106 protein-coding genes and 1 pseudogene (1 of these 107 only partly in view) are annotated in these 113,035 nt (G+C 65.2%); 71 read left to right on the forward strand and 36 right to left on the reverse strand.

What is annotated here, in order from left to right; all coding sequences use genetic code 11:
- Positions 1 to 136: 136 nt before the first annotated feature.
- Positions 137 to 2,890 (reverse strand): DNA polymerase I, encoded by a 2,754-nt coding sequence (gene polA, locus IB255_RS13010; RefSeq protein WP_192210456.1) that lies wholly within the window; start codon positions 2,888 to 2,890, stop codon positions 137 to 139.
- 74 nt (positions 2,891 to 2,964) lie between these two features.
- Between polA and IB255_RS13015 the strand changes: the two genes are divergently transcribed.
- Both IB255_RS13015 and IB255_RS13020 read left to right on the forward strand, forming a co-directional pair.
- Complete coding sequence (locus IB255_RS13015; protein WP_045213413.1) at positions 2,965 to 3,252, forward strand: DUF2782 domain-containing protein; 288 nt, start codon at positions 2,965 to 2,967, stop codon at positions 3,250 to 3,252.
- A gap of 34 nt (positions 3,253 to 3,286) precedes the next feature.
- Positions 3,287 to 4,237, forward strand: coding sequence for a homoserine kinase (locus IB255_RS13020; protein ID WP_192210457.1), 951 nt, complete (start codon positions 3,287 to 3,289; stop codon positions 4,235 to 4,237).
- Between the two features lie 35 nt (positions 4,238 to 4,272).
- On the opposite strand, the gene IB255_RS13025 is transcribed toward IB255_RS13020, so the two are convergent.
- The 5 genes from IB255_RS13025 to znuA form a co-directional block, all read right to left on the reverse strand.
- On the reverse strand, positions 4,273 to 4,617 hold the full coding sequence (locus tag IB255_RS13025; RefSeq protein WP_225594823.1) for a helix-turn-helix transcriptional regulator: 345 nt from the start codon (positions 4,615 to 4,617) through the stop codon (positions 4,273 to 4,275).
- Entirely contained in the window at positions 4,614 to 5,936 is a 1,323-nt protein-coding gene (locus IB255_RS13030; protein ID WP_192210458.1) for a HipA domain-containing protein, read from the reverse strand. The genes IB255_RS13025 and IB255_RS13030 overlap by 4 nt, the downstream gene beginning before the upstream one ends.
- A gap of 328 nt (positions 5,937 to 6,264) precedes the next feature.
- On the reverse strand, positions 6,265 to 6,951 hold the full coding sequence (locus tag IB255_RS13035; RefSeq protein WP_017521239.1) for an NrdJb: 687 nt from the start codon (positions 6,949 to 6,951) through the stop codon (positions 6,265 to 6,267).
- 17 nt (positions 6,952 to 6,968) lie between these two features.
- Positions 6,969 to 9,116: an adenosylcobalamin-dependent ribonucleoside-diphosphate reductase gene (locus IB255_RS13040; RefSeq protein ID WP_192210459.1), complete on the reverse strand. Its 2,148-nt coding sequence runs from the start codon at positions 9,114 to 9,116 to the stop codon at positions 6,969 to 6,971.
- A 467-nt stretch (positions 9,117 to 9,583) separates the two neighbouring features.
- Positions 9,584 to 10,522, reverse strand: coding sequence for a zinc ABC transporter substrate-binding protein ZnuA (gene znuA / locus IB255_RS13045; protein ID WP_192210460.1), 939 nt, complete (start codon positions 10,520 to 10,522; stop codon positions 9,584 to 9,586).
- A gap of 70 nt (positions 10,523 to 10,592) precedes the next feature.
- Here znuA and zur point away from each other — a divergent pair, with 70 nt between their 5' ends.
- The 14 genes from zur (at position 10,593) to cls (ending at position 22,801) form a co-directional block, all read left to right on the forward strand.
- Positions 10,593 to 11,099, forward strand: a complete 507-nt coding sequence (zur, locus tag IB255_RS13050) for a zinc uptake transcriptional repressor Zur (protein ID WP_015474971.1) — start codon at positions 10,593 to 10,595, stop codon at positions 11,097 to 11,099.
- Positions 11,099 to 11,899, forward strand: coding sequence for a zinc ABC transporter ATP-binding protein ZnuC (gene znuC / locus IB255_RS13055; RefSeq protein WP_081518832.1), 801 nt, complete (start codon positions 11,099 to 11,101; stop codon positions 11,897 to 11,899). Before zur ends, znuC begins: the two co-directional genes overlap by 1 nt.
- Positions 11,892 to 12,680: a zinc ABC transporter permease subunit ZnuB gene (gene znuB / locus IB255_RS13060; RefSeq protein WP_017521234.1), complete on the forward strand. Its 789-nt coding sequence runs from the start codon at positions 11,892 to 11,894 to the stop codon at positions 12,678 to 12,680. The genes znuC and znuB overlap by 8 nt, the downstream gene beginning before the upstream one ends.
- Positions 12,681 to 12,717: 37 nt before the next feature.
- The gene (locus IB255_RS13065; RefSeq protein WP_081518833.1) at positions 12,718 to 13,104 is read left to right on the forward strand and encodes a hypothetical protein; all 387 of its coding nucleotides are present in this window, start codon (positions 12,718 to 12,720) and stop codon (positions 13,102 to 13,104) included.
- Between the two features lie 194 nt (positions 13,105 to 13,298).
- A complete protein-coding gene (locus IB255_RS13070) occupies positions 13,299 to 14,309 on the forward strand; it encodes a methionine ABC transporter ATP-binding protein (RefSeq protein ID WP_081518834.1) in 1,011 nt (336 codons plus the stop codon).
- Entirely contained in the window at positions 14,306 to 14,971 is a 666-nt protein-coding gene (locus IB255_RS13075) for a methionine ABC transporter permease (RefSeq protein WP_024766991.1), read from the forward strand. Before IB255_RS13070 ends, IB255_RS13075 begins: the two co-directional genes overlap by 4 nt.
- A 41-nt stretch (positions 14,972 to 15,012) precedes the next feature.
- On the forward strand, positions 15,013 to 15,795 hold the full coding sequence (locus IB255_RS13080; RefSeq protein WP_024766992.1) for a MetQ/NlpA family ABC transporter substrate-binding protein: 783 nt from the start codon (positions 15,013 to 15,015) through the stop codon (positions 15,793 to 15,795).
- Between the two features lie 328 nt (positions 15,796 to 16,123).
- Positions 16,124 to 16,939 (forward strand): energy transducer TonB, encoded by an 816-nt coding sequence (locus tag IB255_RS13085; protein ID WP_192210461.1) that lies wholly within the window; start codon positions 16,124 to 16,126, stop codon positions 16,937 to 16,939.
- A gap of 49 nt (positions 16,940 to 16,988) precedes the next feature.
- Positions 16,989 to 17,705: a MotA/TolQ/ExbB proton channel family protein gene (locus tag IB255_RS13090; RefSeq protein WP_081518836.1), complete on the forward strand. Its 717-nt coding sequence runs from the start codon at positions 16,989 to 16,991 to the stop codon at positions 17,703 to 17,705.
- 1 nt (position 17,706) lies between these two features.
- Positions 17,707 to 18,108 carry an ExbD/TolR family protein gene (locus IB255_RS13095; protein ID WP_081518837.1) on the forward strand — a complete coding sequence of 134 codons (402 nt, stop codon included), beginning with the start codon at positions 17,707 to 17,709 and terminating at the stop codon, positions 18,106 to 18,108.
- A gap of 369 nt (positions 18,109 to 18,477) precedes the next feature.
- Positions 18,478 to 19,131 carry a gamma-glutamylcyclotransferase gene (locus IB255_RS13100; RefSeq protein WP_081518838.1) on the forward strand — a complete coding sequence of 218 codons (654 nt, stop codon included), beginning with the start codon at positions 18,478 to 18,480 and terminating at the stop codon, positions 19,129 to 19,131.
- 118 nt (positions 19,132 to 19,249) lie between these two features.
- The gene (locus IB255_RS13105; RefSeq protein WP_081518839.1) at positions 19,250 to 19,831 is read left to right on the forward strand and encodes an alpha/beta hydrolase; all 582 of its coding nucleotides are present in this window, start codon (positions 19,250 to 19,252) and stop codon (positions 19,829 to 19,831) included.
- Positions 19,832 to 19,927: 96 nt separating this feature from the next.
- Positions 19,928 to 21,325 carry an amidase gene (locus IB255_RS13110; RefSeq protein WP_081518840.1) on the forward strand — a complete coding sequence of 466 codons (1,398 nt, stop codon included), beginning with the start codon at positions 19,928 to 19,930 and terminating at the stop codon, positions 21,323 to 21,325.
- 42 nt (positions 21,326 to 21,367) lie between these two features.
- Entirely contained in the window at positions 21,368 to 22,801 is a 1,434-nt protein-coding gene (gene cls, locus IB255_RS13115; RefSeq protein ID WP_081518841.1) for a cardiolipin synthase, read from the forward strand.
- A gap of 260 nt (positions 22,802 to 23,061) precedes the next feature.
- Here the strand turns inward: cls and ahpF are convergent, their stop codons facing one another.
- Together ahpF and ahpC are read right to left on the reverse strand one after the other, a co-directional pair.
- Positions 23,062 to 24,627 carry an alkyl hydroperoxide reductase subunit F gene (gene ahpF / locus IB255_RS13120; protein ID WP_081518842.1) on the reverse strand — a complete coding sequence of 522 codons (1,566 nt, stop codon included), beginning with the start codon at positions 24,625 to 24,627 and terminating at the stop codon, positions 23,062 to 23,064.
- Between the two features lie 197 nt (positions 24,628 to 24,824).
- Positions 24,825 to 25,388 carry an alkyl hydroperoxide reductase subunit C gene (ahpC, locus tag IB255_RS13125; protein WP_081518843.1) on the reverse strand — a complete coding sequence of 188 codons (564 nt, stop codon included), beginning with the start codon at positions 25,386 to 25,388 and terminating at the stop codon, positions 24,825 to 24,827.
- A 466-nt stretch (positions 25,389 to 25,854) separates the two neighbouring features.
- Here ahpC and xdhA point away from each other — a divergent pair, with 466 nt between their 5' ends.
- The 5 genes and pseudogenes from xdhA (at position 25,855) to IB255_RS31280 (ending at position 32,504) form a co-directional block, all read left to right on the forward strand.
- Positions 25,855 to 27,279: a xanthine dehydrogenase small subunit gene (gene xdhA / locus IB255_RS13130; RefSeq protein ID WP_081518844.1), complete on the forward strand. Its 1,425-nt coding sequence runs from the start codon at positions 25,855 to 25,857 to the stop codon at positions 27,277 to 27,279.
- On the forward strand, positions 27,272 to 29,611 hold the full coding sequence (xdhB, locus tag IB255_RS13135) for a xanthine dehydrogenase molybdopterin binding subunit (protein WP_081518845.1): 2,340 nt from the start codon (positions 27,272 to 27,274) through the stop codon (positions 29,609 to 29,611). The genes xdhA and xdhB overlap by 8 nt, the downstream gene beginning before the upstream one ends.
- On the forward strand, positions 29,608 to 30,468 hold the full coding sequence (gene xdhC, locus IB255_RS13140) for a xanthine dehydrogenase accessory protein XdhC (RefSeq protein WP_081518846.1): 861 nt from the start codon (positions 29,608 to 29,610) through the stop codon (positions 30,466 to 30,468). Before xdhB ends, xdhC begins: the two co-directional genes overlap by 4 nt.
- 146 nt (positions 30,469 to 30,614) lie before the next feature.
- Positions 30,615 to 31,637, forward strand: a pseudogene (locus IB255_RS31275) (cache domain-containing protein); the annotation flags it as partial.
- A gap of 138 nt (positions 31,638 to 31,775) precedes the next feature.
- Positions 31,776 to 32,504: a methyl-accepting chemotaxis protein gene (locus tag IB255_RS31280; protein ID WP_405307600.1), complete on the forward strand. Its 729-nt coding sequence runs from the start codon at positions 31,776 to 31,778 to the stop codon at positions 32,502 to 32,504.
- A gap of 472 nt (positions 32,505 to 32,976) precedes the next feature.
- Here IB255_RS31280 and IB255_RS13150 read toward each other — a convergent pair whose 3' ends face one another.
- The 4 genes from IB255_RS13150 to IB255_RS13165 form a co-directional block, all read right to left on the reverse strand.
- On the reverse strand, positions 32,977 to 33,567 hold the full coding sequence (locus IB255_RS13150) for an IMPACT family protein (RefSeq protein ID WP_081519179.1): 591 nt from the start codon (positions 33,565 to 33,567) through the stop codon (positions 32,977 to 32,979).
- Positions 33,564 to 34,232, reverse strand: a complete 669-nt coding sequence (locus IB255_RS13155; RefSeq protein ID WP_151188937.1) for a TetR/AcrR family transcriptional regulator — start codon at positions 34,230 to 34,232, stop codon at positions 33,564 to 33,566. Before IB255_RS13155 ends, IB255_RS13150 begins: the two co-directional genes overlap by 4 nt.
- A gap of 161 nt (positions 34,233 to 34,393) precedes the next feature.
- Complete coding sequence (locus IB255_RS13160) at positions 34,394 to 34,882, reverse strand: hypothetical protein (RefSeq protein ID WP_192210463.1); 489 nt, start codon at positions 34,880 to 34,882, stop codon at positions 34,394 to 34,396.
- 192 nt (positions 34,883 to 35,074) lie between these two features.
- The gene (locus IB255_RS13165) at positions 35,075 to 35,911 is read right to left on the reverse strand and encodes an outer membrane protein OmpK (protein WP_151188935.1); all 837 of its coding nucleotides are present in this window, start codon (positions 35,909 to 35,911) and stop codon (positions 35,075 to 35,077) included.
- 571 nt (positions 35,912 to 36,482) lie between these two features.
- Here IB255_RS13165 and IB255_RS13170 point away from each other — a divergent pair.
- The 16 genes from IB255_RS13170 (at position 36,483) to siaD (ending at position 54,596) form a co-directional block, all read left to right on the forward strand.
- On the forward strand, positions 36,483 to 37,280 hold the full coding sequence (locus IB255_RS13170; RefSeq protein ID WP_151188934.1) for an AraC family transcriptional regulator: 798 nt from the start codon (positions 36,483 to 36,485) through the stop codon (positions 37,278 to 37,280).
- Between the two features lie 290 nt (positions 37,281 to 37,570).
- Positions 37,571 to 38,878 (forward strand): MFS transporter, encoded by a 1,308-nt coding sequence (locus IB255_RS13175; RefSeq protein ID WP_081518851.1) that lies wholly within the window; start codon positions 37,571 to 37,573, stop codon positions 38,876 to 38,878.
- Between the two features lie 245 nt (positions 38,879 to 39,123).
- Positions 39,124 to 39,807: an SDR family oxidoreductase gene (locus IB255_RS13180; RefSeq protein ID WP_192210464.1), complete on the forward strand. Its 684-nt coding sequence runs from the start codon at positions 39,124 to 39,126 to the stop codon at positions 39,805 to 39,807.
- Positions 39,808 to 39,959: 152 nt separating this feature from the next.
- Positions 39,960 to 41,318, forward strand: a complete 1,359-nt coding sequence (locus IB255_RS13185) for an 8-oxoguanine deaminase (RefSeq protein WP_081518853.1) — start codon at positions 39,960 to 39,962, stop codon at positions 41,316 to 41,318.
- Between the two features lie 534 nt (positions 41,319 to 41,852).
- Positions 41,853 to 42,908 (forward strand): methyl-accepting chemotaxis protein, encoded by a 1,056-nt coding sequence (locus IB255_RS13190; RefSeq protein ID WP_225594857.1) that lies wholly within the window; start codon positions 41,853 to 41,855, stop codon positions 42,906 to 42,908.
- A 170-nt stretch (positions 42,909 to 43,078) separates the two neighbouring features.
- On the forward strand, positions 43,079 to 43,444 hold the full coding sequence (locus IB255_RS13195; protein WP_081518855.1) for a response regulator: 366 nt from the start codon (positions 43,079 to 43,081) through the stop codon (positions 43,442 to 43,444).
- Between the two features lie 11 nt (positions 43,445 to 43,455).
- On the forward strand, positions 43,456 to 45,357 hold the full coding sequence (locus IB255_RS13200) for a chemotaxis protein CheA (protein WP_192210465.1): 1,902 nt from the start codon (positions 43,456 to 43,458) through the stop codon (positions 45,355 to 45,357).
- A complete protein-coding gene (locus tag IB255_RS13205; RefSeq protein ID WP_138213334.1) occupies positions 45,344 to 45,829 on the forward strand; it encodes a chemotaxis protein CheW in 486 nt (161 codons plus the stop codon). The genes IB255_RS13200 and IB255_RS13205 overlap by 14 nt, the downstream gene beginning before the upstream one ends.
- Positions 45,830 to 45,850: 21 nt before the next feature.
- Entirely contained in the window at positions 45,851 to 47,875 is a 2,025-nt protein-coding gene (locus IB255_RS13210) for a methyl-accepting chemotaxis protein (protein WP_081518858.1), read from the forward strand.
- A gap of 282 nt (positions 47,876 to 48,157) precedes the next feature.
- On the forward strand, positions 48,158 to 49,000 hold the full coding sequence (locus tag IB255_RS13215; protein WP_192210466.1) for a CheR family methyltransferase: 843 nt from the start codon (positions 48,158 to 48,160) through the stop codon (positions 48,998 to 49,000).
- Entirely contained in the window at positions 49,000 to 49,593 is a 594-nt protein-coding gene (gene cheD, locus IB255_RS13220; protein WP_081518860.1) for a chemoreceptor glutamine deamidase CheD, read from the forward strand. Before IB255_RS13215 ends, cheD begins: the two co-directional genes overlap by 1 nt.
- Before the next feature lie 15 nt (positions 49,594 to 49,608).
- The gene (locus IB255_RS13225) at positions 49,609 to 50,664 is read left to right on the forward strand and encodes a protein-glutamate methylesterase/protein-glutamine glutaminase (RefSeq protein ID WP_192210467.1); all 1,056 of its coding nucleotides are present in this window, start codon (positions 49,609 to 49,611) and stop codon (positions 50,662 to 50,664) included.
- Positions 50,665 to 50,854: 190 nt separating this feature from the next.
- Entirely contained in the window at positions 50,855 to 52,843 is a 1,989-nt protein-coding gene (gene siaA / locus IB255_RS13230) for a biofilm regulation protein phosphatase SiaA (protein WP_151188928.1), read from the forward strand.
- A 10-nt stretch (positions 52,844 to 52,853) separates the two neighbouring features.
- Entirely contained in the window at positions 52,854 to 53,396 is a 543-nt protein-coding gene (gene siaB, locus IB255_RS13235) for a biofilm regulation protein kinase SiaB (protein WP_081518863.1), read from the forward strand.
- A 25-nt stretch (positions 53,397 to 53,421) separates the two neighbouring features.
- Positions 53,422 to 53,802, forward strand: a complete 381-nt coding sequence (gene siaC / locus IB255_RS13240; protein ID WP_081518864.1) for a biofilm regulation phosphoprotein SiaC — start codon at positions 53,422 to 53,424, stop codon at positions 53,800 to 53,802.
- Between the two features lie 5 nt (positions 53,803 to 53,807).
- Positions 53,808 to 54,596 (forward strand): biofilm regulation diguanylate cyclase SiaD, encoded by a 789-nt coding sequence (siaD, locus tag IB255_RS13245; protein WP_045213489.1) that lies wholly within the window; start codon positions 53,808 to 53,810, stop codon positions 54,594 to 54,596.
- A gap of 55 nt (positions 54,597 to 54,651) precedes the next feature.
- Here the strand turns inward: siaD and IB255_RS13250 are convergent, their stop codons facing one another.
- Positions 54,652 to 55,209, reverse strand: coding sequence for a hypothetical protein (locus IB255_RS13250; protein WP_151188927.1), 558 nt, complete (start codon positions 55,207 to 55,209; stop codon positions 54,652 to 54,654).
- A gap of 189 nt (positions 55,210 to 55,398) precedes the next feature.
- Here IB255_RS13250 and IB255_RS13255 point away from each other — a divergent pair, with 189 nt between their 5' ends.
- The 5 genes from IB255_RS13255 (at position 55,399) to IB255_RS13275 (ending at position 59,246) form a co-directional block, all read left to right on the forward strand.
- Positions 55,399 to 56,205, forward strand: a complete 807-nt coding sequence (locus IB255_RS13255) for an NYN domain-containing protein (RefSeq protein WP_192210468.1) — start codon at positions 55,399 to 55,401, stop codon at positions 56,203 to 56,205.
- A gap of 72 nt (positions 56,206 to 56,277) precedes the next feature.
- On the forward strand, positions 56,278 to 56,592 hold the full coding sequence (locus IB255_RS13260; RefSeq protein WP_151188925.1) for a DUF2845 domain-containing protein: 315 nt from the start codon (positions 56,278 to 56,280) through the stop codon (positions 56,590 to 56,592).
- Positions 56,593 to 56,697: 105 nt separating this feature from the next.
- A complete protein-coding gene (locus IB255_RS13265; protein WP_151188924.1) occupies positions 56,698 to 57,123 on the forward strand; it encodes a GNAT family N-acetyltransferase in 426 nt (141 codons plus the stop codon).
- Between the two features lie 928 nt (positions 57,124 to 58,051).
- Positions 58,052 to 58,504: a BRO family protein gene (locus IB255_RS13270; RefSeq protein ID WP_192210469.1), complete on the forward strand. Its 453-nt coding sequence runs from the start codon at positions 58,052 to 58,054 to the stop codon at positions 58,502 to 58,504.
- A 214-nt stretch (positions 58,505 to 58,718) separates the two neighbouring features.
- Entirely contained in the window at positions 58,719 to 59,246 is a 528-nt protein-coding gene (locus IB255_RS13275) for an REP-associated tyrosine transposase (RefSeq protein ID WP_192210470.1), read from the forward strand.
- A gap of 125 nt (positions 59,247 to 59,371) precedes the next feature.
- Here the strand turns inward: IB255_RS13275 and IB255_RS13280 are convergent, their stop codons facing one another.
- From IB255_RS13280 to IB255_RS13290, 3 genes are all read right to left on the reverse strand, one after another.
- Positions 59,372 to 60,868 carry a CoA-acylating methylmalonate-semialdehyde dehydrogenase gene (locus IB255_RS13280; protein ID WP_081518870.1) on the reverse strand — a complete coding sequence of 499 codons (1,497 nt, stop codon included), beginning with the start codon at positions 60,866 to 60,868 and terminating at the stop codon, positions 59,372 to 59,374.
- A 176-nt stretch (positions 60,869 to 61,044) separates the two neighbouring features.
- Complete coding sequence (locus IB255_RS13285; protein WP_054910633.1) at positions 61,045 to 61,356, reverse strand: cupin domain-containing protein; 312 nt, start codon at positions 61,354 to 61,356, stop codon at positions 61,045 to 61,047.
- Positions 61,357 to 62,703, reverse strand: a complete 1,347-nt coding sequence (locus IB255_RS13290; protein WP_192210471.1) for an aspartate aminotransferase family protein — start codon at positions 62,701 to 62,703, stop codon at positions 61,357 to 61,359.
- Between the two features lie 137 nt (positions 62,704 to 62,840).
- Between IB255_RS13290 and IB255_RS13295 the strand changes: the two genes are divergently transcribed.
- The 5 genes from IB255_RS13295 (at position 62,841) to argE (ending at position 67,869) form a co-directional block, all read left to right on the forward strand.
- Positions 62,841 to 63,761 (forward strand): LysR family transcriptional regulator, encoded by a 921-nt coding sequence (locus tag IB255_RS13295; RefSeq protein WP_081518872.1) that lies wholly within the window; start codon positions 62,841 to 62,843, stop codon positions 63,759 to 63,761.
- A 377-nt stretch (positions 63,762 to 64,138) separates the two neighbouring features.
- Positions 64,139 to 65,467 carry a flavin-containing monooxygenase gene (locus IB255_RS13300; protein ID WP_192210472.1) on the forward strand — a complete coding sequence of 443 codons (1,329 nt, stop codon included), beginning with the start codon at positions 64,139 to 64,141 and terminating at the stop codon, positions 65,465 to 65,467.
- A gap of 3 nt (positions 65,468 to 65,470) precedes the next feature.
- The gene (locus tag IB255_RS13305) at positions 65,471 to 65,881 is read left to right on the forward strand and encodes a RidA family protein (RefSeq protein WP_015474916.1); all 411 of its coding nucleotides are present in this window, start codon (positions 65,471 to 65,473) and stop codon (positions 65,879 to 65,881) included.
- A gap of 99 nt (positions 65,882 to 65,980) precedes the next feature.
- Positions 65,981 to 66,655 (forward strand): DUF1028 domain-containing protein, encoded by a 675-nt coding sequence (locus IB255_RS13310; protein WP_138213349.1) that lies wholly within the window; start codon positions 65,981 to 65,983, stop codon positions 66,653 to 66,655.
- A 62-nt stretch (positions 66,656 to 66,717) separates the two neighbouring features.
- On the forward strand, positions 66,718 to 67,869 hold the full coding sequence (gene argE / locus IB255_RS13315) for an acetylornithine deacetylase (protein WP_192210473.1): 1,152 nt from the start codon (positions 66,718 to 66,720) through the stop codon (positions 67,867 to 67,869).
- Positions 67,870 to 68,102: 233 nt separating this feature from the next.
- On the opposite strand, the gene IB255_RS13320 is transcribed toward argE, so the two are convergent.
- The 4 genes from IB255_RS13320 to IB255_RS13335 form a co-directional block, all read right to left on the reverse strand.
- Positions 68,103 to 68,747, reverse strand: coding sequence for an HAD family hydrolase (locus IB255_RS13320; RefSeq protein WP_081518876.1), 645 nt, complete (start codon positions 68,745 to 68,747; stop codon positions 68,103 to 68,105).
- Positions 68,748 to 68,803: 56 nt separating this feature from the next.
- A complete protein-coding gene (locus IB255_RS13325) occupies positions 68,804 to 69,277 on the reverse strand; it encodes a hypothetical protein (protein WP_192210474.1) in 474 nt (157 codons plus the stop codon).
- Between the two features lie 70 nt (positions 69,278 to 69,347).
- A complete protein-coding gene (locus IB255_RS13330) occupies positions 69,348 to 70,508 on the reverse strand; it encodes a hypothetical protein (protein ID WP_192210475.1) in 1,161 nt (386 codons plus the stop codon).
- A gap of 233 nt (positions 70,509 to 70,741) precedes the next feature.
- On the reverse strand, positions 70,742 to 71,284 hold the full coding sequence (locus tag IB255_RS13335) for a gamma carbonic anhydrase family protein (RefSeq protein WP_192210476.1): 543 nt from the start codon (positions 71,282 to 71,284) through the stop codon (positions 70,742 to 70,744).
- 76 nt (positions 71,285 to 71,360) lie between these two features.
- On the opposite strand from IB255_RS13335, the gene prlC reads away from it, so the two are divergent.
- The 6 genes from prlC (at position 71,361) to IB255_RS13365 (ending at position 77,400) form a co-directional block, all read left to right on the forward strand.
- A complete protein-coding gene (gene prlC, locus IB255_RS13340) occupies positions 71,361 to 73,406 on the forward strand; it encodes an oligopeptidase A (RefSeq protein ID WP_192210477.1) in 2,046 nt (681 codons plus the stop codon).
- A complete protein-coding gene (locus IB255_RS13345) occupies positions 73,406 to 73,675 on the forward strand; it encodes a YheV family putative zinc ribbon protein (RefSeq protein ID WP_024763727.1) in 270 nt (89 codons plus the stop codon). Before prlC ends, IB255_RS13345 begins: the two co-directional genes overlap by 1 nt.
- 118 nt (positions 73,676 to 73,793) lie before the next feature.
- The gene (locus tag IB255_RS13350; RefSeq protein WP_081518881.1) at positions 73,794 to 74,039 is read left to right on the forward strand and encodes a type II toxin-antitoxin system Phd/YefM family antitoxin; all 246 of its coding nucleotides are present in this window, start codon (positions 73,794 to 73,796) and stop codon (positions 74,037 to 74,039) included.
- The gene (locus tag IB255_RS13355; protein ID WP_081518882.1) at positions 74,029 to 74,313 is read left to right on the forward strand and encodes a type II toxin-antitoxin system RelE family toxin; all 285 of its coding nucleotides are present in this window, start codon (positions 74,029 to 74,031) and stop codon (positions 74,311 to 74,313) included. The genes IB255_RS13350 and IB255_RS13355 overlap by 11 nt, the downstream gene beginning before the upstream one ends.
- A 210-nt stretch (positions 74,314 to 74,523) precedes the next feature.
- Positions 74,524 to 76,128 carry an inorganic phosphate transporter gene (locus tag IB255_RS13360; protein ID WP_081518883.1) on the forward strand — a complete coding sequence of 535 codons (1,605 nt, stop codon included), beginning with the start codon at positions 74,524 to 74,526 and terminating at the stop codon, positions 76,126 to 76,128.
- Positions 76,129 to 76,341: 213 nt separating this feature from the next.
- Positions 76,342 to 77,400 (forward strand): PA0069 family radical SAM protein, encoded by a 1,059-nt coding sequence (locus tag IB255_RS13365; RefSeq protein WP_081518884.1) that lies wholly within the window; start codon positions 76,342 to 76,344, stop codon positions 77,398 to 77,400.
- A 1-nt stretch (position 77,401) separates the two neighbouring features.
- Here IB255_RS13365 and IB255_RS13370 read toward each other — a convergent pair whose 3' ends face one another.
- Positions 77,402 to 78,412 carry a hypothetical protein gene (locus IB255_RS13370; protein WP_081518885.1) on the reverse strand — a complete coding sequence of 337 codons (1,011 nt, stop codon included), beginning with the start codon at positions 78,410 to 78,412 and terminating at the stop codon, positions 77,402 to 77,404.
- Between the two features lie 402 nt (positions 78,413 to 78,814).
- Between IB255_RS13370 and IB255_RS13375 the strand changes: the two genes are divergently transcribed.
- Together IB255_RS13375 and IB255_RS13380 are read left to right on the forward strand one after the other, a co-directional pair.
- Complete coding sequence (locus tag IB255_RS13375) at positions 78,815 to 79,531, forward strand: carbonic anhydrase (RefSeq protein ID WP_081518886.1); 717 nt, start codon at positions 78,815 to 78,817, stop codon at positions 79,529 to 79,531.
- A 198-nt stretch (positions 79,532 to 79,729) separates the two neighbouring features.
- Positions 79,730 to 81,265: a SulP family inorganic anion transporter gene (locus tag IB255_RS13380; RefSeq protein ID WP_081518887.1), complete on the forward strand. Its 1,536-nt coding sequence runs from the start codon at positions 79,730 to 79,732 to the stop codon at positions 81,263 to 81,265.
- Between the two features lie 3 nt (positions 81,266 to 81,268).
- On the opposite strand, the gene IB255_RS13385 is transcribed toward IB255_RS13380, so the two are convergent.
- Positions 81,269 to 81,913 (reverse strand): hypothetical protein, encoded by a 645-nt coding sequence (locus IB255_RS13385; RefSeq protein WP_081518888.1) that lies wholly within the window; start codon positions 81,911 to 81,913, stop codon positions 81,269 to 81,271.
- A 417-nt stretch (positions 81,914 to 82,330) separates the two neighbouring features.
- Between IB255_RS13385 and coxB the strand changes: the two genes are divergently transcribed.
- Genes coxB through IB255_RS13405 form a run of 4 tightly spaced genes read left to right on the forward strand, consistent with a single transcriptional unit; the run spans position 82,331 to position 86,581 of the window.
- Entirely contained in the window at positions 82,331 to 83,455 is a 1,125-nt protein-coding gene (gene coxB / locus IB255_RS13390) for a cytochrome c oxidase subunit II (protein ID WP_081518889.1), read from the forward strand.
- 10 nt (positions 83,456 to 83,465) lie between these two features.
- Entirely contained in the window at positions 83,466 to 85,061 is a 1,596-nt protein-coding gene (gene ctaD / locus IB255_RS13395; protein ID WP_081518890.1) for a cytochrome c oxidase subunit I, read from the forward strand.
- A gap of 52 nt (positions 85,062 to 85,113) precedes the next feature.
- Positions 85,114 to 85,671, forward strand: a complete 558-nt coding sequence (locus tag IB255_RS13400; RefSeq protein WP_192210478.1) for a cytochrome c oxidase assembly protein — start codon at positions 85,114 to 85,116, stop codon at positions 85,669 to 85,671.
- Between the two features lie 22 nt (positions 85,672 to 85,693).
- Complete coding sequence (locus IB255_RS13405; protein WP_081518892.1) at positions 85,694 to 86,581, forward strand: cytochrome c oxidase subunit 3; 888 nt, start codon at positions 85,694 to 85,696, stop codon at positions 86,579 to 86,581.
- Positions 86,582 to 86,620: 39 nt separating this feature from the next.
- Here the strand turns inward: IB255_RS13405 and IB255_RS13410 are convergent, their stop codons facing one another.
- Entirely contained in the window at positions 86,621 to 86,830 is a 210-nt protein-coding gene (locus tag IB255_RS13410; RefSeq protein ID WP_015474903.1) for a twin transmembrane helix small protein, read from the reverse strand.
- 44 nt (positions 86,831 to 86,874) lie between these two features.
- Here IB255_RS13410 and IB255_RS13415 point away from each other — a divergent pair, with 44 nt between their 5' ends.
- The 11 genes from IB255_RS13415 (at position 86,875) to IB255_RS13465 (ending at position 96,810) form a co-directional block, all read left to right on the forward strand.
- A complete protein-coding gene (locus IB255_RS13415) occupies positions 86,875 to 87,654 on the forward strand; it encodes an SURF1 family protein (RefSeq protein WP_081518893.1) in 780 nt (259 codons plus the stop codon).
- Positions 87,632 to 88,195, forward strand: coding sequence for a hypothetical protein (locus IB255_RS13420; RefSeq protein WP_081518894.1), 564 nt, complete (start codon positions 87,632 to 87,634; stop codon positions 88,193 to 88,195). Before IB255_RS13415 ends, IB255_RS13420 begins: the two co-directional genes overlap by 23 nt.
- Before the next feature lie 52 nt (positions 88,196 to 88,247).
- The gene (locus IB255_RS13425) at positions 88,248 to 89,321 is read left to right on the forward strand and encodes a COX15/CtaA family protein (RefSeq protein WP_081518895.1); all 1,074 of its coding nucleotides are present in this window, start codon (positions 88,248 to 88,250) and stop codon (positions 89,319 to 89,321) included.
- A 74-nt stretch (positions 89,322 to 89,395) separates the two neighbouring features.
- A complete protein-coding gene (cyoE, locus tag IB255_RS13430) occupies positions 89,396 to 90,298 on the forward strand; it encodes a heme o synthase (RefSeq protein ID WP_081518896.1) in 903 nt (300 codons plus the stop codon).
- Positions 90,299 to 90,378: 80 nt separating this feature from the next.
- Complete coding sequence (locus IB255_RS13435) at positions 90,379 to 91,014, forward strand: SCO family protein (protein ID WP_081518897.1); 636 nt, start codon at positions 90,379 to 90,381, stop codon at positions 91,012 to 91,014.
- A gap of 614 nt (positions 91,015 to 91,628) precedes the next feature.
- Positions 91,629 to 92,747: a Re/Si-specific NAD(P)(+) transhydrogenase subunit alpha gene (locus IB255_RS13440; RefSeq protein WP_192210479.1), complete on the forward strand. Its 1,119-nt coding sequence runs from the start codon at positions 91,629 to 91,631 to the stop codon at positions 92,745 to 92,747.
- Between the two features lie 62 nt (positions 92,748 to 92,809).
- Complete coding sequence (locus tag IB255_RS13445) at positions 92,810 to 93,124, forward strand: NAD(P) transhydrogenase subunit alpha (RefSeq protein WP_015474896.1); 315 nt, start codon at positions 92,810 to 92,812, stop codon at positions 93,122 to 93,124.
- A gap of 1 nt (position 93,125) precedes the next feature.
- Positions 93,126 to 94,562, forward strand: a complete 1,437-nt coding sequence (locus IB255_RS13450; protein WP_081518899.1) for an NAD(P)(+) transhydrogenase (Re/Si-specific) subunit beta — start codon at positions 93,126 to 93,128, stop codon at positions 94,560 to 94,562.
- Between the two features lie 187 nt (positions 94,563 to 94,749).
- Entirely contained in the window at positions 94,750 to 96,246 is a 1,497-nt protein-coding gene (locus tag IB255_RS13455) for an acetyl-CoA hydrolase/transferase family protein (protein WP_192210480.1), read from the forward strand.
- Between the two features lie 32 nt (positions 96,247 to 96,278).
- Positions 96,279 to 96,572, forward strand: coding sequence for a hypothetical protein (locus IB255_RS13460; RefSeq protein ID WP_192210481.1), 294 nt, complete (start codon positions 96,279 to 96,281; stop codon positions 96,570 to 96,572).
- A 31-nt stretch (positions 96,573 to 96,603) separates the two neighbouring features.
- On the forward strand, positions 96,604 to 96,810 hold the full coding sequence (locus IB255_RS13465) for a DUF1127 domain-containing protein (protein WP_015474893.1): 207 nt from the start codon (positions 96,604 to 96,606) through the stop codon (positions 96,808 to 96,810).
- Positions 96,811 to 96,882: 72 nt separating this feature from the next.
- Here IB255_RS13465 and IB255_RS13470 read toward each other — a convergent pair whose 3' ends face one another.
- The 13 genes from IB255_RS13470 to IB255_RS13530 form a co-directional block, all read right to left on the reverse strand.
- Positions 96,883 to 98,040, reverse strand: coding sequence for a glycosyltransferase family 4 protein (locus IB255_RS13470; protein ID WP_192210482.1), 1,158 nt, complete (start codon positions 98,038 to 98,040; stop codon positions 96,883 to 96,885).
- The gene (locus IB255_RS13475) at positions 98,041 to 99,174 is read right to left on the reverse strand and encodes a glycosyltransferase family 4 protein (protein ID WP_192210483.1); all 1,134 of its coding nucleotides are present in this window, start codon (positions 99,172 to 99,174) and stop codon (positions 98,041 to 98,043) included. It lies immediately after the preceding gene.
- Between the two features lies 1 nt (position 99,175).
- A complete protein-coding gene (locus IB255_RS13480) occupies positions 99,176 to 100,552 on the reverse strand; it encodes a glycosyltransferase family 4 protein (RefSeq protein WP_192210533.1) in 1,377 nt (458 codons plus the stop codon).
- Positions 100,549 to 101,811, reverse strand: a complete 1,263-nt coding sequence (locus IB255_RS13485) for an ABC transporter ATP-binding protein (RefSeq protein ID WP_192210484.1) — start codon at positions 101,809 to 101,811, stop codon at positions 100,549 to 100,551. Before IB255_RS13485 ends, IB255_RS13480 begins: the two co-directional genes overlap by 4 nt.
- Positions 101,811 to 102,608: an ABC transporter permease gene (locus IB255_RS13490; protein ID WP_192210485.1), complete on the reverse strand. Its 798-nt coding sequence runs from the start codon at positions 102,606 to 102,608 to the stop codon at positions 101,811 to 101,813. The genes IB255_RS13485 and IB255_RS13490 overlap by 1 nt, the downstream gene beginning before the upstream one ends.
- On the reverse strand, positions 102,608 to 104,044 hold the full coding sequence (locus IB255_RS13495; protein ID WP_081518906.1) for a mannose-1-phosphate guanylyltransferase/mannose-6-phosphate isomerase: 1,437 nt from the start codon (positions 104,042 to 104,044) through the stop codon (positions 102,608 to 102,610). Before IB255_RS13495 ends, IB255_RS13490 begins: the two co-directional genes overlap by 1 nt.
- A gap of 3 nt (positions 104,045 to 104,047) precedes the next feature.
- On the reverse strand, positions 104,048 to 105,019 hold the full coding sequence (gene gmd / locus IB255_RS13500; protein WP_081518907.1) for a GDP-mannose 4,6-dehydratase: 972 nt from the start codon (positions 105,017 to 105,019) through the stop codon (positions 104,048 to 104,050).
- 203 nt (positions 105,020 to 105,222) lie between these two features.
- On the reverse strand, positions 105,223 to 106,128 hold the full coding sequence (locus IB255_RS13505; protein WP_081518908.1) for a GDP-mannose 4,6-dehydratase: 906 nt from the start codon (positions 106,126 to 106,128) through the stop codon (positions 105,223 to 105,225).
- 136 nt (positions 106,129 to 106,264) lie between these two features.
- Positions 106,265 to 107,497, reverse strand: coding sequence for an acyltransferase family protein (locus IB255_RS13510; RefSeq protein WP_192210486.1), 1,233 nt, complete (start codon positions 107,495 to 107,497; stop codon positions 106,265 to 106,267).
- 73 nt (positions 107,498 to 107,570) lie between these two features.
- The gene (locus IB255_RS13515; protein ID WP_192210487.1) at positions 107,571 to 108,728 is read right to left on the reverse strand and encodes an acyltransferase family protein; all 1,158 of its coding nucleotides are present in this window, start codon (positions 108,726 to 108,728) and stop codon (positions 107,571 to 107,573) included.
- A 38-nt stretch (positions 108,729 to 108,766) separates the two neighbouring features.
- Entirely contained in the window at positions 108,767 to 109,597 is an 831-nt protein-coding gene (locus tag IB255_RS13520; protein WP_192210488.1) for a class I SAM-dependent methyltransferase, read from the reverse strand.
- 72 nt (positions 109,598 to 109,669) lie between these two features.
- On the reverse strand, positions 109,670 to 111,208 hold the full coding sequence (locus IB255_RS13525) for a glycosyltransferase (RefSeq protein WP_192210489.1): 1,539 nt from the start codon (positions 111,206 to 111,208) through the stop codon (positions 109,670 to 109,672).
- Positions 111,205 to 112,653, reverse strand: coding sequence for a glycosyltransferase (locus tag IB255_RS13530; RefSeq protein WP_081518912.1), 1,449 nt, complete (start codon positions 112,651 to 112,653; stop codon positions 111,205 to 111,207). The genes IB255_RS13525 and IB255_RS13530 overlap by 4 nt, the downstream gene beginning before the upstream one ends.
- A 285-nt stretch (positions 112,654 to 112,938) precedes the next feature.
- On the opposite strand from IB255_RS13530, the gene IB255_RS13535 reads away from it, so the two are divergent.
- Positions 112,939 to 113,035, forward strand: the beginning of a protein-coding gene (locus IB255_RS13535; RefSeq protein ID WP_081518913.1) for a DUF1127 domain-containing protein. Its footprint extends 101 nt past the window's final position; 97 of the gene's 198 nt are visible here — the first part of the coding sequence; it begins with the start codon at positions 112,939 to 112,941; its stop codon lies off the right edge, out of view.

The raw sequence follows: 113,035 nt of genomic DNA on the forward strand, positions 1-113,035 counted from the left end.
ATTCACGAGTTCTGACTCGGCTCCGCGCGGGAAAGTTCAGCGGGTCACAAAAGATTTTTTCAGGCCGCCCCCGAAGGGCCTGAACAATCGTGCCAGAAGGCCCGGCTGGCGGGCCTTGCGACCGTTCGTCCAGTCGTCAGTGCGCCTCGTCCCAGTTCGCCCCGACACCGGCTTCGACGACCAGCGGTACATCCAGTTCCGCCGCACCGCTCATCAGTGGCCGAATGCCATCGCGGACCTGATCCACCAGGTCCTCGCGCACTTCCAGGACCAGTTCGTCGTGTACCTGGAGGATGACGCGGGCATCGATGCCGCTTTCCTGCAGCCAGTTATCCACAGCCACCATGGCGCGCTTCATGATGTCCGCGGCCGTTCCCTGCATCGGTGCGTTGATCGCGGTGCGCTCGGCGGCCTTGCGCATGGCGCCGTTCTTCGAGGCGATTTCCGGGAGGTACAGGCGACGGCCAAACAGGGTTTCGACGAAGCCCTGCTCGGCGGCCTGGGCGCGGGTGCGTTCCATGTAGGCCAGCACGCCCGGGTAGCGGGCGAAATAGCGGTCGATGTAGGCCTGGGCCTCCTTGCGCTCGACGCCGATCTGCTTGGCCAGGCCGAAGGCGCTCATGCCGTAGATCAGGCCGAAGTTGATCGCCTTGGCGCTGCGGCGCTGGTCGGAGGTGACCTCTTCCAGCGGCACGCCGAAGACTTCGGCGGCAGTGGCGCGGTGCACGTCGCGGTCATGGCGGAAGGCGTCCAGCAGGCCTTCGTCCTTGGCCAGGTGCGCCATGATGCGCAGTTCGATCTGCGAGTAGTCCGCCGCCAGCAGCTGGTAGCCCTTGGGCGCGACGAAGGCCTGGCGGATGCGCCGGCCTTCGGCGGTACGGATCGGGATGTTCTGCAGGTTCGGGTCGCTGGAGGACAGCCGGCCGGTCGCCGCCACCGCCTGGTGGTAGCTGGTGTGGATGCGCCCGGTGCGCGGGTTGATCTGCTCCGGCAGCTTGTCGGTGTAGGTGCTCTTGAGCTTGCTCAGGGAGCGGTACTGCATGATCACCTTGGGCAGCTCGTAATCCTGCTCGGCCAGCTCGGCGAGGACGGCCTCGGCAGTGGACGGCTGGCCGGTGGCGGTCTTGGACAGCACCGGCAGGCCGAGCTTTTCATAAAGGATGGCGCCCAGCTGCTTGGGCGAGCCGAGGTTGAACTCTTCACCCGCCAGCTCAAAGGCCTGGCGCTGCAGCTCGACCATCTTCTCGCCCAGTTCGACGCTCTGCTTGCCCAGCAGGTTGGCATCGACCAGCGCGCCGTTGCGCTCGATGCGCGCCAGCACCGGCACCAGCGGCATCTCGATTTCGGTGAGCACCTTGGCCAGGGACGGAATGGCCTCCAGCTTCTGCCACAGGGTCTGGTGCAGGCGCAGGGTCACGTCGGCGTCTTCGGCCGCATAGGGGCCGGCCTGCTCCAGGGCGATCTGGTCGAAGGTCAGCTGCTTGGCGCCCTTGCCAGCGATGTCCTCGAAGCGGATGGTGCTGTGGCCGAGGTACTTGAGCGCCAGGCTGTCCATGTCGTGGCGGGTCGCGGTGGAGTCCAGCACGTAGGATTCGAGCATGGTGTCGTAGGCGATACCCTGCACGGCGATGGGCGTCGAGGCGTTGGCCAGGACGTTCATGTCGTACTTGGCGTGCTGGCCGACCTTGCGCTTCTTCGGGTCCTCCAGCAGCGGCTTGAGGGCCTTGAGCACCGCGTCGCGGTCCAGCTGCGCCGGCACACCCATGTAGCTGTGGGCCAGCGGCACATAGGCGGCTTCGCCTTCTTTGACTGCGAAGGAAACACCCACCACCTGCGCCTGCTGCGGGTCGAGGCTGGTGGTCTCGGTGTCGAAGGCGATCAGCTCGGCGGCTTCCAGCTTCTTCAGCCAGGCGTCGAACTGGGGTTGCTCCAGAACGATCTCGTAGAGCTTCTCGGCCGCGGCAGCTGCCGGGGCCTCTTCCAGCGCCAGCTGCGGGCTGCCGGCCTTGGCCGCCTGGCGTTGCAGATCATCCAGCCCGGTCTTGAATTCCAGGGTGCGATACAGCTCGGTCAGGGCCTCGCGGTCCGGTTCGCCGGGGTGCAGGGCTTCGATCTCGACGTTCAGTTCAACATCGCACTTGATGGTGGCGAGCTGGTAGGACAGGTAAGCCATGTCCTTGTGCTCTTCGAGCTTGGCCGGCAGGCCCTTGGCGCCGCGGATCGGCAGTTCGGGTACCTTATTCAGGCTGGCGTAGAGCACATCGAGGCCGCCACCGACGCCGGTGAGCAGGCCGAGGGCGGTCTTCTCGCCGACACCGGGCACGCCGGGAATGTTGTCGACCTTGTCGCCCATCAGTGCCAGGTAATCGATGATCAGCTCAGGACCGACACCGAATTTCTCCTTAACGCCATCCACATCGAGCACGCTACCGGTCATCGTGTTGACCAGCGTAATGTGCCCGTCGACCAGCTGCGCCATGTCCTTGTCGCCGGTGGAGATCACCACCGCCCGGCCTCCGGCCGCGCTCTGCCGGGCCAGGGTGCCGATCACGTCGTCCGCTTCCACGCCTTCCACGCAGAGCAGGGGCAGGCCGAGGGCGCGCACGGTGGCGTGCAGCGGCTCCACCTGCACGCGCAGGTCGTCCGGCATCGAGGGGCGATTGGCCTTGTACTCGGCAAACATCTCGTCGCGGAAGGTCCCGCCCTTGGCATCGAAGACCACCGCGAAGGGGCTGTCCGGGTACTGCTTGCGCAGGCTCTTGAGCATGTTCAGCACGCCCTTCACCGCTCCCGTGGGCATGCCGCTGGAGGTCATCAGCGGCGGCAGGGCATGGAAAGCGCGATACAGGTAGGACGAGCCGTCCACGAGGACGAGGGGTGCTTGGCTCATGAGGGGAATCAACCTTTTCAGAAGGGCTCGGGCTAAAATGTCCGTAGCCAATTCGACAAAGGGACAAGGTTATCATGCGTACGTTGAACCGCCTGTTGCTCGCCGCTCTGCTGGGTCTTGGCGCGACCACCGTGTTGGCGGCGGACGATGCCCCGACGCCGGAACCGGATGTGACCATCCGCCAGGAGGGCGACAAGACCATCCAGGAATACCGCGTGAACGGATTCCTCTACGCCATCAAGGTCGTGCCCAAGCACGGCAAGCCGTACTTCCTGGTGCGCCAGGACGGCAGCGACGGCAACTTCATCCGCTCGGACCAGCCCGACAAGCTGATTCCGCAGTGGCAGATCTTCAGCTGGTAAACCCTCCCCTCCACGACGCTCCAGAGGATTGAGCATGTCGGTATTCACGCCTCTGGAACGTCCGGTCCTGGAAGACTTCCTCGCCCCCTACGGCCTCGGCCGGATGCGGGACTTCCGCGGCATCGCGGAAGGCTCGGAGAACAGCAACTTCTTCGTCAGCCTGGAACGGGGCGAGTTCGTCCTGACCCTGGTGGAGCGCGGTCCGGTGCAGGAAATGCCGTTCTTCATCGAACTGCTCGACGTGCTGCACGGGGCTGACCTGCCAGTGCCCTACGCGCTGCGCACGAAGGACGGCGAGGCGCTGCGCCAGCTCGAAGGCAAGCCGGCGCTGCTGCAGCCGCGCCTGGCCGGCCGTCACGAACGCTCGCCGAACAACCATCACTGCCAGGAAGTCGGCGACCTGCTGGCACGCCTGCACCTGGCGACCCGCGAGCGGATCATCGAGCGCCCCAGCGACCGTGGTTTGAGCTGGATGCTGCACGAAGGCGAGACGATGCAGTCGCACCTGTCCGGCGACGCCGCGACCCTGCTGGGCGATGCCCTGGAGGAGATCGCCCGCCTGCTCGCCGAACAGCCGGCGCTGCCGCGCGCCAACCTGCACGCCGACCTGTTCCGCGACAACGTACTGTTCGACGGCCCGCACCTGGCGGGGGTGATCGACTTCTACAACGCCAGCTCCGGCTGGATGCTTTACGACCTGGCGATCACCGTGAACGACTGGTGCTCGACGGACGACGGCGCCCTCGACGGCCCGCGCGCCCGCGCCCTGCTGGCGGCCTATGCGGCCAAGCGGCCGTTCACCGCGCTCGAAGCCGAGCTGTGGCCGGAGATGCTGCGGGTGGCTTGCGTGCGCTTCTGGCTGTCGCGACTGATCGCCGCCGAGGCATTCGCCGGGCAGGACGTGCTGATCCACGACCCGAGTGAATTCGAGCGACGCCTGGCGCAGCGGCAGACGGTGGGGATTCGTTTGCCGTTTGCGTTGTAAGGACGCGCTTCGGCATCGCATCAAACCACCAGAGCTCAAGTCCTGGTGTCGGGGTAATCGAAACCGAAGTCATCCAGCTCGGTCTTTGTCACGACGCTGCGCAGGTCGATGGGCTCGATCCTCACGAGGCCGATCCGCAGGCCGAATGGCTTGAAGACGGCCTCCAGGGTCGCCAGCGTCGGGTTGCCATCGCCGTGTTCGAGGTGGTTGAGCGCACGCATGGATATCTTGCACATACGCGCAAAGGTCGCCTGCTTCAGCCCGGTAACCTCCAGCCGCAGCCGCTTCACCGCACCACCCAGATCGAGGCTGCCATCAGCCACCGCCGCACCGATGGAGCGAATCAACTGGTCACGCTCCTCCATCGTCAGCTTCTTCATAGCAGGCCCCACTCTTTCAATCGCGCATCGAGGTCGTTGAGCGGCAGGCTCTGCGAGCGGCGAACCTCGTCCGGCAGACCGGTCAGCAGGTCCGGCAGAGCTCGGAACCGCTCAGCAGCAAGGCGCAGCGCATCGAAGACTTCATCACCCGTGGCGCGGTCCGCGTGGGTGTGACAGGCCGCCCGCCAATCGGGGGCACCGCGTTCCTCATGCGCCCATTTGGTCACCCGGGTAACGCCCTCGGGGTCGAGCACCATCGGCGCCAGGTCGTAGATGGGCGCCAGGCGAAGCTGCCCGCCATCACGCAGGATCGCCATGTTGCGACCGTGGTTGTCGGAGTTGCCGAGCACCCGGTTCAGCAGATCGCGGGTGACATATTCGACGCGCAGGTCGAAGAGTTCCTCGGCCTGCCCTGCCTCACGCCAGAGCGCAAGCAGCCTGTGCAGTACATCCTCGTGGCGCATGAACGAGCCGGGCTCGGTATTGCCGCAGATCGAGTAGATCGATTCGACGGCGTGCCGCTCGATGCCCTGCGCCGTGATTTGCCGGTCAAAGCGGGGCATCCACAGGCTGGGGTTGTGCTCGCCGTCATCTTCGAGGGCCATGCCCTGCGTCGAGATCGTATTCATCCCCAGCGCGCTGATCGCCTTATAGAAGTGGAACTCGCTGCGGAGGATCTCCTTGTCGCGCTGGGTGGCCCTGTTTCTGGCGAACTTCACGAACCAGTGCTGGCGCACCCGGGCATCCGGGAGGATGGCATCGGCGTACATCCGCCCATCGTCAGCCTCCACCAGCAGCAGCTTGGGTGCCTCGCCGCCGGCACCGGTTGCACCTCCGATGGCCGCGCCCTGCTCGTAGGCATATTCGAGGAAGTCGCTATTGCGCTGCACGACTTCGCGCCGGTCGAAGCCCACCACCTTTCCTTCCTGCAGATAGGCGAGCGACTCCTTGATCCGCAGGTGGCCGACAGGCGACGGCGTGCAGCGCTGCAGAAGGTAAAGCTCCAGACTGATGTCATCCGGCTTGCCTGCGGCAAAGCGCTTCTTCAGCGAGCGGAAGGCCGCACCGGCGGGCATCACGTCATGGATGAACGCGGGGTAGCCGCGGCTGTAACCGACATTCAGGCCCAGGCGCTGGCAGATGCTGACCGACTGCTCGTAAGGGGAGTCCAGATCATCGATGTGGTTGACCACATAGTCGGTCAGATAGCCCGAGGTGCAGCGGGTTTCGCCGGGGTTCAGCGGGTCCTGGAAGGTCAGGGTGAAGGCATCCTGCCAGGAGCCGTTCACGTAGCACTGGAGGGTGAGTGTTTGCGGCATGGGCAAAGCGACCGGATTTGCACTTTGATGCAATTGAGCCTAGTCGTTTGGAGCTATAGTTGCAATATAGTGCAAAAAATCTGAAACAATAGACCATTAATTTGCATTTAAGTGCAAATTAATGAGGAGAAGGCGGGTAGTGATTGCACTTTGGTGCAAATGGCACTGCCTCCTTCATCCTCACATTCCGATCTCAACGCATGCGGGGGTGAAGATCCAACGAGGAGCCGGCATCCCTGCCGCAACTCCTCTGCTCAAGGTCTACCCCGGCCTGGCCATCCTTGGCCAGTCGCTCGCCGGGCGACGCATGCGTCGCAAAGACTCCGGCTCACCCGCACTTGGAATGCCCACAGTTCAGGCAGGTCGCACAGCCGTCCATCTGCACCACCGCCATGGTGTTGCACTTGCCACACAGCTGCGCGCCGGCGGGGAAGCCTTCGCCGGGTTCGGCCTTGTTGGTGCCCTGGGCGGCTTCGTAGGCGGCGCGCTTCTCGGCGAGGTACAGGCGCTGCTCTTCGTCCAGCTGCGGGCCTTCCATCAGGCCGATGGCGACCAGGTGGCGCTCTACCACGGCGCCGATCTCGGCGACGATCGACGGCATATAGATGCCGCCACGCTTCAGGTAGCCGCCGCGCGGGTCGAACACCGCCTTCATTTCTTCCACCAGGAAGGTGCAGTCACCGCCCTTGCGGAATACCGCGGACATGATCCGGGTGAGCGCGACGATCCACTGGAAGTGGTCCATGTTCTTCGAGTTGATGAAGATCTCGAAGGGCCGGCGCTGCTCGTACGGGGTGTCCGGGTTGAGCACCACGTCGTTGATGGTCACGTACAGCGCATGCTCGAACAGCGGCGACTTGATCTTGTAGGTCGCACCGACCAGCAGCTCCGGTCGCTGCAGGGTTTCATCCATCTTCACCACGGCGGCCGCCGCGGCGGCTTCCACGCGGGCCTTTTCCTCGGCCACGTCCACCACCTGGAAGCCTTTGATCTTCTGGTTGATCTTGACGCTCATAGCATTCTCCAGGGGTATCAGTACTTGCCGTAATAGCCTTCTTTCAGGGCATCGAAGAGGTTGGCGGCGGTGTGTATCTCGCCGTCGTATTCCACTTCCTCGTTGCCCTTGAGTTCCACCACGCTGCCATCTTCCAGCTCGAAGCGGTACAGGGTCTTCTCCAGGTCCGACTCCTTCACCAGCACACCCTGGAAGGCCGCCGGGTTGAAGCGGAAGGTGGTGCAGCCCTTCAGGCCCTGGCGCCAGGCATAGAGGTAGATGTCCTTGAAGTCCTCGAACGGGTAGTCGGTGGGGACGTTGGCGGTCTTGGAGATCGACGAGTCGATCCACTTCTGCGCGGCGGCCTGGATGTCCACGTGCTGCTGCGGGGTGATGTCGTCGGCGGTGATGAAGTAGTCCGGCAGACGGTGCTTCTCTTCCTCGGCTCCCGGCACCGCGTGGTTATCCACCTGGTCACGGTAGGCCAGCAGCTCGTAGCTGAAGACCGAGATCTTCTCCTTGGTCTTGCGCCCGGCGCGGATCAGGTTGCGCGAATAGTGGTGGGCGAAGCTCGGCTCGATGCCGTTGGAGGCGTTGTTGGCCAGGCTCAGGCTGATGGTGCCTGTCGGCGCGATGGAGCTGTGGTGGGTGAAGCGCGCACCGTGCTCGGCCAGCTCCTCGATCAGCTGCGGCGCATGCTCGGCAACGCGCTGCATGTAGCGCGAGTACTTGGCGTGCAGCACGCGGCCCGCCACCTTGTCGCCGACCTTGAGGCCATCGGCCTTCATCTCCGGGCGCTTGCGCAGCATCTCGGCGGTGACGTCGTATTCCTTCACCAGGGCCGGCGCCGGACCTTTCTCGCGGGACAGCTCCAGGGCCACTTCCCAGCCGACCAGGGCCATCTCGCGCGCCACTTCCTCGGTGAACACGCAGGCTTCCGGGCTGCCGTAGCGCAGCTTGAGCAGGGTCAGCGCCGAGCCCAGGCCGAGGAAGCCCATGCCGTGGCGACGCTTGCCGAGAATTTCCGCGCGCTGCTGCTCCAGCGGCAGGCCGTTGATCTCCACCACGTTATCGAGCATGCGGGTGAACACCCGGACCACTTCGCGGTAGCGTTCCCAGTCGAAGCGCGCATTGTCGCCGAAGGCATCGACCACGAAGGTGGTCAGGTTCACCGAGCCCAGCAGGCACGAGCCGTAGGGCGGCAGCGGCTGCTCGCCGCAGGGGTTGGTGGCACGGATCGCCTCGCACCACCAGTTGTTGTTCATCTCGTTGACCCGGTCGATGAGGATGAAGCCGGGCTCGGCGTAGTCGTAGGTGGACACCATGATCATGTCCCACAGGTGCCGCGCCTTGACCCGGCCATAGACCTTGCAGGCCACGCGGCCATCGTCCCCCACCAGGTACTCATCGTGCAGCGGCCAGTCGCGCCAGACCACTTCCTCGGCGTTCTTCAGGTCGACTTCGTCACGCTCCTTCTGGTGGATCGGGAACACCAGCGGCCAGTCCTCGTCGTCCTCCACGGCGTTCATGAAGCCGTCGGTGATCAGCAGGCTGAGGTTGAACTGGCGCAGGCGGCCGTCTTCGCGCTTGGCGCGGATGAACTCGCGCACGTCCGGATGGCTGACGTCGAAGGTGCCCATCTGCGCGCCGCGCCGCCCCCCGGCGGAGCTGACGGTGAAGCACATCTTGTCGTAGATATCCATGAACGACAGCGGCCCGCTGGTGTGCGCGCCGGCGCCGGAGACGTAGGCGCCACGCGGGCGCAGGGTGCTGAACTCGTAGCCGATGCCGCAGCCGGCCTTGAGCGTCAGCCCGGCCTCGTGGACCTTCTCCAGGATGTCGTCCATGGAGTCGCGGATGATCCCGGAGACGGTGCAGTTGATGGTCGAGGTGGCTGGCTTGTGCCCTTGGGCGCCGGCGTTGGAAATGATCCGCCCGGCCGGGATGGCGCCGTTGCGCAGGGCCCAGAGGAAGCGCTCGTACCAGTGCTCGCGCAGCGCCTTGTTGGCCTCGACGTTGGCCAGGGCGCGGGCAACGCGCTGCCAGGTCTCGTCGACGCTGCCGTCGATGGGGTCACCGCTCTTGTGCTTCAGGCGGTACTTGCTGTCCCAGATATCCTGCGAGGCAGGCTGCAGGGCGAGAACTCCTGGGTTGGCGCCGCGTTGGCGCGCATCGGTCTTGGCCATCCGGGAAATAACCTCCTGTCGGTTGGGTGGCAGGCGCAAATGGAGCGCGAGTAGACCCCATATGTAGGCATAGATTCCTGATCACCATCAACATCTTGTGTCAGGCAACCCCAACTAGACACCATAGACAATTGAGCGGCGAACGCCGTCAAAGCTGCGAAAAGCCGACGATTGGCGGGGAATCAGGGGAGGAAAGTGCAGGAAATTTCAGGCAGGGGCAGTGCGACGATCGGGCGCGGATATGGCGTTGCGCCTCGGCCGATTCCGGGGATGAATTGCAGGAGCGCGCCATGCGCGCGATCGCGGGCATGGCCCGCCTTTACAGGTGGAAGCCCGGAGTCGCGGATTACTCAGCAACGTAGGGCGCATAAAGCGGAACGCTTTATCCGCCATCCGAGGCCCAACGGCGGATAACGCCCGAGGCGTTATCCGCCCTACGAGCGAGGAAGCTTGGGTAGAGGGCCGACTCAGAGCTTCTCCAGACACCCCGCGAACTCGTCCGCCAGGTTGCCCAGCAGGTTTTCGTAGCCCTGGGCATCCACCTTGACGCCCACGCCCAGGTCATCCAGCTCGGCCAGGCGCACCGGCAGGCCCTGGCTCAGGGTGTCGGCCAGGCGCGGGCGGATCGGCGGTTCGCTGAAGATGCAGGACGGGCCGGCCTTCTGCAGCTGCGCACGCATCATGGCCACGTGGCGGGCGCCCGGCTGCACGTCGGCGGATACCGCGAAGACGCCGGCATGGCGCAGACCATAGGCTTCTTCGAAGTAGTCGAAGGCCTCGTGGAAGACGAAGAACGGCTTGCCCTTGAGCGGATCGATGCGCTGTTTCAGGCGCGCGTCGAGGGTTTCCATGCGCTCGTCGAAGGCCTTCAGGTTGGCCTGGTAGCGGCTGGCGTTGGCCGGGTCGGCGATGGCCAGGTCCTCGGCCATGCGCGCGGCGATCACCTGGGCGTTGGCCGGTAGCAGCCAGAGATGCGCGTCGATCATGCCGGGGCGGTGATCATGATCGTGGCCCAGATCATCGTGAGCATCGTCATGGTCCGGGTGATTGGACCCGCTGAAATCGGCGAACTTGCGCAGGTGCATGCCGGCCTGGTCCTGCACGGCCACGCTCGGGCCCTTGCGGCTTTCCAGCACCTTGGGCAGGAAGTTCTCCAGGTCCTGGCCGACCCAGTAGAACAGCTGTGCGTCACGCACGCGGCGGATGTCCGACGGGCGCAGCGAGTAGCTGTGCGGCGAGGCGCCCGGCGGCAGCAGCACGTCCGGCGTGCCCTCGCCGTCCTGGATGGCGGCGGCGATCAGTTGCAGCGGCTTGATGCTGGTCAGCACGCTGACCTCGGCACGTACGGGGAGGCTGAGCAGCAGCGCGCAGGCGGCGATCAGCAGGGCGACGGGACGGAAGGACACGGCGGTACTCACACAGGGGAGACATGAAAGAGTAATATAATAACGTCTCTGAACCCGAGCGTCGCCGCGCATGTACAAGATTGCCCCCAAGACTCCCCTCGCCTGCCGTCCGCACGACCACGCCAACTGCGTGGCCAGCGCCCTGGCCGACGCCGATGCGCTGTGCGCGCGTCAGGGCGTACGCCTGACCGAGCTGCGCCGGCGCGTGCTGGAGCTGGTCTGGGCAAGCCACAAGCCGCTGGGCGCCTACGACATCCTCGCCGTGCTGAGCGAGGAAGACGGCCGCAAGGCAGCGCCGCCGACGGTCTACCGCGCCCTCGACTTCCTCCTGGAAAACGGCCTGGTGCACCGCATCGCCTCGCTCAACGCCTTCATCGGCTGCGCCCACCCCGAACATGCCCATGAAGGCCAGTTCCTGATCTGCCGCGCCTGCCACACCGCCATCGAGCTGGAACAGCCGGCCATCAGCGAGGCCATCGTCGCCGGCGCCAAGGGCGTCGGCTTCGCCGTGGAAAGCCAGACCGTCGAGATCGTCGGCCTCTGCGGCGCCTGCGCTCCCGGTCAGCGGGAGGCGTGATGAGCGACGCCCTGATCCGCCTGCAAGGCGTCGGCGTCAGTTACGCCGGCCAGGCGGTGCTGCAGAACGTCGACCTGACCATCGCCCCCGGCGAGATCGTCACCCTGATCGGCCCCAACGGCGCCGGCAAGACAACCCTGGTGCGCAGCGTGCTCGGCCTGCTCAAGCCCGATACCGGCAGCGTCTGGCGCCAGCCGAAGCTGTCCATCGGCTACATGCCGCAGAAGCTCCATGTCGATCCGACCCTGCCGCTGACCGTGTTCCGTTTCCTGCGCCTGGTCCCCGGCGTGCAGCGCTCCCACGCGCTCGACGCGCTGAAGGAAGTCGGCGCCGCCCACGTCATCGACAAACCGCTGCAGAGCGTCTCCGGCGGCGAGCTGCAGCGCGTGCTGCTGGCCCGCGCCCTGCTGCGAAAGCCGGAACTGCTGGTGCTCGACGAGCCCGTGCAGGGCGTCGACGTCGCAGGGCAAGCCGAGCTGTACCGCCTGATCGGCCGCCTGCGCGACCGCCTCGGTTGCGGCGTACTGATGGTCTCCCACGACCTGCACCTGGTGATGAGCGCCACCGACAAGGTGGTCTGCCTGAATCGCCATGTCTGCTGCTCCGGGCACCCGGAACAGGTCAGCGGCGACCCGGCCTTCGTCGAGCTGTTCGGCCAGGACGCCCGCAGCCTGGCGGTCTATCACCACCACCACGACCATTCCCACGACCTGCACGGCGAGGTGGTGAAACCCGCCTTCCCGGCCGGCACCCGCTTCACTCCGGTCCACCAGCACGGCCCCGACTGCAACCATGGCTGATTTCCTGCTCAACGCCCTCCTCGCCGGGCTGGCTCTGGCGGTGGTCGCCGGGCCCCTGGGTTCGTTCGTCGTCTGGCGACGCATGGCCTATTTCGGCGACACCCTGTCCCACGCCGCCCTGCTCGGCGTGGCCTTGGGCTTCCTGCTGGACGTCAGCCCGACGCTGGCGGTGACCGTCGGCTGCGTGCTGCTTGCCGTCCTGCTGGTCACCCTGCAGCAGCGCCAGCCGCTGGCCGCCGACACCCTGCTCGGCATCCTCGCCCACAGCACGCTGTCACTGGGCCTGGTGACGCTGAGCTTCATGAAGGAAGTGCGCGTCGACCTGATGGCCTACCTGTTCGGCGACCTGCTTGCCGTCAGCCAGACCGACCTCCTGTGGATAGTCGCCGGCAGCGCCCTGGTGCTGGGGCTGATCTGCTGGCTGTGGCGGCCGCTGCTGGCGATCACCGTGCACGAGGAACTGGCGCGGGTCGAAGGCCTGCCGGTCACCGCCATCCGTCTCGCGCTGATGCTGCTGATCGCCATCGTCATCGCCGTAGCCATGAAGATCGTCGGCGTGCTGCTGATCACCTCCCTGCTGATCATCCCCGCCGCCGCCGCCCAGCGGCATGCGCGCAGCCCTGAGCAAATGGCCTTCGGTGCCAGTCTGATCGGCCTGGTGGCGGTATGTGCCGGGCTCTCGCTGTCCTGGTTCAAGGACACCCCTGCCGGCCCCTCCATCGTGGTCAGCGCGGCAGCCCTGTTCCTGCTGAGTTTTGTCCTGCCGCGCCGGACGGTGTAGAATTTGGCGATTTTTTGATCAAAAGAGACCCTGACGCATGAAGTCGTTCGTCATCCGCCTGTTCGCGCTGATGGCCATGGCACTGGCCCTCGCGGCCTGCCAGAGCACCGCGAGCAATCCGCCCAGCAGCAGTGGCTTCGAGACCGAACTGGCCGCCGGCCGTCTGGAATCCGCGCAGCTCGCGCTGGGTTCCGAACAGGAAGACGCCACCCAGCTCGCCGAGCGCCGCAAGCGCCTGGCCGACGCGTACCTTGAGCGCAGCCGCGAAGCGCTGGCCAAGGGCGATGTCAATGGCGCCACCACCGCCCTGACCCGCGCCCGCTCGCTGATGCCCCGCGCCCCTGGCGTCGCCGCCGACGTGAGCGGCCTGCAGAAGCCCGCCGTTCCGGTCGCCCCGGCCGTCCAGCCGAACTGCACACCCTGAGCCCCACGGGCGCCCGTTCGCGGCGCCCGTTATTTCCTTTTGTTCCGTGCTTAGCTGAACAAAGATTAATCAGCCATAAAAAAGCAGGTTAAAATGCGCGGTTTTGGCTGACCGCCTACGCTCGTTTCCTACGCCTGTTCATCCGACGACCCCGGCAGCGAGCGGCGCCTCCCCGTACCCACAAGGTTCGCTAAGTGATCGAATTCCACGACGTCCACAAGACCTATCGCGTCGCCGGACGCGATATCCCGGCCCTGCAGCCGACCCGCCTGTCCATCGAGGGCGGCCAGGTGTTCGGCCTGATCGGCCATTCCGGCGCCGGTAAAAGTACCCTGCTGCGCCTGATCAACCGCCTGGAAGAGCCCAGCGGCGGACGCATCGTCATCGACGGCGAAGACATCACCGCCCTGGACGCCGACGGCCTGCGCCGCTTCCGCCAGCGCGTCGGGATGATCTTCCAGCACTTCAACCTGCTGGCCTCCAAGACCGTCGCCGACAACATCGCCATGCCGATGAAGCTCGCCGGCACCTTCAGCACCGCCGAGATCACCGCGCGGGTAGATGAACTGCTCGATCGCGTCGGCCTCAAGGACCACGCGCGCAAGTATCCGGCGCAGCTCTCCGGCGGCCAGAAGCAGCGCGTCGGCATTGCCCGCGCGCTGGCCTGCCGGCCGACCATCCTGCTCTGCGACGAGGCCACCAGCGCCCTCGACCCGCAGACCACCGGCCAGGTCCTGCAGTTGCTGGCGGAAATCAACCGCGAGCTGAAGCTGACCATCGTCCTGATCACCCACGAGATGGACGTGATCCGCCGCGTCTGCGACCAGGTCGCGGTGATGGATGCCGGGCGCATTGTCGAACAGGGCGAGGTCGCCGACGTGTTCCTCCATCCGCAGCACGAGACCACCCGCCGCTTCGTCTTCGAGGCCGAGCGCGTCGATGAGGACGAGCAGCACGACGATTTCGCCCACGTACCGGGGCGCATCCTGCGCCTGACCTTCCGTGGCGAGGCGACCTACGCGCCGCTGCTGGGCACCGTCGCGCGCCAGACCGGCGTCGACTACAGCATCCTTGCCGGGCGCATCGACCGCATCAAGGACCAGCCCTACGGCCAGCTCACCCTGTCCCTGGTGGGCGGTGACATCGAGGCCGCCCTGGCGCAGCTCAACGCGGCCGAAGTCCATGTGGAGGTGCTGCGCGCATGAGCGATTTCTTTGTAAATATTGATTGGTCGGAAATCCTCCAGGCCAGCCTCGACACCTTCTGGATGCTCGGCGGCTCGCTGCTGTTCACCGTCATCCTCGGCCTGCCCCTGGGCGTGCTGCTGTTCCTCACCGGGCCCAAGCAGATGTTCGCCAACCGCGGCATCTACGGCGTGCTGGCGTTCATCGTCAACGTGCTGCGCTCGCTGCCGTTCATCATCCTGCTGATCGTGCTGATCCCGCTCACGGTGATCCTGGTCGGCACCTCGCTGGGCGTCGCCGGGGCCATCCCGCCGCTGGTGGTAGGTGCCACGCCGTTCTTCGCGCGCCTGGTGGAAACCGCCCTGCGCGAGGTGGACAAGGGCATCATCGAAGCCACCCAGGCCATGGGCGCCAGCACCCGCCAGATCATCTGGAACGCCCTGCTGCCCGAGGCCCGCCCGGGCATCATTGCCGCCATCACCGTCACCGCCATCACCCTGGTGTCCTACACCGCGATGGCCGGCGTGGTCGGCGCTGGCGGCCTCGGCGACCTGGCGATCCGCTACGGCTACCAACGCTTCCAGGACGACGTGATGCTGCTCACCGTGGTGATGCTGGTGGTCCTCGTCCAGATCCTGCAGACCGTCGGCGACAAGCTGGTGGTCCACTACTCGCGCAAATAACCACAAGGCCCGCCGGATGCGGGCCGACCAAGGAGCCAACCATGAAGAAACTGTTCGCCGCGTTCGCTGCCGCCGCAGTCATCGCCGCCCCGCTGGCCCAGGCCGCCGACAGCCTGACCGTCGCCGCCACCCCGGTGCCGCACGCCGAGATCCTCAACTTCGTCAAACCCATCCTGGCCAAGGAAGGGGTTGAGCTGAAGGTGAAGGAATTCACCGATTACGTGCAGCCCAACACCCAGGTCGCCGAGAAGCGCCTGGACGCCAACTTCTTCCAGCACCAGCCGTACCTGGATGAGTTCAACAAGACCAAGGGCACCAGCCTGATCGCCGTCACCGGCGTGCACATCGAGCCGCTGGGCGCCTACTCCACCAAGTTCAAGAAGCTCGAAGAGCTGCCCTCCGGCGCCACCGTGGTGATCCCCAACGACGCCACCAACGGCGGCCGCGCGCTGCTGCTGCTGGACAAGGCCGGCGTGATCAAGCTGAAGGACAACAAGTCCATCACCGCCACCCCGAAAGACATCGTCGAGAACCCCAAGAACATCAAGGTGCGTGAGCTGGAAGCGGCCACCCTGCCGCGCGTGCTGACCCAGGTCGACCTCGCCCTGATCAACACCAACTACGCCCTGGAAGCCAAGCTGAACCCCACCAAGGACGCGCTGGCCATCGAAGGCGCCGACTCGCCCTACGTGAACATCCTGGTTGCCCGCCCGGACAACAAGGACAGCGCCGCCATGCAGAAGCTGGCCGCCGCCCTGCACAGCCCCGAGGTGAAGCAGTTCATCCTCGAGAAGTACAAGGGTGCCGTGGTGCCGGCGTTCTGATCGCCGCGTAGCTGACGCGCTGAAAAAAGCCCGGTCATTCGACCGGGCTTTTTCGTTTCAGCGCCTCGCAAAGCCGCGCGCCAGGTCCATTGATCAAATAATCACCAGCCTTCGCTGCATATTTTCAATGCCGCAAAGGCATCGGTTTTTCATGGAATCGCGCAAAGCCCCGGATGGCGTGGCCTGCAGCGACTCGCCCAAAACACATAGCACTGAAAGTTATTTAAATAAGAGAAACAATCACTTCAAGAGCTAAGACGCTCCGCCAATCATGCAGGTCCGTTCCAGGCGCGACTTAGAGCCGCGCAGACCAGCAAGGAGATCGTTCATGGCTCAACCCCAGCATGCCCTCGCGCCGGATGCGTTCCTGCGCCACGTGCCCGGCGGCGACCTGGTCGATCTCGGCCGCCCGCTGCGCCATGCGCTGGAACTGGGCCGCCACGTGCCGGCGAAAGCCCGCGCGCTGAGCCGCCGCGAAGCCGTACTGCTCGGTCTGTTTGCCCTGACACTGCACGGTGCGGTGGTCTACTGGCTGAGCCAGCAGCCCACCCCGCAACTGCCGGAGGTGCCGCCGCAGGTGCCGCCGATGACCATCGAATTCACCGCGCCAACGCCGCCGGTGGTCGAGCCGCCGCCGCCCGAGCCGATTCCCGAGCCGGTCGTGCAGGAGCCGCCGCCCCCGGTGGTGGATGAGAACGCGGTGAAACCGCCGCCGCCCAAGCCGATCCCCAAACCCAAGCCGAAGCCGGTGGCCATGCCCAAGCCCGTGCCCAAGCCGGTCGAGCAACCCACGCCGCCCAAGGCCGAAACCCCGCCGCCGCAACCGGCTCCGCCCGCCCCGGCAGCACCGGCGCCAGCCCCGCTGACGCCGCCCTCGGCCAGCGCCGGCTACCTGAAGAACCCGGCGCCGGAATACCCGCCCCTGGCCCAGCGCCGTGGCTGGGAAGGCACCGTGCTGCTACGTGTGCACGTCCTCGCCAGCGGTAGCCCGAGCGAGATCCAGGTGCAGAAGAGCAGCGGCCGCGACGCCCTGGACGATGCCGCGGTGCGCGCGGTGAAACGCTGGAGCTTCGTCCCCGCCAAGCGCGGCGACGTGGCCCAGGACGGCTGGGTCAGCGTACCCATCGATTTCAAATTGCATTGATTCAACTTGCCCAGATCAGCCGCACGAGAAACGCGGAAGGAGAACACCCATGAGTCTGCCCCTGAACCCCCTGGAATCCGTCGAAGGCGCAGTCATCTGGCTGCTGGTCGGCTTCTCCGTCGTCACCTGGGCGCTGGCCCTGGTGAAAGGCGTCCAGTTCACCCGCCAGAAGTCCCAGGACAAGCGCTTCCAGAAGCAGTTCTGGAGCGCCACCAGCCTCGAATCGGCCGGTGACCAGGCCGCCGGCAAGCCCGGCGCCGGGGCACGTGTCGCCCAGGCCGGTTTCGCCGCCATTCAGGTGCAGGACAACGGCCAGCCGGATCTGGCCCAGTCGATCAACCACCAGGACCGCCTCGAACGCGCCCTGCGCCAGCAGATCCAGCGTGAGCGCCGCTCCCTGGAATCGGGCCTGGCGGTACTTGCCTCGATCGGTTCCACCTCGCCCTTCATCGGCCTGTTCGGCACCGTGTGGGGCATCATGGAAGCACTCAAGGGCATCAGCGCGGCGGGCTCCGCCAGCCTGGAAACCGTCGCCGGCCCCATCGGCAGCGCGCTGATCGCCACCGGTGTGGGTATCGCCGTCGCCGTGCCGGCGGTGCTGGTCTACAACTACTTCCTCCGTCGCCTGAAGCTCACCGCGGCCGACCTCGACGACTTCGCCCACGACTTCTACAGCCTCGCGCAGAAGAGCGCCTTCCGTGTCGTCACCCTGCCCACCGCCGCGCGCAAACCGGCTGCCGGCGCCAGCGTGAAGGAGGCGAGCTGACATGGCCTTCTCGACCCAGGACAGCGACGAAGTTCTCTCCGAGATCAACGTGACCCCGCTGGTGGACGTGATGCTGGTGCTGCTGGTGGTGTTCATCGTCACCGCGCCGCTGCTGACCAACGCCATCCCGATCAACCTGCCCAAGACCGAGGCGGTCGCCCCGCCGGAGCAGAAGGACCCGCTGGTGGTGAGCATCGACGGCGCCGGCAAGTGGTTCATCAACAAGGACGAGATCCAGCCGGAGTTGCTGCAGAGCAACCTGGCCGCGGCCAAGGCCAAGGACGCCGAAGTCCGGGTGCAGCTGCAGGCCGACGAGACGGTGAACTACGGCCAGGTAGCCAAGGCCATGGCCTCCATCGAGAAGGCGGGGATTACCAAACTGGCGGTGATCACCGCGCGCTGAGGCACCTGTAAGACACCTGAAACAGAGCGGGTGTAGAAAGGGACCTCCACAACGTACCGAGCTTCAAGGCCGCTCTCCCAATACTCAGGCAGGGGTGAGCGGCCTTTTTTTATCCGCGCGTTTCGCGCCGATGACGGTTGCTCACGTAGGGCGCATAACCCGGAACGGGTTATCCGCCACCTGCCCGACGGAGGATAACGCTGGCGCGTTATGCGCCCTACCAGAGCGCCAGTGGCTGCTGCGCCTGCCAAACCACCCGCCGTTCGTCGTCATCCCCACCCTGGCAATAAACCTATGCCTTTCAGGCCCTTCCGTGGCCGCCGCTGTTCCACTAAGTTGATGACAGTCTGGAGACCTGAGGGGTACCGCATGACATCGTCTCCCGCTTCGGAAGGCCCGTTCTATCCGCCGACACTGGGGGTGCCGGAACGCTTCACACCCGCACAGCTGCGCGCCTCGCTCGACATCACCATGAGCGAACACGGCGCCGGCCCGGTGTGGCTGTTCGCCTACGGCTCGCTGATCTGGCGCCCGGAATTCCCGGTGGCCGAGGCACGCCGCGCGCGGGTGCATGGCTACCATCGCGGGCTCTACCTGTGGTCCCTCACCCACCGCGGCACCCCGGAAGCGCCGGGCCTGGTGCTCGGCCTGGACCGTGGCGGCTCCTGCGCCGGCTTCGCCTTCCGCCTGCCCGACGACAACCTCGACGCCAACCTCTACGCGCTGTGGGAACGGGAGATGCCCTACGCCTCCTACCGCCCGGAATGGCTGAACTGCCGCCTCGACGACGGCAGCCGCGTGCGTGCCCTGGGCTTCGTCCTCGAGCGCCACCTGCCCAGCTACGCCGGCTCCCTGCCCGACAACATCGTCCAGCATGTGCTCGACAGCGCCCAGGGCCACTTCGGCACCACCCGCGACTACGTCGAGCAGACTGCCAAGGCCCTGCGCGAATACGCCATGCCCGACCTCAACCTGGAAGGCATCCTGGCGCGCTGCTGTCCGCTGCGCCGGGCGCAGGACTGAGGTCTTATTGCTATTCGTTAGATAGAAATACTGCATAAGCAAAGAATTTCTTATTCCTTAACGAATATTAAAACCCTCCCTAGAATGCCTTCTCATGACGATTCGAGAGGGCCGCTCCATGCGCAATGAACGCATTCGCTACCTGATCGTGCCGGGCTGGCACGGTTCCGATGACGCCCATTGGCAGAGCCACTGGCAGCGCGCCCTGCCGAATGCCGCGCGGGTGCAGCAGCAGGACTGGATCACCCCGCGGCACAACGACTGGGTCGCCGAGCTGGACCGTGAAATCCGCCGCGAACCGGGCCGCGTGGTGCTCATTGCCCACAGCCTGGGCTGCGTCACCGTCGCCTCCTGGGCGGCCCGCGCCGACCGCCGCACCCTTGCCCAGGTCGAGGGCGCCTTGCTGGTGGCCCCAGCTGACGTGGAGCGGGAAACCTGCCACGAGGCCCTGCGCAATTTCGCCCCCATCGCCGCGCAGAACCTGCCCTTCCCCGCCGTGCTGGTGGGTTCGGACAACGATGCCGCCTGCAGCCCGCAGCGCGCGCTGATCCTTGGCCGCACCTGGGGCGCCGAGACGGTGATCCTGCCCTCCGCCGGGCACATCAACGTGAAATCCGGCCACGGCGCCTGGGAATCGGGCTACCGTCATCTGTATCGCCTGCAGTACCTGATCGACCAGCAATCGCGCCAGCGCGCCTGATCCGACGAAAGACGGCGCGCGGTGTGACGACCGCGCCTATCCCATCGCGGCGCGGATTCGGCTAGGGTGAGGCATAGCCCCACGCCGGAGACCGCCATGCCACCGTTGCACGACCTGTCCGCCGTCGAATTGCTGGCCCTGTACCGCTCGCACCAGCTATCCCCCGTCGAGTACCTGGAGCATCTGATCGCTCACATCGACCGCTGGGAGCCGCAACTCTGCGCGCTCTTCGCCTTCGATCCGCAGCGGGCGATGGAGCAGGCGCGGCGCTCCGAGGCGCGCTGGATCCGCTGCGCGCCCTGCGGCGAACTGGATGGCGTGCCGGTGACCATCAAGGAGCTGATCGCCACCCGTGGCGACCCGATTCCCCAGGGCAGCGCCGCCACCCTGCTGCAACCTTCAACCGGCGACGCACCGCCTGCCGCGCGGATGTTCGAGGCTGGCGCGATCCTGCTGGGCAAGACCACGGTACCGGACTTCGGCATGCTCTCCTCCGGGCTTTCCAGCTTCCACGAACTGGCGCGCAATCCCTGGGACCTGCGCATGAACCCCGGCGGCTCCAGCGCCGGCGCCGCCTCGGCGGCCGCCGCCGGCTACGGGCCGCTGCACATCGGCACCGACATCGGCGGCTCGGTCCGCCTGCCAGCGGGTTGGTGCGGCCTGGTCGGCTTCAAGCCGAGCTTCGGGCGCATTCCCATCGACCCGTACTACACCGGACGCTGCGCCGGGCCGATGACCCGCACGCTGGACGATGCGGCGCTGATGATGAAGCACCTCGCCCGCCCGGACTGGCGCGACGCCACGGCGCTGCCGCCGGCGGACCTGGACTGGCACATCGAGGAACTGGACGTGCAGGGCCTGCGCATCGGCCTGCAGCTCGATCCAGGTTGCGGCCTGCAACCGGATGCGGAAGTCCGAGCCGCCGTCGAGGCGGTCGCGCGGCGCTTCGCCAATGCGGGAGCGGAGATCGTCGAAGTGCAGCCGATCCTCGACCGCGAGCTGCTCGATGGGCTCGACAAGTTCTGGCGCGCACGCCTGTGGGCCGAGCTGGAGAACCTGCCCCGCGAGCGCCAGGCCAAGGTGCTGCCGTACATCTACCAGTGGGCCGAGGGCGGCGCCTCGGTCAGCGGCGCCGACGCGGTGCGCGGCTACAACCGCACTTTCGACATGCGTCGACGGGCCGCCGAGCAATTCCACGAGATAGACTTCCTGCTCTCGCCGACCAACCAGGTCGCCGCCTTCCCGGCCGAGTGGGCCTCGCCCACCAACGACCCGGCGCTGCCCTTCGAGCACATCGGCTTCACCGTGCCCTGGAACATGTCCGAGCAACCGGCGCTCTCAATCAACTGTGGCTTCACCAGCGCGGGCATGCCCATTGGCCTGCAGATCGTCGGCCCGCGCTTCGCCGACATCGAGGTACTGCGTCTGGGCAAGACCTACGAACACTGGCGCGGCCCCGTCAGCCGCTGGCCGCAGCCGCCGGGAGTCAACTAGGCTCAGGCACACCGCCGACCACAAGGAACCGATCGCGCGCCCATGCAGTACACCACCTACATCGCCCACTTCCTGGTCGTCATCCAGCTGTTGGGGATCATCGCCGCGGTCCACGCCGTGCTCAGCGTGCGCACCGCGCAGGGCGCCATCGCCTGGGCGACCTCACTGGTGTTCATGCCGCTGCTGACGCTGGTGCCCTACCTCGTCTTCGGCCGCAGCCGCTTCGACGCCTACATCGGTGCGCGCCGGCAGGCCAACGAGGAAATGCACGTCGCCGCCGCCGAACTGGACTGGCGTCCCTGGGTGGAAGAGGCCCTCGCCGCCCGCCAGTACCACGCCTACAAGGCGCTCAAGGCCATGGTCGGGCTGGCGCGCATGCCGACGCTGGCGAACAACAAGGTGCGCCTGCTGGTGAACGGCAAGGCATCCTTCGATGCGATGTTCGAGGCCATTTCCAGCGCGCAGAAAGTCATCCTCGTGCAGTTCTTCATCATCCGTGACGACGCCCTCGGCCAGCGCCTCGCGCAGCTGCTGCTGGAGCGTGCAGCCAACGGCGTGGATGTGTTCCTGCTGTATGACGGCATCGGCAGCCACGCGCTATCGCGTCGCTACATCGAGCGCCTGCGCCAGGGCGGCGTGCAGGTGCATGCCTTCAGCACCGGCAGCGGGATGATCAACCGCTTCCAGGTGAACTTCCGCAACCACCGCAAGATCGTGGTGGTCGACGGCGTGCGCGGTTTCGTCGGCGGGCACAACGTCGGCGTCGAATACCTGGGCGAGAAGCCGCCGCTGGCACCTTGGCGCGACACCCACATCGAACTGCACGGTCCGGCGGTGGCCTGCCTGCAGGAGTGCTTCGCCGAGGACTGGTTCTGGGCCACTCATGCGCTGCCGACGCTGATCCTGCCCGACGGTTACGACGACGCCGGGATGCTCTGCCAGGTGGTGCCCAGCGGCCCGGCGGACACCCAGGAAACCTGCTCGCTGTTCTTCGTCGAATCGATCAATGCGGCGGTGGAGCGGGTGTGGATCACCACGCCGTACTTCGTCCCGGACGAAGCCGTCGCCGCGGCCCTGCGCCTGGCGGTACTGCGCGGCGTGGACGTGCGCATCCTGTTGCCCTCGCGACCGGACCACAAGACGGTCTACGCCGCCTCCAGCCTGTACGCGCTGGACGCCGTGCGCGCCGGCGTGCGGGTGTTCCGCTACCAGCCGGGGTTCCTGCACCAGAAGGTGGTGCTGATCGACCACGACAGCGCCGCGGTGGGCAGTGCCAACCTGGACAACCGCTCCTTCCGCCTGAACTTCGAGATCATGGTGATCACCGTCGACGAAGGCTTCGCCCGCGACGTGGAGACCATGCTGGAAGAGGACTTCGCGCAGTCGGTTGAGATGACCCTGGACGACCGCAAGCGCGTGCACCGGCTGCAGCAGCTGGGAATGCGCGTGGCGCGGCTGGTATCGCCGATTCTCTGAAGATTCGGAGCGAGGCTGGCCCTCTCCCCCGCCCTCTCCCTGAAGGGAGAGGGAGCCGTCCTCTACATCGATACTTTTCGAAGTCAGCCGGAGGGCGCAGAGATATCCGCGTCTGCCGGACAGTCCCCTCTCCCTTCAGGGAGAGGGTTAGGGAGAGGGTGCTAACCCCGCGCGTCAGGACCAGCAGGTAAATATCATCCAAAAGAAAACGCCCGGTTCACTCGCGTGAACCGGGCGTTTCTTTCTCTAGCGCGAGGTCATCAGGCTGGCGCGGAGGAGCGGATCAGGTGGTCGAAGGCGGAGAGCGACGCCTTGGCGCCTTCGCCGACCGCGATCACGATCTGCTTGTACGGTACGGTGGTCACGTCACCGGCGGCGAAGATGCCCGGCAGCGAGGTTTCACCGCGAGCGTCGACGATGATCTCGCCACGCGGGGTCAGCTCGATGGTGCCCTTGAGCCATTCGCTGTTGGGCAGCAGGCCGATCTGCACGAAGATGCCTTCCAGGTCGACGGACTTGAACTCTTCCGAGTTGCGGTCCTTGTAGACCAGGCCGGTGACCTTCTGGCCATCGCCTTTCACTTCGCTGGTCAGCGCGCTGGTGATCACGTCAACGTTCGGCAGGCTGAACAGCTTGCGTTGCAGCACGGCATCGGCGCGCAGCTTGCTGTCGAACTCCAGCAGGGTCACGTGGGACACGATGCCGGCCAGGTCGATGGCCGCTTCGACGCCGGAGTTGCCGCCGCCGATCACCGCCACGCGCTTGCCCTTGAACAGCGGGCCGTCGCAGTGCGGGCAGAAGCACACGCCCTTGGCCTTGTATTCCTTCTCGCCCGGCACGCCCATTTCGCGCCAGCGGGCGCCGGTGGCCAGGATCAGCGACTTGGCCTTCAGGCTGCCGCCGCCCTCGAACTGCACTTCGTGCAGGCCGCCGGCAGTCTTCGCCGGAATCAGCGCGCTGGCGCGCTGCAGGTTCATGATGTCGACGTCGTAGTGCTTGACGTGTTCTTCCAGCTGACGAGCCAGTTTCGGGCCTTCGGTCTCGGTCACCGAGATGAAGTTCTCGATCGCCATGGTGTCCAGCACCTGGCCGCCGAAGCGCTCCGCCGCGACGCCGGTACGGATGCCTTTACGAGCGGCATAGATGGCCGCCGCAGCGCCAGCCGGGCCACCGCCGACGACCAGTACGTCGAACGCTTCCTTGGCCGACAGCTTCTCGGCTTCGCGGGCAGCGGCGCCGGTGTCGATCTTGGCGAGGATTTCTTCCACGCCCATGCGGCCCTGGCCGAACACTTCACCGTTGAGGTAGATGCTCGGGACAGCCATCACCTGGCGGCGCTCGACTTCTTCCTGGAACAGCGCGCCGTCGATGGCGACGTGGCGGATGTTCGGGTTGAGCACGGCCATCAGGTTCAGCGCCTGGACCACGTCCGGGCAGTTCTGGCAGGACAGCGAGAAGTAGGTTTCGAACACGAACGAACCCTGGATGCCCTTGATCTGCTCGATCACTTCGGCTTCGAGCTTGGACGGGTGGCCGCCGACCTGCAGCAGCGCCAGCACCAGGGAGGTGAATTCGTGACCCATGGGGATGCCGGCGAAAGCCAGGCCGATGTTCGCCCCGGGGCGGTTCAGCGAGAAGGACGGCTTGCGAGCGTCGCTGCCATCTTCACGCAGGGTGATCTTGTCGGTCAGGCCGACGATTTCGTGCAGCAGCTCGCTCATTTCGCGGGATTTGTCGCTGTCATCGAGGGACGCGACGATCTCGAACGGCTGCTGGACCTTTTCCAGGTAGGCCTTCAACTGGGTTTTAAGCGTGGCGTCCAACATGATTCAAATCCTCGGAATCTGAGCAAAAGGGTTCCCCGGCGGGCTTTTCAGCCCACCCTACGCACGCTTTTGGCTTGGGTAGGGAGGATGCCGGTAGGCATCCTCGGGGTGTTGCCAAACGGCTCGGGAAGCTTTCGTGGGCGGACGCCCGATGGTTGCGTGGCGGGAGCCGCCGCGCAACCGCTTCCCGATCGTTCTTAGATCTTGCCGACCAGGTCCAGGGACGGAGCCAGGGTCTTCTCGCCTTCTTTCCACTTGGCCGGGCAGACTTCACCCGGGTGAGCGGCGGTGTACTGGGCAGCTTTCAGCTTGCGCAGGGTTTCGCCGACGTCACGAGCGATCTCGTTGGAGTGGATTTCGACGGTCTTGATGATGCCTTCCGGGTTGATCACGAAGGTGCCGCGCAGCGCCAGGCCTTCTTCCGGGATGTGTACGCCGAAGGCGTTGGTCAGCTGGTGGGTCGGGTCGCCGATCAGCGGGAACTGGGCTTTGCCAACGGCCGGGGAAGTCTCGTGCCACACCTTGTGGGAGAAGTGGGTATCGGTGGTCACGATGTAGACCTCGGTACCTGCTTCACGGAAGGCGGCGTAGTTGTTGGCAGCGTCTTCGATCTCGGTCGGGCAGTTGAAGGTGAAAGCTGCCGGCATGAAGATCAGAACGGACCACTTGCCCTTCAGGGACTGCTCGGTGACTTCGATGAACTTGCCATTGTGGAAAGCGTTGACCTTGAACGGTTGAACGGCGGTGTTGATCAGATTCATTAGGCAATTCCTCGTAGAGAGTTGTCGTTTAATCGAGTGGTCGATCGGTTGAAATTCGACAGGGGCAAGATTATCGCCTGATGACAATGAATGCCCATTGATTTAGGGCATCACGAAAATTGAGTCTCTCTATGGAGAGAACTATAAAAGGAAGAAGTTTCCTATCAGGCGATTCGTAGCGTCCTACGCCCGGATTCGTGACGCAAAGCGTCTGGCCCGGCCGTTATCAGCGTTTACCCCATGCAATGGTCAACCCACCTTCGCCCGAAAGCGCCGCGAGGACAACGCCAGTCACGACGTACGGCGCTTCGAAGCTTTTCGAGCGAAGCGGTTTTCCTGCCCCACTGGTCAAGCCTGCCCGCGAGCCTATGCTTGTGCGTGAGAGCCCTTCGCCACGAGGCTCTCGACGTCTACGGACAGCCTTCGCGAAGCGGCGCTGCCGCACGCATGACGACGAGGACTCCCGATGATCCAGTTCCTGCTCGGCGACGAAACGGTCCAGGCCGACGGCTTCGCGCCCGAGACCAGCCTGCTCGACTACCTGCGCATCCACCGCGCGCGCACCGGCACCAAGGAGGGCTGCGCCTCGGGTGACTGCGGCGCCTGCACCGTGGTGCTCGCCGAGCCTGAAGGCGAAGCGCTGCGCTACCGTGCGGTGAACGCCTGCATCACGCTGCTGGGTGCGGTTCACGGCCGTCAGGTACTGACCGTGGAGCACCTTGGCGAGCCTGGCGCGCTGCACCCGGTACAACAGGCGATGGTGGACTGCCACGGCTCGCAGTGCGGCTTCTGCACGCCGGGCATCGTCATGTCGCTGTTCGCCTGGCGCCACTCGCCGCCGCCGCACGACCGCGAAACGGCACTGACCGCACTCTCCGGCAACCTGTGCCGCTGCACCGGCTACCGGCCGATCCTCGACGCCGCTGCGCAGATCGCCGGGCAGCCCTGCCACGACCGCTTCGCCCAGAACACCGCCCTCACCGTCGCCCGTCTTGAGGAGATATCCACAGCCGGCGCACTGCATGACGGCGAGGCGCGGGCCTGGTTGCCCGCCTCGCTGGATGAGCTGGATACCCTGCTGCAGCGTCACCCACAGGCACGACTGATCGCCGGCGGCACCGACCTGGCGCTGGAAGCCACGCAGAACCTGAAGACCTTCCCGGCGCTGATCCACCTCGACCGGGTGAGCGAACTGCAGCGCCTGGAAGTCCATCCTGGGCACCTGCTGATCGGCGCGGCGCGGACCTACGCCGACTGCCTCGAAGCGCTGCGGGAATTCCCCGGCGTCGCTCCCCTGCTGGAGCGCCTGGGCTCGCTGCAGATTCGCCAGCGCGGCACGCTGGGCGGCAATATCGCCAACGCCTCGCCCATCGGCGACATGCCGCCGGTGCTGCTGGCGCTGGATGCCCGGCTGCGCCTGCGCAAGGCGGGAGCCGTGCGCGAGGTCGCCATCGAAAGCTTCTTCACCGGCTACCGGCAGACACTCCTGCAACCCGGCGAGTACATCGAAGCGCTGCTGATTCCGCGCCTGCGCGGCAACCAGCGGTTCCGCGTCGACAAGATTTCCAAACGCCGTGACGACGATATTTCCGCCGTCTGCCTGGCCCTGCGCCTGGACTTCGACGATGCCGGCATCGTCACTGACGCGCGCCTTGCCTGCGGCGGCATGGCGGCTACCCCCTTGCGCGGCGCAAGGACCGAAGCGGCCCTGCGCGGCAGGCCCTTCGACGCCGACGCCGTGGCCGCCGCACAAGCGGCGATCCCGCAGGATTTCCAGCCCATCGACGACCTGCGCGCCAGCGCCGCCTATCGGCTGAAGGTGGCACAGAACCTGTTGCAGCGCGCACTACTGGAATGGACCCAAAGCCCTGCGGAGGTGCGCCATGCGTAGCCTGCCACCGCTGGCCAGCAACGGCGTCGCGGTCGCCATCCACAGCGCGGGCAAGCCCCGCGAGCACGACAGCGCCACGCTGCACGTGAGCGGCGCCGCGCGCTATGTGGACGACCTGAAGGAGCCGCGCGACCTGCTGCACGCCGCCGTCGCCCTGACTGAAATCGCCTGCGGTGCCGTACTCTCCCTTGACCTCGACGCCGTGCGCAACGCGCCCGGCGTGGTGGCCGTGCTGACCCTGGACGACGTACCCGGCCACACCGACATCGGCCCAGTGTTCCCCGGCGACCCGCTGCTGGCGGGCGAGCGGGTGAAATACCACGGCCAGGCGCTCTTCGCCGTTGCCGCGCAAAGCCTGCTCCAGGCACGCCGCGCGGTGCGTCTGGCGAAAGTCGAATACGCGAAGGAAGACCCGCTGATCGACCCGCTGCGGGCCAAGGCCGAGGAACGCTTCGTGCGACCGCCGCACCACATGCGCCGGGGCGACGCGCAGGCAGCGCTGGAGAGCGCTCCTCAGGTGCTGGAAGCCCGCCAGTTCATCGGCGGCCAGGAGCATTTCTACCTCGAAGGCCAGGCCTCGCTCGCTCTGCCCGGCGACGACGGCAGCATGCTGGTGCACACCTCCAGCCAGCACCCGAGCGAAGTGCAGAAACTGGTGGCCGAAGTGCTGGCCATCCCGCTGGCCAAGGTCACCGTGGAAGTGCGGCGCATGGGCGGTGGCTTCGGCGGCAAGGAAACCCAGGCCGCGCCCTTCGCCTGCCTCGCCGCGCTGCTGGCGAACAAGACCGGCCGTGCGGTCAAGCTGCGCCTGCCGCGCGCCGAGGACATGCGCCTGACCGGCAAGCGCCATCCCTTCCACAACCGCTACCGCATCGGCTTCGACGACGGCGGCCGGCTGCTCGCCGCGCAACTCGACCTGGTGGGCGACTGCGGGCATTCGCCGGACCTCTCCGACGCCATCGTCGACCGCGCGATGTTCCACGCCGACAACGCCTACTTCATCCCCGACGTCGCCATCTCCGGCTACCGCAGTTTCACCAACATCGTCTCGCACACAGCCTTCCGCGGCTTCGGCGGGCCGCAGGGGATGATGATCATCGAGCGCGCCATGGACGACATCGCCCGCGCGGTGGGCAAGGACCCGCTGGAGGTGCGCAAGCTCAACCTTTACGGCGGAATGGGCAGGGAGCTGACGCCCTACCACCAGAAGGTCGAGCACAACCTGCTGGGCGAACTGATCGCGCGGCTGGAACAGAGCAGCGACTACGCCGCGCGGCGCTCGGCGATCCACGGGTTCAATGCACGGAGCCCGGTACTGAAAAAGGGCCTGGCGCTGACGCCAGTGAAGTTCGGTATTTCCTTCACCGCGCAGCACCTCAACCAGGCGGGCGCGCTGGTCCACCTCTACACCGACGGCAGCATCCAGCTGAACCATGGTGGCACCGAGATGGGCCAGGGCCTGAACACCAAGGTCGCGCAGATCGTCGCCGAGGAATTCCAGGTGCCGCTGGAGCGCGTGGTGATCACCGCCACGCGCACCGACAAGGTGCCCAACACCTCGCCCACCGCCGCCTCCAGCGGCACCGACCTGAACGGCATGGCCGCCCGCGATGCCGCCCGCACGCTGAAGAAGCGCCTGATCGACTTCCTCGCCGAACGCGATGGGGTCAAGCCGCAGGAGATACGTTTCGAGCACGGCGGAGTGACCGTCGGGGCGCAGCACCTGGGCTTCACCGAGGTCATCCAGGCGGCCTACTTCGCGCGCATCCAGCTCTCCGCCACCGGTTTCTACCGCACGCCAAAGATCTTCTACGACCGCGAGAAGGGCCAGGGCCACCCGTTCTTCTACTTCGCCTATGGCGCGGCGGTATCGGAGGTGGAAGTGGACACGCTGACCGGCGAGTACCGTGTGCCTCGGGTGGACATCCTCCACGACGTCGGCCGCAGCGTGAACCCGGCCATCGACATCGGCCAGATCGAGGGTGGCTTCGTCCAGGGCATGGGCTGGCTGACCACTGAGGAGCTGCGTTGGGACGACACCGGCAAGCTGCTCACCGTGGGGCCGGCGACCTACAAGATCCCGGCCGTGAGCGACGCTCCGGAAGACTTCCGTGTGGCACTGTTCGAGCGTCCCAACGAGGAAGACAGCGTGTACCTGTCCAAGGCCGTGGGTGAGCCACCGTTCATGCTGGCGATCTCGGTGTGGTCGGCCCTGCGCGACGCCATCGCCAGCCTCGCGGATTACCGCCTGAGCCCCGACCTGGATACGCCGGCGACGCCGGAGCGGGTACTCTGGGCCTGTGAGGCGATGCGCCAGGAGAACCCAGCATGACCCGCCACTGGATGGAAGCCATCGCCCGCCTGCGCGACAGCGCCGAGCCCTACGTGCTGATCACCGTGATCGGCGTGCAGGGCTCCACGCCCCGCGAGTCCGGCAGCAAGATGCTGGTCACTGCCGGGGAAGCCTTCGACACCATCGGTGGCGGCCATCTGGAGTTCGCCGCCATCGAGCACGCGCGCCAGCTGCTGCTGGCCGGCAAGAACAGCCAGGCGCTGGAGCACTTCCCCCTCGGCGCGCGGCTGGGCCAATGCTGCGGCGGGCGCGCCAGCCTGCTGTTCGAATGCTTTGCCGCGCGCGGACCGCAGGTGGTGCTGTTCGGCGCCGGCCACGTGGGCCGTGCGCTGGCGCCGCTGCTGGCGGGGCTGCCGCTGCGCCTGGAGTGGGTGGACAGCCGGGCGGCGGAGTTTCCACAGACCGTTCCCGAGGGCGTGCGCATGCGCCTGCTGGAGGAGCCGGAAGATGCCGTGCATGAAGCGCCGCCGAGCAGCTACTTCCTGGTCATGACCCACAACCACCCGCTGGACTACGCCATCGCCGAGGCGGTGCTCAAGCGCGGCGACGCGGGCTTCCTCGGCATGATCGGCTCGCGCACCAAGGCCCGGCGCTTCCAGATGAGGCTGGAACAGCATGGTTATCCACAGGAGGTGATCGCGCAGATGCATTGCCCCATCGGTCTCTCCGAAGTCCCCGGCAAGCGCCCGCTGGAAGTGGCCATCTCGGTGGCCGCCCAGGTCATCGCCCGCTATCACCAGGACGCCCCCGCCCGGCAGATGCGCGAAGGCGTGGAGTGGGCCGCGCTCTGCAGCGAAGGTTCGTGCAGCGATCTGCCGGAAAACGCAAAAACCTGACCAACGGGACAACAGTTTTTCCCGCCTCCGCCGATACATTCAACGACCCCGTCTCTTCGCCCGCCACTGGCGGGCGTTTCGTTGTGCGTTCGGAGGAAAACAAGAACATGCGCCTGCGAAGTATCCAGACCCAGCTCATCCTCAGCATGGGCGCCGCCCTGCTCATCAGCCTGCTCATCGTCCTCGGCCTGTATGCCGTGCTGGTCAACCGCCTGAGCGAGCGCTACCTGCTCGAACAGGCATTGCCGGCGAGCATCCAGGCGATTGCCAACGACTTCGAGAAACGCCTCACCGGCCCCATCACCGCAGCGGCCGGCATCGCCGACAACACCCTGGTGCAGGACTGGCTGGCCGCCGGCGAAAGCCCGGAGAAACTGGCCGACTTCACCCGCTACCTGGGTGGCATCCGCGCCTCCCAGAAGGCCTTCTCTGCGCTGATCACCTCCAACGCCAGCGGCGCCTATTACAGCGACAAGGGCAAGGAGCGCACGCTCAGCCGCAGCGAGCCGAAGGACAGCTGGTACTTCCGTTTCATCGACAGCGGCAAGCCGCGCATGTGGAACATCGACACCGATGGCAGCACCGGCGAACTGGCGCTGTTCATCGACCAGCGCGTGGAGCGCGACGGCAAGCTGCTGGGCATCGCCGGGCTGGGCCTGGAGATGCGCGAGCTGTCGACGCTGATCCGCGATTTCCGCTTCGGCCGGTCAGGACGCGTGTACCTGGTGAAGAACGACGGCCAGGTGCAGATCCATCCCGATGCCTCGCTGCCCAAGGGGCGCAATCTCGGCGACCTGATCGGTGCCAGCGCCGCAAGCGCGCTGCTCGGCCAGCAGGGCTTCCACAGCGCCCGCTTCGAGCGCGACGGCGAGGACTACCTGGCCGCCAGCCTGCCGCTGCATGACCTGGGCTGGACCCTGGTGAGCGAAGTGCCGGAAGCGGAAATCTACGCCGACGCCCGCGAGGCGCTGGCCTTCTCCGGCCTCGCCGGCGCCGTGGTCGCCCTGCTCTGCCTGGCGCTGGTGGTGCTGATGGCGCGCAGCCTGGCCCGGCCGATCCGCCAGGTCACCCGCGCGTTGCTGGAGATCGGCGGTGGCGGTGGTGATCTCACCCGCCGCCTGGACGACAGCCGTGCCGATGAACTGGGCGACCTGGCCCGCGGCTTCAATCGCTTCCTCGAGGGCCAGCGCGCGCTGATTGGCGCCGTGCTCGGCACCAGCCAGCAACTGCTGCGCACCGTCGGCGAAGTGGCGCAGGTGGTGGACAACACCGCCGACCGCGCCGGTCGCCAGCAGGAAATGACCGACATGGTCGCCACGGCGGTGAACGAAATGGGCAGCACCGTGCAGGAAATCGCCCGTAACGCCGAGCAGGCCGCCAGCGCCTCGCAGCAGGCGCGCGAGGAAGCCGGCGAAGCACGGCGCGTGGTCGGCGGCTCGCTGCAGGTCGGCCAGCGCATGTCCGGGGAGATCGGCGAAGCGGCCGGTGCCGTGGGCGAACTGGCCGGCCAGGTGGCAAGCATCGACCAGGTGCTGGCGGTGATCCGTGGCGTGTCCGAGCAGACCAACCTGCTCGCCCTCAATGCCGCCATCGAGGCCGCGCGCGCCGGCGAACTGGGCCGTGGCTTCGCCGTGGTGGCCGATGAGGTACGCACACTGGCCAGCCGCACCCAGGGCTCGACCGACGAGATCCTCACGATCATCCAGCGCCTGAAGGGCGGCGCGGAGGCCGCGGTCCGCTCGATGCAGTCCAGCCAGCAGACCACCGGGCAGAGCCTGGCCGCCAGCGAACAGGCCGGCGCCTCGCTGGGCGCCATCGCCGACCAGGTGGAGCGCATCAGCGACATCAACCACCAGGTCGCCACAGCCACCGAAGAGCAGTCGGCGGTGACCGAGGAGATCAACCGCAACGTGCAGGGCATCGCCGACCTCGCCCACGCCACTACCCGCGAAGTGCAGCACGGCCGAGAACAGTGCCGCGAGCTGCGCAACCTGGCCGATGACCTGGCACGGCAGATGGCGCAGTTCCGCCTTTGAACGGCTCTGGCGCCGGCCTCGTGCCGGCGCCTTTTCCCCAGAGTTACCCACAGATTTTCCAAGCGAAGCGGCGGGCTTTTCGCTATGGCTGGCGGGTGATGACGACCGATCAGCGCACGAGGTGTCTCGCCGGCGAGACACCTTGCCCACAAGTTGCCCACAGATTGTCCAGAGACTTGCCCCCAACCCTCCGGACGCCGCCCGCGAATCCGTCAGAAAGCCCGAGCCCAGGCCCTGCAAGCCCTGCATCAATCCAGTGAATAATTCACCGAGTGGTCAGAAGTGGCGTCTGACGACGTTCAGGGGGAATTTCACCCACACCTTTTCCACAGCTTGTTCATATTTTGCTCAACAGGCCCGACAGCAATTGATCAAAAAACAAGCGAAACGCTGAAGGCTGCGGAGTACGTGGGCAGGAGAGGTCCTGCCACAGGTTATCCACAGGCGGTTCCACGGTGTTTGGGGAGAAGAATCAGGTGTCCAGCAACTGCGCCAGGACGCGCCCACGGCTGAGGTCGCCCAGCAGCTTCTGCAGCGGCTCGACCTGGGTAGTCGGCAGGCTCAGCGTGATGCGCACGCCTTCGGCGCCAAAGCCTTCGTCTTCGACGCTGGCGCCGAGCGCCAGCACTCGCGCCTTGAACAGCGCGTGCTCGGCGAAGCTGCAGTCGAATGCCAGGCGGCGGCTGGGCACCAGTTCGATGCGTTCGGCGTCCTGCAGGCACTTCGCCGCGCAGCCGCCATAGGCGCGAGCCAGGCCGCCGGTGCCGAGCTTGATGCCACCGAACCAGCGACTGACCACGACCACCACGCGGTCCATGTCCTGCCCCTCGATGGCGACCAACATGGGCCGGCCAGCGGTGCCGCCGGGCTCGCCGTCGTCGCTGAAGCGGTACTGGTTGCCCAGCTTCCAGGCCCAGCAGTTGTGCCCGGCGCTGGGGTCGCGATGGGCGGCAAGGAAGGCCTGGGCCTCTGCCTCGCTGGCGATGGGAGCGGCGACACAGTGGAAGCGGCTCTTGCGGATGTCTTCCTGGTAAACCGCGGGGCCGGCGAGGGTGAAACTCATGCCGAGGCCGGCGGCGTCAGCCCGCAACCCTTGAGGATGATGCGGATGAGGTTGTCGCTGGCATCGCTGAAGTCCTGCCTGGACAAGCGCTTGCGGCCGGTGACGAAGCCGATCTGGGTGGCGAAGTCGGCGTAGTGCTGGGTGCTGCTCCAGATCAGGAAGATCAGGTTCACCGGGTCCACGGCGTCCATCCTGCCGGCGTCGATCCAGGCCTGGAACACCGCGGCACGGCCGGCAAACCAGGTGCGGTAGTCCTGGCTGAAGTGCTCGGAGAGGCATTCGCCGCCGCTGATGATCTCCATGGCGAATACCCGCGAGGCCTGCGGGTAACGGCGGGAGAATTCCATCTTGGCGCGGATGTAGGTGGCCAGCGCGACGGCCGGGTCATCGTCCACGGTGAGGTGGTTGAAGGTGCTGTCCCACAGTTCGAGGATGTTGCTCAGCACCGCCACGTACAGCCCCAGCTTGTTGCTGAAGTAGTAGTGCAGGTTGGCCTTGGGCAGGCCGACGCGCTGGGCGATGGTGTTCATGCTGGTGCCCTTGAAGCCGTGGCGGGCGAACTCCTCCTCGGCGGCGGCGAGGATGGCTTCCTCGTTCTTCTGGCGAATGCGGCCGGCGGGCTTTTCGCCGTTGGGCGCAGTGTGGGCGGGTACCTGGAGGGTCATGCGGGATGTCCGTGCATTGAGCGGGGGCGCTGCATGGATAACCCAGGCGGGTGGCGGGATTCAAGCACGAGCTGTGAAAAAGGGCAGGAACCGGAGTCGCCAGGCGACCCGGCTCCCGCCCCCGTCACGGCAGCCCCCGTGGGTGGGCCGGGGGCATGGCGTCACTTGGTGGTGCCGGTGGTGCCGGAAGTGCTGTGGTGGCCGCCACCGCCACCGTGGTTGCCGATGGCGGCGCCAATCGCAACGACCGCGGCGCCGATGCCAACGGCTTCACCGACGGTCAGCTGGCCGTACAGCGGCGTGGCCAGGCCCATGCCGGAGCAGGTCGGCGGCAGCGGAACGATTGCGCCAGCGCGGTCCTTGTCATCCTGCCCGGCTCCGTTCGCGGCTTGCGCCTGGTCCTTCTGGTCCTTCGTAGCACCGCCCCACAGCGGCGCGCAGTCGTTGGTGGCGACCACGGCCTTCTGTTCCTCTTTCGGCTCATCTTTCACGGGTGCCGGCTGGGAACGGGTGATGACATCCTGGTAGAAGCCACCTGCGTGGGATTTGTCGTGGACTTCGGTCGGCGGAATGTTGGGGTGCCCGAGGGGCGCCGCCAGTACGGGGGTGCCCAGACTCGCGGCGATGGCCGCGATCAACAGTTTCTTCATGGCTCACATCTCCTAGGTGAAGCAAAAGAGATGCAAAGCTAGAGGTTGGCGAGCGCTCGACCAATGGGCCGGGACCCGGATGGGATGTAGGCAGTTTCCGAAAGAATCCAGGATTTTGCAGCTGGCGAATGAAAATGCCGCAAGACATTCGAAAAGACCGACCCCGCCAGGCGGCGGGGTCGGAGGGGAACATCAGAAGTGGTACTTGACCAGCGCGCTGACGGTGTTCTGGTCGGTGGTGAAGTACTGCGAATCCTTGATGCCGTACTTGTCGGACCAGTAGTCGTACTCGATACCCACGTACAGGTGCTTGGCTTCGTAGCCCAGGGACTTGCCCAAGTCGTACTTCAGCTGCGGGTTGAAGTGCAGGTTGGCGTGGTAGTCCGACTGGTTGCGGTGGCTGGAGCTGGCGTCCTTGTTGTTCACGACCCAGTCCATGAAGCCGTCGAACAGGATGTCGGAGTTGCCCACCGGGAAGGTAATGGCCCAGGCCGGTGTAATCTGCCAGGCGCCGGACGGCACGCGGTTGCCGTCGGGCTTGCGGTAGTAGAAGTTCAGCTGGAAGTAATCGAAGCCCGGCAGCGCCAGGTCGAAGCCCGGACCGACCAGGTAGGACTCGACATCGCCTTCGCCGAACTCGTAGGTGGTTGCCAGCAGCACGTCCTTGACCGGACCGAAGGACAGGTCGGTGCCGGTGATCTTGCCGAACGACAGGCGCGGGCTGAACTCACCGTAGTAGGTGTTCTTGCCGTTGGTGGCGCTTTCCTTGCCGTTGTAGTTGATCTGGTCGACGAAGAACCAGATGTCGCCCCAGGTCCAGGCGCTCGCGCTCTCGAAGGTGAAGGTCTGCTGGATCGGCGGGTCTACCTTGAAGTTCTTGCCCCACAGGTAGGTCAGGCTTTCGTTGTGCCAGATCAGCGGGCCGTCATTGGAAGCCGGCGCCGGGGTCAGGTCTTCACCGCCAGCCATGGCCTGCCCGGCCGCGAGCAGCCCGCCGGCGAGCAGCAGGGATGCGAGAGTGCGAGTCATGCGTTGCTCCTAATCAGTGCAGTCGTGTTGCGTTTTTAATTGTCGGTGGAACCTGTCCGGTCGGTCAGGCCTGGCGAGGAAAAGCAAGATTGGCGCCAATCCTGACCAGATGTTCCACTTTTATGACGAACCCCTTAAGGTCCGCTCCTTTGGCAGGGAAGACGCAGGTGAACGGGACGGGCCATTTCCTGACTCACAGGACAACTTCGCCTGTTTGGAGGGCATCGGCCCCAACAGGAAGCACTGCAATGGCGATCGCCGACCAGAAGATTGGATACATGACAAACCTGTGTTGAAACGAATCAACACAAATTGTGTATACAACTATCTTGTAGGAAATCTACACAACAGCCGTCGGAACACACCACGCGTTTTTCCGGGCGCGGATAATGCCAGACAAGGGCCTTCTCCACACCTGTCAGAGTGACTCGGGCCGCCCGGCGGTCGAGCTGTGGGATGCTTCCTTCAGGGTTCGAACGCCGCCGTTCACGTCGGCAACGGCTCTGATCCGGCTTGAGGTGGACGGGGCGGCCTGCCAGACTTCGATTCTCCAGCGATATTTTCCCAAGCTATGCCGATGAAAGGACAAGCTCCCGAACTGCAACGCCTGATCCCGGTGCTCGACCGCCTGCCGCGGCCGGTCTATGCGCGCGCCGAGCGTTTGCGCGCGGGTTCCTGGACCAGCAGGCACCATCACGCCTGGGTGCAGTTGTCCTACGCCATCACCGGAGTGCTGGGTGTACACACGGCCGAAGGCAGCTTCTTCGCGCCGCCGCAGCGGGCGATCTGGATTCCGGCCTTCCTCGACCATGAAGTGGTGACCTCGACCCAGGCGGAAATGCGCAGCCTGTACATCCGCGACGACGCCTGCCGATGGGCGCCGGACCGCTGCCGGGTGCTGGAGGTGACGCCGCTGGCGCGCGAGCTGATCAAGAGCTTCTGCGAGCTGCCGGTGGATTATCCACAGGGCGACAGCGCCGAATCACGGCTGGTGGAAGTGCTGCTGGACCAGCTGCGCGACCTGCCGGAAGTCGCCTTCTCCCTGCCGATGCCACAGGAGGCCCGGCTGCTGCAGTTGTGCCAGACACTGATCGACCACCCCACCGACAGCCACACCCTGGGCGACTGGGCGCAGCGCATCGGCACCTCGGAGAAGACCCTGTCGCGGCTGTTCCAGCGCGAAACCGGGATGACCTTCCGCCTGTGGCGCCAGCGCCAGCGCCTGCTCGCCTCCCTCGGCTCGCTCGAGGCCGGCGATAGCGTGACGGCGGCGGCGCTGGATTGCGGGTATGACTCGACCTCGGCATATATCGCGTCGTTCAAGGGGTTGTTCGGCTTCACGCCGGGGGATCTGTTCCGCCAGCGGTAGACCGTGCCGGCGGATACCGACTCCGTCCGCGATTGGCTGAATTGCGCACCGAGCCCACGCCGCGGCACCGCTTGTGCGTCGGCGGATTTCCGCTCAGTGCCCGCCCTGATAGGCGCCGCTTCGCCTGCCCCCATACTTTAAAATCAGCTGAAACCCTTGTGCCGCGCGGTTTTCGCGCCTTGGCACGCTGCCTGCTATCGCCCTCGACACTGCGCCGCCCTCGCGGCGCGCCGGCGTGACGTTTCGAGTAGTCCGCACGCCTGACGACAACAACGACAAGAGGAATACCCATGGATAGCGCAAGCGCCGTCTCCGCTTCTGCCGCACCCCGCACGACTTCCCAGCGCATCAAGTCGATCTTCAGTGGTTCGGTCGGCAACCTGGTCGAGTGGTACGACTGGTACGTCTATGCCGCCTTCTCGCTGTACTTCGCCAAGGCGTTCTTCCCCCAGGGCGACATGACCGCCCAGCTGCTGAACACCGCCGCGATCTTCGCCGTGGGCTTCCTGATGCGCCCGATCGGCGGCTGGCTGATGGGTATCTACGCCGACCGCAAGGGCCGCAAGGCGGCGCTGCTGGCCTCGGTCCTGCTGATGTGCTTCGGCTCGCTGATCATCGCCCTGACCCCCAGCTATGAAACCATCGGCGTCGGCGCCCCCATCCTGCTGGTGCTCGCGCGCCTGCTGCAGGGCCTGTCGGTCGGCGGCGAATATGGCACCTCCGCTACCTACCTGAGCGAGATGGCCAACAAGGAGCAGCGCGGCTTCTTCTCCAGCTTCCAGTACGTGACCCTGATCTCCGGCCAGCTCATCGCCCTGGCAGTGCTGATCGTGCTGCAGCAGACCCTGACCACCGAGCAGCTGGAAAGCTGGGGCTGGCGTGTGCCGTTCTTCATCGGCGCGCTGTGCGCGGTCGTCGCCATGTTCCTGCGTCGCGGCATGGAAGAGACCGAGTCCTTCACCACCAAGAAGGAAGAGCCCAAGGAAAGCCTGATGCGCTCGCTGATGCGCCATCCCAAGGAAGTCCTGACCGTGGTCGGCCTGACCATGGGCGGCACCCTGGCCTTCTACACCTACACCACCTACATGCAGAAGTACCTGGTGAACACGGTGGGGATGAGCAAGAACGACTCCACCATGATCTCGGCGGCCACCCTGTTCCTGTTCATGCTGCTGCAGCCCATCGTCGGCGCCCTGTCGGACAAGATCGGTCGTCGCCCGATCCTGATCGCCTTCGGCGTACTGGGCACCATTTTCACCTACCCGATCCTCAGCACCCTGCACACCATCGACACCTGGTGGGGCGCGTTCTTCCTGATCATGGCCGCACTGGTCATCGTCAGCGGCTACACCTCGATCAACGCTGTGGTGAAGGCCGAGCTGTTCCCCACCGAAATCCGCGCCCTGGGCGTGGGTCTGCCGTACGCGCTGACCGTATCCATCTTCGGCGGCACCGCCGAGTACGTGGCGCTGTGGTTCAAGAGCATCGGCATGGAGAGCGGCTTCTACTGGTACGTCACCGCGTGCATCGCCTGCTCGCTGCTGGTCTACGTGACCATGAAGGACACCCAGAAGCACTCGAAGATCACCACCGACTGATTGGGCTCTTTGCCCAGGCCCCGGCGCACACTCTCCGGGGCTTTTTATCCACAAGGCCCGGCGCATGCCGGGCCTTGTCGTTTCTGCTTTTCGCTTTTCGTAGGAGCGAGCTTGCTCGCGAACGCTCCTGCTCCGGATTCCGGTCGGGTTCGCGAGCAAGAACTGGGCACCCCCCTCGGTCCTGCAAGAGCAGAGCCCGCCTGTGGGTTATCCTTCAGCGTTCCCTTCACTTGCTGGAGCCTGCCATGACCACCCCGAAATCCGCCCTGATCATCGGCGCCTCGCGCGGCCTCGGCCTGGGCCTGGTGCGCGAACTCCTGGAGCGTGGCTGGGACGTCACCGCCACCGTGCGCGATGTCGTCCATCCTGGCGAACTGGCGAACCTGCCCGTGCGGGTGGAAGCCCTGCTACTGGACGACATCCACTCCCAGGACCGCCTCGCCGAAGCCCTGGCCGGCTCGCGCTTCGACCTCGTCTACATCAACGCCGGCATCTACGGCCCGCCGCACCAGTCGAGCATCGACGCCAGCCTCGCCGACGTCGGCCAGTTGTTCATGGTCAACGCCGTCGCCCCGCTGCGCCTGGCCGAGCGCCTGCTGCCGCGCCTGAATGCCGACAACGGCGTACTGGCCTTCATGACGTCCGAGCTGGGCAGCGTCGCCGGCAACGAATCCGGCGGCATGGCGCTGTACCGCGCAAGCAAGGCGGCGCTCAACTCGCTGACCCGCAGCTTCGTCGCCGAACTGGGCGAAACCGGTATCACCGTGCTCAACCTGCATCCGGGCTGGGTGCGCACCGACATGGGCGGCGAGTCCGCGCCTCTGGACGTGCAGACCAGCGTGAAGGGCCTCGCCGATCAGGTCGAAGGCCACGCCGGACGAGGCGGGCAGTTCTACCTGGACTACCAGGGAACGACGATCGACTGGTGACGGCCAGCCCCGTGGGCGTTACCATGCGCCCACGTCTGACTCTCGGGTCAACGGACCTGGATCAGCAGACAGGGTGAACACTGAGCTGGCTTCCCATGACCCCATGGAGCCGGCTCGATACGAACGGCTCCGTCCGTTTGGAGAACTCACCCATGTCTTCCCCGCGTCTCTGGCTGCGCAACCCGCTGGCCATCTTCACCGCCAATGACCTCGACGCCCGTGGCGGCATCGTCGTCCAGGACGGTCGCATCGTCGAACTGGTCGCTGCCGGCCAGCAGCCCTCGGCTCCCTGCCAACAGACCTTCGACGCCAGCCAGCACGTGCTGACGCCCGGCCTGATCAACACCCACCACCACTTCTACCAGACCCTCACCCGCGCCTGGGCGCCGGTGGTGAACCAGCCGCTGTTCCCCTGGCTGAAGACCCTCTACCCGGTGTGGGCGCGCCTGACCCCCGAGCAGCTCGGCGTGGCCACCAAGGTGGCGCTGGCCGAACTGCTGCTGTCGGGCTGCACCACCGCCGCCGACCATCACTACCTGTTCCCCGACGGCCTCGAACAGGCCATCGACGTGCAGGCTGGCGTGGTCCAGGAACTGGGCATGCGCGCCATGCTCACCCGTGGCTCGATGAGCCTGGGCGAAGCCGACGGCGGCCTGCCGCCGCAGCAGACCGTGCAGAGCGCCGAGGACATCCTCGAAGACAGCCAGCGCCTGATCCGCGAATACCACCAGCGCGGCGAAGGCGCGCAGGTGCAGATCGCCCTGGCGCCCTGCTCGCCGTTCTCGGTCACCCCGGAAATCATGCGCGCCAGCGCCGAGCTGGCCGAGCGCGAGGACGTGCGCCTGCACACCCACCTCGCCGAAACCCTCGACGAGGAAGACTTCTGCCTGCAGCGCTTCGGCCAACGCACCGTGGACTACCTGGACAGCGTCGGCTGGCTCGGCCCGCGCACCTGGCTGGCCCACGGCATCCACTTCAACGACGAGGAAATCCGCCGCCTCGGCGAAGCCGGCACCGGGGTCTGCCATTGCCCCAGCTCGAACATGCGCCTGGCCTCGGGCATCTGCCCGACCGTGGCGCTGGAAGCCGCTGGCGCGCCGGTGGGCATCGGCGTGGACGGCTCGGCCTCCAACGACGCCTCCAACATGATCCTCGAAGCCCGCCAGGCCCTGTACATCCAGCGCCTGCGCTACGGCGCCGAGCAGATCACCCCGGAACGCGCGCTGGGCTGGGCCACTCGCGGTTCGGCCAAGCTGATCGGCCGCAGCGACATCGGCGAGCTGGCCGTGGGCAAGCAGGCGGACCTGGCGCTGTTCAAGCTCGACGAATTGCGCTTCTCCGGCAGCCATGACCCCCTCTCCGCCCTGCTGCTGTGCGGCGCCGACAAGGCCGACCGGATCATGATCGGCGGCACCTGGCGGGTCATCGACGGCGAAGTCGAAGGCCTCGACCTCAAGCGCCTGATCGCCGACCACACCCAGGCCGCGCGCAAGCTGCTCGGTACGCTCTAACCAACCTGCGTAGGAGCGGACTTCGTCCGCGATCGGCATCCGGCGCGATGCGGACCTATCGCGGACGGAGTCCGCTCCTACGCCCCCTTCCGCCCCCGCACCAAAGCGTGGCTCCGGATGCCATTCCGGCGGGCACGTTTTGCCATCGAAAAATCGCTACAACCCGCGTCACACAAGGCCTGCGCCCTACCGCCCGTCGCCCGCCAGACAGTCATGACGAACAGTCATTCCAGCAAAAACCCGTCTAAATCAAGGCTCGCTGTTGGTTGGCAGGAAAATGCCGTCAATTTGACATCACCGAGCCGCCCTCTAGTTTTAAATCGCTGGGCCGAATTCCTGCTCAAGACGTTGTCAGCAGCCGTTTGGCCCGGTTACCGGCGCCCGGCAATGGAGTGCACTTCAATGCGCGATTCACAGTTGAACCCCCAGGCGGTTCAAGAAGTCGGCCAGGACTGGCCGCGGCGCCTCATCATCCAGACCCTGCCGTGGGCGGTCGTGGCCGTGCTCTGCGCGGTCGGCGTGCCGTTCTGGTGGATGCTGCCGGTGGGCTGGCTCTCCAGCCTGGTGCTGTGCAGCCTGCCGGGCGGCGCCAGCAAGGCCGCCATCGAGGCCCAGGCCACCACCCTGCAGACCGATGAGCTGCCGCACTGGCGCCCGCTGCAGGACGCCGTGGAAGGCCACCTGGCCTCGCTCAACGGCCACACCCACCAGATCGATAACCTCCTGCACCAGGCCATCCGCCAGCTCACCGACAGCTTCCACGCCCTCGCCGAGCGCATCGACACCCAGCGCGGCCTGTCCCACTCGCTGATCGAGCGCTACGACGGGCGCGGCCACCTGGACGGCGACATCGACTTCCAGCGTTTCATCCACGCCACCCAGGAAACCCTCGGGCTGTTCGTCGAAGCCACTCTGGAGACCAGCCGCACTTCGCAGCAACTGGTAGAGCGCATGGACCGCGTGACCCACAAGATCGCCGAGATCCTGCAGTCCACCCAGGACATGGACGCCATCGCCAAGCAGACCAACCTGCTGGCCCTCAATGCCGCCATCGAGGCCGCCCGCGCCGGCGAGAGCGGCCGTGGATTCGCCGTGGTGGCCGACGAGGTGCGCGCGCTGTCGACGCGCTCCACGCACTTCTCCCAGGCCATCCGTGAGCACGTCGACGTGGTCTACCGCGAGATCAAGGACGCCGAAGGCGCGATCAGCCAGCTGGCCGACAAGGACATGACTTTCGCCCTGGATTCGCGGCAAAAGATCCAGCACATGCTCGACGACCTCGACGCGATGAACCAGCACACCGTGAAGGTGGTGCAGGAGCTGGACCGCATCTCCCTGGAAGTGGGCGACGGCGTCAACGCCGCGGTCACCGCCCTGCAGTTCCAGGACATGAGCAGCCAGCTGCTCGGCCAGATCGGCAAGCACAGCGCCCGCCTTGGCGCCCTCGCCGTCGGCCTGGGCGCGCTGGATGGCCGCCAGCCCGGCGAATGGAGCGAACGCCTGCGCGGCGAAACTGCCGAACTCGCCCGCCCCCTGAGCAACCCGGTCGCCCAGACCAGCCTTAGCGCTGGCGAGGTGGAACTGTTCTGAACTGAAGGCAAGGCAGGAGTCCCGACATGCTGCAGTCCGTCTTCGAATACTTGGCGAATCTCGCTCTGATCGGCTGAGCCCACCACACCATTTCCACGCGCCGGGATGGCGCGAGCACCTGTGCGCCTGGCGACAGGCAAACGCATTGCAACCCGAGGAGAAGCAACGCAATGGGAAAGCAGATTCTGATCGTCGATGACTCGGCCTCCATCCGGCAGATGCTGAGCTTCACGCTCAAGTCCGCCGGCTACGAGGTGGACGAGGCCGTGGACGGCAAGGACGGCCTGGGCAAGGCCCAGCGCAAGACCTACAACCTGGTCTTCACCGACCAGAACATGCCGAACATGGACGGCCTGACGCTGATCCGCAGCCTGCGCGAGATGGCCGGCTACCGCGGCACGCCGATCCTGATGCTGACCACCGAGTCCAGCGACGCCATGAAGCAGCAGGGCAAGAGCGCCGGCGCCACCGGCTGGCTGGTCAAGCCGTTCGACCCGCCGAAGCTGCTGGAAGTCACCCGCAAGGTCCTGCCCTAGGGGTATCGCCGATGGCCACTGGAATGGAGCAGTTCCTCCAGGTGTTCTTCGAGGAAACCGACGAACACCTGGCGACCCTCGAACTCCTGCTGATCGGGCTCGACCTCGATCAGCCGGACGCCGAGACGCTCAATGGCATTTTCCGCGCGGCCCACTCGATCAAGGGCTCCAGCGGCATGTTCGGTTTCGACGACCTGACCGCGGTGACCCACGAGCTGGAAACCCTGCTCGACCGCATCCGCTGCGGGCAGACCGCCCTGCACGTGGACATGATCGGCGTGTTCCTCGAAGCTCGCGACGTCCTGCAGCGCCTGCTCGATGCGCACCGCAGCCAGGTGCCCGATCCGGACGTGCCAGTAACCTCCACCGTGGAACGCCTGCGCGCCTGGCTCGCGGAGCCGGTCGCAGCAGCGGTCGACGACGACCTGTTCGAAAGCGCCCCGGCAGCGGCTGAAACCAGCGCCAGCGATGACGACGCCTTTGGCTTCTTCGACGACGCGCCCGGTACTCCCGACGCCAGCGAAACCAGCACCAGCCGCGACGACGACTTCGGCTTCTTCGACGACGCCCCCGGCGCGCCGGACGTCAAACCCGTCGAGCCCTACGGCATCTTCGACAAGGCACCCGGCGCCCCCACGGCCGCCGCACTGGTTACAGCGCCAAGCGAGCAACCCAAGCCCGCACCCGCCGCAGTCGCCAAGCCGACCGCCCGCGCCGACAGCGAATCCAGTTCCATCCGCGTCAGCGTCGAAAAGATCGACAGCCTGATCAACCTGGTGGGCGAGCTGGTGATCACCCAGGCCATGCTCAGCCAGCTCAGCGAGGATCTCGACCCCACCCACTTCGAGCGCCTGCAGCAGGCCCTGGCACAGCTGGAACACAACACCCGCGACCTGCAGGAATCGGTGATGTCGATCCGCATGCTGCCGATCAGCTTCATCTTCAGCCGCTTCCCGCGCCTGGTGCACGACACCTCCGCGCGGCTGGGCAAGCAGGTCGAACTGATCCTCCAGGGCGAGCACACCGAGCTGGACAAAAGCGTCATCGAAAAGCTCAGCGACCCGCTCACCCACATCGTCCGCAACAGCATCGACCACGGCATCGAGACGCCCGCCGAACGCCTGGCCGCCGGCAAGCCGGCCCAGGGCTCGGTGAAGCTCGCCGCCAGCCACCAGGGCGGCAGCGTGGTGGTGGAAATCTCCGATGACGGCCGTGGCCTGTCCCGCGAGCGCATCCTCGCCAAGGCCCGCGAAAAGGGCTTGGCCGTGCACGATGGGATGACCGACGCGGACGTCTGGCAACTGATCTTCATGCCCGGCTTCTCCACCGCCGAAGCGGTCACCGAGCTGTCCGGCCGGGGCGTGGGCATGGACGTGGTGCGGCGCAACATCCAGGCCATGGGCGGGCGGATCGACATCGATTCCGCACCCGGCATGGGCACGCGCATGAGCATCCGCCTGCCGCTGACCCTGGCCATCCTCGACGGCCTGATCGTCGCCGTGGAGAAGGTCAACTACGTGGTGCCGCTGACCTACATCGTCGAGTCGCTGCAGGCCCGCGCCGACGACGTGCGCGGGCTGGCCGGCGAGGAATCGACGGTGATCCGCGTGCGCGGCGAATACCTGCCGCTGTTCTCCCTCAACCAGCTGCTGCGCATCGGCGCCGCGCCCGTGCCGCCGGAGCAGGGGATCGTGGTGATCCTCGAATCCGAGGGCAAGAGCTTCGCCCTGCAGGTGGACGAGCTGGTCGGCCAGCAGCAGGTGGTGATCAAGAGCCTGGAACAGAACTTCCGCCGGATCGACGGGATCGCCGGCGCCACCATCATGGGCGACGGCAGCGTCGCCCTGATCCTCGATGTCGATGCCCTGCCGCGTCTGGCAGCACAAGGAGAATCCACCCATGAGCGCAGCTGAAGCCCACGCGGCGAGCAGCCCGGTGCAGGAGTACCTGACCTTCACCCTGGGCCGCGAGGAATACGCCATCGACATCCTGCGCGTGCAGGAGATCCGTGGTTACGACCAGGTCACGGCGATCGCCAACGCCCCCGCCTTCATCAAGGGCGTGATCAACCTGCGCGGGGCCATCGTTCCCATCGTCGACCTGCGCATCAAGTTCAACTTGGCCGACATCAGCTACGACCAGTTCACCGTGGTGATCATCCTCAACGTCGGCCGGCGCATCGTCGGCGCGGTGGTGGACTCGGTCTCCGACGTGATTGCCCTGGCCGGCGAGGAGATCAAGCCGCGCCCCGAATTCGCCGCCAGCTTCGACACCGAGTACCTGCTGGGCCTGGCCACCGCCGGTGAGCGGATGCTCATCCTGGTGGACATCGAAAAACTCATGACCAGCCGTGAAATGGCGCTGGTCGACGAAACCGCCGCCTGATCGCGACCGAGGATAATCAACATGGGTCTGTTCAACGCACACGCCGTGGCGCAGCAACGCGCCGACCGCATCACCGCCCTCCTCCACAGCCTGGTGGACGGCAACCTCGACGTCGCCATCGGCGAAGCCCCGGCCGCCGGCTATGAGCGCCTCTACGACGGGCTGCGCAGCATCCAGCGCACCCTGCGTGAGCAGCGCACCGAGCAGGCCCAGGTGGAAGCCCTGGAAGCCGGCCTGGTGGAAATGACCCGCCAGCACGAGCTGGGCTGGATCGACGAGGTGATCCCGGTGGACAAGTTCGCCGGCCGCCCGGCGCGCATCGCCAAGGGCATCAACGACCTGGTCGCCGCGCACATCGCGGTGAAGATGCGCGTCGTCGCCACCGTCACCGCCTACGGCAAGGGCGACTACTCGGTGGACATGGACCGCCTGCCGGGCAAGAAGGCCATCATCACCGAAGCCATCGACGGCGTGCGCGACAGCCTCAAGGCCAGCGCCGATGCCGCCGAGTACAACGCGCGGATCAAGAGCGCGCTGGATAACGTCTCGGCCAACGTGATGATCGCCAACAACGACCTCGAGATCATCTACATGAACCGCACGGTGACCGAGATGCTCGGCAACGCCGAAGCCGACATCCGCAAGCAGCTGCCGAACTTCAACGCCAGCCGCCTGATGGGCGCCAACATCGACATGTTCCACAAGAACCCGGCGCACCAGCGCGGCATGCTCGCGCACCTGACCGCGCGGCATAAGGCCGAGCTGAACCTGGGCGGCCGGCGCTTCGCCCTGGACGTGGTGCCGGTGTTCAACGACGCCGGCGAGCGCCTGGGTTCGGCCGTGCAGTGGACCGACCGCACCGAGGAATTCCGCGCCGAGCAGGAAGTCTCGCAACTGGTGGACGCCGCCGTCGCCGGTGACTTCACCAAGCGCATCGAGGCCTCGAACAAGGAAGGCTTCTTCCTGAAGATCGCCACCGGCCTGAACAACCTGGTGGACACCGCCGACAAGGGCCTGCGCGACGTCACCCGTGTGCTCGGCGCACTGGCCCAGGGCGACCTGACCCAGCGCATCGACGCCGACTACCAGGGCACCTTCGGCGAGCTCAAGGACTACGCCAACGAAACCGCACAGAGCCTGTCGCGCATGCTCGGGCAGATTCGCGAAGCGGCCGACACCATCCACACCGCCGCCAGCGAGATCGCCAGCGGCAACGCCGAGCTGTCCACCCGCACCGAGCAGCAGGCCTCCAGCCTGGAAGAAACCGCATCGAGCATGGAAGAGCTGACCAGCACCGTGAAGCTCAACGCCGAGAACGCCCGCCAGGCCAACTCGCTGGCGGTGAATGCGTCCGAAGTCGCCACCGAAGGCGGCAGCGTGGTGCAGAAGGTGGTGGGCACCATGTCGGCCATCAACGACTCGGCACGCAAGATCGCCGACATCATCGGGGTGATCGACGGCATCGCCTTCCAGACCAACATCCTCGCGCTCAACGCCGCGGTGGAAGCGGCGCGCGCCGGCGAGCAGGGCCGCGGCTTCGCGGTGGTGGCCGGTGAAGTGCGCACCCTGGCGCAGCGCTCCGCCGCCGCCGCCAAGGAGATCAAGACGCTGATCAACGACTCGGTGGACAAGGTCGAGAGCGGCAACAGCCTGGTCGCCCAGGCCGGCCAGACCATGAGTGACATCGTGGTGGCGATCAAGCGCGTCACCGACATCATGGCCGAGATCGCCGCCGCCAGCGCCGAGCAGAGCAGCGGCATCGAGGAAGTGAACGGCGCCGTGTCGCAGATGGACGAGATGACCCAGCAGAACGCCGCGCTGGTGGAAGAAGCCGCCGCCTCGGCCGAGGCCCTGCAGGAGCAGGCCGGCATGCTCAACCAGCAGGTCGGGGTGTTCAAGCTCGAATCCATCGCCGCCACCGTGGTGCCGCTGGCCTCCGCCCGCCCGGCCCGCACCGAGCCGGCCGCGCACACCTCTCGCGCCGCCCGCGGCGTGGCCAAGGCGGTGCGCGCCAAGGGTAAAGAGGACGACTGGGAAGAGTTCTGATCGGGCGGGGCTGAGGGATGGCGGCGGCCGGAGCAATGGGAGGGTCGGCCGCCGCGCGCGGACCAGGGATGGTCAGGCGATGACCGCTGATGTCGGCGCCAAGAGCCCCTCACCCTAACCCTCTCCCGGAGGGAGAGGGCTGGGGTGAGGGTAGTGCCCGCGCAGAGCTTTCCGATACCACGAAGTAGGGCGCATAACGCCACAGGCGTTATCCGCCATCACGGCGGATAACCCGTTCCGGGTTATGCGCCCTACGCGATCTACCAATCGTCGAGACTCACGATGTCGATCAACCTGCCCGCCCCCGAGCACGAATTCCACTACACCCGCCGGGACTTCCAGCAGGTGCGCGAGCGCCTCTACCGGCACGCCGGTATCAGCCTCTCGGAGAACAAGCAGCAGCTGGTCTACAGCCGCCTCTCGCGGCGCCTGCGCAGCCTGCGGCTGGGCAGCTTCGCCGAGTACTTCGCCTACCTGGAGAGCCACGAGGAAGAGTGGCAGCAGTTCGTCAACGCGCTGACCACCAACCTCACCGCCTTCTTCCGCGAGAAACACCACTTCGACCACCTGGGCCGCTTCGCCGCCGAGCAGTTGCAGGACCACCAGCCGCTGCGCTTCTGGTCCACCGCCTCTAGCACCGGCGAGGAACCCTACTCCATGGCCATGACCCTGGTGGACGCGCTGGGCAGCTTCGCCCCGCCCATCGAGCTGATCGCCTCGGACATCGACACCGGCGTGCTCGGCCACGCGCGCCAGGGCATCTACCCGCTGGAGCGCATCGAGGCGCTGAGCCCGGCGCAGAAGCGGCGCTTCTTCCTCCGCGGCACCGGCGGCAACGCCGGCAAGGCGCGGGTGGTGCGCGAGCTGCGGCAGATGATCGACTACCGGCAGATCAACCTGCTCGATCGGGACTGGGGCATTGCCGGCGGTCTGGACGCGATCTTCTGCCGCAACGTGATGATCTATTTCGACAAGCCGACCCAGACCCGCCTGCTCGAACGCATGGTGCGCCTGCTGCGGCCCGGCGGGCTGTTCTTCGCCGGGCACTCGGAAAACTTCGTCCACGCCAGCCACCTGGTGCGCTCGGTGGGACGCACGACCTACCAGGCGGTGGGGAGCCAGTGATGGGCGCAGCCCTGGACCAACCCAACCGCTACTACGACCCGCGCTTCGGCATGGAGGCGGTGAAGCTGCTGCCCGGCGAATGCTACGTCACCGCCGAACCGCTGATGCTGGTCACCGTGCTCGGTTCCTGCGTCTCGGTCTGCCTGCGCGACCGCAGCAGCGGGCTGGGCGGCATGAACCACTTCATGCTGCCCGGCGACACCGGCGTGCAGGGCCTGCTGTCCAATTCCGGGCGCTACGGCGTGCACGCCATGGACCTGCTGATCAACGGCCTGATGCGGCGCGGCGCCCAGCGCCGGCACTTCGAGGCCAAGGTGTTCGGCGGCGGCTCGGTGCTGAAGAACCTCAGCGCCGACGTCGGCCAGCGCAACGTCGAGTTCGTCCTGCAGTACCTCGAGGACGAGGGCATCCCGCTGGCCGCCCAGGACCTGCTCGACGTGCACCCGCGCAAGGTCTATTTCTTCCCCGGCACAGGCCGGGTGCTGGTGCGCAAGCTGCGCACCCTGGCCAACGACACGGTGCTGCAGCGCGAGCGGCAGTACTGCCAGCAACTGTCCCGCCGGGAGCGCGGCGGGAGCATCGACCTGTTCTGAACGGAGGGACGAGCGATGGCCGTCAAGGTCCTGATCGTCGACGACTCGGCGCTGATTCGCAGCCTGCTCAAGGACATCATCCACAACGACCCGGAGCTGCAGCTGGTGGGCGCGGCGCCCGACGCCTTCGTCGCCCGCGACCTGATCAAGCAGCACGCGCCGGACGTCATCACCCTCGACGTGGAAATGCCGCGCATGGACGGCCTGACCTTCCTCGACAAGCTGATGAAGGGCCGGCCGACCCCGGTGCTGATGATCTCCTCGCTCACCGAGAAGGGCTCCGAAGCCACCCTGCGCGCGCTGGAGCTGGGCGCCATCGACTTCATCGCCAAGCCGCGACTGGGCATCGCCGAAGGCATGCAGGCCTACGCCGAGGAAATCTGCGCCAAGCTCAAGGCCGCCGCCCGCGCGCGCCTGCCCCGCGCTCGTCCCGTAGCATCGTCCGACGCACCGGCAATGAGCAGCGCGCCGCTGCTGAGCACCGAGAAGATCTTCGCCATCGGCGCCTCCACCGGCGGTACCGAGGCGATCAAGGAAGTCCTGCTGGGCCTGCCGCCGGACTGCCCCGGCACCGTGGTCACGCTGCACATGCCGCCGGGCTTCACCAAGTCCTACGCTGACAGATTGGACCGTCAGACGCGCCTGTCAGTGCGTGAAGCCCGCGACGGCGACCGCATCCTCCCCGGCCACGTGCTGCTCGCCCCCGGCGACTTCCACATGGAAGTGCAGCGCAGCGGCGCCAACTACGTCGTGCGCCTGCACCGCGAGGCTGCGGTAAATGGCCACAGGCCGGCAGTGGACGTGATGTTCAACTCCCTCGCCCGCTGCGCCGGGCGCAACCTCATCGCCGCCCTGCTCACCGGCATGGGCAAGGATGGGGCCCGGGGCTTGCAGGCAATCCGCCAGGCCGGCGGCCACACCGTCGCCCAGGACGAAGCCACCTGCGTGGTCTACGGCATGCCCCGCGAGGCGGTGGAGCTGGGCGCGGCGAAGGAAATCCTGCCGCTGGAGCGCATAGCAGGCTCGCTCCTACAGCAGGCGCGCCAGAGCGGAAGTGGGAACCGCGTCTAGTTCTGTGGGAATCATCTTGCACCGCCGAGCGGCTTTTCACACAGGGTCTAGACTCAGGCCAATTGACCGGCGCCAATAATATGGCGATTCGATATCAATTTGGTTTGATTGTGCCCGTATACAAAATGCACAATTGAGCTTTCGCCAAAAGACCGGCACACGGCGGGCGACACGGGGAAACAAGATAGCCATGGCGGCAAGATGGGGGTTGCGCGGCAAATCGGTGGTGGCATTGCTCATCGCCTGTCTCCTGGCACTGGTACCGGCCGTCATGCTGGGCTGGAAGGCCATGGAGGACATCCGCACGCATTTCGGCCTCGCCTTCGCGAGAAACTTCACGCTGCTCAACCAGCAGAAGATCATCGCGCCGGTGATCCGCGAGCTGGCGCTCTCGCGGCGCCTGGCCGAGTCCGTGGTGACGCAGGACTGGCTGCTGTCCGAGAACGACCCGGCGCGCCGGGCACTGTTCTTCCGCGAAGCCGAAGGCTTCCGCGCGGACCAGCACAACTACTCCTACTTCGTCGTGGTGGACTCCTCGCGCCACTACTACTTCAACGACTCCAGCTCGCCGCTCTCCAATTCCCCGCGCTACACCCTCAGCGACACCGATCCGCAGGACCGCTGGTACTTCGATACCCTGGCCCGCGATGAGACCTACAACATCAACGTCAACTACGACGCCAAGCTGAAGGTCACCAAGGTCTGGTTCAACATGGTGGTGCGCGCCGGCAACGAGAAAGTCGGCCTGGCCGGCGGCGGCCTCGACCTCACCGAGTTCCTCGACCAGTTCATCTCGCGCCGCGAGGCCGGGGTGACACCGATGATCGTCGACCCCGAGGGCGCCATCCAGGCGCACCCGGACACCCGCCTGATCGCCTTTTCCTCCGGCTCCAGCGGCCAGGCCAAGCACCACGTCTACGACCTGCTGGCCAACGACCAGCAACGCACCGCGCTGCGCCAGACCCTGCGCCAGGCCGAGACCAACCCCGGCGAAGTGGAAACCATGTGGGGCACCATCGACGGCAAGGAACAGCTGATCGCCACTGCCTACATCCCGCAGTTGCGCTGGCACGTGCTCAGCGCCATCGACCTGCACGCCGCGCAAGTGCTCGACAGCCGCTGGATCTGGCCGCTGGTGGGCACCCTCGCCGGGCTGCTGGCGATCCTGCTGATCGGCTTCGCCTACACCGTCGACCTGCTGGTGCTGCGCCCGCTGCGCGGCCTCAAGCAGTCGGCCAAGGCGATCGCCGCCGGGCAGTACGACAGCCCGCTGCCGCGCACCCGTCCGGACGAGATCGGCGAGCTGTCCAGCGCCTTCGCCAGCATGGCCGACCAGGTCCGCCGGCACACCGAGGAGCTGGAAGACAAGGTCCAGCAGCGCACCCAGGCCCTCGAAGCGGCCAACCGCGAGATGGCCGCCGCGCAGAAGAAGATCGGCGACTCCATCGACTACGCCAGCCTGATCCAGCGCGCCATCCTCCCCGATCGTCAGCTGCAGGCCTCCCTGGGCGAGCACCATTTCGTCCTGTGGAAACCCCGCGACGTGGTCGGCGGCGACTTCTACATCTACCGCGAAGGCCCCATCGATAGCCTGATCGGCGTGGTCGACTGCGCCGGCCACGGCGTGCCCGGCGCGCTCATGACCATGCTCGCCCTGGCCGCCATCGACCACGCCATCGACAGCGTGAAGAGCCACGACCCGGCGGCGATCCTGCGCGAGACCGACCACGTGATGCGCGGCATGCTCGGCCAGGAAGAATTCACCCACTCGCTGGCCACCAACATGGATGCCGGCCTGGTGCGCGTCGATCACCAGCGCAAGCTGCTGCACTTCTCCGGGGCGAAGATTTCCCTGTTCGCCAGCGACGGCAATGATGTGCGCGAATACAAGGGCGCGCGCCGCGCCATCGGCGACAAGCGCCAGGGCGACTATCAGGACGTGGAAATCCCGATGGAAACCGGCTGGACCTACTACCTGTGCACCGACGGCTTCCTCGACCAGGCCGGCGGCGAGCACGGCTTCGGCTTCGGCAACAGCCGCTTCGCCGACCTGCTGCGCAACCACGCGCGCCGACCGTTGGCCGAGCAGGCCGATGTGTTCGCCGCTACCCTCGCCCAGTACCAGGGTGAGCAGCCGCAGCGCGACGACATCACCATTCTCTCTTTCCGCTTCGACTAGGGGTTAATCCATGGAATCGCTAGATCTGTTGGCCATGCGCGAGAGCTTTACCCGGCAACGCATATTGCTCTGCTTCAACGGCCCCATCTCGCGCAGCCTGATCGAGGAAATCGGCCACGCGCTGCGCAACTACCTGCAGGCCGAACAGGCGCACCCCAGCGAAGCGATGGACGTGTTCGCCGTCTACATCGAGATGACCCAGAACATCCGCCACTACGCCACCCAGCGCGGCTACAACGAGCAGGAGGCCTCGGCCACCGTGGCGATTGCCCGCGATGACGAAGGCCACTACGTGGTCTCCGCCGGCAACCTGGTGGAACTGGCCGACGGCCAGGGCCTGGTGCGCAGCATCGAAGCCATCGCCGGGCTCGACAAGGTCCAGCTCAAGGCAGCCTACAAGGAGCAGCTGCGCCGCCCGCGCGACGCCGAAGCCTCCACCGGCGCAGGTCTCGGCCTGCTGGACATCGCCCGCAAGTCCAGCGCGCCGCTCAAGACCTCCCTCACCGAACAACCCGACGGCCGCGCCTTCTTCAGCCTGCGCGCCGTGATCTGAACCGCGAAATTCAGGAAGACCCGACATGAGCGATCTCAACGTCACCGGAACCCAATCCACTCCACAGATCCACGGCGACTGGCAGGCCGGCATCCTCGCGATGCAGGGCGACTCCTACCCGGAGAACTCCTTCGAGCTGTTCGGCCAGGTCATCGAGTGGGTCGAACGCTTCCTCACCCAGGAGCAGCGCCCGCTGGAACTCGACCTGCGCCTGCTGTACCTCAACACCAGCTCGATCAAGGCCATGATGGACATCTTCGACCTGCTCGAAGAAGCCCACGGCCAGGGCCGCAGTACTCGCGTGGCGTGGCACTACGACCGCCGCAACGAGCGCGTCGCCGAACTGGCCGAGGAATTCCGCGAGGACTGTACCTTCCCGTTCGTCATCCAAGCCTACGACGAGTAAGAGCCATGACTAGCGAGCGCGAGCTGGACCTGCTGATCGAAGAGCTGCTGGCCGACCCCCAGTACGAAGGGCACCCCCTGCGCGAGGCCCTGTACCAGAAGCACCAGCAATCCCTCGACCAGCTCGCGCGCCTGGAACGCATCGCGCGGATTTCCGACGGCTTCCAGTCCATGGCCCGGCAGCAGAACAGCACGCTGTCCGAGCGCTACCACAAGCAGCTGCGCCAGCTGGAAAAGGTCGCGCGCATCTCCGACCGCTACCAGGACATGATGCGCGACCTGAACATCGCGCTGAAGGAAGCCTCGACCCACGACACCCTCACCGGCATCGCCAACCGCCGCCTGCTGATGGAGCGCCTGCGCGAGGAAAGCGAACGCGCCCAGCGCCACGGCGAGTCCTACGTGCTGGCCATGCTCGACGTCGACCGCTTCAAGCAGGTCAACGACACCTGGGGCCACGAAGTGGGCGACCGCGTGCTGGTGGAAATCGGCCGCGCCATGGAGTCAGCCCTGCGCCAGTACGACCTCTGCGGCCGCTGGGGCGGCGAGGAATTCCTGCTGATCCTCCCCGACACCCGCCTGGCTGACGCCGCCGCCATCATCGAGCGCGTGCGCAACGACATTCGCTGCCTGGCCGTGCGCGTGGGCACCAACGCCCTGTCCGTCACCGCCAGCTTCGGCGTCGCCGAGCACCATCCCGGCGAAAGCTATTCCCAGACCCTCAGCCGCGCCGACGCCGCATTGCTGGATGCCAAGCGCAGCGGGCGGGACAAGTGCGAGTTCGCCACCGCGTAACGGCGGCACCATGAAAAAAGCCCGGCCATGGCCGGGCTTTTTTTGCAGAGCGAGATCAGTTCTGCAGCGATACCTGACCAACACCCAGCTTCAGGCCACCCAGGCGCTGCAGCAGGGTGTTGATGTTGGCGCGGGCCGAGCCTTCGTTGGCCAGGCGCAGGCGGGTCACGCCATAGAACGCATCACCTACGCCCGCGGTGAAGGGCTCCTTCACGGTCTCCTGCCAGACCACGCGGCCACCGGCGTTTTCCACCAGGCTGTACTCGACGGTCGAGGTCACGGTGAAGCTGAAGCCGAATACCGGCTGGTCGAGGCTGACCAGCTTGGTGCGCAGCGAATAGGCAGCCTTGTTGCCCTGGCCGAGCAGACCGGCCTTGCCCAGGGACTGCTCCAGCGCCGCGCGGAAATCAGCGCCGTCGATCTGCGAGGTCCACAGCGGGTTGGTCTTCTTGCCACCCTCGACATCGGTGACCTGGAGGTTGTCGCGCAGCGCGGCGTCATAGCCCTGGGTGTGCGCCTGCTGGTCATTGACCTGCATGTTCTCGACCTTCGCCGAAGAGGCGCAGCCGGTCAGCAGGATCGCGAAAAGGGAAACGCAGAGAAAGCGAAACATAGTCATTCCTTCGATGGCAGATTGGGCGCCCAGGCAGTTCGCGATCGAATGATGACGCCACGTTCCTCCCTGAACGGTGGCGGAGGATATGCCTGCGCCAGTGATGGCGCAATGACTCTATTGGCTTGCCGGGTTGTCGCGACGGGCCACGGGCACTAAGGTCGTCGTAACCACCGCAAAGGATGCAGCATGGCCAACAAGTCTCCCTCCCCTCGCCAGCAGACCCATCTCGCCGTCCTGATCGACGCCGACAATGCCCCCGCCGCCATCGTCGAAGGGCTGTTCGAGGAGATCGCCAAGTACGGCGTTGCCAGCGTGAAGCGCATCTATGGCGACTGGACCAAGCCCAACCTGGGCAAGTGGAAACAGGTTCTGCTCGACCACTCCATCCAGCCCATGCAGCAGTTCGCCTACACCAACGGCAAGAACGCCACCGACAGCGCGCTGATCATCGACGCCATGGACCTGCTCTACACTCGGCGCTTCGACGGCTTCTGCCTGGTTTCCAGCGACAGTGACTTCACCCGGCTGGCCGCGCGCCTGCGCGAAGAGGGCCTGACGGTCTACGGCTTCGGCGAGGAGAAAACGCCCAAGCCCTTCGTCTCCGCCTGCGACAAGTTCATCTACACCGAGATCCTGCGCGCTGCCGCCGACCCCGTCGCCGAGCCCGCACCGGGCACCGACAAGGCTGCCGCCCCGAGCACCGCCGAAGCGCCGAAACCCGCCAGCAAACCCAAGTCGCAGAAAGTCCCGCTGGACTTCATCGCCAAGGTGCTCGACGACATCGACGGCGACGACGATGACTGGGTGCAACTGGGCGCCCTGGGGCAGAACATCAGCAAGCTGCAGCCGGCGTTCGACCCACGCCTGTATGGCTTCAAGAAGCTCAGCGACCTGATCAAGGGCCACCCCAAGCGCTTCGAACTGCAGGCAAGGGGCATCGGCAACACCGGCGGCAAGGACTTGTACGTGCGCAATGCCGGCCCGGTGCGTTAAGCCTGCGTCAGCTCAATGCAGCGTCACTTCCCAGTCGTTAGGGTTGACCTTGAACCTGCAACGGAGCCGCCCATGCGTCCCTGGCTGATAGCCCTGCTCCTGACCCTCGCTGCCGGTGCTGCCCACGCCGGCACGCTGCGCTGCGGTACCAGCCTGATCAACGAGGGCGATCCGATGGACGAGGTGCTCGCCAAGTGCGGGCAACCGGACAAGCGTGTCGTCACACCGCCCACGAAGCCAAGGCGCGGACCGGACGGCAAGTTCATCCCCGGCCGGCCGCAGCTGGAAACCTGGATGTACGGCCCGAACAACGGTGCCTATCGCTACCTTTTCTTCCGCGACACACAGCTGCAATTGATCAACACCACGCGCAAGGAACTGCTCTGAGCGCACCGCGCTCTTCATCCCAACACGCCCGCCGCTACCAAAGGTGCCTACCCATCGTGGCGGCATCTCCCTAGACTGGTCGCCTTCGCCAATCCGGAGGGCACCATGCAAACCCCATTCGACTTCACCCTCGGCATCGACCCGCAAGCGCGCGACGTAGTGGTCAAAGGCCTGCTCGCCTACAACCTGGGCCAGATGGGCCGCAGCAACACCTACGACGACTTCGAACTCTACGCCCGCAGCGACGACGGCGAAGTGGTTGGCGGCATGTTCGGCCAATCCGGCATGGGCTGGCTCTACATCGACTATCTCTGGCTGCAGGACGACCAGCGCGGCAGCGGCCTGGGCAGCCAGCTCATCGCCCTCGCCGAAGACGAAGCCCGCCGCCGCGGCTGCGTTGGCCTGTTCCTCTACACCTACAGCTTCCAGGCTCCCGGCTTCTACGAGAAACAGGGCTTCGAGCGCATGGGCGTGCTGGAAGACTGCCCGCCGGGGCATCAGCGCATCTACCTGAAGAAGCACCTGGGCTGATCTTCGCGCCTGCTCCCACCGCCGGCCCTGCCGGCGGATCGCGGGCATGGCCCGCTCCTACACGAGCCGCACAGTTCCCTTTACGAACGGCTAGCACCCGCGCCAGCCTCGTACCGTCCCCACCACGGACACCCGCCTTCCGCGCCAGCTCTAGCTCTGGCTCTGGCTCTGAAAGACTTCCAGAGAAATGCCAGCGCACTCCGAACTGCCCCGTTCAGGAGGCCTCGTTGAATTGGAGTTTCAGGGGTTGAGCGGCATGGATGCCGCGAGAGCCGCGATGGGCCAGGGATGGCCCTTCGCGGCGTGCCCCTGAAACTTCGATTCAACGAGGGAATTTTTCGCCTAAGCGAAAAACCGGATGTCCGGGGCAAGACCTTTGCCTCCTTTGGGTCGTTTGCCAAAGGAGGTCGCCCGAGGGGGCGAAACCAGAAGTCCACGCGCACGCCGAAGCGACGCGTAACACCCAACCTGAAAGCATCGTGGACAAACTCCGCTCCAACGTAAACCGAAACGCTAGAGCCAACCTGTAGGAGCGCGCCATGCGCGCGATCGCGGGCATGGCCCGCTCCTACAAGGAAACGCTGGCGCTGGGTGGTTCGCGAGCAAGCTCGCTCCTACAGGCAAGCCGGAAACGACTGCTTGTTGGGTATCCCTGGCATTCCTATCCTCGCCCAGTCACATCAGTGACCTGGGTTTGGCGACCCGGCGACGTCAGGCGCGATAGCGCCCACAAGTGCTTACGAAAACAGCGAATGTTTTTGTAGGCCCCCGCGCACCCTGCAGAAATTTCTGCAACGCTTATGGCGGATCGCGCGGGGAGACCTCCGGGTCTGCCGGGACCTGACGTCCGGTTCGCCAACCCCGCGCGGTCCGCCTCCTATGTTTGGCGACATGGGTGCGGCTCCTTTAATCGTTAGGAGTTCCACTTATGCACAACACCTACACCCCAACCTTCTTCACCCGCAAAAAGCGCTTCCTGCGCGGTCTGATGCTCGACAACCAGGCCTGGTTCGCCTCCCGCGATATCGCGCGCCTGCTCTCCGTCCAGTATCCCGACAGCTTCCACCACCGCTTCTTCCCCCACGAAGTCCAAACCCTCCCGCTGACCTACCGCACCGGTACCACGGAAGACACCGTCCTGCTCAGCGAAGCCGCCATCTACAAGGCCTTCGTCCGCTTCGGCCACCCCGAACTCGAAGCACTGGACCGCTGGCTCTGCCACGACGTCATTCCCACCCTGCGCGACCAGCACACCCCGGAATCCGAAGCACCCCGCCGCGTCCTCCTCACCTGGGACGCCCGCCGCCTGATGCTGCTCAACTGGCAAGGCGACCTGTGGATGCGCTGGGAAGAAGTTCCCCGGATGTTCGATTACTCCTGAGCCGCAGCAGCATGGGTATCGCTCCGCTCCACCCATCCTACAAAGGTTTCAGCCGGCTCCCGCAGAGCCGCAGGTGACCCCGAACGTAGGATGGCGTGGAGCGCAGCGATACCCATCAAAAAAGGTTCAACCGGTACCCGCAGAGCCGCAAGTGACCGCGAACGTAGGATGGCGTGGAGCGCAGCGATACCCATCAATGCCCACAGGACGCGCCATGACCTCATACCGCCGCGACAGAACCGATGGCGCCACCTGGTTCTTCACCCTTGCCCTGGCCGACCGCCGCTCACGCCTGCTGGTAGAGAACATCGACCTGCTCCGCGCCGCCTTTGGCTACACGCAACAACGCCACCCCTGGCACATCGACGCCATCGTCATCCTGCCCGACCACCTGCACGCCATCTGCACCCTGCCAGTGGGCGACGCGAATTACGCGCTGCGCTGGCGGCTGATCAAGACAGAATTCTCACGGGCGCTCCCCAGGACGGAGGACGTCTCTGGCAGCCGCCAGACAAAGGGCGAGCGCGGCATCTGGCAACGACGCTACTGGGAGCACCGAATCCGCGACGACCGCGATTTCAAACGGCATGTGGACTACATCCACTTCAATCCGTGCAAGCACGGCCATGTCTCGCGTGTAGTCGATTGGCGATGGTCGTCGTTTCATCGCTACGTTCGCCATGGGTTGCTGGTGGCGGACTGGGGAGGCGGTGCGGTGGATGCAATGGAGGCGGGGGAATGATGGGTATCGCTGCGCTCCACACCATCCTACAAATGCGCTCCCGGCAAGCGGATGCATTGGGCAATGCACTCTGCGAACAAAAAAGGCCGGTCACTAGACCGGCCTTTCTCTTTACCTATTCACCATCAACCATTGCTGGGGAAGGCGAACTGCGCCGCTTCGTGCGACTTGCGCTGCGGCCAGCGCTGGGTGATGGCCTTGCGCTTGGTGTAGAAGCGCACGCCATCCGGGCCGTAGGCGTGCAGGTCGCCGAACAGCGAACGCTTCCAGCCGCCGAAGCTGTGGTAGGCCACCGGTACCGGCAGCGGTACGTTGACGCCGACCATGCCGACTTCGATCTCGTCGCAGAACAGGCGGGCCGCCTCACCGTCGCGGGTGAAGATGCAGGTGCCGTTGCCGTATTCGTGGTCGTTGATCAGCTGCATGGCTTCTTCCAGGCTGTTCACGCGCACGATGCACAGCACCGGGCCGAAGATTTCTTCCTGGTAGATGGTCATGTCCGGGGTCACCTTGTCGAACAGGGTGCCGCCGATGAAGAAGCCATTCTCGTGACCGGCAACCTTGAAGTTGCGGCCGTCGACCAGCAGCTGGGCGCCTTGTTCTACACCGGTATCGATGTAGCCGGTGACCTTGGCCTGGGCAGCGCCAGTGACCAGCGGGCCCATGTCCAGGCCGCAGTTGGTGCCGGCGCCGATCTTCAGGGCCTTGATCTGCGGAACGATCTTCTCGACCAGCGCGTCGCCGATCTGGTCGCCCACGCAAACGGCCACGGAGATCGCCATGCAGCGCTCGCCGCAGGAACCGTAGGCCGCACCCATCAGGGCGCTGACGGCGTTGTCCAGGTCGCAGTCGGGCATCAGAACCGCGTGGTTCTTGGCGCCGCCCAGGGCCTGTACGCGCTTGCCGCGCTTGGTGCCTTCGGAATAGATGTATTCGGCGATCGGGGTCGAGCCCACGAAGCTCAGGGCCTTCACTTCCGGAGCTTCGATCAGCGCGTCAACGGCGGTCTTGTCGCCGTGCACCACGTTCAGCACGCCCTTGGGCAGGCCGGCTTCTTCGAAGAGTTCGGCGATCAGCAGGGTGGAGCTCGGGTCACGCTCGGACGGCTTGAGGATGAAGGTGTTGCCGCAGGCGATGGCCAGCGGGTACATCCACAGGGGCACCATGGCCGGGAAGTTGAACGGGGTGATGCCGGCGACCACGCCGATCGGCTGGAAGTCGCTCCAGGCGTCGATGTTCGGGCCGACGTTGCGGCTGTATTCGCCTTTGAGGATTTCCGGGGCGGCGCTGGCGTACTCGACGTTCTCGATGCCGCGCTTGAGTTCACCGGCGGCGTCTTCGATGGTCTTGCCGTGTTCTTCGCTGATCAGCTGGACGATGCGCTGCTCGTTGGCTTCGAGCAGTTGCTTGAAGCGGAACAGCACCTGGGCGCGCTTGGCCGGCGGGGTGTTGCGCCAGGCCGGGAAAGCGGCCTTGGCGGCGTCGATGGCCTGCTGCACGGTTTCGCGGCTGGCCAGCGGGACCTTGCGGATGGCTTCGCCAGTGGACGGGTTGAAGACGTCGGCGGTGCGGCCGGTGTCGGCGATCATCTCGCCGCCGATCAGGTGCTTGACGGTGGTCATGGGAAGTCTCTTCTCGCTGAAAGTGTGGGGGCGGAGCTCGCGAAGAGCCCCTCTCCCTAGCCCTCTCCCTGAAGGGAAAGGGGATTTGTACGGTGCACGGCTCGGGCGTGGAGGCCCGCCGGGAAGGTCACTCTACGGTGACATCCGCCGGCGTGCCTTCTCGCGTGCCCGCGCACTCAGTGGCTGTGTGGGTGGTCGTCGCTCTTGAGCTCGATCTCGATGAACGCCACTTCGTGATCGCAAGGATTGATCACGTTGTGCTCGGTTCCGATCTGACGGGTGTAGCTCGCACCCAGGACCAGCGGCGCGCGCCGCTCGCCCTCGGGGGTTTCCAGCAGCAGTTCGCCGTTGGTCACCGGGACCACGACGTATTCCATGCCGTGGCGGTGCCAGCCGGTCTCGGCACCGGGGGCGAAGCGCCACTCGGTGACCAGGACCTTGTCGTTGTCGATCTGTACCGTCGGGACGGCCTTCGGACGCTCGCTCACTTACGCTACCCCGTTGAGGGCGTCGCCCACGGCGCTGAACAGGCGGTCCAGGTCCTCGGGCTTGGCGTTGAAGGTCGGGCCGAACTGCAGGGTGTCGCCGCCGAAGCGCACGTAGAAGCCTTCTTTCCACAGCTTCATGCTGGCTTCGAACGGACGCACGATGGCGTCGCCGTCGCGGGCGCCGATCTGGATCGCGCCGGCCAGGCCGCAGTTGCGGATGTCGATGACGTTCTTCGCGCCCTTCAGGCCGTGCAGGGCCTTCTCGAAGTAGGGAGCCAGTTCCAGCGACTGTTGGATCAGGTTCTCTTTTTCCAGCAGGTCCAGCGCGGCGATACCGGCGGCGCAGGCGACCGGGTGCGCGGAGTAGGTGTAGCCATGGCCGAACTCGACGGCGTATTCCGGCAGGTTCTGACCCATGAAGGTGTCGTAGATTTCGCTGCTGGCGATCACCGCGCCCATGGGGATGGCGCCGTTGGTGACCTGCTTGGCGACGTTCATGATGTCCGGCTTCACGCCGAAGAACTCGGCGCCGGTGGGCTTGCCCATGCGGCCGAAGGCGGTGATCACTTCGTCGAAGATCAGCAGGATGTTGTGCTGGTCGCAGATTTCGCGCAGGCGCTGCAGGTAGCCCTTCGGCGGAACCAGGACGCCGGCGGAGCCGGACATCGGCTCGACGATGACGGCGGCGATGTTCGACGCGTCATGCAGCTCGATCAGCTTCAGCAGTTCGTTGGCCAGCTCGACACCGCCGGTCTCGGCCATGCCCTTGGTGAAGGCCATGCCCGGCTGCAGGGTGTGCGGCAGGTGATCGACGTCCATCAGTTGGCCGAACATCTTGCGGTTGCCACCGATGCCGCCCAGGGCGGTGCCGGCGACGTTCACGCCGTGGTAGCCACGGGCGCGACCGATCAGCTTGGTCTTCTGCGCCTGGCCTTTCAGGCGCCAGTAGGCGCGGGCCATCTTGATCGAGGTGTCGGCGCACTCGGAGCCCGAGCCGGTGAAGAACACGTGGTCGAGGCAGGCCGGGGTCAGCTGGGTGATTTTTTCAGCCAGCTTGAAGGACAGCGGGTGGCCGTACTGGAAAGCCGGGGAGTAGTCGAGGGTGGTCAGCTGCTTGGCGACCGCGTCGGCGATTTCCTTGCGCGAGTGACCGGCGCCGCAGGTCCACAGGCCCGACAGGCTGTCGTAGATCTTGCGGCCCTGGTCGTCCACCAGCCAGCTGCCTTCGGCGGCGACGATGATGCGCGGGTCCTTGTGGAAGTTGCGGTTGGCGCTGAAGGGCATCCAGTGGGCCTTCAGGTTCAGTTCGCTGGCCACCGACGGGGTGACGTTCACTTGCTGGTTCATGGAGCATGTCCTCGACGACAGTCTTGTTGGGCGCGCAGGCCGCGTCGGGCCTGGTGCGATGCTCGTAGATTGGGCCTGACTTAACGTGAGTTAAAGCTTATTCTTCTTACGTTCAGTTTCGGATTGGTAAAACTAAAATGGCGAAACAACGGGCGCCTTCCCTGGGCCAGGTCAGCGACTTCGAGATCCGCCTGCTGCGCATCTTCAAAACCATAGTCGAGTGCGGCAGCTTCTCGGCCGCGGAAAGCACGCTGGGCATCAGCCGCTCGGCCATCAGCCTGCACATGGGTGATCTGGAAAAGCGCCTGGGCATGCGTCTGTGCCAGCGCGGCCGGGCGGGCTTCGCGCTGACCGACGAGGGCCGCGAGGTATACCGCGCGACCCAGTCGCTGCTGGCGGCGCTGGAGGGCTTCCGCGCCGAGGTCAACGAGCTACACCAGCACCTGCGCGGCGAGCTGAACATCGGCATCATCAACAACCTGGTGACCCTGCCGCAGATGCGCATCACCCACGCCCTGCGCGCGCTGAAGGCCAGCGGGCCGGGCGTGCGGATCAACATCGGCATGACCACGCCCAACGAGATCGAGCTGGGAGTTCTCGACGGACGGTTGCACGTCGGGGTGGTGCCGCTCATCAGCCCGCTGTCGGGGCTGGAGTATTCCGCTCTTTATGAGGAGCGCTCGCTGCTGTTCTGCAGCCAGGAGCACCCGCTGTTCGAGCGCGACGACGCGAGTATCACGGTGGAGGAAATCCACGCCTGCGACGCGGTGGAGCCCAGCTACCGCATCCCCGCCGAAGCCCAGGAGCGCCACCAGGAACTGCGCGGCAGCGCTAACGCCTCGGACCGCGAGGGCATGGCCTTCCTTATTCTCACCGGCAGCTACATCGGCTACCTGCCCGACCACTACGCCGCCGATTGGGTCGCCCAGGGCCGCCTGCGCCCGCTGCGGCCGGAGCGCTTCCACTACGACATCCCGCTGACCGTGGTGACCCGCAAGGGCCGCCGGCCGAACCTGGTGCTGGAGCGGTTCATCGAGGCGGTGGCAGAAAGCCGCTGATCCGCCAGACGCTCAGGATGAATGCCTCCGTAGGATGGCGTGGAGCGCAGCGATACCCATCAATCCGGCGCGCCGACAGCATGGGTATCGCTGCGCTCCACCCAACCTACCTGGCGACACGCCGGTGACACTGGTGCGGGATCAATCCCGCGCAAGCCACATTCTGCCTATCCAATTTGTCGCCCCAGCCACCAAAAATCCTATACCCCCTCCCCTGCAGCCCGCGGGCCGCGGGGTTTGCGTGGGTGCAGCTTTTCCCTAGCCTGCGACTACAAAAAACATAATTTCGCTATTCACAGCCTCTGAACAGAATGCGGCCAACAGCTCACCGCAGCCGCAACAAGAACAAACGTGATCAGAGTCTGAGGAAGCAAGCCATGACCGACCTGAATCCAGGCGCCTTCGGCAAGAAGTCGCTTGATAACCTGGAAATCGACACGCTGGTCGTTGGCGCCGGACAAGCCGGCGTGGCCATGAGCGAGCACCTGACCCAGCAGGGCGTGCCGCACATCGTGCTGGAAAAGAGCCGCATCGCCGAAGCCTGGCGCACCGGCCGCTGGGACTCGCTGGTCGCCAACGGCCCGGCCTGGCATGACCGCTTCCCGAACATGGAATTCCCGGTCGGCCCGGATGACTTCCCGGCCAAGGAGCAGGTCGCCGAGTACTTCGTCGCCTACGCCAAGCAGTTCAACGCGCCGATCCGCACCGGTGTGGAAGTGAAGAAGGTCACCCGCAACGAAGGCCGCCCCGGCTTCAGCGTGGAAACCTCCGAGGGCACCCTGCAGGCCCTGCGTATCGTCTCCGCCACCGGCCCGTTCCAGCGCCCGGTGATCCCGGCCATCGCGCCGAAGGACGAGAGCATCCAGCAGATCCACTCGGCCAAGTACTTCAACCCGCAGCAGCTGCCCGAAGGCGCCGTGCTGGTGATCGGTGCCGGCTCCTCCGGTGTGCAGATCGCCGACGAGCTGAACCGCGCCGGCAAGAAGGTCTTCCTCTCCGTGGGCGCCCATGACCGTCCGCCGCGCTCCTACCGCAACCGCGACTTCGTCTGGTGGCTGGGTGTGCTCGGCCTGTGGGACGCCGAGGAAGTGCAGCCGGGCCGCGAGCACGTGACCATCGCCGTGAGCGGTGCCCGTGGCGGCGAGACCATCGACTTCCGCCGTCTGGCCAACGAGGGCATCACCCTGACCGGCCTGACCAAGTCCTTCGCTGACGGCAAGGTGACCTTCCAGGACGACCTGGTGGCCAACCTGAAAGCCGGCGACAACAACTACCTCGGCCTGCTGGACGCCGCAGACGCCTATATCGAGCAAAACGGCCTCGACCTGCCGCTCGAGCCGGAAGCCCGCAAGGTCTACCCTGACGCCGAGTGCATCCGGAACCCGATCCAGCAGCTGGACCTGGCCGAAGCCGGCATCACCTCGATCATCTGGGCCACCGGCTACGCCGTGGACTTCAACTGGCTGCAGGTGAACGCCTTCGACGACAAGGGCAAGCCCAAGCACCAGCGCGGCGTTTCCCGCGAGCCGGGCGTGTACTTCGTCGGCCTGCCTTGGCTGTCGCGCCGTGGCTCCTCGTTCATCTGGGGCGTATGGCACGACGCCAAGCACGTGGCCGGCCATATCGCCACCCAACGCCGTTATGTCGAATATCAGGATGCCTCGCAGCGCGAAGGCTCCGTTCCGAAAGCCGCATCCTGGGAGTAAGAGATGCCTACCCACACTCGCATCCGCATGTTCAACACCAAGGACACCTACCCGAACCAGACCCTGGACAACGACCTCTGCCAGGCCGTGCGTGCCGGCAACACCGTGTACGTACGCGGCCAGGTCGGTACCGACTTCGAGGGCAACCTGGTGGGCCTCGGTGACCCGCGCGCCCAGGCCGAACAGGCGATGAAGAACGTCAAGCAACTGCTGGAAGAAGCCGGCAGCGACCTGTCGCACATCGTCAAGACCACCACCTACCTGATCGACCCGCGCTACCGCGAGCCGGTGTACCAGGAAGTCGGCAAGTGGCTGAAGGGCGTGTTCCCGATCTCCACCGGCCTGGTGGTGTCGGCCCTCGGCCAGCCGCAGTGGTTGATGGAGATCGACGTCATCGCGGTCATTCCGGACTGATTGATGATCTGAAATGCGATGCGGCGACGCGGGATTTCCTGCCTCGCCGCTTCGTCGTTTGTGCAGGTTTGCGCTGATAGAACAAGCAAAGGAGCCACCATGACCTTCTCCATCGTCGGCCGCTGCGCCGAAACCGGACAACTGGGTATCGCCATCAGCTCCTCGAGCATCGCCGTGGGCGCCCGCTGCCCCTGGGTGCGCGCCGGCGTCGGTGCGGTGGCCACGCAGAACATCACCCTGCCGGCCCTCGGCCCGCAGATCCTCGACCAGCTCGAAGCCGGCCTGGAGCCGGGTGCGGCGCTGGACAAGGCGCTCTCCAGCAACGGCTACAGCCAGTACCGCCAGGTGACGGTGATCGACCAGCACGGCAAGGTCGCGCTGTTCACCGGCAGCGAAGCGCTGGGCGTGTACAACGCCGTGGCCGGTGAAAACTGCGTGGCGGCGGGCAACCTGCTGTCGTCCCCCGCGGTGATCCAAGCCATGACCCAGGCCTTCGAAAGCGCCAACGGCTGCCTGGCCGAGCGCCTGCTGGCCGCGATGCAGGCGGCGATGGCCGCCGGTGGCGAGGCCGGCCCGGTGCATTCGGCCGCCCTGAAAGTCGTCGGCGACCTGGTCTGGCCGATCGTCGACCTGCGCGTAGACTGGGCGGACGAAGCGCCCATCGATGAGCTGGAAAAACTCTGGGTGGCCTACAAGCCGCAGCTGGAGGACTACCTGGTGCGCGCCCTCGACCCGACCAAGGCGCCGAGCTACGGCGTGCCGGGCGACGAGTAAGCGACCCTCCCGCAGGGGCGGCCATGCCCGCTCCTGCAAAAGTTTTGAAGCAGGACCCGACCATGCCTTCCAGCCGTGAAATCCTCGCCGACCTGATCGCCTTCGATACCGTCAGCCGCAATTCCAACCTGGCGCTGATCCACTACATCCGCGACTACCTCGCGGGCTTTGGCATCGCCTGCGAGCTGTTCCACGATGCCGAAGGCGGCAAGGCCAATCTCTACGCCACGGTGGGTCCGCAGGACCGCGGCGGCGTGTGCCTGTCGGGCCACACCGACGTGGTGCCCACCGATGGCCAGCCGTGGACGGTCCCGCCGTTCGAGCTCACCGAACGCGATGGCCGCCTCTACGGGCGCGGTACTGCGGACATGAAGGGCTACATCGCCTGCGTGCTGGCGGCGGTGCCGGCGTTCCTCGCCCAGCCGCTGCGCCTGCCGGTGCACCTGGCCTTCTCCTACGACGAGGAGGTCGGCTGCCTCGGCGTGCGCTCGCTGCTCGCCGCGCTGGAGCATCGCGAACACAAGCCGATGCTGTGCATCATCGGCGAACCCACCGAACTCAAGCCGGTGCTCGGCCACAAGGGCAAGCTCGCCATGCGCTGCCAGGTACACGGTGCACCGTGCCACTCGGCCTACGCGCCGCAGGGCGTGAACGCCATCGAGTACGCGGCGAAACTGATCGGCCGCCTTGGCGAGATCGGCACCCGCCTGGCCGCACCCGAGCGCCATGACCCGCGCTTCGATCCACCCTACTCCACCGTGCAGACCGGCGTGATCAGCGGCGGCCGCGCGCTGAACATCGTGCCTGCCGAATGCCAGTTCGATTTCGAAGTACGCGCGCTGCCCAGCGACGATCCGCAACAGGTCGCCGATGACCTGCGCGCCTTTGCCGAAGCCGAGCTGCTGCCGAAGATGCGTGCGGTGAAGGCCGAGACGAACATCCGCTTCAGCGAAATTTCCGCCTACCCGGCGCTGGTCACCGACCAGCAGGCCCAGGCTGCCGAGCTGATTGCGCAGCTGACTGGCTCGCGCGACTTCACCACCGTTGCTTATGGCACCGAAGGCGGGCTGTTCCACCAGGCCGGCATCCCCACCGTGGTCTGCGGCCCGGGCAGCATGGACCAGGGCCACAAGCCGGACGAGTTCGTCAGCCTGGAGCAGTTGGCGAAGTGCGATGAAATGATGGGGCGACTGGCGGAGTGGTTGCGCGGTTGATTCGCCGCGCGGTTTACCCGGCTTCGTAGGAGTGGACTCCGTCCGCGATGGGCATCCGGCTTGCCCTGAGCGGCCGGAAATCGATCGCGAAAGAATCGGCTGTAGGGCGCATAACCCGGAACGGGTTATCCGCCGCATCCCTCGCGGCGGATAACGCTGGCGCGTTATCCGCCCTACGATCCAGTCAGCCGGTCGCGGGCATGGCCCGCTCCTGCAGGTTCAGCGCTGCGCGGTCAGGCAAACGCCGCGCGCAGCTCGTCCATGTTCGCGAAGTAATGCGCCGGGCTCTCCGCCATCAGCTCTTCGCGGCTGCCGAAGCCATAGCCGACACCGGCGGCGGACAGGCCGTTGCGGTGCGCGCCGATCAGGTCGTGCTTGCGGTCGCCGATCATCAGCGTCTGCTTCAGGTCCAGCTGCTCGATGCCCAGCAGGTGCTCGATCAGCTCGACCTTGTTGGTGCGCGTGCCGTCCAGCTCGCTGCCGTAGATCACCTTGAAGTGCCGGGCGAAGTCGAAGTGGCGGGCGATTTCGGCGGCAAACACGGTTGGCTTGCTGGTGCAGATGAACAGCGTGCGACCCTGGCCGCCGAGCAGTTGCAGCAGCTCGGCGACGCCATCGAACACCTTGTTCTCGTACAGCCCGGTGTCCTTGAAGCGCACGCGGTAGTGATTCACCGCTTCCCAGGCGCGCGCCTCGTCGAAGTCGTAGGTGCTCATGAAGCACTGCAGCAGCGGCGGGCCAATGAAGTGTTCGAGCTGACGCAGGTCGGGCTCGTCGATGCCCAGCTGGGCGAGGGCGTACTGGATCGAACGGGTGATGCCCTCGCGCGGGTCGGTGAGGGTGCCGTCGAGGTCGAAAAGAATGTTCTGGTAATGCATGGGATCAGCGTCCGGCCGCGAAAGTCGGGCGGGAAGGATAACTTGCATCGTGACTTTCAGGGATAGCGAATCTCGGTAGTTGCCCCCGCCTCTCGGAGTAGAGCCTCCCAGCGAGCAAGCTCGGATGGCCAGCCCGAGATCAGCAGAAAGGGCCCAGCCTTGATCCGCTCGTGCGCCTGGGCCGGTGTCCAGCCAGAAGCCGAGCGCACCAATCTTGCAACTGCCCCCAAATTGGCGCCAGCAACGATGACCCACAGTTCAGGGTCGCGCATGGGGCCAGGAATCGGCGGGGAAAATTGGCCGAAGAGCTGGCGCAGCGAATCGAGCGCGTCCTTCTGGATCAGGGCGCAGAGGCTCCGTGCAGCGTCGACATGTGAGCGACAGAACCAGGCAGCTCCAGCCGGCATTCCCACAGAGCCTTCAAGCAAGGGCAGATAGTCGGCAAATCGAATCAACTCACCACCGTTCCCTGTATGAAAGTACTCACCTCGGAAATCCTTGCCACAAACTGCGCAGTAGGGTGGTGTCATTCGATTGCCTCGGTCATCCGGGGGCCATTGAAGGCGCTTCAGTATGCAAGGCGCGCCATCGACATTTCCATCATTCGGCGCCATTGCCGGCGGGGGGCGCCGAGCCCTGCCCCTGCCTGAGCACCCGGAAACCGCCGCTGGCGCTGACCGGCGCGGCCTCGCCGACGCCGTAGGTCTGGGCCGCGGATGGCTCTTGCGCGTCATCCTCCGGCTGCGCCAGCCGGCCCGTCAGGCTCTGCTGCACACGGGCGCCGAGGTGATCGACGCCGGACATCACCCCGCCGTCCGGGTCGCGCATCAGCGCCAGCCACTGTTCGTCGAAGGCGGCGTTGATCTCCTTGCGCAACTGGGTCTCCACCTCCGGTCGGTCGTGGTCGTTGCCGGCCATGCTGAACAGGGTGAAGGCCACCGATATGACCGAGCCGGCGACCTTGCCTGCCGCGCTCGCCACCACCCCGGCAATGCTGCGGTTGCGCAACTCGTGCACCAGCTTGGCGCTGGTGCGCTGGGCCACCGGTGAGACGCCACTGACCTTGGTGCCGGCCCCGGCCTTGCCCGCCGCCGTGCGGATGTCCTGCATCAGCGCGGCGAAGGCCGGCAGCTTGCCGATGTCCTTGGCGTACGCCACTTCATACAGCGAAGCATCGCGGCTGGAGGGCGGGCCGAGGGAGATCGCCGGGATACCCATGAGGTGCTCGTCGAAGGCCTTCTGCGGGATACCGCGGCGCTGGGGAATGTCCTTCACCGCCACGGTCAGCAGCTCGATGTAATGCCGGGTGGCCTTCTCCATCACCGCGTCGGGGTCGACCTGCTTCGCGACGGGTATCAGTACCTGCTTGCGGTACTGTTCCTGCAGATAGACGGCCAGTTTGTCGACGGTGGGATCGAGGTCGCCGTGGGAGCCCATCTTGTACCAGGCGACCTTCATGCTCAGCCATTCCTGGGTCCAGTAGCTGGAGAACCAGGGGATGAATTTCTCGTCGGTGCGCTGGTAGACCAGGTCCATCCACTGCTGCATGGCCTCTTCGGCGTAGGCGCGGGCCTGGGAGGTGGCGGCCAGGGAAGCGGCGCCAATGTCGGCATCCACCTGGTGCCAGGTGGCTTCGCTGATCGGGGCGGCGGGCTGGGCGGGGTGATGGGCGCAGCCAGCCAGCGCCAGCATTAGCAAGGCAATGACACCGCTGCGCCGCCAGGGCGAAACGGTGGCGCTGGGGGAGCACAGACTGTTCATGGCCGCTCGCCGGCTCGGCGGCGCCGTGATGGCTGGCCGCCCGCTGCTGAACCCGGCCGGGCACGCGCTGGCGTCCGGTCACCTCGGGTCAGTATAGGGCGCCAGACCCTGCATGGCCGGCCGTCCGGCGGGACGGCCTGGTTGTAGGGCGCATAACGCCTCGGGCGTTATCCGCCATCGGGGGATCGGCGGATAAAGCGTTCCGCTTTATTCGCCCTACGGAGACTCCGCCGTCAGCCGGCATAACCCTCGGCAATGTGCTGATCCTTCAACTTCACGTAGTTCCCGGCGGTATAGCTGAAGAACGCCCGCTCCTTGTCCGTCAGCGGCCGGGCCTTCTTCACCGGGCTGCCGACATAGAGGAAGCCGCTCTCCAGCGTCTTGCCCGGCGGCACCAGGCTGCCGGCGCCGAGGATCACCTCGTCCTCGATCACCGCACCGTCCATGACGATGGAGCCCATGCCAACCAGGATGCGGCTGCCGATGCTGCAGCCATGCAGCAGCACCTTGTGGCCGATGGTCACTTCGTCGCCGATGGTCAGCGGGAAGCCGTCCGGATTGAAGGGGCCGGCGTGGGTGATGTGCAGCACGCTGCCGTCCTGCACGCTGGTGCGCGCGCCGATGCGGATGCGGTGCATGTCGCCACGGATGGTGACCAGCGGCCACACCGAGCTGTCCGCGCCGATCTCCACGTCGCCGATGACCACCGCGCTGGCATCGACGAAGACGCGCTCGCCGAGGGATGGCGTTTTGCCCTGATAGGTTCGAATCGTCACGATAGCTTTCCTCTGGCTGCGGTTACGGCCGATTGTATTTAAGATGGCCGGGTGTTTCTTCAGCCAAGGTGCCACCGTGAGCGCGAATCCCCTTCTGCAGAGCTACGACCTGCCGCCCTTCTCCTCCATTCGCCCCGAGCACGTGAAGCCGGCCATCGAGCAGATCCTCGCCGACAACCGCGCCGCCATCGCGCGCATCCTTGCCCAGCAGAACGGCACCCCGACCTGGGCCGGCCTGGTGCTGAGCATGGACGAACTGCATGACCGCCTGGGCAAGGCCTGGAGCCCGGTCAGCCACCTCAACGCGGTATGCAACAGCGCCGAACTGCGCGAGGCCTACGAAGGCTGCCTGCCGCTGCTGTCCGCCTACTGGACCGAACTGGGCCAGAACCGCGAACTGTTCAAGGCCTACGAGTCGCTGGCCGCCGGTGCCGAGTCCAAAGACTTCGACGTCGCCCAGAAGACCATCCTCGAACACGCCCTGCGCGACTTCCGCCTGTCGGGTATCGACCTGCCGGCCGACCAGCAGCAGCGCTACGCCGAAATCCAGACGCGCCTGTCCGAGCTGGGCAGCCGCTTCTCCAACCAGCTGCTGGACGCCACCCAGGCCTGGACCAAGCACATCACCGACGAAGCCGCGCTGGCCGGCCTGACCGACTCGGCCAAGGCGCAGATGCAGCAGGCCGCCCAGGCCAAGGAGCTGGACGGCTGGCTGATCAGCCTGGAATTCCCCAGCTACTACGCGGTGATGACCTACGCCGAAGACCGCGCGCTGCGCGAAGAGGTCTACGCCGCGTACTGCACCCGCGCCTCCGACCAGGGCCCGAACGCCGGGCAGAACGACAACGGCCCGGTGATGCAGGAAATCCTCGACCTGCGCCAGGAGCTGTCGCGCCTGCTGGGCTTCAGGAACTTCGCCGAGCTGTCCCTGGCCACGAAAATGGCCGAGACCCCCGAGCAGGTCCTGCACTTCCTCCGTGACCTGGCCGTGCGCAGCAAGCCCTTCGCCGCCCAGGACCTTGCGCAGCTCAAGGCCTACGCCGCCGAGCAGGGCTGCCCGAACCTCGCCAGCTGGGATGCCAGCTACTTCGGCGAAAAGCTGCGCGAAGCGCGCTACAGCGTGTCCCAGGAAGCCCTGCGCGCCTACTTCCCGGTGGACAAGGTGCTCTCCGGCCTGTTCGCCATCGTGCAGAAGCTCTACGGCATCCAGATCCGCGAGCTGAACGACTTCGAGCGCTGGCACCCGGACGTGCGCCTGTTCGAGATCGAGGAAAACGGCCAGCACGTCGGCCGCTTCTACTTCGACCTCTACGCCCGCGCCAACAAGCGTGGCGGTGCCTGGATGGACGGCGCCCGCGACCGTCGTCGCACCGCCGGTGGCGAGCTGCAATCGCCGGTGGCTTATCTCGTCTGCAACTTCACCCCGGCGGTCGGCGGCAAGCCGGCGCTGCTGACCCACGATGAAGTCACCACCCTGTTCCACGAGTTCGGCCACGGCCTGCACCACCTGCTGACCCGCGTCGAACACGCCGGTGCCTCGGGCATCAACGGCGTGGCCTGGGACGCCGTCGAGCTGCCGAGCCAGTTCATGGAGAACTGGTGCTGGGAGCCCGAAGGCCTGGCGCTGATCTCCGGTCACTATGAAACCGGCGCGCCGCTGCCCCAGGACCTGCTGGAGAAGATGCTCGCCGCAAAGAACTTCCAGTCCGGCCTGATGATGGTTCGCCAGCTGGAGTTCTCCCTGTTCGACTTCGAGCTGCACGCCACCCATGGCGACGGGCGCAGCGTGCTCGACGTGATCGAAGCGATCCGCGCTGAAGTCGCGGTGATGCGCCCGCCGGCGTACAACCGCTTCGCCAACAGCTTCGCGCATATCTTTGCCGGCGGTTACGCAGCCGGTTACTACAGCTACAAGTGGGCCGAAGTGCTGTCCGCCGACGCGTTCTCCCGATTCGAGGAAGAAGGCGTCCTCAACCCGGCGACCGGCGCAGCCTTCCGCGAGGCGATCCTGGCCAAGGGCGGCTCCCAGGAGCCGATGGCGCTGTTCGTGGCCTTCCGTGGCCGCGAGCCGTCCATCGACGCCCTGCTGCGCCACTCGGGCCTGTCCGAGGAGGCGGCGTGATGAGCGAGGTGAAGAAGCGCTTCATCGCCGGGGCCGTCTGCCCGGCCTGCAGCGAGCAGGACAAGATCGTCATGTGGGACGTCGACGGCGTGCCGCATCGCGAATGCGTGGCCTGCGGCTATGCCGACACGCTCAACGCCCAGGGCCAGTCGGTGCCGAAAGAGCTGTCCACCCGCGTCAACACCAGCGCGCTGGAAAAGCCCAAGGACCCGAAGGTGCAGGGGGTGCAGTTCTTCCCCAATCCGAAACTGAAGAAGCCGCAGGAATAGCGCCTGCGTGACGCTCAGCGAATGCCCCGGCTTGCCGGGGCATTTCTTTTTCACCCATGAGCTATTGCCGACGGCATCTATAATGACCAGAATTCCGGTCATTATTTGGAGCCATTTCATGCAGAACCTGCTTGCCAATACTGCCGTCAGCGTGTCGGAACTCAAGAAGAATCCCTCTGCCGTACTGGCCGAATCCGGCGGTGAGCCGGTGGCGGTGCTCAATCACAACAAGGTGATGGGCTACATGGTGCCGGCGGAGCTTTTCGAGTCGATCCTGGAGCGTCTGGAAGACCTGGAACTGGCGGAAATTGCCCGCTCGCGACTGGGAGACAAAGGCGTCCCGGTATCGCTCGATGACCTATGAACTCGAATTCCTCCCTGCCGCCTTGAAGGAATGGCACAAGCTGGGGCATACGGTGCGTGAGCAGTTCAAACGCAAACTCGTCGAACGCCTGGAAAATCCTCGCGTCCAGGCTGACGCCCTGCACGGGCTGGCGGACCACTACAAGATCAAGCTGCGCTCGGCAGGCTACCGTCTGGTCTACCGCATCGAAGAGGATCGCGTAGTGGTTTCCGTGGTTGCGGTCGGCAAGCGCGAACGCGGCGAGGTATACAGCGCAGCGCAGGACCGGCGCTGAGATTTCGAGGATATTGGAGCGCCAAACCGCAAACCCCGGAACTGGCATCAAGAAAGGTCGCTACCAACTGGCATAGCATGACCCTCCGCCCCGCTCGTCCGGCCAGCCCATGTCGCCATGGCCGGCTAGTCTGTAGGGCATCGCCGCAAGGAATCCGCCAGATGCCGCCACCGACCCGAAGGAAGCGCCCCTGTGCTTGACCGCTTTGGCATGCTCGAGGTGATGCGCGCCTCGCGCCTGACGCAGTTCCCGATCAGCCCGGTGCTGCGCGAGACCCACGGATTCAAGGGGCGACTGACCTTCTTCCTGCTGCTGGCCGCCGCGCTGGTATTCACCTTCGCCGCACTCGGGCACGACATCCACGCCAGCGGCACGCACCTGGAGCCAGGCTGGTCGGTGCTGGTGCTGGTGGTCGCCTTGCTGATCGCCCTGGGCTTCGAGTTCATCAACGGCTTCCACGACACCGCCAATGCGGTGGCCACGGTCATCTACACCAACGCCCTGCCGCCGCGCTTCGCGGTGGCCTGGTCAGGGCTGTGGAATTTCCTCGGCGTGCTCTTCTCCAGCGGTGCGGTGGCCTTCGCCATCGTCTCGCTGCTGCCGCTGGACCTGCTGCTCAAGGTGGACAGCAGCGCCGGGCTGGCGATGATCTTCGCCCTGCTGATCGCCTCGATCCTGTGGAACCTCGGCACCTGGTGGCTGGGCTTGCCGGTGTCCTCGTCGCACACGCTGATCGGCTCCATCGTCGGCATCGGCCTGGCCCACGGCGCCATGGCCGGGCACCTCGGCCTGTCCGGCAACGCCTGGTCGCAATTGCTGACGGTCGGCTATGCGCTGTTCCTCTCGCCGGTGGTGGGCTTCTTCGCCGCCTTCGTGCTGCTGCGGGTGGCCAGTTCGACCATCCGCAACCGCGCGCTGTTTCACGCGCCGGAAGGCCGCACGCCGCCACCCCGATGGATTCGGGCGATCCTCATCCTGACCTGCACCGGCGTGTCCTTCGCCCACGGCTCCAACGACGGGCAGAAAGGCATCGGTCTGATCATGCTCATCCTGATCGCCACCGTGCCACTGGCGTTCGCCGTGGATCGCGCGCACTCGCCGGAACAGACCCGCCAATTGCTCGCCCTGACCCAGGCCAGCCAGGAACAGCTGCACCGCTCAGGCGGCAACCCGGCGGCGGACCCGCGCCAGGCGCTGTTGAGCTATCAGGAAGATGAGGTGGTCAGACCCGAACTGCTGCCCTCGCTGGGTAGCGTGATCAGCGATGTCAGTGCGCGCCTGGAGCGCTATGGACAGCTGGACAAGGTGCCAGCCGAGGAGGTGCAGGACCTGCGCAACGACCTCTACCTGAGCCTGGAGACCATCCGCCTGCTGGACCGCAGCGACCAGCACTTCGAACTGGAAACCTGGAGCAGCCTGCAGGCGCTGCGCCAGGGCGGGGAGCAGGCGATCCGCTTCATTCCGGTGTGGGTGAAGGTCGCGGTCGCCCTGGCGCTGGGCCTGGGCACGCTGGTGGGCTGGCGGCGCATCGTCACCACGGTCGGCGAGGGCATCGGCAAGACGCCGCTGACTTATGCACAGGGCGCTTCGGCGCAACTGGTGGCCATGCTCACCATTGGCGCGGCGGACGGCTTCGGCCTGCCGGTGTCGACGACCCAGGTGCTCTCCTCCGGCGTGGCCGGCACCATGGCGGCCAACGGCAGCGGGCTGCAGTGGCCGACCATCCGCAACATGCTGCTGGCCTGGGTGCTGACGCTGCCGGCGGCCATCGGGCTCGCGGCGGGGCTGTACTGGCTGTTCACCCGGCTGCTCTGACGGGTAGTAGGGCGAATGACCTGGAACAGGTTATCCGCCGATATGCCGTCTGCGGATAACGCTGGCGCGTTATACGCCCTACGCACCCTGCAGCTGGGGGTTGTAGGAACAACCCGACAGTTGGAAATCAGACCGCCGAGCAGTTAGTGCTGGCTGTGGAAAACTCAGTGGATTACTGTATTTATATACAGCACTCCTTCAGAGCTTTCCCACATGAGCACTTCCCTTCCATCCCGCGGCCGGGGTACCGCCAGCAATCCGCACAACCGCTTCGCGCCAACCACGTCGGTGCCTGTGGATAACGACTGGTACGACGAAGTGCCCAAGCCCCAGGTGACGGAAATCCGCAGCGAGCGGGCGAAGTCGGTGATCTCGCGCAACCAGTCGCCGGACCTGCCCTTCGACCGCTCGATCAACCCCTATCGCGGCTGCGAACACGGCTGCATCTACTGCTACGCGCGGCCGAGCCACGCTTACTGGGACCTGTCGCCGGGGCTGGATTTCGAGACCAAGCTGATCGCCAAGACCAACGCCGCCGAAGTGCTGGAAGAAGAGCTGAGCCGCAAGGGCTATGTCTGCGCGCCGATCAACCTGGGCGCCAATACCGACCCGTACCAGCCCATCGAGCGCCAGCAGCGCCTGACCCGGCAGATCCTCGAGGTGCTGCTGCGTTACCGCCATCCGCTGACCATCGTCACCAAGGGTTCGCTGATCCTGCGCGACCTCGACCTGCTGGCCGAACTGGCGCAGCACAGGCTGGTGGGCGTGATGATCAGCCTGACCACCCTGGACGACGAGCTCAAGCGCATCCTCGAGCCCCGCGCCGCCGCTCCGTCCGCGCGCCTGCGGGCGATCCGCGTGCTGCGCGAACACGGCATTCCGGTGGGCGTGCTGTGTTCACCGATGATCCCGATGATCAACGACCGCGAACTGGAGGCGCTGCTCGAAGCTGCCCACGACGCTGACGCCCAGAGCGCCAGCTACATGATGCTGCGCCTGCCGCGCGAAGTCGGCCCGCTGTTCGAGGAATGGCTGGCGGCGCATTACCCGCAACGCGCCAATCATGTGATGAGCCTGATTCGCCAGCTGCGTGGCGGGGAAATCTACGACAGCCGCTTCGGCCATCGCTTCCGCGGTGAAGGCCCGTTCGCCGACCTGCTGGCCAAGCGCTTCGAGGTCGCCATGCGCCGCCTCGGCCTGAACCGGCGCGGCAGCTTCGGCCTGGACTGCACGGCGTTCGCTCCACCGCGCAGCCAGATGAGCCTGTTCTGAATCAGCGGTCGGGAGCCACCAGGTCCGCCATCATCTGGGCGAGTTGCAGCGGCGAGTTGAGCAGCTTCTCGATGACCACCAGGACGTTCTTCTCCTCCTTGCTGACCTTGCTGCCGAAGCCGAGGAAGCCGCCGCCGGAGGATTCCGCCACCGCCTTGCCCAGCGCCAGCAGGTCGGCCTTGAAGGCTGCCGCGTCAGTGTCGCTGGCCTGCTGGCCGAGCAGTCGGTTGACGTCGACCAGGTACTGCAGGCGGTTGAACTCGGGGTCGGCGAAGCGCTGCAGGAAGTCCATCAGCACCGCGCGACCGCTGGGCGTATCCGGGCTGAGCTCGGTCATCACGCGCTGCATCAGCACACTGGGGTACTTGCCGGATTCCTTGAACAGCTTGCCGAAAGCAGCGGCCTCCTTGGCATCGATCTCGCCGTCGGCGCTGGCGACCATGCAGAAGATCGCTATGGGCGCCTCGCGCAGATGTTTCCAGTCCTCGCCGGAGAAACCAGCGAAGCCGGTCATGCCGGTGATCTGGTCCTGCTGGTGCTCCTTCCAGATCGCCCGGCCTTCGGCGTTCTCGTCGCGGCCCTGGTAGAAAGCGTCGATCAGCGGTTGCAGCTCGTCCTGGGCAATGCCGGTGACGCCCAGCAGCTTGGGCTTGAACACGGCGAAGCCTTCATGGCTGTGGGCATGGCGGTAAGGGACGGCCAGTTGCATCTCACGACGCGGCTCGGCGTAGGAAACGACGTTCAGAATCAGCGCATCGACCTTGCCGACCTCCTTGTGGGTCACGAAGCCGTCGACAATCCATACCGCGCCGATCGCCTGCTGGGTGTTCTCCTGGTACATCCGCTGGCCCGCCTGCATGGCCTCCTCGCCGATGTCCGCCATCAGCACCACCATCTTGAGCCGGCCATCGGGCTCCAGGCAGTGGAACATCGGCATCAGCAACTCGCCGCCGCTCACCGTTTGCACCGCACTCGCGGCCGCGTTGCCGGCCATCCTGTAGATGTCTTGCATGGTCACATCCTTGTTTTCCGGGGGAACTGGGAAGGGTCCGGCGCCGTGCGCCACGCTCGTCATCCTGACCAAGCGGTAGGCCCGGTGGTCCGGGTCTTACAGTAATCGCCACGAATAATGTCACATTGCCTGTAGCGAAAATATTGGCGTCGTCACAGTAGCACCGTGACATTTCATCGCCATGATAGCTTGTCGATATCATCTTGAAATGTCGGCGAAACATCATGCAAAAGCTCATTCCAGAGCGGTTTTTTAATTTTGGTTTAATCTTCTTCGCCTAGGGTTTGAGCACAAGGTGACTAACCGGTCACAACAGATTTTTTCCCACGGCTGTGCCTTTTCTCCCCAGGGAGAGCGTCGGCTGACGTGGGAAAATTCTTCGTCATTCTTCGAGGCTGATACATGAACGATAAAACGCACGGTGAGGATCACGCCCACGAAACGGCTGACGAGGCGCTTCGCCATATCGTCGAGGGCTTTCGCCAGTTCCGTCATGAGGTCTTCCCGCAGCAGGAAGAACTGTTCAAGAAGCTGGCCCACGCGCAGAACCCGCGCGCCATGTTCATCACCTGTGCCGACTCGCGCATCGTCCCCGAGCTGATCACCCAGAGCTCGCCGGGCGACCTGTTCGTCACCCGCAACGTCGGCAACGTGGTGCCGCCTTACGGCCAGATGAACGGCGGCGTGTCCACCGCCATCGAATTCGCGGTGATGGCCCTGGGCGTACAGCACATCATCGTCTGCGGTCACTCCGACTGCGGCGCGATGAAAGCGGTGCTGAATCCGCAGAGCCTGGAAAGCATGCCGACGGTGAAGGTGTGGCTGCGCCATGCCGAAGTCGCTCGTACCGTGGTCGCGCAGACCTGCGGCTGCGCCACCCAGGAGCACCTGGGCGTGCTCACCGAAGAGAACGTGGTAGCCCAGCTGGACCACCTGAAGACCCACCCGTCCGTGGCCGCCCGCCTGGCTTCCGGCCAGCTGTTCATCCATGGCTGGGTGTATGACATCGAGACCAGCGCCATCAAGGCCTACGACGCTCAGGAAGGCCGTTTCCGCCCCCTCGACGGCGAAGGCCCGACGCCGAGTGCGACCCCGCGCCCGCGCTACTCCCCCCAGTAAGCGGCTGATACCGGTACGCTCCCGGGGCGCGGCGGCCCAGCAGAACAAACGCCGCGCCCTTCTTCTGACTTGATCCCTGCCTGAGGCGCGCGCTGCCACTGCGTTCGCCATCTCTCTTGATTGCGCGTGTCGATGCGGTCGAAACCGGCGTCGTGGGCTTTCGCGCGCCCGAAAAATGCTTGTAAGGAGAACAGCGCCATGTCGGCCTCCCACTCTGTTCCATCCGGATTTTCCCAGCTACGCCAGGTACTGCCGCGCGACCTGCTCGCGTCGGTGGTGGTGTTCCTCGTCGCCCTGCCGCTGTGCATGGGCATCGCCATCGCTTCGGGCATGCCGCCAGCCAAGGGCCTGGTAACCGGCATCATCGGTGGCCTGGTGGTCGGCTTTCTAGCCGGTTCGCCCTTGCAGGTCAGCGGCCCGGCGGCGGGCCTTGCGGTGCTGGTCTTTGAGCTGGTCCGCACCCACGGCATGGCCATGCTCGGGCCGATCCTGCTGCTGGCCGGCGCGCTGCAATTGCTCGCGGGCAGGCTGCGCCTGGGCTGCTGGTTCCGCGTGACCTCGCCGGCCGTGGTCTACGGCATGCTCGCGGGCATCGGCATTCTTATTGTGCTGTCGCAGGTCCACGTCATGCTCGACCTCAAGCCGCAGGCGTCCGGGCTGGATAACCTGCTGGCCTTCCCGGCGGCGCTGCTGTCCGGGACCAGCGGCTTCGATGCGGCGCTGCTCGGGCTCGGCACCATGGCCTGCATGGCGCTGTGGGACCGCTTCAAGCCCGGCCGGCTGCGCATGCTGCCCGGTGCGCTGATCGGCGTGAGCCTGGCGACGCTGGTGAGCATCGCGCTGCCACTGGATGTGCTGCGGGTGAGCGTGCCGGAGAACCTCGGCGACGCCATCGACTGGGTCCGTCCGAGTGACCTCGCGGCGCTGCTCGACCCGACGCTGTTGCTGGCCGCCGTGGTGGTGGCCTTCATCGCCAGCGCCGAAACTTTGCTCTCGGCCGCCGCCGTGGACCGCATGCACAGCGGTCCTCGCTCGGACATGGACCGCGAGCTGAGCGCCCAGGGTGTGGGCAACATGCTCTGCGGGCTGGTCGGCGCGCTGCCGATGACCGGGGTGATTGTGCGCAGCTCGGCCAACGTGCAGGCCGGCGCGCGCAGCCGAGCCTCGGCGATCTTCCATGGGCTGTGGCTGCTGGGCTTCGTCGTGCTGCTGGGCGGGCTGCTGCGGCAGATCCCCATCGCCAGCCTGGCCGGCGTGCTGGTCTACACCGGGATCAAGCTGGTGGACCTGAAGGCGCTGCGTTCGCTGGGTCGCTATGGACGCATGCCGGTGCTGGTGCATGCGGCGACTGCGCTGGCCATCGTTGCCACCGATCTGCTGACCGGTGTGCTGCTGGGCTTTGCGCTGACGGTGCTGAAGCTGGTGTTCAAGGCCGCGCGGCTGAAGATCAACCTGCGCTACGACGACGAGGGCAGCGGTGCCGAACTGCGTCTGGTCGGCGCGGCGACCTTCCTCAAGGTGCCGGCGCTATCCCAGGCCCTGCAGTCGGTGAAGCCCGGTACGCACCTGCGCGTTCCGCTGCAGCACCTGAGCTACATCGACCACGCGTGCATGGAATTGCTGGAGGACTGGGGCCGCAGCGCCGCGGCCAGCGGCTGCCGGCTGTCCATTGAAGGCAACGGCCTTCGTCGCCGCGTAGAGGGCCGGGTGCGTGCACTGCAGAGTGCGGGCTGAGCCTCAGTCGCGGCCCAGCTCCAGCTCGACGCCGAACTGCCGCGACAGGCACGGCCACTGCTGCCAGGCCATGACCACCTGCGGGTCATTGAGACTGGCGCGGTAGCTGACGGCGGATTCGGCACTGAAGGTGCTGTCGTCGAGCATGCCGTTGACCGCGTGGTGCACCGCTTCATCCAGCTGGTTGGCGAAGGGTTCGCCGATCAGCTGGTGCGCCACCAGGTTCGCCACGGTGGTGTCCAGCGGGATCAGCGGCTGGTTGAAGTGGGCGATGTAGCGGTCGTTCACCTCTTCCACCAGGCGATGGGCGAGGTAGGCCTCGTCCAGCAGCGCATCGAGGCCATCGTGGCCGTCGAGCAGCGCAGGTGGGGTGAGGAAGAACTGTTCGGCGAGCTTGAGCACCGGCTTGATGCGGTCCTCGATGCCGGCAGCGCGGGCCACCGAGTTGGCGGCGTCGAGGAAGTCCGGCACCTGTTCGATGTAGGCGTGGACGAAGCGCGTCAGCGTACCGCTGGGGTCCTCTCCCGTCAGGGCGATGCTCTTGTGCAGGCTTTGCAGTTGGCTCTGGATCAGGCGGGCGAGATGGCCATGGCGGGATTCGAGCAGGTGGGCATTCCGGATCAGCTCACGCAGTGCAGCGGTGTTCATGACAGCTCCAAGACAACGGGTTTGGAAAGTGAAGAAAGACCTTAGCCGCACCCCGGGCGTAGCTAAGACGCGATTGTCATATTCATGAACTGTTTATGCCGACGCGGCATATCAGACGGCCAGCATGGTACTCCAAAGCCGCGCCGTCCGTGGCTTTGAGATCGCACTTCGGTCTTTCAAACACAGTTTTTACTCTGCGTTGTTATGTCGCAACCCGTGGCTATACTCCGCTTCGACACACCGAAAACCTGATGGACCCGGCCTGCCCTGCGTGCTGCCGAGGTACGACGTCAAAGTAAGTTGTCTTGGCGGTCACTCCCTTGGCCGTTGGCTTGTTCAGGCTCGATCCCTCTGGAATGGGGATCGCAGCCAGGGCGCTATGCCGGCGGGATAAAAACAACGATAAGGGGAACCCGAATGCTGCGACATCCACGAGTCTGGATGGGCTTCCTTTTGCTCTTGGCTTTCAGTCAGGCAAACGCCGCCTGGACGGTCAACATGACCCCCGGTGCGACAGAAGTCAGCCGTAACGTTTTCGATCTTCACATGACGATCTTCTGGATCTGCGTGGTCATTGGCATCGTCGTCTTCGGCGCGATGTTCTGGTCGATGATCGTCCACCGCCGGTCCACCGGGCAGCAGCCCGCACATTTCCACGAGAGCACCACGGTGGAAATCCTCTGGACCGTCATTCCCTTCCTGATCCTGGTGGTGATGGCCGTTCCGGCCACCAAGACGCTGATCCACATGTACGACACCTCGGAGCCCGAGCTGGACGTGCAGGTCACCGGCTACCAGTGGAAGTGGCAGTACAAGTACCTGGGCCAGGACGTGGAGTTCTTCTCCAACCTCGCCACGCCCCAGGACCAGATCCACAACAAGGCCGACAAGGACGAGCACTACCTGCTTGAGGTGGATAACCCGCTGGTGCTGCCGGCCGGGGTCAAGGTGCGCTTCCTGGTCACCTCCAGCGACGTGATCCACTCCTGGTGGGTACCGGCCTTCGCGGTCAAGCGCGACGCCATTCCCGGCTTCGTCAACGAGGCCTGGACCAAGGTCGACCAGCCCGGCATCTACCGCGGCCAGTGCGCCGAGCTGTGCGGCAAGGACCACGGCTTCATGCCCATCGTGGTGGACGTGAAGTCCAAGCCTGACTTCGACAAGTGGCTGGCCGAGCGCAAGGAAGAGGCTGTCAAGCTCAAGGAGCTGACCAGCAAGGAGTGGACGAAGGAAGAGCTGGTTGCCCGCGGCGACAAGGTCTACCACACCATCTGCGCCGCCTGTCACCAGCCTGAAGGCCAGGGCATGCCGCCGATGTTCCCGGCGCTCAAGGGTTCGAAGATCGTCACCGGACCCAAGGAGCACCACCTGGAGACCGTGTTCAACGGCGTCCCGGGCACGGCCATGGCGGCCTTTGGCAAGCAGCTCTCGGAAGTCGACATCGCCGCGGTGATCACTTTCGAGCGCAACGCCTGGGGCAACAACGACGGCGACATGGTGACCCCGCAGGACGTGGTCGCCTACAAGCAGAAACAACAATAAGGAGGCCGCGATGAGTACAGTGATCGATCACCCCGACCATTCTCACGCCGGCGACCACCACCACGGCCCCGCCAAGGGCCTGATGCGCTGGGTACTGACCACCAACCACAAGGACATCGGCACGCTGTACCTGTGGTTCAGCTTCTGCGCCTTCCTGCTCGGCGGCTCCTTCGCCATGGTGATCCGCGCGGAACTGTTCCAGCCGGGCCTGCAGATCGTCGAGCCGGCGTTCTTCAACCAGATGACCACCATGCACGGCCTGGTGATGGTCTTCGGTGCAGTGATGCCGGCCTTCGTCGGCCTGGCCAACTGGATGGTGCCGCTGATGATCGGCGCGCCGGACATGGCCCTGCCGCGCATGAACAACTTCAGCTTCTGGCTGCTGCCGGCGGCGTTCGGCCTGCTGGTGAGCACCCTGTTCATGCCCGGCGGCGGCCCGAACTTCGGCTGGACCTTCTACGCGCCGTTGTCGACGACCTTCGCGCCGCACAGCGTGACCTTCTTCATCTTCGCCATCCACCTGATGGGCATGAGTTCGATCATGGGCGCGATCAACGTGATCGCCACCATCCTCAACCTGCGCGCACCGGGCATGACGCTGATGAAGATGCCGCTGTTCGTCTGGACCTGGCTGATCACCGCCTTCCTGCTGATCGCGGTGATGCCGGTGCTGGCAGGTTGCGTGACGATGATGCTGATGGACATCCACTTCGGCACCAGCTTCTTCAGCGCGGCGGGCGGCGGCGACCCGGTGCTGTTCCAGCACGTGTTCTGGTTCTTCGGCCACCCCGAGGTGTACATCATGATCCTGCCGGCGTTCGGCGCCGTCAGCTCGATCATCCCGGCCTTCAGCCGCAAGCCGCTGTTCGGCTACACCTCGATGGTCTACGCCACCGCCTCGATCGCCTTCCTGTCGTTCGTCGTGTGGGCGCACCACATGTTCGTGGTGGGCATCCCGCTGGTGGGCGAGCTGTTCTTCATGTACGCGACCATGCTGATCGCCGTGCCCACCGGGGTGAAGGTGTTCAACTGGGCGTCGACCATGTGGCAAGGCTCGCTGACCTTCGAGACGCCGATGCTGTTCGCCGTGGCCTTCGTCATCCTGTTCACCATCGGCGGCTTCTCCGGGCTGATGCTGGCCATCGCCCCGGCGGACTTCCAGTACCAGGACACCTACTTCGTGGTGGCGCACTTCCACTACGTGCTGGTGCCCGGCGCGATCTTCGGCATCTTCGCCTCGGCCTACTACTGGCTGCCGAAGTGGACCGGCCACATGTACGACGAGACCCTGGGCAAGCTGCACTTCTGGATGAGCTTCATCGGCATGAACCTGGCGTTCTTCCCGATGCACTTCGTCGGGCTTGCCGGCATGCCGCGGCGGATTCCTGACTACAACCTGCAGTTCGCCGACTTCAACATGGTCTCGTCCATCGGCGCCTTCATGTTCGGCACCACGCAGCTGCTGTTCCTGTTCATCGTCATCAAGTGCATCAAGGGCGGCAAGCCGGCACCGGCGAAGCCGTGGGATGGCGCGGAAGGTCTGGAGTGGACCATTCCCTCGCCGGCGCCGTACCACACCTTCAGCACGCCTCCGGAAGTGAAGTGAACCCACAGCGGCGGGAACGGCATCGGCCGTTCCCGCGGTGGAGGAGCAAGCCATGAGCGACAGCAACATCGAAACGCGCAAGCTGGTGACCCGGCTGGTCATAGCCGTGGTCGCCATGTTCGCCTTCGGCTTCGCCCTGGTGCCGCTGTACGACGTGATGTGCAAGGCACTGGGCATCAACGGCAAGACCTCCGGCAGCGCCTACCAGGGCGATGGCCAGGTGGTCGATCAGTCGCGCGAGGTGAAGATCCAGTTCGTCGCCAACAACAACATCGACATGGTCTGGGAATTCCATCCCGAGGCCGAGCAGCTGGTGGTGCATCCCGGCGCGGTGAACCAGATGCTGTTCGTCGCCTACAACCCCACCGACAAGCCGATGACCGCCCAGGCGATCCCGAGCATCGCGCCGTCGGTGGCAGCCACCTACTTCCACAAGACCGAATGCTTCTGCTTCACCCAGCAGGTCCTGCAGCCGGGCGAGCGTATCGAAATGCCGGTGCGCTTCATCGTCGACCGCGACCTGCCCAAGGATGTGCGTCACCTGACGCTTGCTTACACGCTGTTCGACATCACTGCCCGCAAGCCACCCGTGGCCAGTAACGAGCGCTGAAGGGCAAAGGAGAACAAGAGAGATGGCAACCCACGATCCCTATTACGTCCCCGCGCAGAGCAAGTGGCCGATCATCGCCACCATCGGCATGCTGGTGACGATGTTTGGCGTCGGCACCTGGATGAACGACATGAGCGCCGGCAAGGAACACTCCCACGGCCCTTGGATCTTCTTCGCCGGCGGACTGATCCTGGCGTACATGCTGTTCGGCTGGTTCGGCAACGTCATTCAGGAAAGCCGCGGCGGGCTCTACAGCCCGCAGATGGACCGCTCGTTCCGCTGGGGCATGAGCTGGTTCATCTTCTCGGAGGTGATGTTCTTCGCCGCCTTCTTCGGCGCGCTGTTCTACGTGCGCCACTTCGTCAACCCATGGCTGGGCGGCGAAGGTCACCATGGCATCTCGCACATGCTCTGGCCGCAGTTCGAAACCGGCTGGCCACAGCTCAACAACCCGGACAACAAGCTGTTCCCGCCGCCCAAGGAAGTGATCGATCCGTGGAAGCTGCCGCTGATCAACACCCTGCTGCTGGTCACCTCCAGCTTCACCGTGACCTTCGCCCACCACGCGCTGAAGAAGAACCATCGCGGCCCGCTGAAGATGTGGCTGGCGGCGACCGTGGCGCTGGGGGCCTGCTTCATCGTGCTGCAGGCCTACGAGTACCACGAGGCCTATAGCGAGCTGGGCCTGACCCTGGGCTCGGGTATCTACGGCGCAACCTTCTTCATGCTCACCGGCTTCCACGGCGCCCACGTGACCATTGGCGCAATCATGCTGAGCATCATGCTGATCCGCATCATCCGCGGGCACTTCGACGCCGACAAACACTTCGGCTTCGAGGCGGCCAGCTGGTACTGGCACTTCGTCGACGTGGTGTGGATCGGGCTGTTCATCTTCGTTTACGTGCTGTGAAGCGCGGTGGCGCGGGCCTTGGCCCGCGCCTTTTTGAGATCAGAAGTGCCAGGGGGCGGAGCTGCCGAGTTGGCCGCTGAAGAAACCCCAGGCGATGAGAGCGACGGTCAGGGCAGTCAGGGTGACACGCACGGTCAGCGCGTTGACCACCCGAGAACCATGGCCCTCGTCCTTGACCAGAAAGAACAGGCCACTGAACAGACTGACGACGGTCGCCAGCAACAACAGAACGATCGCAGCTTTGAGCACTACCGGCCTCCTGTCCGCAGGGGACTGGGGTTGAGGGGGATGTCTTGCAGTATAGCCAGCACGCATCTGAGCACCGGCCCGATCCGGCACAGGAAGGCCGCGCCACACGCGCCTTCCGGCCCGGTATCGCGCCGACCCTGGTGGTCCTCGCACTGCTGCCGGTGCTGATCGGCCTGGGCTTCTGGCAACTGTCGCGCGCCGCCGAAAAACGCACCCTCCTCGCCGCTGCCGAAGTGCAGCGCCAGCAGGACCCGATCAGCATCGCCGAGCTCGAGCGCCAACCGCCGCGCAGCTATGTTCGAGTGCGCCTGCAAGGCCAGCTCGACGCCGAGCACACCGCCCTGCTCGACAACCGCACCCGCAACGGCCAGGCGGGCGTCGAGGTGCTGCAGCCCTTCTTCGACCGCGTCGGCCACCAGTGGCTGCTGGTCAATCGCGGCTGGGTGCCCTGGCCCGACCGCCGCGTGCCGCCGAAGATCGATACGCCCAGCCACGACCTGCTGCTGGACGCTTGGACCTACACCCCATTGGCCGCCGGCCCGAGCGCTCCGCTCGCCGGCTGGCCACGCCTGATCACCCAGGTGGACGCCCCGTTCCTGTGGGACCAGCTCGGCCGCGAAGGCAGCCCGCTGGAAATCCGCCTGGAGCCCGGCGACGCCGCCTTCGACACCGACTGGCCGATCGTCGCCATGCCGCCGGAGCGCCACGTCGGCTACGCCGTGCAGTGGTTCGCCCTGGCCATCGCGCTTTCCGCCCTTTACCTCTACCTCGGCATCCGTCGCGCACGGGAGACCTTCGACCATGACCGCCATGACTCTGCCTGACTCCACTGCCCGCCGCCGCGGGCGTGTGCAACTGCTGCTGATCCTCGGCATGGTGCTGGGGCCGATGCTGCTCGCCACCGCCATGTACAAGCTGCAGTTCTGGGTGCCGGACGGCCGCAGCTACCACGGCGACCTGATCGCCACCGGGCAGACCCCGGCCGATCTCGGCGTGCAGGACGACAAGCCCAGCGACCAGTGGCAACTGCTGGTGACCGCACCGGCAACCTGTACCAGCGACTGCCAGCAACTGGTCTACCTGGCGCGCCAGATCAACATCGGCCTGGGCCGCGAAGCCAGTCGCGCCGAACACGCGCTGGCCTTCGCCAAGCCGCTGCCGGCCGAGTTCACCGGCCTGCTCGACAAGGACTACCCGCGACTGCAGCGCCTGGGCCTGACACCCAACCAGCACACCGGCGCCCAGCCGCAACTGTGGATCGTCGACCCCCATGGCAACCTGGTGCTGCGCTACGACGCCAAGGCCAACGGCAAGTCGATCCTCAAGGACCTGCAGCTGCTGCTGAAACTTTCGAACATCGGTTAAGCCGGTCGAGACATCGCCAGCCCCACGACAACAACAAGATCGGGAGCGACGCATGATCCAGGCAAGACGCAAACCCGCCTTCTACCTCGCCGTGCTGGCCACGGCGCTGGCTTTCGTGGTCATCCTGCTGGGCGCCTATACCCGCCTGACCCACGCCGGTCTTGGCTGCCCGGACTGGCCCGGCTGCTACGGCTTCGTCCACGTGCCGCTGAACGAGGCGCAACTGGCCCACGCCGAAATGCACTTCCCCGACTCGCCGGTGGAGGCGCAGAAGGGCTGGAACGAGATGATCCACCGCTACTTCGCCGGCAGCCTCGGCCTGCTGATTCTCGGGTTGGCGGTGCATGCACTGGTGCGCCGCGGCCGCGACGGCCAACCGATGCGCCTGCCGCTGGTGCTGCTCGCAGTGGTGATCGCCCAGGCGGCGTTCGGCATGTGGACGGTCACCCTCAAGCTCTGGCCACAGGTGGTCACCGCGCACCTGCTGGGCGGATTCACCACACTGTCGCTGCTGTTCCTGCTCAGCCTGCGCCTGTCCGGCGCCTTCGCCCCGCTGCAGTTGCCTTCGAAGCTGCGCGCACTGGCGGCCCTGGCCCTGCTGATGGTGATCGGGCAGATCGCCCTCGGCGGCTGGGTCAGCAGCAACTACGCAGCAGTGGCCTGCATCGACCTGCCGATGTGCCACGGCGAGTGGTGGCCGAACATGGACTTCGCCAACGGCTTCCACCTCACCCAGCACATCGGCCCGAACTACCTCGGCGGCCAGCTCGACAGCGACGCCCGCACGGCCATCCACATGACCCACCGCATGGGCGCGCTGTGCGTGACCGCGGTGATCCTGCTGCTGGCCTGGAACCTCCAGCACCACGGCCTGATAGGCATTACTGCACTGATGCTGCTGGGGCTGTCCCTGCAGATCGGCCTCGGCATCAGCAACGTGCTGCTGCACCTGCCGCTGCCGGTAGCGGTGGCGCACAACGGCGGCGGCGCGTTCCTGCTGCTGATGCTGGTACTGGTGAATTACCGGGTGCGCGCACCCGCAGCGAAACACGTCGAGCTGCCTGCCAGCAGCCCGATCACCCTGGATGCCCTGGAGCGCCCGGTGGCCTATCCCTCACAGGGGTGACATTGCACGGTTGAGCACGATGGCCGGCGCCACGGCGCGCCGGTCCCCCTATGAAGAAGTCAGGAGAAATGCCCATGGCCAGCGTCATCAGCACTTCCAGCCAAGCCAGCTGGCGCGACCTGCTCGAACTGACCAAGCCCAAGGTGGTCCTGCTCATGCTGATCACCTCGCTGATCGGCATGCTGCTCGCCACCAAGGCCGGGGTGCCCTGGCAGGTGCTGGTCTTCGGCAACCTCGGCATCGGCCTGTGCGCCGGCGGCGCGGCAGCAGTGAACCACGTGGTGGACCGGCGCATCGACTCGATCATGGCGCGCACCCACAAGCGCCCGCTGGCCGAAGGACGCGTCTCGCCGCCCATCGCGCTGGGCTTTGCCATGCTGCTGTCGGTGGCCGGGATGGCCGTGCTGCTGGTGTTCACCAATGAGCTGACGGCCTGGCTGACGCTGGCTTCGCTGCTCGGCTACGCGGCCCTCTACACCGGCTTCCTCAAACGCGCCACGCCGCAGAACATCGTCATCGGCGGCCTCGCCGGGGCCGCCCCGCCGCTGCTGGGCTGGGTCGCGGTGACCGGGCAGATTTCTGCCGAACCGCTGCTGCTGGTGCTGATCATCTTCGCCTGGACCCCACCGCACTTCTGGGCGCTGTGCCTGCACCGCAAGGACGAATACGCCAAGGCCGACATCCCGATGCTGCCGGTAACCCATGGCGAGCACTACACCAAGCTGCATATCCTGCTCTATACCCTGGTGCTGTTCGCCGTGACGCTGATGCCCTTCGCCATCCACATGGCCGGGCTGGTCTATCTGCTCGCCGCACTGGCCCTGGGCGCGCGCTTCCTCGACTGGGCCTGGGCGCTCTACTGCGGCAGCCGACCCCATGCGGCGATCAAGACCTTCAAGTACTCTATCGCCTACCTGTTCCTGCTGTTCATCGCGCTGCTGGTGGACCACTACCTGCCGCTGCACCTGAACTACTGAGGCTGGTTCGCGGGCTCGCTCCTAAGGAGCGGCCCCGCGAACCCGGCGCTCGCCCAGACGTCCCGACCCACGAGAACCCCATGTCCCGAGTCAACAAGACCGTCTTCATCCTCGTCGCCATCGTCGCCCTGATCCTCGGCCTCACCGTCCAGAAGGTGCTCAACCAGCGCCACCAGCTCGATCCGACCGTGCTGCTCGACGCCGGCATCGTGATCCTGCCGCAAACCCGCAGCGTCCCCGACCTCGCCTTCACCGACCAGGACGGCCAGCCGTTCCAGACCGCCAGCCTGAAGGACAAGTGGTCCCTGCTGTTCTTCGGCTACACCTTCTGCCCGGACGTCTGCCCCACCACCCTGGCGCAACTGCGCGAACTGCAGAGCAAGCTGCCGCCGGAAGTGGCGAAGAACCTGCAGGTGGTGTTCGTCAGCGTCGACCCGCACCGCGATACCGCGCCGCGCATCAAGGAATACCTCGGCTTCTTCAATGCTGGCTTCAAGGGCATCACCGGCTCGGAAGAGAACGTGCAGAAGCTGGCCAACGCCATGAGCATCCCCTACATCCCGGCCGACACCAGCAAGCCCAACTACACCGTCGACCACAGCGGCAACCTGGTCATCATCGGCCCGGACAACACCCAGCACGGCTTCATCCGCGCCCCGCTGCACAACGACAAGCTGGTCGCCCAGCTTCCCGGCGTAGTCGGCGCCAGCCACTGACCCGCGACACCGTGTCTCACCCCCAGCGGCCACCCTATAAGGGTGGCCGTTGTTTTTTCCGTGTCATTCCCGCTTTCCGCGGACAAATCCGAACTTTCTGCTAAACCTCTTCTCAGGGCTCTGGCGCGGTGTAACACGCGGCCTTGAAGCTTCCTGATGGAATTCCTGACCCCGTAGTCAATGTAAAAAATCTGCTACAGGAAATCAGGCATCAGGAATGACTCATACTCCATATTAGAAACATTAATTAACACCTATGCCTGAGCCTGTTGCAGGATTACCGGGCCTTTCGGTGGGCATGGGGAGCCTCTGATGGGGGGTCATTCACGGCGAGGATGGCATTTCCGTCCGGTCACAATAGGCAATTAGGCTAAACACCAGGGCCCACGCGGGCTCGGTGGTGACCGGAAAACTACGGGTCCAAACGTGACTTGTAGTTATCGCTTCGTACCACTCCAGAACTTCTTGATGCCCTCCAGGTTCGATTGCACAATGCCGCGGCCACCGGGTCACAGCCCGGTCACAGAACAAGAATTAGACCGTTGCCAGTTAGATAACCCGGGTCGCCAACGTAGTAGCCCGGACAATCCCAGGATCACGCAGGAGATTTGCAAGTGCAGATCGGTGTACCCCTCGAGACCCAAGGCGGTGAGACGCGGGTCGCAGCAACGCCGGAGACGGTCAAGAAACTGATCGGGCAGGGCCATCAGGTCGTCATTCAGAGCGGTGCGGGCGTCAGCGCCAGCCAGCCGGATGCCGCCTACGAAGCCGTTGGCGCGAAGATCGGCACTGCCGCCGATGCCTACGGTTCGGAGCTTGTGCTGAAGGTTGTCGCGCCCAGCGAAAGCGAGTTGGCGCAGATGAAGCCGGGTACCGTGCTGATCGGCATGCTCAACCCGTTCAACAACGAGAACATCGCCCGCATGGCCGAACGCGGCGTCACCGCCTTCGCCCTCGAGGCCGCGCCGCGTACTTCCCGCGCGCAGAGCCTGGACGTGCTCTCCTCCCAGGCCAACATCGCCGGCTACAAGGCCGTGTTGCTCGCTGCCCACCACTACCCGCGCTTCATGCCCATGCTGATGACCGCTGCCGGCACCGTTAAGGCCGCCCGCGTGCTGATCCTCGGCGCCGGTGTTGCCGGCCTGCAGGCCATCGCCACGGCCAAGCGCCTGGGTGCGGTGATCGAAGCGTCGGACGTACGCCCGGCGGTGAAGGAGCAGATCGAGTCCCTGGGCGCCAAGTTCGTCGACGTGCCCTACGAGACCGACGAGGAGCGCGAGTGCGCCGAAGGCGTTGGCGGCTACGCCCGCCCGATGCCGGCCTCGTGGATGGAGCGCCAGGCCAAGGCCGTGCACGAGCGCGCCAAGCAGTCCGACATCGTCATCACCACCGCACTGATTCCGGGCCGCAAGGCACCGACCCTGCTGCATGAAGCGACTGTCGCCGAAATGAAGCCGGGCTCGGTGGTCATCGACCTCGCGGCATCCCAGGGCGGCAACTGCCCGCTGACCGAGGCCGACCAGGTCGTGGTCAAGCACGGCGTAACCATCGTCGGCCTGAGCAACCTGGCCGCGCTGGTGCCGGCAGACGCCTCCGCACTCTATGCACGCAACCTGCTCGACTTCCTCAAGCTCACCCTGACCGCCGACGGCTTCACGGTAAACATGGAAGACGACATCGTCGCCGCGTGCCTGATGTGCCGTGATGGCCAGATCGTGCGCAAGAACGGCTGAAGCCCTTCTTATATAAGAACGCGCCGGACCCCGCGTCCGGCCCTGAAGACCGGTGAGAAACTATGGAAGACATGCTGATCTCCCACGGCATCTACAACCTGATCATCTTCGTGCTGGCGATCTACGTCGGCTACCACGTGGTCTGGAACGTCACCCCTGCCCTGCACACCCCGCTGATGGCAGTGACCAACGCCATCTCGGCCATCGTGATCGTCGGCGCCATGCTGGCCGCCGCCCTGACCGTCACCCCGCTGGGCAAGGCCATGGGCACCCTGGCCGTGGCCCTGGCTGCAGTGAATGTGTTCGGTGGCTTCCTGGTCACCCGCCGCATGCTGGAAATGTTCAAGAAGAAAGCGCCGAAGGCGGAGAAGCACTGACATGAGCATGAACCTCGTCACCCTCCTCTACCTCATCGCCTCGGTCTGCTTCATCCAGGCCCTGAAAGGCCTGTCGCACCCGACCACGTCGCGTCGCGGCAACCTGTTCGGCATGATCGGCATGGCCATCGCCGCGCTGACCACCGTAGCCCTGGTGTTCAAGATCAGCAGCGAGATCGCCACTACCGGCATCGTCTACGTGATCATCGGTCTGCTGGTCGGCGGCACCGCCGGTTCGATCATGGCCAAGCGCGTCGAGATGACCAAGATGCCGGAACTGGTCGCCTTCATGCACAGCATGATCGGCCTGGCCGCCGTGTTCATCGCCATCGCCGCCGTAGTCGAGCCGCAGTCGCTGGGCATCGTGCAGAACCTGGGCGACACCATTCCGACCGGTAACCGCCTGGAGCTGTTCCTCGGCGCGGCCATCGGCGCCATCACCTTCTCCGGTTCGGTGATCGCCTTCGGCAAGCTGTCGGGCAAGTACAAGTTCCGCCTGTTCCAGGGCGCCCCGGTGCAGTTCACCGGCCAGCACATGCTCAACCTGGTGCTGGGCCTGACCACCCTGGGCCTGGGCCTGCTGTTCATGTTCACCGGTAACCTCACCGCCTTCGTCGTGATGCTGGCCCTGGCCTTCATCCTCGGCGTGCTGATCATCATCCCGATCGGCGGCGCCGACATGCCGGTCGTCGTGTCGATGCTGAACTCCTACTCCGGCTGGGCCGCGGCAGGTATCGGCTTCTCGCTGAACAACTCGATGCTGATCATCGCCGGTTCCCTGGTGGGCTCTTCGGGCGCGATCCTCTCCTACATCATGTGCAAGGCGATGAACCGCTCGTTCTTCAACGTCATCCTCGGTGGCTTCGGCGCCGAAGCGGACGCTGGCGGCCCGGCAGGTGCGAAAGAAGCCCGCCCGGTGAAATCCGGTTCGGCCGACGACGCCTCCTTCCTGCTGACCAACGCCGACAGCGTGATCATCGTCCCCGGCTATGGCCTGGCGGTGGCCCGTGCCCAGCACGCGCTGATGGAACTGGCCGAGAAGCTGACCCATCGCGGCGTCAACGTGAAGTTCGCCATCCACCCGGTTGCCGGCCGTATGCCGGGCCACATGAACGTCCTGCTGGCCGAGGCCGAAGTGCCTTACGAGCAGGTGTTCGAGATGGAAGACATCAACTCCGAGTTCGGCCAGACCGACGTGGTGCTGGTACTGGGCGCCAACGATGTGGTGAACCCGGCCGCGAAGAACGATCCGAAGTCGCCGATCGCCGGCATGCCGATCCTCGAGGCCTACAAGGCCAAGACCGTGATCGTCAACAAGCGCTCGATGGCCAGCGGCTACGCCGGCCTGGACAACGAACTGTTCTACCTGGACAAGACCATGATGGTCTTCGGCGACGCCAAGAAAGTCATCGAAGACATGGTCAAGGCCGTCGAATAAGACGACCGTCGATCCACAAGACACCGGCCTCGCGCCGGTGTCTTGCTTTCCGGCAAAGGGAAATGTCCTGAACTTTGGTAGTAAGAAGGCAACCGGCCGGGCGATTTTTCGACCTTGGTATAAGAGCCAAAAATCGCCGAGTCCCTAGACTGGCGGCCTCGCACTTCCTACTGCCCGAGGTTTTCCCATGTTCCGTGATCGCGTGCGTATGTCCTCCCTGTTGGACAAGGTGATGACTGCCGACCAGGCCGCGGCCCTTATCAAGGACGGCATGACCGTCGGCATGAGCGGTTTCACCCGCGCCGGCGAAGCCAAAGCCGTACCCAAGGCCCTCGCCGAGCGCGCCAAGCAGGAGCCGCTGCGCATCAGCCTGATGACCGGCGCCAGCCTGGGCAACGACCTCGACAAGCAGCTCACCGAAGCTGGCGTGCTGGCCCGTCGCATGCCCTTCCAGGTCGACAGCACCCTGCGCAAGGCGATCAACGCCGGCGACGTGATGTTCATCGACCAGCACCTCTCCGAAACCGTCGAGCAGCTGCGCAATCACCAGCTCAAGCTGCCGGACATCGCCGTCATCGAAGCCGTCGCTATCACCGAGGAAGGCCACATCGTGCCGACCACCTCAGTGGGCAACTCGGCCAGCTTCGCGATCTTCGCCAAGCAGGTGATCGTCGAGATCAACGTCGCGCACAACACCAACCTGGAAGGCCTGCACGACATCTATATCCCAACCTACCGCCCGACCCGCACACCGATCCCGCTGACCAAGGTCGACGACCGCATCGGCAGCACCGCCATCCCGATCCCGGCGGAAAAGATCGTCGCCATCGTCGTCAACGACCAGGCAGACTCCCCGTCCACCGTGCTGCCGCCGGACGATGAAACCCAGGGTATCGCCAACCACCTGATCGACTTCTTCAAGCGTGAAGTGGACGCCGGCCGCATGAGCAACAGCCTCGGCCCGCTGCAGGCCGGCATCGGCAGCATCGCCAACGCGGTGATGTGCGGCCTGATCGAGTCGCCCTTCGAGAACCTGACCATGTACTCCGAAGTACTGCAGGACTCGACCTTCGACCTGATCGACGCCGGCAAGCTGCGCTTCGCCTCGGGCAGCTCCATCACCCTGTCGACCCGCCGCAACGCCGACGTGTTCGGCAACCTGGAGCGCTACAAGGACAAGCTGGTACTGCGCCCGCAGGAAATCTCCAACCACCCCGAAGTGGTCCGTCGCTTAGGCATCATCGGCATCAACACCGCGCTGGAATTCGACATCTACGGCAACGTGAACTCCACCCACGTGGGCGGCACCAAGATGATGAACGGCATCGGCGGCTCGGGCGACTTCGCCCGCAACGCGCACCTGGCCATCTTCGTCACCAAGTCCATCGCCAAGGGCGGCAACATCTCCAGCGTGGTGCCGATGGTCAGCCACGTCGACCACACCGAGCACGACGTGGACATCCTCGTCACCGAGGTCGGCCTGGCCGACCTGCGTGGCCTGGCACCGCGCGAACGCGCGCGGGTGATCATCGACAACTGTGTGCACCCGTCCTACCGCGACGCCCTGAACAGTTACTTCGATGCCGCCTGCGAGCGCGGCGGCCATACCCCGCACATCCTGCGCGAGGCCCTGGAGTGGCATATCAACCTGGAAGAACGCGGGCACATGCTGGCGGCGAGCTGATTCCAGACGCTTTGCGGGTCATTCAGCAATGAATGGCCCGCAAGGGTTTACAGCCGGAAAAAAACCACGTAAAAACACTCCTGAACAGATTTTTATCCCGCTCCAACTGTTCAGCTTCCCCCGTCGCCACCCTGGCCGGCAGCCTCGAAAAACCTCAGACGCCTACCAATTGCGCACCAGAATGGAGCGCAACGGTACAGTTAGCCCCGAAAAAGACCATTACAGTTCAAAATTACAATCACCTGACCAGCCGCAATACAGTGCAACTGTACCTGTCATCCCTGACCAAAAAGTCAGATCATATGCTCAATCCATTCAGCAACTGACTACTCGCCACAAGCGAGAAGGATGACCACCATGGAACGTACCCTCGGTTCCGCAGCTCTGAGCACTACCCGTAGCACCTCCAGCGCCCACCGTGGCCTCGTCGGCACCGTTCGCCTGTGGCAGCGCCGCATGGAAAGCCGCCGTCAGCTGGCCCGCCTGGACTCCCGCCTGCTGGCCGACGCCGGCATCAGCGAAGCCCAGCGTTACGCCGAACTGAACAAGCCGTTCTGGCGCTGATTCAACAGTACAACTGAGCCATACTCTCCAGGCTCGCCATAACTGTACTGGTAAGTTCGTTGCCCCGGTCGCTCAGCCAGAGCGACCTTCGGGCAACAGCCCTTCCTTCTCTGCCCTTTCGTCCAGCAGATTGCGATACAGATCTGCCCAGACACGCCCCATCGCCTCCGCCGTGAACAGCTCCTGATAGCGCGCTTCCGCGTGCCGTCCCATTTCTGCTGCCGCTTCCGGATTGTCCCAACACCATCTCATCGCCTGACGGAACGCCAGGGGATCGCTCGGTGGCACCACCAGGCCGGTCAGCCCGTTGGCATTGATGAAGCTGGTTCCAGTACCAATCTCGCTGGAAATCATCGGCTTGCCGTACATGGCGCCTTCCAGCAAGGAGATGCCGAAGGCTTCCGAGCGCAGGTGCGAGGGGAAGACGATCGCCCGCGACAGCTGCAGCAGGGCGACCTTGTCCTCTTCGCTGACACGCCCGACGAAACGCACGTGGGACTCGACGCCCAGCGCCGCCGCCTGCGCCTTCAACTGCTGTTCCAGTGGCCCGGCGCCGACGATCACCACTGGATACCCGGTGCCCTGCACGGCTTCCAGCAGGATGTGCAGGCCCTTGTAGTAGCGCATCACACCGACGAACAGGAAGAACTGTTCCCCTACCTCGCGGCGCCAGCGTGCCGTGCACTCCTCGGAAGGAAGCGGGTACGCGTGCTTGTCCAGCCCGTAGGGAATGACTTCTGCCTTGTGCTGGTAGCGGCGCAGGGTCTCGCTGGAGCCGAGGTAGTTGGGCGAGGCCGCGACGATGCGGTCCACGCTGCCGAGGAAACGGTGCATCAGCGGCTGATACAGCTTGAACAGGTACCGCTGTCGAACGATGTCCGAGTGGTAGGTCACCACCGTCGGCTTGTCGATGCCCGCCAGCAGGTGCACCACATCCATGAACGGCCAGGGGAAGTGAAAGTTGATGATGTCCGCTTCTGCCGCCAGCCGACGGAACTGCGGCACGACGCTGTAGGAGAAGCCGGTGGACGCCAGTTGCAGATCGAGGCGCGCCCGGTAGACGCGATGCCCGTCGACCATCAGCTCCGCAGGTTCGGGGCTCGGACTCAGGGTGAGAACCTGGTGTTCGATTCCGTGATGCCGCCCGGTACGGCAGAGCTGGTTGATCACCTGCTCGATGCCCCCCACGGAGTCCGGCAGATAGGTCTTGAAGAAGTGGAGTACGCGCATTCAGCCTCCTACAGCCTTCCGGTAGGCTTCGCTGGTTATCCGGGCGCATCGCTGCCAGCTGAAGTCCCGGGCCCTCTCGAGTCCCAGCGCCCGGCAGCGTTGCCTGAGAGAAGAGTCGTCCACCAGCTCCTGCAGGGCGGAACACATCTCCTGCGGATCATGGGCATCGACATAGATGCCCGCCTCCCCCGCCACTTCCGGCAGCGAGGAGGTTCGAGTCAGTAGTACCGGCACGCCACTGGCCATCGCCTCCAGCACGGGCAGGCCGAAGCCTTCGTACAGCGAGGGGAAGAGCAGGGCCTTCGCCCCGGCCAGCAACTGCGCCAGCACTTCGTCACTCTGGTAGCCCAGCACCTTTGCCCAGCCACCTTTCACGGCGATATCCAGCGTCTCATCGAGCCCTTCGCTGCGCCAGCCTGGCATTCCGACTATCACCAAAGGCAGGCGCGTGCGCAGCGACGCCGGCAGCAAGGCATGAGCCCGAAGCGCCAGCTGAAGGTTCTTGCGTGGCTCCAGCGTACCGACACAGATCAGGTAATGCCCTGCGGACAATCCAAACGACGCCAGCGTGTTCGCCAGCTCCTCTTCCGAGCGAGGGCGAAAGCGCGGCGCATATCCCAGCGGCGCCACCAGCACACGCTCTTCAGGTAGTGCGAAATGACGACGGACCTCTCCGGCGACATGCTCGGAGTCTGTCAGTACGAACTGTGCGCGCTCGACGCCGCGGCCGACATGGCGTTCGATTTCGGCCAGGCGGTCGGCGGGCTGGGTGTGCGGGTAGTGCACATGCGTCAGGTCGTGAAGGGTCATGACCATCGGCCCATCGAACTCCAGCGGCCACAGGCTGGGCTCGTGGTAAAGGTCGATCGAGCGTTGACGCAGCCCGCGATCGAAGTTGCCCTGCTCCAGCCAGCGGCGAATGCGGTAGGCACCGGGCACCCGCTTGGCCAGCGCGGCACGGCGGGAATAACCAGGCATCGAGGCAGGCGGCAGCTCAATCGCCCACTGACGACCCAGGAACAGCTGCAGGCTGACTTCCGCCTGCGCCTGCAAAGCCTGGGTCAGGGACGACACATACTGGCCGATACCGGTTCTCGGTGCCTGAAGGATGCGGGCGTTCAGCGCAACGTGCACGCTAACCCACTTCCACTTCAGGCCGCGGCTGCGCCAGCTTGCGCAGGTTCAACGCGCCCAGCACACGGCTGACCAGCTGCCGGCTGGCATCGCGCCAGGTCAGCCAGCTCCAGTCCGCGGTAGCACGGGTTGCCGGGAAGCGATCGCTGCCTTCGAACTCCTGCACCAGCTCGGCCAGGGTCTCCGGGCGCTGCAGATCGAAGTAGGCCACGAAGTCGCCGCCCACTTCGCGGAACACCGGAATGTCGCTGGCCATCACCGGCAGGTGACGTTGCATGGCTTCCACCAGCGGAAGGCCGAAACCTTCGACGTAGGAGGGGAAGACCAGGGAGCGGGCGTTGGCGTAGGCGTACTCGAGGCCGCGGTCATTGAGCTTGTTGAACATGAACAGACGCTTGTTCAGCTCTTCGTGGCCACGGATGCGCGCCATCAGGCTTTCGCACTTCCAGCCGTAGCGACCGATGATGCATAGCCGCGCGGAAGAGCCGGCCGCCCACAGCCGCTCGAAGGCATCAAGCAGGTACGCGTGGTTCTTGCGCGGCTCGATGGTGCTGACCATCAGGTAGACCGGCGCGCCGTCCTCGAACATCTGCACCAGCTTGCCGTCCAGCTGCGCGGCGTCGTCCACCAGGTCCAGTTCCGAGCCGAGGTAGAAATGCTCGAACCACAGGCCCTGGGCAACCTCTTCGCCGCGACGGCGCACGATCTCGGCGCGCACCTGGTCGCGGATGGTGGTGGAAATGCAGATGAAGCCGTCCGCCATTTCGACGATCCAGTCGAACCAGCGGTCGAACACCTTCACCAGTCCGGCGTCGCAGAACTGCGGATGGGTACAGGGGATCAGGTCGTAGATCACCGAAATCATCCCGACGCCCTCGGCCTTGAGCTTTTCGGCTACCGGGAAGAAGTCGGCGTGCCAGGACGAATCGAGCAGCAGCAGCTGGTCGCCGGGCTGGATCTCCATGGGTTCCAGGCGCTCCGGTACCACGTGGCCGCGCGAGGCAAGCATGGCGAAGCGCAGAGGCAGGGTAATCGCCAGGCTGGCAATCTTGCACGCCACGTAGAGGGCACGGCGCGCGTTGTGGTAGCGGCTCATCGGCCAGCGGCGCTCCAGGCTCGCATGCCTTACCCAATAGTCATTGCGCATCTGCTCCAGGGCGATCTTCATGCGGCTGTGCCAGGGCAGCTCCTCGGTCGACAGCGGCGCCAGGTGCAGTACCCGATGCATGCGGCCGTTGATGAAGGCCACCGGAATGCATTCCACCCCGTCCTCGGCATCTTCCAGATGACGAATCACGTTGCGCACCACACGCTGGATGCCGGAGTTCACGTGGGGGTGTTCGAAGACGTAGGTGCATTCGACGAGCAGGCGCATCAGGAGTGCTCTCCACTGCGGTGGACCAGGGAATCACTGGGGAAGTGCTCGATGCTGGCGCGGGCATCCAGCCAGGAATAGCCGATGAAGTTCTCGCGCGTGCTGTTGACCACATGGAAGATCATCGCGCAGTCCCGCCACTCGTAGTTGCCGTCCAGGTGCGAGTCGAGCCGTGAAAGGCTCAGCGACACCGAATAGTTGCCGGCCCCCAGTCGCATGGGGAAGGCGTAGCGGTAGACCAGCCGGTCTCCGGCCTTCAACCCCTTCTGCACTTGCTTGAGGCGGTGCGAGTTGATGCCATACATCGCCTGTCCGAGCCGGTCCTTGAGCATGAAGCCAAGCACCAGTCGATCGACGTCCTGACAGACCCGCACACCGACTTCCAGCACGACGTCATGGCCAACCTCAACCAGATCGATGTCCTTGCCAGCGGCGTCCAGCAGCCGTACCGATTCGATCTCGGCCTCGCCGGTGCCGGAGATGGTCCGGGCCTTGCCGTTGGCCAGCATCTCCTGGCGCACGAGGTGGTTGAGCCCCTCGCCCATCCGCGCGTGGTAGTAGTCCATGACCATTTCCGGATCGCCCTGCATCGCCACCTGGCCGAACTCCAGCAGCACCGCGCGATCGCAGATCGACTGGATGGAGAAGCGGTCATGGGAAACTATCAGCAGCGTGGTGCCGGCGCGACGGAAGCTGCGGATACGCTCGAAGCTCTTGTGCTGGAAATACGAATCGCCGACCGACAGGGCCTCGTCGATGATCAGCACATCCGGGCGCCGCGCAGTGGCCACGCTGAACGCCAGGCGCATCTGCATGCCGCTGGAGTAGGTACGCACCGGCTGGTCGATGGCGTCGCCGATTTCGGCGAAGGCCTCGATCTGCGGGAACAGCGTGTCGATCTCGTCGCGCTGCAGGCCGAGCAGTTGTGCAGCCATGTAGACGTTCTGCCGGCCAGTGAACTCAGGATGGAAGCCCATGCCCAGCTCGAGCAGAGCAGATACCGTCCCCCCCACCTCGCAGGTGCCACTGGTGGGCTGCGTGGTGCCGGTGATGATCTTGAGCAGGGTACTCTTGCCGGCGCCATTGGAGCCGACGATACCGACCGCCTCGCCCGGCTCGATCTCCAGGGAGATGTTCTGCAGCACCCAGTGCTTGTGATGCCGCGGCTTGCCGCCGGGAGCGACCCACTCGACCAGACGCGACCAGCGCTTGGGGTACTGACGATAGGCCTTGCCCAGTTGCTGAATACGAATATGGCCCATCAGAGTTCGTCCACCATTTCACCGGCGCGTGCGCGGTACAACGCCATGGCGAGCACGCACAGAAGCACGCCGGACACCGTCACTGGCAGCAACTGCGAGAGCTGCGGCCACTGGCTGTGGAGAAACAGATTCTGGTAGGCCTGCATCAGGCCGGTCAGCGGATTGAGCTGCACCAGCCGGCCGATGGATTCGGGGAGGATAGTCAGCGGGTAGACGATGGGCGTGAGCCAGAACCAGAACTGCAGGAGAATCCCGAACAGCTGCCCCACATCGCGGAAGAACACGTTGAGCACGCCGACCAGCATGCCCAGGCCGACGGCGAACATCAATTGCAGCGCCAGCAGCAGTGGGAACGACAGTAGTGCGACGCCGGGCAGGCGCCCGGTGATGAGCAGGAAGCCGAGGAACAAGGCGAAGATGATGGCGAAATTGAGCGTCGCGCTGCAGACGCTCACCACCGGCAGGCAAAGGCGCGGGAAGCTCAGTTTCTTCAGCAGGTTGGCGTTCTCGAGGAACATGTTCAGGCAGCGGCTGACCACTTCGGAGAACAACCCCCAGGTCAGCAGCCCCGCGCAGAGAAACACGCTATAGGCCATCTTTTCGTCCACGCCCGGCAGGCGCGCACGCATTACCTCGGAGAAGATCACGGTATACACCAGGATCATCGCCAGAGGGTTGAGGATGGTCCAGGCCGCCCCGAGCAACGAGCCGCGATAACGCGACTCGAACTCCCGCCGCACACTGCCCACGATGAAACCGCGGTACTGCCAGGTGCCTTTCAGACTGCTCAGCGACATCAGACGATCCTGCCGTAGATATCCTCGAAGCGGACGATATCGTCCTCACCCAGGTATTCGCCGCTCTGCACCTCGATCATCACCAGGTCGATCACGCCTGGGTTCTCCAGGCGATGGCGGTGGCCCGCTGGGATGTAGGTGGACTCGTTGCTGTTGACCAACCGCACGGACTCGCCGTTGGTAACCTTGGCCATGCCCTGCACGACGACCCAGTGTTCGCTGCGGTGGTGGTGCATCTGCAGCGACAGCGCCGCGCCGGCCTTGACCACGATGCGCTTGATCTTGAAGCGCGGGCCTTCCTCGAGGACGGTGTAGGTACCCCAGGGACGGCTGACGGTACGATGCAGGCGGTAGGCCTCGTTCTCGGTGTCCTTGAGCTGCTTGACCACCTTGCGTACGTCCTGCGCGCGGTCGGCGTTGGCGACCAGAATCGCGTCCGCCGTCTCGACCACGATCAGCCCTTCCACCCCGACGGTGGCGATCAGACGATCTTCGCTCTGCACGTAGTTGTTCTTGCTGTCGACGAAGATGGCGTTGCCCGTCGCCCGATTGTTGTTGGCATCCGCCTCCACCAGCGAGCTCATGGCGGTCCAGGAACCGATGTCGCTCCAGTCGAACGCGGCCGGAATCACGGCAACGCGGTCGGAGCGCTCCATCAGCGCGTAGTCGATGGAAATGTCCTCCAGCGCGCAGAAGTGCTCCGAAGGCAGCTCCTGCTGCACTAGGTTGCCGAATTCGGCCGGCTGGCTGGCCATCTGGCAACCGATGGCCAGTTCAAGCATCTGCGGCGCGTACTTCTCCAGCTCGCTGATGAAGGTCCCGACGGTGAAGCAGAACATGCCGGAGTTCCACAGGAAGGTGCCGGCCTGCAGGAAGCCCTTGGCGGTATCCAGGTCGGGCTTCTCGACGAAGCGCTTCACGCGGCTGCCACCCTTGGTATCCAGCGCATCGCCCATTTCGATGTAGCCGAAGCCGGTTTCCGGCGCGTTGGGCACCACACCGAAAGTCACCAGCTGCCCCGCCTCGGCCAGCTCCACAGCGTGCTCGACGCAGCGGCCGAAGGTCTCGACATCACGGATCAGGTGATCCGCCGGCATGACCACCATGGTCACGTCATCGCCATGCAGGGCACGCAGCGCCAGGGCGGCAACTGCGATGGCCGGCGCGGTGTTGCGACCAGCCGGTTCAAGGATGAAGTGGCCGCGCTGGCGCAGCTTGGCCGACTGGAAATGATCCTTGCTCTGGAAGTAGTAGTCACGGTTGGTCACCGTGACGATGTGTCCGTCCGCCCCCAGCAGGCTGGCGGCGCGCCGGTAAGTCTTGCTCAGCAGCGATTGCCCGTCGGGCATTGCCATGAACGGCTTGGGCTGCCCCTCACGGGAGACCGGCCACAGCCGGGTGCCGGCTCCACCGGAAAGGATGACAGGGACGAGCATGAATCACTCCTTGCCAACGCGACGCAGGTCGGCGTCGACCATCATGTGGATAAGGTTCTCCAGGCTGGTCTTGGGACTCCAGCCCAACACTCGCTCGGCCTTTCCAGGGTTACCCAGCAGCACGTCCACTTCCGCCGGGCGGAAGAAGGCCGGGTCGATCACCACATGATCCTGGTACTTCAGACCTACATATTCGAAGGCGATGCGGCACATCTCGCGGACGGTGGTCGTCACGCCGGTGGCGACAACGTAATCATCCGGCTGCTCCTGCTGCAGCATCAGCCACATGGCTTCGACGTAATCGCCGGCAAAACCCCAGTCACGCTTGGCGTCGATGTTGCCCAGGCGCAGCTCGCTCTGCTTGCCCTGCTTGATGCGGGCCACCGCATCGGTGACCTTGCGCGTCACGAATTCGATGCCGCGCAGCGGTGATTCATGGTTGAAGAGGATGCCGCTGGAGGCGTGGAGCTTGAAGCTCTCGCGGTAGTTCACGGTGATCCAGTGGCCATAGAGCTTGGCCACGCCGTAGGGGCTGCGCGGGTAGAACGGCGTGTTCTCGTCCTGCCGCTCGGCCTGGATCAGGCCGAACATCTCACTGGTGGATGCCTGGTAGAAGCGCGTTTCCGGACTGAACTGGCGGATGGCTTCCAGCAGGTGGGTCACGCCCAGGCCATCGACGATGCCGGTGGTAACCGGCTGGTCCCAGGAGCTGCCGACAAAGCTCTGTGCGCCAAGGTTGTAGAGTTCGTCCGGCTTGGCCTTGATCACGGCACGCTGCACCGAGGAAGCGTCTGCCAGATCGCCATCGAGGTAGATCACCTCGGACTCGATCCCCAGTTCACGCAAGCGCCAACGTGTATCACTGCTGCGGCGAGCCACCAGACCGTGGACCTTGTAGCCCTTTTCCAGCAGCAGTTTCGCAAGGTAGGCGCCATCCTGTCCGGTCAGGCCGGTGATCAGAGCACTTTTTGTCATTCTTCTAGCATCCGTGATGGCTCGCAGATGAAAGCGCTGCGAGCTCGTTTTAGTTATGTCGGAGTCTCGATCGGCTTCCACCCGAGCGATGCCTCCGCGTGCAGCACATTACCTGGGACCCCGTTCCCCCTGGCAGGCCTGGCGGGGTCCTGAAGCGGCGACAGGTATCGCCAGCAGTGGTCGCAAACCCAGCGCGACCGGTGTCACTCCTGCAAGGCGCGGACATCCCAGTCAGCCAGCACATCCAGCAGGATCTGCTCCATCCCGTGAGCCGGCTTCCAGCCGGTTTCACTCTGCAGCTTGGCATTGCTGCCTCGAACACGCCTTTGCTCGGCCTTGCGCAGCTTCTGCGGATCCTGGCGAATCTGCAGTTCCACGCCGGCCAGCGCGGCCATCTGGGCGATCAGGTCGCGCACGCGATACTCCTGGCCCGAACAAACGTTGTACACCTCCCCCGAACGCCCCTTTTCGAGCAATGCGAAGTAGGCCGACAGAACATCACGCACATCGAGGAAGTCGCGGGTGACATCGATGTCCCCTACCTCGATACACGCATCCTGCAATCCATGACGAATACGCGCGAGTTGTCTTGCGACCGCCGGTATCACGAAATCAGCCTTCTGGCCCATTCCCACGTGGTTGAACGGGCGTGCCACCATCATGCGCCAAGGTTCGGCGAAGCTCCACTGCTGACAAAGCAGCTCCGCCGAGAGCTTGCTCACGCCGTAGGGGTTCCTCGGCCTCGGCAGCTGCAACTCGGTAACGGGCAGCTGATCCTCGCTCACCTGCCCGTAGACATCCCCGGAGCTCACGTAGAGAAAGGCCCCGGAAAAACCGCAACGCTTGAGTGACTGCAGCAGGTTCAGCGTGCCGATGACGTTCACCTGCAAGGTTCCGGCAGGATCACGGAAAGCCTGCGGCACGAACGTCTGGCCCGCCAGGTGAATCACCGCGTCCGGCACATCGTCGCGCAGATACTCATCGAAAGCCCCGGGCTCGGCCAGATCCAGGCGCGGCAGCTCCATCAACTGCCATTGCGGCTCCAGCGACGCTCGAAGCTGGGTGCCCACGAAACCGGAAAGCCCTGTTACCAGCAATCGTTTGTTCAAAGGCCAGTCTCTCTGATTGTTCTCAAGGAAAGGAACCCGAAATGGCTGACCGGTTGGTCACAGCAACGCGAGAACACTCTCGCCTTCTGTGACCCGAAAACGGTCGCAAGGTTTTCAACAATTGAACCGGCAGCACTCACTCGGGCGCCCGCGCGCCCGGCGTATCCATCCGGGTCCCCTCGAGCGGCTGCGTGTCCGGATGCGGGGCATCCACCACCGGGACACCCGCGGAAAACCGCTCCAGCCGCTCCCGCGCAATCCGCGCGCCCTTGCGCCGCAGCGGCTCTTCGACAAATCGATAATTCAGCTCACTGGCGATCAGCGCAATCGCCAACGCCGTCACCACCAGTTCCAGGGTAAATGACTTGTCGAGCTCGATGCCTTGCGCCGCAGCATAGCGATACCAGATCTCACGGCTCAGGTGATAAGCGCAGATATGAATGACGTACAAGCCGTAGGAGCGCGACCCCAGCCAGAGCAGCGGCCGCGACAGCACCGCCGGACAGTACAGGTACCCCTGCTGGTAGCTGGCGACCCACACCAGCAGCAGCGCAACGATAGCGATCAGCCCCACGGCGATGGGCATCGCGATGAGCTGGCCGGGAATGGCCCCCAGCAGGTAGAGCAAGACGAGTGCGAAGGCCAGGCGCAGCCAGGCGCTCTTGCCCAGGAAGGTGGGCTCGAATTGTCGAAGCAACGGCGTGCGTCCCGCCAGGCAGAGCAGCACGCCCCACATCATCGCGTCGAGCCGGAATGAGTTGAGCATGGCGCTGGTCGGCGTCCCGAACATATTGCGATCAAGGCCGAACTGCAGGGCGATGAGCACCAGCAGCAACCCGACACGCCAGCGGAAAGCCGTCACACAGAGCAGGAAGAATGGCAGGAGGAAGTAGAATTGTTCTTCCAGCGCCAGACTCCAGTAGACCGCGTTGGGGCCCAGCATCCCGCCGTACTGGTTCGCCAGGTTACCGCTGAAGGTCGCTACCGCAGCAAAACTGCGCAGGTTCTCGAACCAGGAGCCGAAGGCGCCGCTGCGATTGAACAGCACTGACAGCGCCAGGGGAATCAGGATCCACAACCAGGCGGTCGGCAACAGCCGGTAAATGCGCCGCAACCAGAAGCTCTGGGCCGCAATGGCAAAACTGCCCTGCTGCCGATGCTGGTCGAAATAGTCCAGATAGCTCTTGCAGACGATGTAACCGGAAATGCAGAAGAACAGATCCACACCCGACCAGGGCATGTACAGGCTGAAAAAGCGACCGAACAGCGCGTCGTAGTAGGGCAACAGCATAGGCACGTGGCACAGCAACGTCATGCCGATAGCAACGGCCCGCAGGTACTCGATCTCCGGGTTTTTACCCTTGCTCATGCGCATTCCTCGACTTTCCTCATTTCCTGCATGGCAAGACGCTTTCCGGCCTGCGCGGAGCATTGCCTCATGATCACCGTCCAAACCCCTGCTCCACCGCCAGGCCAGACGAAGCCTCAGGCAGATCGCCTGATATCCGCCGCGCCATCAGCGCCCCGCGACGACGCAGTGGCGTCTCCAGCAGACGGAAATTCAGCTCACTCAACACGACGATCAAAGCCGTCGAGCACAGCACGAAAGGGTAGAAGAAGCGATCATCCACCGGCAGCTGTGGGTACAGGCGGGCGGCGAATTCGCGTGTAGCGAAAAACGCCGGCACGTGGATCAGGTAGATGGCATAAGAGCGCGTGCCAATCCAGATGATTACCTGACGCCAGGGGCCCACCGGAACGAACAGCTCTGCGTCATAGGACGCCATCCAGACCAGCACGATGGAACAGATCGCCACCAGGCTGAACTTGTAGATGCCCACATCGAGGGTATCCGACCAGAACGCCCCCATGAGCAGGCTGATAGCAACCAGCACCACGCTGCCACCCCGGGCAGGCAGTAGCGAACGCAGTCGCTCGTAGGAGGCCCTACGGCTCCACATCGCCAGCAACACGCCCAGCATCAGCGCGTCGCTGCGGAACATCACCATCACCAGGCCGCGGGAAGCGAACAGCTGGTACACCACCAGCACAAGCAACACATGGACCAGCCAGCGGCGAGCCAGCAGGGCAATCAGCGGCAGCAGGATATAGAACTGCTCTTCCAGCGACAGGCTCCAGTACACGAAGCTGGCACCGTACTCGCTGCGCATGAAGGTCTCGGCAAAGCGCCAGTTGGCGAACTGCAGGACGCCGGCATAAGTTGCGTCGAGGTTGGCGCCCCAACTGCCGAAAACACCTGTGCTATTGAAGTACACGACAGCCAGTAACACCACGGCCAGCCAGAACCAGGCAGAAGGCAACAAGCGCCAGGCTCGGCGGACCCAGAAGGCGAGTATGCAACGCCAGGCCGAGCCGGCTTCCGCGGCGGCCCTCAGCCGCGGCAACAGATCGCGAGCAATGACGAACCCGGAAATGGCGAGGAACAGGTCCACGCCAAAGCCGCCGGAGAAATGCGCGGTCAAGGCATCGAAGCGCGGAGAGGTCCAGGAAATCAGGTTGCCGTGGGCATGGTGCAGCACCACGAAGAGCACCGCGAAGGCGCGCAGAATCTCGATGTCGGCAATCCGACCCTTGCTCATTGGCTGCACCGGCTGTTCATTACCACTGACACTCCCGCCTACGCCGGCTTGCGCGCAATGATCGCCTGGCTCTTGGGCATCGCATTGTCCAGGGCCTTCTTGATCCGTGGCCCCTCTTCCGTGGCCAGCATCATGTTCCAGGTGCGCGTCCAACTATCGAGCAGCGGGTGCCACGGCGGCGAGAGGTCCTGCTTGCAGGCCCAGAAGAAGAACCACCACACCGACCAGTAGAAGCCGTAATGGGCCTGACGCTCGATGACCAGACCCGAGTCGCGGACCAGTTGCTCGAAGGCTTCGCGCTCGAACACTCGAATATGGTTGGGATGTTCGAAATAGGCAGGAGGAGCCAATTCCTTCTGCACGCTTTCGCCCAGGGGATCGGGCACGGTGATCAAGTAGAGCGCGCCGGGTTTGCCGACGCGGACCAGTTCGCTCATGAACTGTGCCGGGTCCTCGACATGCTCCAGCACTTCCATCGCCACGACCTTGTCCACCCGAGCATCGGGCAGCGGAATCGGATTCGCGTCGGTGACCAGGGGCAGCATGGCGCGGGCATTGGAGCCCTGCAGAGCACGCTCGACGCCGGCCACCTTGTCGGCATCGATGTCGGCGAAGATCACCTCCGCACCACGCTGGGCACAGAACTGCACGAAAGGTCCGTCGCCACAGCCGATGTCGAGCACAGAGTCGTCTGCACTGATCGGGAAGCCCTCGAACAGCTCATCGGTCTCCTGGTGGAACCAGCCACTCAGATAGGTATCCTTGAGCGTCGACAGGTTTTCGACCGGTACAGTCACCGGATCGGGGGTGCGTTCGGGCTCTGCGGCCGGCGCCGGCTTGCGGCCCAGGCCCTTGATGAACTCCAGCATGTCAGCTCCAGCTATGGCGGGTGTATGCCGCGGCAACGCCTGCGGCCAGAAGCGCTTCAAGGCAGGCGCGGCTCAAGCGCACGCCTCCTCCTCAATCTCCAGCAATTGACACAGCCGCTGCCGGGCCACCGTCTGGGAGCAATGACCACGCATGCGCTCGATGGCATTGGCCGACAGCTGGCGATAACGCTCCGGTGCACCGAGGTAGCAGCGATAGGCAGCGAGATAGCCATCGCGCAGCGACGCCCAGTCCAACTGGTGACGGCAGGTGCGGTAGGCCAGTCGCGGGTCGTGCGGCCAGGCAGTGCCGTCCTCCCAGCTGTTCACCACGAAGCCGACGTCAGTGTCCATGTAGTCCAGCATCGCCGAGTTGCGCGGGGCCAGTGCGGGAATCCCGCAGGACAGCATTTCCATCAGCGGCAGGCACTGGCCCTCACCATGCGAGGCGTTGACCACGAAGTCGCTGGCTTCGATCAAGGCGTTAAAGTCGCTCTGTTCGAGGAAGCCATGCACCAGCACGATGCGGCAGCGGAATTCCGGCAGGCGCGCCAGCGTGGTCAGCATGGCCTCGACGGCGGAGCGGTATTCCTGGTGCGTCAGCTTGAACAGCAGGGTCGCATCGGGCTCATCGCGGAACGCGGTACAGAACGCCGTGAGAATGTCGGTCCAGTTCTTGCGGCCATCGTAGGGATTGAGGATCGAGGTGAAGACCACCCCGTCGAGCACCAGCTCATGGCTTGCGGGAACCCACCAACCGGTCTCCACCGGATCGGGACTGGAGGTTGGAGCCGACTCCACTGGCAGGGCGGCGGGTAGCGGCCTGGTCGGACGGACCCGGCGCTTGACGGTGGCCAGTGCGCCAGTGACCGGTGCGGGCATGAGCTCGCGCCAGACCAGGCGATACCACTCCAGCAGATAGCGAACCGTGGTGTGAGCCACCTGCAAGGGGCCCGGTCTGCTGCTCGCTTCCGGCGCCATCGCCGGGCCGACCACTGGCTTGGGCTGGCCGGCGGCAATGAATTCTTCCAGTGCGTTGGGACCGGGACGATAAGGCCCAAGGTCCAGCGTACGGGTATCCACCACCACGCCGCGCGGCACTTTGATACGGTGCTCGGCGCTGGCCGGGCGCGGCTGGGCAAGCATCTCCCGCAGGCCTTCCAGGCGATCCCAGACCGGTGCCGGAATGGACGTCACCGGGAAGTCGTCGCGCACCGCGCGGTGAATGGCGCGTACCGTCTGGTTTGAATGCACCACGGCACGTCCCAGCCCGTTGAGGACGAAACGCCAGTCCTGCTCCGACTGACCATGCCAGGTCTCGTCGGGAATGGTGTCGAACTCCCAGGCGAATACCGGAATTGTTGGGCATACCAACCCGCGGACGGTCTTGTGTGGAGGTGAGAACGACAGGAACACGCAGCGCTCGCCTTCGGCCAGCGCCTGGTGGAACAGCGGATCGACCTCGCGTTGCGGGTCCTGCACCACGATGACCTCGCCGAGCTGCCGGAGTACCGGCATGAACTCCTTGAGCACGAAGTAGTAGCTGTACTCCGGCCGGCCGAGGCTGGTGGCGATGTTCGACGCGTTGACTTCCGAATAGATCAGGAACCTCATAGCGCCAGGCTCCTCTTTGCGGTGCCCGGGCAAGACACCAATTGATCGTCAAGGAACTCGCCCAGGCGTCCACTGACCTGCGCCACCGAACAGTACTCATGCATCCTGCGCTCCGCGGCCTCGGACATCCGCCCATAGTCCACAGGGCGCTTGGCCGTCGCATAGCTCTGGCGGTAGGCGGTTACCAGCGACTCCCAGTTCAGGCGGTGCAGGTAGGCACGCAGCAGGGCGCGTGAATCGTGCGGCCAGCTGGCTGGCTGCGGAGCACTGCCAACGATGAACGCGACATCCTCGTCGAGGTAGTCGAGCATCGCGGTATGACGCGGCCCGATCGCCGGCTTGCCGCAGCTGAGGAACTCCATCAACGGCAGGCACAGGCCCTCGCACACCGAGGTGTTCACGTAATAGGTCGAATGGCGGACCAGGTCGCAATACTCCTCGTCCGCAAGGAAGCCATGGATCACCATGATCCGGCACTGGAATGGCGCCAGGCGTGAGAGCAGCGTCATCAGCATCACGCGGTAGCTCTCCAGGTCGTGGTGGGTCATCTTCACCACCAGCGTCGCGTCGGCCACATCGTGGAACGCCCAGCAGAACGCGCTGATCATGTCGATCCAGTTCTTGCGATGGTCGCCGGGGTTGAGCACTGTCGTGTAGACCACTCCGCGCAGCGCCACCTGCCGGGGCTCCGCTTGCGCGGGCTGCGGCGCCGACGGCTCGACCTCGGCGGCCTTGCGCCCGGACGGCAGGAAAGGTGCAACCGCCTCCTCCCACCAGCCTTTGAACAGGGCCTTGGTGGTCAGCCAGCGAATATCGGACGACAAGGGCCCAGCCGGTGACGGCACGAGCGCAGGGGCTGACTGCGGGGGCAACACCAGGCAGTCGGCCGACAAGCCCAGGTGCGGGCTGTCGATCACGTGTCCCGTGAAGCACAGCATTCTTTCCGAGAGGTTCAGACGACGTGCGTCGGCCATGCTCTCGCCCTGGAAGCGATCCCACACGGGTGCTGGCAGAGCGATGATCGGATAGTCGTCGCCCATCACCGCCTTTACCGCATCCGCGGCTTCGCGGCTGAGGGTCAGAGCGGCGCCGGAGCTGGCGAAGACGTGCCGCCAGTCGTTGCGCGGTTCATCACCCCAGGCCTCGGTCGGGATGCTGTCGAATTCCCAGGCGAACACCGGGATGGTCGGACATCGCAAACCTTCTGGCGTCTGCTGCGGCGGGCTGAAACTGAAGAACACGACTTTCCGGCCCTGGGCACTGTGCTGGTCGTAGAGCGCATCGACTTCGTCGAGACTCTTGACCTCGACGACGCTGCCCAGGCGCTGCAATGCAGGTACGAATTCCTTCATCAGGAAGTAGTAGCTGTACTCCGGCTTGCCCAGTGAACTGTGGATGGTGTCCTGGCTGATTTTCGAGCCAATGAGAATGAGCGTATCCATCATGATGCGACCACAGGCCCCGCTCCTGCGCGGTTCTTATTATCGATGCAGCCAGTGACGCAACTGCGAAAATTCTGAAGATGGATGCATAGCACCAGTTCTTAGCCGCGCTGGCAAGAGCCTTTCCGCCGTGAGTACAGATGGGGTGATAACCAAGCAATACAGTTGCGAACTTCCTGGAACTGACCCAGAACAATCGTCCTCCGCTGTGACTGGAGAGTCAGGCTCTTGGTGCGAAATCATGGCCTCCAATGCCACTCGCATCTCGAACAGCCGGAGGACATCGCCATGGAACGCACTCTGCTCGCCCCTACCCCAGCCCAGCGCCTGGCCGCACCAATCCACCCCTGGCGCCTGCTCCAGCAATGGCTGCACAACGCCCGCA

The organism is Pseudomonas sp. PDM22 (assembly GCF_014851965.1).
Lineage (GTDB): Bacteria > Pseudomonadota > Gammaproteobacteria > Pseudomonadales > Pseudomonadaceae > Pseudomonas.

Excerpts from the sequence above, each read along its gene's own strand:
- polA (WP_192210456.1), bottom strand. The coding sequence starts at position 2,890 with ATGAGCCAAGCACCCCTCGTCCTCGTGGACGGCTCGTCCTACCTGTAT.
- IB255_RS13015 (WP_045213413.1), top strand. The coding sequence starts at position 2,965 with ATGCGTACGTTGAACCGCCTGTTGCTCGCCGCTCTGCTGGGTCTTGGC.
- IB255_RS13020 (WP_192210457.1), top strand. The coding sequence starts at position 3,287 with ATGTCGGTATTCACGCCTCTGGAACGTCCGGTCCTGGAAGACTTCCTC.
- IB255_RS13025 (WP_225594823.1), bottom strand. The coding sequence starts at position 4,617 with ATGAAGAAGCTGACGATGGAGGAGCGTGACCAGTTGATTCGCTCCATC.
- IB255_RS13030 (WP_192210458.1), bottom strand. The coding sequence starts at position 5,936 with ATGCCGCAAACACTCACCCTCCAGTGCTACGTGAACGGCTCCTGGCAG.
- IB255_RS13035 (WP_017521239.1), bottom strand. The coding sequence starts at position 6,951 with ATGAGCGTCAAGATCAACCAGAAGATCAAAGGCTTCCAGGTGGTGGAC.
- IB255_RS13040 (WP_192210459.1), bottom strand. The coding sequence starts at position 9,116 with ATGGCCAAGACCGATGCGCGCCAACGCGGCGCCAACCCAGGAGTTCTC.
- zur (WP_015474971.1), top strand. The coding sequence starts at position 10,593 with ATGTACAAGATTGCCCCCAAGACTCCCCTCGCCTGCCGTCCGCACGAC.
- znuC (WP_081518832.1), top strand. The coding sequence starts at position 11,099 with ATGAGCGACGCCCTGATCCGCCTGCAAGGCGTCGGCGTCAGTTACGCC.
- znuB (WP_017521234.1), top strand. The coding sequence starts at position 11,892 with ATGGCTGATTTCCTGCTCAACGCCCTCCTCGCCGGGCTGGCTCTGGCG.
- IB255_RS13065 (WP_081518833.1), top strand. The coding sequence starts at position 12,718 with ATGAAGTCGTTCGTCATCCGCCTGTTCGCGCTGATGGCCATGGCACTG.
- IB255_RS13075 (WP_024766991.1), top strand. The coding sequence starts at position 14,306 with ATGAGCGATTTCTTTGTAAATATTGATTGGTCGGAAATCCTCCAGGCC.
- IB255_RS13080 (WP_024766992.1), top strand. The coding sequence starts at position 15,013 with ATGAAGAAACTGTTCGCCGCGTTCGCTGCCGCCGCAGTCATCGCCGCC.
- IB255_RS13085 (WP_192210461.1), top strand. The coding sequence starts at position 16,124 with ATGGCTCAACCCCAGCATGCCCTCGCGCCGGATGCGTTCCTGCGCCAC.
- IB255_RS13090 (WP_081518836.1), top strand. The coding sequence starts at position 16,989 with ATGAGTCTGCCCCTGAACCCCCTGGAATCCGTCGAAGGCGCAGTCATC.
- IB255_RS13095 (WP_081518837.1), top strand. The coding sequence starts at position 17,707 with ATGGCCTTCTCGACCCAGGACAGCGACGAAGTTCTCTCCGAGATCAAC.
- IB255_RS13100 (WP_081518838.1), top strand. The coding sequence starts at position 18,478 with ATGACATCGTCTCCCGCTTCGGAAGGCCCGTTCTATCCGCCGACACTG.
- IB255_RS13105 (WP_081518839.1), top strand. The coding sequence starts at position 19,250 with ATGCGCAATGAACGCATTCGCTACCTGATCGTGCCGGGCTGGCACGGT.
- IB255_RS13110 (WP_081518840.1), top strand. The coding sequence starts at position 19,928 with ATGCCACCGTTGCACGACCTGTCCGCCGTCGAATTGCTGGCCCTGTAC.
- cls (WP_081518841.1), top strand. The coding sequence starts at position 21,368 with ATGCAGTACACCACCTACATCGCCCACTTCCTGGTCGTCATCCAGCTG.
- ahpF (WP_081518842.1), bottom strand. The coding sequence starts at position 24,627 with ATGTTGGACGCCACGCTTAAAACCCAGTTGAAGGCCTACCTGGAAAAG.
- ahpC (WP_081518843.1), bottom strand. The coding sequence starts at position 25,388 with ATGAATCTGATCAACACCGCCGTTCAACCGTTCAAGGTCAACGCTTTC.
- xdhA (WP_081518844.1), top strand. The coding sequence starts at position 25,855 with ATGATCCAGTTCCTGCTCGGCGACGAAACGGTCCAGGCCGACGGCTTC.
- xdhB (WP_081518845.1), top strand. The coding sequence starts at position 27,272 with ATGCGTAGCCTGCCACCGCTGGCCAGCAACGGCGTCGCGGTCGCCATC.
- xdhC (WP_081518846.1), top strand. The coding sequence starts at position 29,608 with ATGACCCGCCACTGGATGGAAGCCATCGCCCGCCTGCGCGACAGCGCC.
- IB255_RS31280 (WP_405307600.1), top strand. The coding sequence starts at position 31,776 with ATGGTCGCCACGGCGGTGAACGAAATGGGCAGCACCGTGCAGGAAATC.
- IB255_RS13150 (WP_081519179.1), bottom strand. The coding sequence starts at position 33,567 with ATGAGTTTCACCCTCGCCGGCCCCGCGGTTTACCAGGAAGACATCCGC.
- IB255_RS13155 (WP_151188937.1), bottom strand. The coding sequence starts at position 34,232 with ATGACCCTCCAGGTACCCGCCCACACTGCGCCCAACGGCGAAAAGCCC.
- IB255_RS13160 (WP_192210463.1), bottom strand. The coding sequence starts at position 34,882 with ATGAAGAAACTGTTGATCGCGGCCATCGCCGCGAGTCTGGGCACCCCC.
- IB255_RS13165 (WP_151188935.1), bottom strand. The coding sequence starts at position 35,911 with ATGACTCGCACTCTCGCATCCCTGCTGCTCGCCGGCGGGCTGCTCGCG.
- IB255_RS13170 (WP_151188934.1), top strand. The coding sequence starts at position 36,483 with ATGCCGATGAAAGGACAAGCTCCCGAACTGCAACGCCTGATCCCGGTG.
- IB255_RS13175 (WP_081518851.1), top strand. The coding sequence starts at position 37,571 with ATGGATAGCGCAAGCGCCGTCTCCGCTTCTGCCGCACCCCGCACGACT.
- IB255_RS13180 (WP_192210464.1), top strand. The coding sequence starts at position 39,124 with ATGACCACCCCGAAATCCGCCCTGATCATCGGCGCCTCGCGCGGCCTC.
- IB255_RS13185 (WP_081518853.1), top strand. The coding sequence starts at position 39,960 with ATGTCTTCCCCGCGTCTCTGGCTGCGCAACCCGCTGGCCATCTTCACC.
- IB255_RS13190 (WP_225594857.1), top strand. The coding sequence starts at position 41,853 with ATGCTGCCGGTGGGCTGGCTCTCCAGCCTGGTGCTGTGCAGCCTGCCG.
- IB255_RS13195 (WP_081518855.1), top strand. The coding sequence starts at position 43,079 with ATGGGAAAGCAGATTCTGATCGTCGATGACTCGGCCTCCATCCGGCAG.
- IB255_RS13200 (WP_192210465.1), top strand. The coding sequence starts at position 43,456 with ATGGCCACTGGAATGGAGCAGTTCCTCCAGGTGTTCTTCGAGGAAACC.
- IB255_RS13205 (WP_138213334.1), top strand. The coding sequence starts at position 45,344 with ATGAGCGCAGCTGAAGCCCACGCGGCGAGCAGCCCGGTGCAGGAGTAC.
- IB255_RS13210 (WP_081518858.1), top strand. The coding sequence starts at position 45,851 with ATGGGTCTGTTCAACGCACACGCCGTGGCGCAGCAACGCGCCGACCGC.
- IB255_RS13215 (WP_192210466.1), top strand. The coding sequence starts at position 48,158 with ATGTCGATCAACCTGCCCGCCCCCGAGCACGAATTCCACTACACCCGC.
- cheD (WP_081518860.1), top strand. The coding sequence starts at position 49,000 with ATGGGCGCAGCCCTGGACCAACCCAACCGCTACTACGACCCGCGCTTC.
- IB255_RS13225 (WP_192210467.1), top strand. The coding sequence starts at position 49,609 with ATGGCCGTCAAGGTCCTGATCGTCGACGACTCGGCGCTGATTCGCAGC.
- siaA (WP_151188928.1), top strand. The coding sequence starts at position 50,855 with ATGGCGGCAAGATGGGGGTTGCGCGGCAAATCGGTGGTGGCATTGCTC.
- siaB (WP_081518863.1), top strand. The coding sequence starts at position 52,854 with ATGGAATCGCTAGATCTGTTGGCCATGCGCGAGAGCTTTACCCGGCAA.
- siaC (WP_081518864.1), top strand. The coding sequence starts at position 53,422 with ATGAGCGATCTCAACGTCACCGGAACCCAATCCACTCCACAGATCCAC.
- siaD (WP_045213489.1), top strand. The coding sequence starts at position 53,808 with ATGACTAGCGAGCGCGAGCTGGACCTGCTGATCGAAGAGCTGCTGGCC.
- IB255_RS13250 (WP_151188927.1), bottom strand. The coding sequence starts at position 55,209 with ATGTTTCGCTTTCTCTGCGTTTCCCTTTTCGCGATCCTGCTGACCGGC.
- IB255_RS13255 (WP_192210468.1), top strand. The coding sequence starts at position 55,399 with ATGGCCAACAAGTCTCCCTCCCCTCGCCAGCAGACCCATCTCGCCGTC.
- IB255_RS13260 (WP_151188925.1), top strand. The coding sequence starts at position 56,278 with ATGCGTCCCTGGCTGATAGCCCTGCTCCTGACCCTCGCTGCCGGTGCT.
- IB255_RS13265 (WP_151188924.1), top strand. The coding sequence starts at position 56,698 with ATGCAAACCCCATTCGACTTCACCCTCGGCATCGACCCGCAAGCGCGC.
- IB255_RS13270 (WP_192210469.1), top strand. The coding sequence starts at position 58,052 with ATGCACAACACCTACACCCCAACCTTCTTCACCCGCAAAAAGCGCTTC.
- IB255_RS13275 (WP_192210470.1), top strand. The coding sequence starts at position 58,719 with ATGACCTCATACCGCCGCGACAGAACCGATGGCGCCACCTGGTTCTTC.
- IB255_RS13280 (WP_081518870.1), bottom strand. The coding sequence starts at position 60,868 with ATGACCACCGTCAAGCACCTGATCGGCGGCGAGATGATCGCCGACACC.
- IB255_RS13290 (WP_192210471.1), bottom strand. The coding sequence starts at position 62,703 with ATGAACCAGCAAGTGAACGTCACCCCGTCGGTGGCCAGCGAACTGAAC.
- IB255_RS13295 (WP_081518872.1), top strand. The coding sequence starts at position 62,841 with ATGGCGAAACAACGGGCGCCTTCCCTGGGCCAGGTCAGCGACTTCGAG.
- IB255_RS13300 (WP_192210472.1), top strand. The coding sequence starts at position 64,139 with ATGACCGACCTGAATCCAGGCGCCTTCGGCAAGAAGTCGCTTGATAAC.
- IB255_RS13305 (WP_015474916.1), top strand. The coding sequence starts at position 65,471 with ATGCCTACCCACACTCGCATCCGCATGTTCAACACCAAGGACACCTAC.
- IB255_RS13310 (WP_138213349.1), top strand. The coding sequence starts at position 65,981 with ATGACCTTCTCCATCGTCGGCCGCTGCGCCGAAACCGGACAACTGGGT.
- argE (WP_192210473.1), top strand. The coding sequence starts at position 66,718 with ATGCCTTCCAGCCGTGAAATCCTCGCCGACCTGATCGCCTTCGATACC.
- IB255_RS13320 (WP_081518876.1), bottom strand. The coding sequence starts at position 68,747 with ATGCATTACCAGAACATTCTTTTCGACCTCGACGGCACCCTCACCGAC.
- IB255_RS13325 (WP_192210474.1), bottom strand. The coding sequence starts at position 69,277 with ATGACACCACCCTACTGCGCAGTTTGTGGCAAGGATTTCCGAGGTGAG.
- IB255_RS13330 (WP_192210475.1), bottom strand. The coding sequence starts at position 70,508 with ATGAACAGTCTGTGCTCCCCCAGCGCCACCGTTTCGCCCTGGCGGCGC.
- IB255_RS13345 (WP_024763727.1), top strand. The coding sequence starts at position 73,406 with ATGAGCGAGGTGAAGAAGCGCTTCATCGCCGGGGCCGTCTGCCCGGCC.
- IB255_RS13350 (WP_081518881.1), top strand. The coding sequence starts at position 73,794 with ATGCAGAACCTGCTTGCCAATACTGCCGTCAGCGTGTCGGAACTCAAG.
- IB255_RS13355 (WP_081518882.1), top strand. The coding sequence starts at position 74,029 with ATGACCTATGAACTCGAATTCCTCCCTGCCGCCTTGAAGGAATGGCAC.
- IB255_RS13360 (WP_081518883.1), top strand. The coding sequence starts at position 74,524 with ATGCTCGAGGTGATGCGCGCCTCGCGCCTGACGCAGTTCCCGATCAGC.
- IB255_RS13365 (WP_081518884.1), top strand. The coding sequence starts at position 76,342 with ATGAGCACTTCCCTTCCATCCCGCGGCCGGGGTACCGCCAGCAATCCG.
- IB255_RS13370 (WP_081518885.1), bottom strand. The coding sequence starts at position 78,412 with ATGCAAGACATCTACAGGATGGCCGGCAACGCGGCCGCGAGTGCGGTG.
- IB255_RS13375 (WP_081518886.1), top strand. The coding sequence starts at position 78,815 with ATGAACGATAAAACGCACGGTGAGGATCACGCCCACGAAACGGCTGAC.
- IB255_RS13380 (WP_081518887.1), top strand. The coding sequence starts at position 79,730 with ATGTCGGCCTCCCACTCTGTTCCATCCGGATTTTCCCAGCTACGCCAG.
- IB255_RS13385 (WP_081518888.1), bottom strand. The coding sequence starts at position 81,913 with ATGAACACCGCTGCACTGCGTGAGCTGATCCGGAATGCCCACCTGCTC.
- coxB (WP_081518889.1), top strand. The coding sequence starts at position 82,331 with ATGCTGCGACATCCACGAGTCTGGATGGGCTTCCTTTTGCTCTTGGCT.
- ctaD (WP_081518890.1), top strand. The coding sequence starts at position 83,466 with ATGAGTACAGTGATCGATCACCCCGACCATTCTCACGCCGGCGACCAC.
- IB255_RS13400 (WP_192210478.1), top strand. The coding sequence starts at position 85,114 with ATGAGCGACAGCAACATCGAAACGCGCAAGCTGGTGACCCGGCTGGTC.
- IB255_RS13405 (WP_081518892.1), top strand. The coding sequence starts at position 85,694 with ATGGCAACCCACGATCCCTATTACGTCCCCGCGCAGAGCAAGTGGCCG.
- IB255_RS13420 (WP_081518894.1), top strand. The coding sequence starts at position 87,632 with ATGACCGCCATGACTCTGCCTGACTCCACTGCCCGCCGCCGCGGGCGT.
- IB255_RS13425 (WP_081518895.1), top strand. The coding sequence starts at position 88,248 with ATGATCCAGGCAAGACGCAAACCCGCCTTCTACCTCGCCGTGCTGGCC.
- cyoE (WP_081518896.1), top strand. The coding sequence starts at position 89,396 with ATGGCCAGCGTCATCAGCACTTCCAGCCAAGCCAGCTGGCGCGACCTG.
- IB255_RS13435 (WP_081518897.1), top strand. The coding sequence starts at position 90,379 with ATGTCCCGAGTCAACAAGACCGTCTTCATCCTCGTCGCCATCGTCGCC.
- IB255_RS13445 (WP_015474896.1), top strand. The coding sequence starts at position 92,810 with ATGGAAGACATGCTGATCTCCCACGGCATCTACAACCTGATCATCTTC.
- IB255_RS13450 (WP_081518899.1), top strand. The coding sequence starts at position 93,126 with ATGAGCATGAACCTCGTCACCCTCCTCTACCTCATCGCCTCGGTCTGC.
- IB255_RS13455 (WP_192210480.1), top strand. The coding sequence starts at position 94,750 with ATGTTCCGTGATCGCGTGCGTATGTCCTCCCTGTTGGACAAGGTGATG.
- IB255_RS13460 (WP_192210481.1), top strand. The coding sequence starts at position 96,279 with ATGGCCCGCAAGGGTTTACAGCCGGAAAAAAACCACGTAAAAACACTC.
- IB255_RS13465 (WP_015474893.1), top strand. The coding sequence starts at position 96,604 with ATGGAACGTACCCTCGGTTCCGCAGCTCTGAGCACTACCCGTAGCACC.
- IB255_RS13470 (WP_192210482.1), bottom strand. The coding sequence starts at position 98,040 with ATGCGCGTACTCCACTTCTTCAAGACCTATCTGCCGGACTCCGTGGGG.
- IB255_RS13485 (WP_192210484.1), bottom strand. The coding sequence starts at position 101,811 with ATGGGCCATATTCGTATTCAGCAACTGGGCAAGGCCTATCGTCAGTAC.
- IB255_RS13490 (WP_192210485.1), bottom strand. The coding sequence starts at position 102,608 with ATGTCGCTGAGCAGTCTGAAAGGCACCTGGCAGTACCGCGGTTTCATC.
- IB255_RS13495 (WP_081518906.1), bottom strand. The coding sequence starts at position 104,044 with ATGCTCGTCCCTGTCATCCTTTCCGGTGGAGCCGGCACCCGGCTGTGG.
- gmd (WP_081518907.1), bottom strand. The coding sequence starts at position 105,019 with ATGACAAAAAGTGCTCTGATCACCGGCCTGACCGGACAGGATGGCGCC.
- IB255_RS13510 (WP_192210486.1), bottom strand. The coding sequence starts at position 107,497 with ATGAGCAAGGGTAAAAACCCGGAGATCGAGTACCTGCGGGCCGTTGCT.
- IB255_RS13515 (WP_192210487.1), bottom strand. The coding sequence starts at position 108,728 with ATGAGCAAGGGTCGGATTGCCGACATCGAGATTCTGCGCGCCTTCGCG.
- IB255_RS13520 (WP_192210488.1), bottom strand. The coding sequence starts at position 109,597 with ATGCTGGAGTTCATCAAGGGCCTGGGCCGCAAGCCGGCGCCGGCCGCA.
- IB255_RS13525 (WP_192210489.1), bottom strand. The coding sequence starts at position 111,208 with ATGAGGTTCCTGATCTATTCGGAAGTCAACGCGTCGAACATCGCCACC.
- IB255_RS13530 (WP_081518912.1), bottom strand. The coding sequence starts at position 112,653 with ATGATGGATACGCTCATTCTCATTGGCTCGAAAATCAGCCAGGACACC.